Source organism: Peribacillus simplex NBRC 15720 = DSM 1321 (genome assembly GCF_002243645.1).
Lineage (GTDB): Bacteria > Bacillota > Bacilli > Bacillales > DSM-1321 > Peribacillus > Peribacillus simplex.
In genome coordinates this window covers 2038973-2154315 of the sequence record NZ_CP017704.1, presented here as the reverse complement: position 1 = coordinate 2154315, position 115343 = coordinate 2038973, and the positions used below count along the sequence as shown (strand labels likewise).

The 115343-nt window shown below is 40.1% G+C and carries 114 protein-coding genes, 3 riboswitches and 1 other annotated feature (2 of these 118 running past the window's edge); of the genes, 84 read left to right on the top strand and 30 right to left on the bottom strand.

Features of this window, described 5'->3' with window-relative positions:
* The 11 genes from ligA to BS1321_RS10185 form a co-directional block, all read left to right on the top strand.
* On the top strand, window positions 1-723 hold the final stretch of the coding sequence (ligA, locus tag BS1321_RS10235) for an NAD-dependent DNA ligase LigA (protein ID WP_063235732.1). It extends 1284 nt beyond the left edge of the window; 723 of the gene's 2007 nt are visible here — the last part of the coding sequence; the start codon falls outside the window, past its left edge; it ends in the stop codon at window positions 721-723.
* Between the two features lie 11 nt (window positions 724-734).
* Window positions 735-1904: a CamS family sex pheromone protein gene (locus BS1321_RS10230; protein WP_063235733.1), complete on the top strand. Its 1170-nt coding sequence runs from the start codon at window positions 735-737 to the stop codon at window positions 1902-1904.
* A 380-nt stretch (window positions 1905-2284) separates the two neighbouring features.
* Entirely contained in the window at window positions 2285-2575 is a 291-nt protein-coding gene (gene gatC / locus BS1321_RS10225) for an Asp-tRNA(Asn)/Glu-tRNA(Gln) amidotransferase subunit GatC (RefSeq protein ID WP_063235734.1), read from the top strand.
* Window positions 2576-2587: 12 nt separating this feature from the next.
* Window positions 2588-4048: an Asp-tRNA(Asn)/Glu-tRNA(Gln) amidotransferase subunit GatA gene (gene gatA, locus BS1321_RS10220; protein ID WP_063235735.1), complete on the top strand. Its 1461-nt coding sequence runs from the start codon at window positions 2588-2590 to the stop codon at window positions 4046-4048.
* Between the two features lie 12 nt (window positions 4049-4060).
* On the top strand, window positions 4061-5488 hold the full coding sequence (gatB, locus tag BS1321_RS10215; protein WP_063235736.1) for an Asp-tRNA(Asn)/Glu-tRNA(Gln) amidotransferase subunit GatB: 1428 nt from the start codon (window positions 4061-4063) through the stop codon (window positions 5486-5488).
* Window positions 5489-5654: 166 nt separating this feature from the next.
* A complete protein-coding gene (locus BS1321_RS10210; RefSeq protein ID WP_063235737.1) occupies window positions 5655-6197 on the top strand; it encodes an RNA polymerase sigma factor in 543 nt (180 codons plus the stop codon).
* Window positions 6194-6661 carry a hypothetical protein gene (locus BS1321_RS10205; RefSeq protein ID WP_063235738.1) on the top strand — a complete coding sequence of 156 codons (468 nt, stop codon included), beginning with the start codon at window positions 6194-6196 and terminating at the stop codon, window positions 6659-6661. Before BS1321_RS10210 ends, BS1321_RS10205 begins: the two co-directional genes overlap by 4 nt.
* Window positions 6654-7727, top strand: coding sequence for a hypothetical protein (locus tag BS1321_RS10200; RefSeq protein WP_063235739.1), 1074 nt, complete (start codon window positions 6654-6656; stop codon window positions 7725-7727). The genes BS1321_RS10205 and BS1321_RS10200 overlap by 8 nt, the downstream gene beginning before the upstream one ends.
* Window positions 7724-8650 (top strand): LiaF transmembrane domain-containing protein, encoded by a 927-nt coding sequence (locus tag BS1321_RS10195; protein WP_063235740.1) that lies wholly within the window; start codon window positions 7724-7726, stop codon window positions 8648-8650. Before BS1321_RS10200 ends, BS1321_RS10195 begins: the two co-directional genes overlap by 4 nt.
* A gap of 180 nt (window positions 8651-8830) precedes the next feature.
* Window positions 8831-9745: a diacylglycerol kinase gene (locus BS1321_RS10190; RefSeq protein ID WP_063235741.1), complete on the top strand. Its 915-nt coding sequence runs from the start codon at window positions 8831-8833 to the stop codon at window positions 9743-9745.
* Window positions 9746-9807: 62 nt separating this feature from the next.
* A complete protein-coding gene (locus BS1321_RS10185) occupies window positions 9808-10383 on the top strand; it encodes a GNAT family N-acetyltransferase (RefSeq protein WP_063235742.1) in 576 nt (191 codons plus the stop codon).
* A gap of 44 nt (window positions 10384-10427) precedes the next feature.
* On the opposite strand, the gene BS1321_RS10180 is transcribed toward BS1321_RS10185, so the two are convergent.
* Window positions 10428-10646, bottom strand: coding sequence for a hypothetical protein (locus BS1321_RS10180; RefSeq protein ID WP_063235743.1), 219 nt, complete (start codon window positions 10644-10646; stop codon window positions 10428-10430).
* Window positions 10647-10834: 188 nt separating this feature from the next.
* Here BS1321_RS10180 and rlmD point away from each other — a divergent pair, with 188 nt between their 5' ends.
* Together rlmD and BS1321_RS10170 are read left to right on the top strand one after the other, a co-directional pair.
* Entirely contained in the window at window positions 10835-12205 is a 1371-nt protein-coding gene (gene rlmD, locus BS1321_RS10175) for a 23S rRNA (uracil(1939)-C(5))-methyltransferase RlmD (protein ID WP_063235744.1), read from the top strand.
* 393 nt (window positions 12206-12598) lie between these two features.
* Window positions 12599-13234 carry a YitT family protein gene (locus BS1321_RS10170; RefSeq protein WP_311620748.1) on the top strand — a complete coding sequence of 212 codons (636 nt, stop codon included), beginning with the start codon at window positions 12599-12601 and terminating at the stop codon, window positions 13232-13234.
* Between the two features lie 9 nt (window positions 13235-13243).
* Here BS1321_RS10170 and BS1321_RS10165 read toward each other — a convergent pair whose 3' ends face one another.
* The 5 genes from BS1321_RS10165 to BS1321_RS10145 all read right to left on the bottom strand — a co-directional run bounded on the left by BS1321_RS10165 (window position 13244) and on the right by BS1321_RS10145 (window position 16574).
* The gene (locus tag BS1321_RS10165) at window positions 13244-14104 is read right to left on the bottom strand and encodes a DUF421 domain-containing protein (RefSeq protein WP_063235745.1); all 861 of its coding nucleotides are present in this window, start codon (window positions 14102-14104) and stop codon (window positions 13244-13246) included.
* 30 nt (window positions 14105-14134) lie between these two features.
* Complete coding sequence (locus tag BS1321_RS10160) at window positions 14135-14341, bottom strand: DUF1657 domain-containing protein (protein ID WP_063235746.1); 207 nt, start codon at window positions 14339-14341, stop codon at window positions 14135-14137.
* 204 nt (window positions 14342-14545) lie between these two features.
* Entirely contained in the window at window positions 14546-15565 is a 1020-nt protein-coding gene (spoVAD, locus tag BS1321_RS10155) for a stage V sporulation protein AD (RefSeq protein ID WP_063235747.1), read from the bottom strand.
* Complete coding sequence (locus BS1321_RS10150; protein WP_063235773.1) at window positions 15534-15986, bottom strand: SpoVA/SpoVAEb family sporulation membrane protein; 453 nt, start codon at window positions 15984-15986, stop codon at window positions 15534-15536. The genes spoVAD and BS1321_RS10150 overlap by 32 nt, the downstream gene beginning before the upstream one ends.
* 384 nt (window positions 15987-16370) lie before the next feature.
* On the bottom strand, window positions 16371-16574 hold the full coding sequence (locus BS1321_RS10145; RefSeq protein ID WP_057278507.1) for a DUF1657 domain-containing protein: 204 nt from the start codon (window positions 16572-16574) through the stop codon (window positions 16371-16373).
* Between the two features lie 325 nt (window positions 16575-16899).
* On the opposite strand from BS1321_RS10145, the gene BS1321_RS10140 reads away from it, so the two are divergent.
* The 5 genes from BS1321_RS10140 (at window position 16900) to BS1321_RS27475 (ending at window position 21173) form a co-directional block, all read left to right on the top strand.
* Window positions 16900-17256 carry a hypothetical protein gene (locus BS1321_RS10140; RefSeq protein ID WP_232522784.1) on the top strand — a complete coding sequence of 119 codons (357 nt, stop codon included), beginning with the start codon at window positions 16900-16902 and terminating at the stop codon, window positions 17254-17256.
* A complete protein-coding gene (locus tag BS1321_RS10135) occupies window positions 17253-18530 on the top strand; it encodes an ammonium transporter (RefSeq protein ID WP_063235749.1) in 1278 nt (425 codons plus the stop codon). Before BS1321_RS10140 ends, BS1321_RS10135 begins: the two co-directional genes overlap by 4 nt.
* 48 nt (window positions 18531-18578) lie before the next feature.
* Window positions 18579-18806, top strand: coding sequence for a hypothetical protein (locus BS1321_RS10130; RefSeq protein WP_063235750.1), 228 nt, complete (start codon window positions 18579-18581; stop codon window positions 18804-18806).
* Window positions 18807-19064: 258 nt separating this feature from the next.
* Window positions 19065-20915, top strand: coding sequence for a zinc ribbon domain-containing protein (locus tag BS1321_RS10125; protein WP_063235751.1), 1851 nt, complete (start codon window positions 19065-19067; stop codon window positions 20913-20915).
* Between the two features lie 99 nt (window positions 20916-21014).
* A complete protein-coding gene (locus tag BS1321_RS27475; RefSeq protein ID WP_155726529.1) occupies window positions 21015-21173 on the top strand; it encodes a hypothetical protein in 159 nt (52 codons plus the stop codon).
* 110 nt (window positions 21174-21283) lie between these two features.
* On the opposite strand, the gene BS1321_RS10120 is transcribed toward BS1321_RS27475, so the two are convergent.
* The gene (locus tag BS1321_RS10120; protein ID WP_063235774.1) at window positions 21284-21616 is read right to left on the bottom strand and encodes a hypothetical protein; all 333 of its coding nucleotides are present in this window, start codon (window positions 21614-21616) and stop codon (window positions 21284-21286) included.
* A gap of 354 nt (window positions 21617-21970) precedes the next feature.
* Between BS1321_RS10120 and BS1321_RS10115 the strand changes: the two genes are divergently transcribed.
* The 5 genes from BS1321_RS10115 (at window position 21971) to BS1321_RS10095 (ending at window position 26394) form a co-directional block, all read left to right on the top strand.
* Window positions 21971-22627, top strand: a complete 657-nt coding sequence (locus tag BS1321_RS10115; RefSeq protein ID WP_063235752.1) for a 5-bromo-4-chloroindolyl phosphate hydrolysis family protein — start codon at window positions 21971-21973, stop codon at window positions 22625-22627.
* Window positions 22624-23796: a toxic anion resistance protein gene (locus BS1321_RS10110; RefSeq protein ID WP_063235753.1), complete on the top strand. Its 1173-nt coding sequence runs from the start codon at window positions 22624-22626 to the stop codon at window positions 23794-23796. Before BS1321_RS10115 ends, BS1321_RS10110 begins: the two co-directional genes overlap by 4 nt.
* A gap of 11 nt (window positions 23797-23807) precedes the next feature.
* Window positions 23808-24377 (top strand): nitroreductase family protein, encoded by a 570-nt coding sequence (locus BS1321_RS10105; RefSeq protein ID WP_048686185.1) that lies wholly within the window; start codon window positions 23808-23810, stop codon window positions 24375-24377.
* Window positions 24378-24559: 182 nt separating this feature from the next.
* Window positions 24560-25066: an SEC-C metal-binding domain-containing protein gene (locus tag BS1321_RS27845; protein WP_063235754.1), complete on the top strand. Its 507-nt coding sequence runs from the start codon at window positions 24560-24562 to the stop codon at window positions 25064-25066.
* Window positions 25067-25395: 329 nt separating this feature from the next.
* The gene (locus BS1321_RS10095; RefSeq protein WP_063235755.1) at window positions 25396-26394 is read left to right on the top strand and encodes a S8 family peptidase; all 999 of its coding nucleotides are present in this window, start codon (window positions 25396-25398) and stop codon (window positions 26392-26394) included.
* A 49-nt stretch (window positions 26395-26443) separates the two neighbouring features.
* On the opposite strand, the gene BS1321_RS10090 is transcribed toward BS1321_RS10095, so the two are convergent.
* A complete protein-coding gene (locus BS1321_RS10090; protein ID WP_063235756.1) occupies window positions 26444-27106 on the bottom strand; it encodes a YcnI family copper-binding membrane protein in 663 nt (220 codons plus the stop codon).
* Between the two features lie 18 nt (window positions 27107-27124).
* Window positions 27125-28759, bottom strand: a complete 1635-nt coding sequence (locus BS1321_RS10085; protein ID WP_063235757.1) for a copper resistance CopC/CopD family protein — start codon at window positions 28757-28759, stop codon at window positions 27125-27127.
* 317 nt (window positions 28760-29076) lie between these two features.
* On the opposite strand from BS1321_RS10085, the gene BS1321_RS10080 reads away from it, so the two are divergent.
* The gene (locus tag BS1321_RS10080) at window positions 29077-30564 is read left to right on the top strand and encodes a cadherin-like beta sandwich domain-containing protein (protein ID WP_063235758.1); all 1488 of its coding nucleotides are present in this window, start codon (window positions 29077-29079) and stop codon (window positions 30562-30564) included.
* A 53-nt stretch (window positions 30565-30617) separates the two neighbouring features.
* Here the strand turns inward: BS1321_RS10080 and BS1321_RS10075 are convergent, their stop codons facing one another.
* The 3 genes from BS1321_RS10075 to BS1321_RS10065 form a co-directional block, all read right to left on the bottom strand.
* A complete protein-coding gene (locus BS1321_RS10075) occupies window positions 30618-32249 on the bottom strand; it encodes a PAS domain-containing sensor histidine kinase (RefSeq protein WP_063235759.1) in 1632 nt (543 codons plus the stop codon).
* A 115-nt stretch (window positions 32250-32364) separates the two neighbouring features.
* On the bottom strand, window positions 32365-33021 hold the full coding sequence (locus tag BS1321_RS10070; protein WP_063235760.1) for a TVP38/TMEM64 family protein: 657 nt from the start codon (window positions 33019-33021) through the stop codon (window positions 32365-32367).
* Between the two features lie 122 nt (window positions 33022-33143).
* Window positions 33144-33629 (bottom strand): QueT transporter family protein, encoded by a 486-nt coding sequence (locus tag BS1321_RS10065; protein ID WP_063235761.1) that lies wholly within the window; start codon window positions 33627-33629, stop codon window positions 33144-33146.
* Window positions 33630-33635: 6 nt separating this feature from the next.
* Window positions 33636-33680, bottom strand: a riboswitch (PreQ1 riboswitch).
* Window positions 33681-33850: 170 nt separating this feature from the next.
* Between BS1321_RS10065 and BS1321_RS10060 the strand changes: the two genes are divergently transcribed.
* Together BS1321_RS10060 and BS1321_RS10055 are read left to right on the top strand one after the other, a co-directional pair.
* A complete protein-coding gene (locus tag BS1321_RS10060; RefSeq protein WP_063235762.1) occupies window positions 33851-34372 on the top strand; it encodes a YbaK/EbsC family protein in 522 nt (173 codons plus the stop codon).
* A gap of 143 nt (window positions 34373-34515) precedes the next feature.
* Window positions 34516-35328: a hypothetical protein gene (locus tag BS1321_RS10055; RefSeq protein WP_063235763.1), complete on the top strand. Its 813-nt coding sequence runs from the start codon at window positions 34516-34518 to the stop codon at window positions 35326-35328.
* Between the two features lie 82 nt (window positions 35329-35410).
* On the opposite strand, the gene BS1321_RS10050 is transcribed toward BS1321_RS10055, so the two are convergent.
* Window positions 35411-35707 (bottom strand): DUF3892 domain-containing protein, encoded by a 297-nt coding sequence (locus BS1321_RS10050; protein ID WP_063235764.1) that lies wholly within the window; start codon window positions 35705-35707, stop codon window positions 35411-35413.
* Between the two features lie 277 nt (window positions 35708-35984).
* On the opposite strand from BS1321_RS10050, the gene adhP reads away from it, so the two are divergent.
* Window positions 35985-36998, top strand: coding sequence for an alcohol dehydrogenase AdhP (gene adhP / locus BS1321_RS10045; RefSeq protein WP_063235775.1), 1014 nt, complete (start codon window positions 35985-35987; stop codon window positions 36996-36998).
* 42 nt (window positions 36999-37040) lie between these two features.
* Here the strand turns inward: adhP and BS1321_RS10040 are convergent, their stop codons facing one another.
* The 3 genes from BS1321_RS10040 to BS1321_RS10030 are packed head-to-tail and all read right to left on the bottom strand — an operon-like array spanning window position 37041 to window position 41250.
* On the bottom strand, window positions 37041-38471 hold the full coding sequence (locus tag BS1321_RS10040; RefSeq protein ID WP_063235765.1) for a sigma-54-dependent transcriptional regulator: 1431 nt from the start codon (window positions 38469-38471) through the stop codon (window positions 37041-37043).
* 4 nt (window positions 38472-38475) lie between these two features.
* Entirely contained in the window at window positions 38476-40089 is a 1614-nt protein-coding gene (locus BS1321_RS10035) for a sensor histidine kinase (protein ID WP_063235766.1), read from the bottom strand.
* 12 nt (window positions 40090-40101) lie between these two features.
* Window positions 40102-41250 carry an iron-containing alcohol dehydrogenase gene (locus BS1321_RS10030; protein WP_063235767.1) on the bottom strand — a complete coding sequence of 383 codons (1149 nt, stop codon included), beginning with the start codon at window positions 41248-41250 and terminating at the stop codon, window positions 40102-40104.
* Between the two features lie 271 nt (window positions 41251-41521).
* Here BS1321_RS10030 and BS1321_RS10025 point away from each other — a divergent pair, with 271 nt between their 5' ends.
* From BS1321_RS10025 to BS1321_RS09960, 14 genes are all read left to right on the top strand, one after another.
* Complete coding sequence (locus BS1321_RS10025; RefSeq protein ID WP_063235768.1) at window positions 41522-42925, top strand: M28 family peptidase; 1404 nt, start codon at window positions 41522-41524, stop codon at window positions 42923-42925.
* 235 nt (window positions 42926-43160) lie between these two features.
* Entirely contained in the window at window positions 43161-43586 is a 426-nt protein-coding gene (locus tag BS1321_RS10020) for a YwqH-like family protein (RefSeq protein ID WP_063235769.1), read from the top strand.
* Entirely contained in the window at window positions 43586-43873 is a 288-nt protein-coding gene (locus BS1321_RS10015) for a YwqI/YxiC family protein (RefSeq protein ID WP_034306007.1), read from the top strand. The genes BS1321_RS10020 and BS1321_RS10015 overlap by 1 nt, the downstream gene beginning before the upstream one ends.
* The gene (locus BS1321_RS10010) at window positions 43870-46026 is read left to right on the top strand and encodes a T7SS effector LXG polymorphic toxin (protein ID WP_094246601.1); all 2157 of its coding nucleotides are present in this window, start codon (window positions 43870-43872) and stop codon (window positions 46024-46026) included. The genes BS1321_RS10015 and BS1321_RS10010 overlap by 4 nt, the downstream gene beginning before the upstream one ends.
* A gap of 15 nt (window positions 46027-46041) precedes the next feature.
* Window positions 46042-46299: an Imm59 family immunity protein gene (locus BS1321_RS10005; RefSeq protein WP_063235270.1), complete on the top strand. Its 258-nt coding sequence runs from the start codon at window positions 46042-46044 to the stop codon at window positions 46297-46299.
* Window positions 46300-46647: 348 nt separating this feature from the next.
* Window positions 46648-47082 carry a hypothetical protein gene (locus BS1321_RS10000; protein ID WP_063235271.1) on the top strand — a complete coding sequence of 145 codons (435 nt, stop codon included), beginning with the start codon at window positions 46648-46650 and terminating at the stop codon, window positions 47080-47082.
* 149 nt (window positions 47083-47231) lie between these two features.
* Entirely contained in the window at window positions 47232-47471 is a 240-nt protein-coding gene (locus tag BS1321_RS09995; RefSeq protein WP_063235272.1) for a hypothetical protein, read from the top strand.
* A gap of 385 nt (window positions 47472-47856) precedes the next feature.
* Complete coding sequence (locus BS1321_RS09990) at window positions 47857-48879, top strand: ADP-ribosylglycohydrolase family protein (protein WP_063235273.1); 1023 nt, start codon at window positions 47857-47859, stop codon at window positions 48877-48879.
* A gap of 150 nt (window positions 48880-49029) precedes the next feature.
* Window positions 49030-49416 carry a hypothetical protein gene (locus tag BS1321_RS09985; protein WP_063235274.1) on the top strand — a complete coding sequence of 129 codons (387 nt, stop codon included), beginning with the start codon at window positions 49030-49032 and terminating at the stop codon, window positions 49414-49416.
* A 145-nt stretch (window positions 49417-49561) separates the two neighbouring features.
* Window positions 49562-49981 carry a hypothetical protein gene (locus tag BS1321_RS09980; RefSeq protein WP_063235275.1) on the top strand — a complete coding sequence of 140 codons (420 nt, stop codon included), beginning with the start codon at window positions 49562-49564 and terminating at the stop codon, window positions 49979-49981.
* Window positions 49982-50092: 111 nt separating this feature from the next.
* Complete coding sequence (locus BS1321_RS09975; protein WP_063235276.1) at window positions 50093-50320, top strand: hypothetical protein; 228 nt, start codon at window positions 50093-50095, stop codon at window positions 50318-50320.
* A gap of 59 nt (window positions 50321-50379) precedes the next feature.
* Window positions 50380-50865: a hypothetical protein gene (locus tag BS1321_RS09970; protein ID WP_063235277.1), complete on the top strand. Its 486-nt coding sequence runs from the start codon at window positions 50380-50382 to the stop codon at window positions 50863-50865.
* A gap of 152 nt (window positions 50866-51017) precedes the next feature.
* The gene (locus BS1321_RS09965) at window positions 51018-51347 is read left to right on the top strand and encodes a hypothetical protein (RefSeq protein ID WP_063235278.1); all 330 of its coding nucleotides are present in this window, start codon (window positions 51018-51020) and stop codon (window positions 51345-51347) included.
* Between the two features lie 120 nt (window positions 51348-51467).
* On the top strand, window positions 51468-51854 hold the full coding sequence (locus tag BS1321_RS09960) for a hypothetical protein (RefSeq protein WP_063235279.1): 387 nt from the start codon (window positions 51468-51470) through the stop codon (window positions 51852-51854).
* A gap of 130 nt (window positions 51855-51984) precedes the next feature.
* Here BS1321_RS09960 and BS1321_RS09955 read toward each other — a convergent pair whose 3' ends face one another.
* Both BS1321_RS09955 and BS1321_RS09950 read right to left on the bottom strand, forming a co-directional pair.
* Complete coding sequence (locus BS1321_RS09955) at window positions 51985-53241, bottom strand: DUF445 domain-containing protein (protein WP_069981772.1); 1257 nt, start codon at window positions 53239-53241, stop codon at window positions 51985-51987.
* Window positions 53242-53536: 295 nt separating this feature from the next.
* Window positions 53537-54514: a bile acid:sodium symporter family protein gene (locus BS1321_RS09950; protein WP_063235281.1), complete on the bottom strand. Its 978-nt coding sequence runs from the start codon at window positions 54512-54514 to the stop codon at window positions 53537-53539.
* Window positions 54515-54805: 291 nt separating this feature from the next.
* Here BS1321_RS09950 and BS1321_RS09945 point away from each other — a divergent pair, with 291 nt between their 5' ends.
* The 4 genes from BS1321_RS09945 (at window position 54806) to BS1321_RS09930 (ending at window position 58780) form a co-directional block, all read left to right on the top strand.
* The gene (locus BS1321_RS09945; protein ID WP_063235282.1) at window positions 54806-55525 is read left to right on the top strand and encodes a response regulator transcription factor; all 720 of its coding nucleotides are present in this window, start codon (window positions 54806-54808) and stop codon (window positions 55523-55525) included.
* Window positions 55522-56901 carry a sensor histidine kinase gene (locus BS1321_RS09940; RefSeq protein ID WP_063235283.1) on the top strand — a complete coding sequence of 460 codons (1380 nt, stop codon included), beginning with the start codon at window positions 55522-55524 and terminating at the stop codon, window positions 56899-56901. The genes BS1321_RS09945 and BS1321_RS09940 overlap by 4 nt, the downstream gene beginning before the upstream one ends.
* 98 nt (window positions 56902-56999) lie before the next feature.
* On the top strand, window positions 57000-58106 hold the full coding sequence (locus tag BS1321_RS09935; protein WP_063235284.1) for an ABC transporter permease: 1107 nt from the start codon (window positions 57000-57002) through the stop codon (window positions 58104-58106).
* A complete protein-coding gene (locus tag BS1321_RS09930; protein WP_063235285.1) occupies window positions 58103-58780 on the top strand; it encodes an ABC transporter ATP-binding protein in 678 nt (225 codons plus the stop codon). Before BS1321_RS09935 ends, BS1321_RS09930 begins: the two co-directional genes overlap by 4 nt.
* A 204-nt stretch (window positions 58781-58984) precedes the next feature.
* Here the strand turns inward: BS1321_RS09930 and bioC are convergent, their stop codons facing one another.
* Genes bioC through bioF form a run of 3 tightly spaced genes read right to left on the bottom strand, consistent with a single transcriptional unit; the run spans window position 58985 to window position 61741 of the window.
* Window positions 58985-59806 carry a malonyl-ACP O-methyltransferase BioC gene (gene bioC / locus BS1321_RS09925; RefSeq protein ID WP_063235286.1) on the bottom strand — a complete coding sequence of 274 codons (822 nt, stop codon included), beginning with the start codon at window positions 59804-59806 and terminating at the stop codon, window positions 58985-58987.
* The gene (locus tag BS1321_RS09920) at window positions 59796-60545 is read right to left on the bottom strand and encodes an alpha/beta fold hydrolase (RefSeq protein WP_063235287.1); all 750 of its coding nucleotides are present in this window, start codon (window positions 60543-60545) and stop codon (window positions 59796-59798) included. The genes bioC and BS1321_RS09920 overlap by 11 nt, the downstream gene beginning before the upstream one ends.
* Window positions 60542-61741: an 8-amino-7-oxononanoate synthase gene (bioF, locus tag BS1321_RS09915; RefSeq protein WP_063235288.1), complete on the bottom strand. Its 1200-nt coding sequence runs from the start codon at window positions 61739-61741 to the stop codon at window positions 60542-60544. Before bioF ends, BS1321_RS09920 begins: the two co-directional genes overlap by 4 nt.
* Before the next feature lie 473 nt (window positions 61742-62214).
* Here bioF and BS1321_RS09910 point away from each other — a divergent pair, with 473 nt between their 5' ends.
* The 10 genes from BS1321_RS09910 to BS1321_RS09865 all read left to right on the top strand — a co-directional run bounded on the left by BS1321_RS09910 (window position 62215) and on the right by BS1321_RS09865 (window position 72036).
* A complete protein-coding gene (locus BS1321_RS09910) occupies window positions 62215-63054 on the top strand; it encodes a YitT family protein (RefSeq protein WP_063235289.1) in 840 nt (279 codons plus the stop codon).
* 168 nt (window positions 63055-63222) lie between these two features.
* Window positions 63223-63408, top strand: coding sequence for a hypothetical protein (locus BS1321_RS09905; RefSeq protein ID WP_063235290.1), 186 nt, complete (start codon window positions 63223-63225; stop codon window positions 63406-63408).
* A 360-nt stretch (window positions 63409-63768) separates the two neighbouring features.
* Window positions 63769-65058, top strand: a complete 1290-nt coding sequence (locus BS1321_RS09900) for an ABC transporter substrate-binding protein (protein ID WP_063235291.1) — start codon at window positions 63769-63771, stop codon at window positions 65056-65058.
* 165 nt (window positions 65059-65223) lie between these two features.
* Complete coding sequence (locus BS1321_RS09895; RefSeq protein WP_063235292.1) at window positions 65224-66084, top strand: carbohydrate ABC transporter permease; 861 nt, start codon at window positions 65224-65226, stop codon at window positions 66082-66084.
* Window positions 66084-66902: a carbohydrate ABC transporter permease gene (locus BS1321_RS09890; protein ID WP_063235293.1), complete on the top strand. Its 819-nt coding sequence runs from the start codon at window positions 66084-66086 to the stop codon at window positions 66900-66902. The genes BS1321_RS09895 and BS1321_RS09890 overlap by 1 nt, the downstream gene beginning before the upstream one ends.
* 57 nt (window positions 66903-66959) lie before the next feature.
* Window positions 66960-67994: a LacI family DNA-binding transcriptional regulator gene (locus BS1321_RS09885; RefSeq protein WP_063235345.1), complete on the top strand. Its 1035-nt coding sequence runs from the start codon at window positions 66960-66962 to the stop codon at window positions 67992-67994.
* 229 nt (window positions 67995-68223) lie between these two features.
* Complete coding sequence (locus tag BS1321_RS09880; RefSeq protein ID WP_063235294.1) at window positions 68224-68952, top strand: ThuA domain-containing protein; 729 nt, start codon at window positions 68224-68226, stop codon at window positions 68950-68952.
* A gap of 13 nt (window positions 68953-68965) precedes the next feature.
* A complete protein-coding gene (locus BS1321_RS09875; RefSeq protein ID WP_063235295.1) occupies window positions 68966-69988 on the top strand; it encodes a Gfo/Idh/MocA family protein in 1023 nt (340 codons plus the stop codon).
* A gap of 17 nt (window positions 69989-70005) precedes the next feature.
* A complete protein-coding gene (locus BS1321_RS09870) occupies window positions 70006-71046 on the top strand; it encodes a Gfo/Idh/MocA family protein (RefSeq protein ID WP_063235296.1) in 1041 nt (346 codons plus the stop codon).
* A 21-nt stretch (window positions 71047-71067) separates the two neighbouring features.
* On the top strand, window positions 71068-72036 hold the full coding sequence (locus BS1321_RS09865) for a sugar phosphate isomerase/epimerase family protein (protein ID WP_063235297.1): 969 nt from the start codon (window positions 71068-71070) through the stop codon (window positions 72034-72036).
* A gap of 244 nt (window positions 72037-72280) precedes the next feature.
* On the opposite strand, the gene rluF is transcribed toward BS1321_RS09865, so the two are convergent.
* The 4 genes from rluF to brnQ all read right to left on the bottom strand — a co-directional run bounded on the left by rluF (window position 72281) and on the right by brnQ (window position 76557).
* On the bottom strand, window positions 72281-72988 hold the full coding sequence (gene rluF / locus BS1321_RS09860; RefSeq protein WP_063235298.1) for a 23S rRNA pseudouridine(2604) synthase RluF: 708 nt from the start codon (window positions 72986-72988) through the stop codon (window positions 72281-72283).
* Between the two features lie 109 nt (window positions 72989-73097).
* Complete coding sequence (locus BS1321_RS09855; RefSeq protein ID WP_063235299.1) at window positions 73098-73997, bottom strand: DMT family transporter; 900 nt, start codon at window positions 73995-73997, stop codon at window positions 73098-73100.
* A gap of 173 nt (window positions 73998-74170) precedes the next feature.
* Window positions 74171-75103 carry an aldo/keto reductase gene (locus BS1321_RS09850; protein ID WP_063235346.1) on the bottom strand — a complete coding sequence of 311 codons (933 nt, stop codon included), beginning with the start codon at window positions 75101-75103 and terminating at the stop codon, window positions 74171-74173.
* A gap of 119 nt (window positions 75104-75222) precedes the next feature.
* On the bottom strand, window positions 75223-76557 hold the full coding sequence (gene brnQ, locus BS1321_RS09845) for a branched-chain amino acid transport system II carrier protein (RefSeq protein WP_063235300.1): 1335 nt from the start codon (window positions 76555-76557) through the stop codon (window positions 75223-75225).
* A 97-nt stretch (window positions 76558-76654) separates the two neighbouring features.
* Window positions 76655-76901: a binding site (T-box leader), on the bottom strand.
* 207 nt (window positions 76902-77108) lie between these two features.
* Between brnQ and BS1321_RS27840 the strand changes: the two genes are divergently transcribed.
* The 6 genes from BS1321_RS27840 to BS1321_RS09820 all read left to right on the top strand — a co-directional run bounded on the left by BS1321_RS27840 (window position 77109) and on the right by BS1321_RS09820 (window position 85204).
* The gene (locus BS1321_RS27840) at window positions 77109-77282 is read left to right on the top strand and encodes a hypothetical protein (protein WP_164468807.1); all 174 of its coding nucleotides are present in this window, start codon (window positions 77109-77111) and stop codon (window positions 77280-77282) included.
* A 497-nt stretch (window positions 77283-77779) separates the two neighbouring features.
* Window positions 77780-80521, top strand: coding sequence for a GTPase domain-containing protein (locus BS1321_RS09840; RefSeq protein WP_232522782.1), 2742 nt, complete (start codon window positions 77780-77782; stop codon window positions 80519-80521).
* A 95-nt stretch (window positions 80522-80616) separates the two neighbouring features.
* Window positions 80617-80722: riboswitch (SAM riboswitch) on the top strand.
* Between the two features lie 115 nt (window positions 80723-80837).
* Window positions 80838-81950 (top strand): sugar ABC transporter substrate-binding protein, encoded by a 1113-nt coding sequence (locus BS1321_RS09835; RefSeq protein ID WP_063235301.1) that lies wholly within the window; start codon window positions 80838-80840, stop codon window positions 81948-81950.
* Between the two features lie 56 nt (window positions 81951-82006).
* Window positions 82007-83509: a sugar ABC transporter ATP-binding protein gene (locus tag BS1321_RS09830; RefSeq protein WP_063235302.1), complete on the top strand. Its 1503-nt coding sequence runs from the start codon at window positions 82007-82009 to the stop codon at window positions 83507-83509.
* 1 nt (window position 83510) lies between these two features.
* Window positions 83511-84515 (top strand): ABC transporter permease, encoded by a 1005-nt coding sequence (locus tag BS1321_RS09825; protein WP_063235303.1) that lies wholly within the window; start codon window positions 83511-83513, stop codon window positions 84513-84515.
* A 329-nt stretch (window positions 84516-84844) separates the two neighbouring features.
* Window positions 84845-85204 carry a winged helix-turn-helix transcriptional regulator gene (locus BS1321_RS09820; RefSeq protein WP_063235304.1) on the top strand — a complete coding sequence of 120 codons (360 nt, stop codon included), beginning with the start codon at window positions 84845-84847 and terminating at the stop codon, window positions 85202-85204.
* A 72-nt stretch (window positions 85205-85276) separates the two neighbouring features.
* Here the strand turns inward: BS1321_RS09820 and BS1321_RS09815 are convergent, their stop codons facing one another.
* Entirely contained in the window at window positions 85277-85807 is a 531-nt protein-coding gene (locus BS1321_RS09815) for an NAD(P)H-dependent oxidoreductase (protein ID WP_063235305.1), read from the bottom strand.
* 350 nt (window positions 85808-86157) lie between these two features.
* Between BS1321_RS09815 and BS1321_RS09810 the strand changes: the two genes are divergently transcribed.
* From BS1321_RS09810 to BS1321_RS09800, 4 genes are all read left to right on the top strand, one after another.
* Window positions 86158-87141, top strand: coding sequence for a ketoacyl-ACP synthase III (locus tag BS1321_RS09810; protein ID WP_063235306.1), 984 nt, complete (start codon window positions 86158-86160; stop codon window positions 87139-87141).
* 287 nt (window positions 87142-87428) lie between these two features.
* Window positions 87429-88649: an NO-inducible flavohemoprotein gene (hmpA, locus tag BS1321_RS09805; protein WP_063235307.1), complete on the top strand. Its 1221-nt coding sequence runs from the start codon at window positions 87429-87431 to the stop codon at window positions 88647-88649.
* A gap of 558 nt (window positions 88650-89207) precedes the next feature.
* Window positions 89208-89363, top strand: a complete 156-nt coding sequence (locus BS1321_RS27465; protein WP_155726514.1) for a hypothetical protein — start codon at window positions 89208-89210, stop codon at window positions 89361-89363.
* Between the two features lie 165 nt (window positions 89364-89528).
* Entirely contained in the window at window positions 89529-89981 is a 453-nt protein-coding gene (locus BS1321_RS09800; RefSeq protein WP_063235308.1) for a helix-turn-helix domain-containing protein, read from the top strand.
* 122 nt (window positions 89982-90103) lie between these two features.
* Here BS1321_RS09800 and BS1321_RS09795 read toward each other — a convergent pair whose 3' ends face one another.
* Window positions 90104-90460, bottom strand: coding sequence for a hypothetical protein (locus BS1321_RS09795; protein ID WP_063235309.1), 357 nt, complete (start codon window positions 90458-90460; stop codon window positions 90104-90106).
* A gap of 189 nt (window positions 90461-90649) precedes the next feature.
* Between BS1321_RS09795 and BS1321_RS09790 the strand changes: the two genes are divergently transcribed.
* From BS1321_RS09790 to BS1321_RS09755, 8 genes are all read left to right on the top strand, one after another.
* The gene (locus BS1321_RS09790) at window positions 90650-91330 is read left to right on the top strand and encodes a hypothetical protein (RefSeq protein WP_063235310.1); all 681 of its coding nucleotides are present in this window, start codon (window positions 90650-90652) and stop codon (window positions 91328-91330) included.
* A gap of 191 nt (window positions 91331-91521) precedes the next feature.
* Window positions 91522-92757, top strand: a complete 1236-nt coding sequence (locus BS1321_RS09785) for a S1C family serine protease (protein ID WP_063235311.1) — start codon at window positions 91522-91524, stop codon at window positions 92755-92757.
* 264 nt (window positions 92758-93021) lie between these two features.
* Window positions 93022-93336 carry a hypothetical protein gene (locus tag BS1321_RS09780; protein WP_063235312.1) on the top strand — a complete coding sequence of 105 codons (315 nt, stop codon included), beginning with the start codon at window positions 93022-93024 and terminating at the stop codon, window positions 93334-93336.
* Window positions 93337-94493: 1157 nt separating this feature from the next.
* A complete protein-coding gene (gene qoxA / locus BS1321_RS09775; RefSeq protein WP_063235313.1) occupies window positions 94494-95426 on the top strand; it encodes a cytochrome aa3 quinol oxidase subunit II in 933 nt (310 codons plus the stop codon).
* A gap of 73 nt (window positions 95427-95499) precedes the next feature.
* A complete protein-coding gene (gene qoxB / locus BS1321_RS09770; RefSeq protein ID WP_063235314.1) occupies window positions 95500-97446 on the top strand; it encodes a cytochrome aa3 quinol oxidase subunit I in 1947 nt (648 codons plus the stop codon).
* Window positions 97446-98042, top strand: a complete 597-nt coding sequence (gene qoxC / locus BS1321_RS09765; protein WP_063235315.1) for a cytochrome aa3 quinol oxidase subunit III — start codon at window positions 97446-97448, stop codon at window positions 98040-98042. The genes qoxB and qoxC overlap by 1 nt, the downstream gene beginning before the upstream one ends.
* Window position 98043: 1 nt before the next feature.
* A complete protein-coding gene (gene qoxD, locus BS1321_RS09760) occupies window positions 98044-98328 on the top strand; it encodes a cytochrome aa3 quinol oxidase subunit IV (RefSeq protein ID WP_063235316.1) in 285 nt (94 codons plus the stop codon).
* Window positions 98329-98652: 324 nt separating this feature from the next.
* Entirely contained in the window at window positions 98653-99108 is a 456-nt protein-coding gene (locus BS1321_RS09755; RefSeq protein ID WP_411836498.1) for a YfmQ family protein, read from the top strand.
* Between the two features lie 293 nt (window positions 99109-99401).
* Here BS1321_RS09755 and BS1321_RS28125 read toward each other — a convergent pair whose 3' ends face one another.
* Window positions 99402-99692 carry a BA3454 family stress response protein gene (locus BS1321_RS28125; RefSeq protein ID WP_063235317.1) on the bottom strand — a complete coding sequence of 97 codons (291 nt, stop codon included), beginning with the start codon at window positions 99690-99692 and terminating at the stop codon, window positions 99402-99404.
* 93 nt (window positions 99693-99785) lie between these two features.
* Window positions 99786-100643, bottom strand: a complete 858-nt coding sequence (locus tag BS1321_RS09745) for a DMT family transporter (protein ID WP_230160014.1) — start codon at window positions 100641-100643, stop codon at window positions 99786-99788.
* A gap of 130 nt (window positions 100644-100773) precedes the next feature.
* Window positions 100774-100819, top strand: a riboswitch (PreQ1 riboswitch).
* Window positions 100820-100923: 104 nt separating this feature from the next.
* Between BS1321_RS09745 and queF the strand changes: the two genes are divergently transcribed.
* The 3 genes from queF (at window position 100924) to BS1321_RS27455 (ending at window position 103515) form a co-directional block, all read left to right on the top strand.
* Window positions 100924-101424, top strand: a complete 501-nt coding sequence (gene queF / locus BS1321_RS09740) for a preQ(1) synthase (RefSeq protein ID WP_061461394.1) — start codon at window positions 100924-100926, stop codon at window positions 101422-101424.
* 202 nt (window positions 101425-101626) lie between these two features.
* Window positions 101627-102973, top strand: coding sequence for an aspartate kinase (locus BS1321_RS09735; RefSeq protein WP_063235319.1), 1347 nt, complete (start codon window positions 101627-101629; stop codon window positions 102971-102973).
* A 299-nt stretch (window positions 102974-103272) separates the two neighbouring features.
* Entirely contained in the window at window positions 103273-103515 is a 243-nt protein-coding gene (locus tag BS1321_RS27455) for a GHKL domain-containing protein (RefSeq protein ID WP_144478811.1), read from the top strand.
* Between the two features lie 158 nt (window positions 103516-103673).
* Here the strand turns inward: BS1321_RS27455 and BS1321_RS09730 are convergent, their stop codons facing one another.
* Window positions 103674-104234, bottom strand: coding sequence for a nitroreductase family protein (locus tag BS1321_RS09730; protein ID WP_063235320.1), 561 nt, complete (start codon window positions 104232-104234; stop codon window positions 103674-103676).
* Between the two features lie 449 nt (window positions 104235-104683).
* Here BS1321_RS09730 and BS1321_RS09725 point away from each other — a divergent pair, with 449 nt between their 5' ends.
* The 8 genes from BS1321_RS09725 to BS1321_RS09685 form a co-directional block, all read left to right on the top strand.
* A complete protein-coding gene (locus BS1321_RS09725) occupies window positions 104684-106432 on the top strand; it encodes an ABC transporter ATP-binding protein (protein ID WP_063235321.1) in 1749 nt (582 codons plus the stop codon).
* Entirely contained in the window at window positions 106407-108197 is a 1791-nt protein-coding gene (locus BS1321_RS09720; protein WP_063235322.1) for an ABC transporter ATP-binding protein, read from the top strand. The genes BS1321_RS09725 and BS1321_RS09720 overlap by 26 nt, the downstream gene beginning before the upstream one ends.
* 418 nt (window positions 108198-108615) lie before the next feature.
* On the top strand, window positions 108616-110670 hold the full coding sequence (locus BS1321_RS09715; protein WP_063235323.1) for a carbon starvation CstA family protein: 2055 nt from the start codon (window positions 108616-108618) through the stop codon (window positions 110668-110670).
* 13 nt (window positions 110671-110683) lie between these two features.
* Complete coding sequence (locus BS1321_RS09710; RefSeq protein ID WP_063235324.1) at window positions 110684-110887, top strand: YbdD/YjiX family protein; 204 nt, start codon at window positions 110684-110686, stop codon at window positions 110885-110887.
* A 300-nt stretch (window positions 110888-111187) separates the two neighbouring features.
* Window positions 111188-112402 carry an ammonium transporter gene (locus BS1321_RS09705; RefSeq protein ID WP_063235325.1) on the top strand — a complete coding sequence of 405 codons (1215 nt, stop codon included), beginning with the start codon at window positions 111188-111190 and terminating at the stop codon, window positions 112400-112402.
* A gap of 15 nt (window positions 112403-112417) precedes the next feature.
* On the top strand, window positions 112418-112780 hold the full coding sequence (locus BS1321_RS09700) for a P-II family nitrogen regulator (RefSeq protein WP_063235326.1): 363 nt from the start codon (window positions 112418-112420) through the stop codon (window positions 112778-112780).
* Window positions 112781-113364: 584 nt separating this feature from the next.
* On the top strand, window positions 113365-114015 hold the full coding sequence (locus BS1321_RS09690) for a LytTR family DNA-binding domain-containing protein (RefSeq protein WP_063235328.1): 651 nt from the start codon (window positions 113365-113367) through the stop codon (window positions 114013-114015).
* Between the two features lie 127 nt (window positions 114016-114142).
* Window positions 114143-115343 carry the 5' portion of a succinyl-CoA:acetate CoA-transferase ScpC gene (locus tag BS1321_RS09685; RefSeq protein WP_063235329.1) on the top strand. It continues 326 nt past the right edge of the window, so 1201 of the gene's 1527 nt are visible here — the first part of the coding sequence; its start codon is at window positions 114143-114145; its stop codon lies off the right edge, out of view.

Below are 115343 nucleotides of genomic sequence, written 5' to 3'. Positions count from 1 at the left end.
GCACAAATACGGGAGGGCTTGATTCACTTTGTTTCCCGTACAGCAATGAATATAGACAGTCTTGGTGAAAAAGTGATTAGCTTGTTGTTTAAAGAAGAACTCATTCAAGATGTGGCTGATATTTATAAGCTTACATACGATCAACTGATTGCTTTGGAAAGGATGGGGGATAAATCCGTCAATAAACTTCTTCAAGCAATCGAAGCTTCGAAAACCAACTCGTTGGAAAAATTACTATTCGGGCTGGGCATTCGCCATGTTGGTTCAAAAGCGGCCAAGACACTTGCGAGGGAATTCGGGACGATGGAAGCATTAAGCAAGGCGAGCCGTGAAGAACTAACGGCCATTAATGAAATAGGTGATAAGATGGCCGATTCCATCGTAGCCTATTTTGAATTGGAAGAAGTACATGCATTACTGAATGAGTTGGATGCAGCTGGTGTAAATCTTACTTTCAAAGGCCCAAGAGCTGTTGCTATTGAAGATATCGACTCCGTTTTTTCTGGTAAAACAGTCGTTTTAACGGGTAAACTGCATAAGTTAACACGTAACGAAGCAAAAGAGAAATTAGAGGCGCTAGGAGCTAACGTTGCTGGAAGTGTCAGCAAGAAAACCGATTTGGTCGTAGCTGGCGAAGATGCCGGTTCCAAACTGGCAAAAGCTGAAAGCCTAGGCGTCATGGTATGGGATGAAGAGAGACTGATTGAGGAACTAAATAAATAAGAGGTGTAGCTATGAGGAAACACTCTATTTTGGGGATGATTCTTATACTGCTTCTTGCTGGATGTGCGCCTAGTTTTGAGGATAAGCAAGAGGTAGTTCAAGACTCCAAAGACAAAAAAGAAACGGCAATTATTCCGAAGTATAAAATTTCGGAAGAATATTATCAAACAATCCTACCGTTTGAACCATCAAAAGCACGCGGTTTGGTCGTATCCAATCTAAATACCCGATATGACATTGAAGAATTCGAAAATGGATTGATGAGGTTGGCCCAAACCCAATTCGACCCGGAAGATTACCTGTTTCAAGAGGGGCAAATACTAGATAGTTCCGAGATATCTTCTTGGCTGAACAGAAAATATACCGATAGTCAGTTGAAAGAGAAGGACATGAAAGCCTCAAAGAATCTTGGCTTGAATCCGGTTGATCCAGGTAAAGGTGACATTGATAAGCGGAATCAAGAAAATCCGATCTATCTTGCCCATGTTTTAGAACATAATTACTTGGTAAAAACAAAAGATAATTCAGTGAGCCTTGGCGGAGTTGTAATAGGTCTTGCGCTGAATTCAGTGCATTACTATCAAAAAGAAGCATACGGTGCCACCTATGAAAAGAAAATCGATAGTAATAAGCTAAAGCAAGAAGGGGAGAAAATTGCTGCAGAAGTCTTAAAAAGGCTGCGTAAAAAGGACAAGCTGAAAAATGTTCCGATTACGATTGCCTTATTCGAGCAAAATGAAAAATCTTCAGTAGTCCCTGGGAATTTCATTTCCTATACAAATATCGATAAAAACTCTGACAACATTGGAAAATGGACGGACTTGGACGAAGAGTATTTCCTATTTCCTTCAGCTGGTGCTGAAAAAAAATACCGTGATGACGTCAATACTTTCACGAACTTTAAAGAAGATGTCGAAGAATACTTCCCTAACTTTAACGGAGTCATCGGGAGGGCGTTCTATATGGATGATCAACTGCAAAGTCTGAACATCGATATCCCCATTCAATTTTATGGGAACTCGGAAGCCATCGGCTTTACCCAATATGTTGCTGGGCTTGTAATGGAACGTTTCCCGAACTATATTGCCGTACAGGTATCCATTACCTCTGTAAATGGACCTGAAGCGCTCATAGTCCGTGAAGCAAATCAGGACGAACCAACCGTGCATATATACGAATGATAAAAGATGAAGCTTAACGGCTTCATCTTTTTTGCGACCCACTTTAAAATTGGAATCTATTTCTTGTAAATTTCAAAATAACCTTAACCAGGAACAAAAATATATAGGAGAAAGTAAACCCTTCCATCTTAGGAAGCAAATACTTTAAAAAGGGAACATTTGTCGAATTTTAAAGGCCTTATTGTCATTTCCCCGGAAATTTCGGCAACTTTCCCATATTTCCCGGAAAATATCTCTTTTTCCTTATGAAATAATTGAATTTCGACATTGTATCTCTTGTTGCTTTACTGTGTAATAGTTTGATATGATTTAAACGATGATTATATGGAGAAAAGCGACGAAATTCAGTCGATTTGGATATTTTTTCGGAGGTGAAGAGAATGTCACGTATTTCTATGGAACAAGTTAAACACGTTGCCCATTTGGCTCGTTTGGCTATTACGGAAGAAGAAGCACAACAGTTTCAGCATCAGCTTGACCAAATGATTTCATTCGCGGAGCAGTTGAATGAGCTTGATACGGATCAAGTAAACCCGACTTCTCACGTTTTGGATATGAAGAATGTTATGCGCGAAGATGTCGCAAAACCGGGATTGCCAGTAGATGAAGTAATTAAAAATGCACCGGATAGCAAAGAAGGATATATCCGTGTACCATCAATAATTGAATAAGGAGGGACAATGATGTCGTTGTTCGAACAAAAGGTTTCTGAGCTTCATGAACGCTTACATAAGAAAGAGATAAGTGTCACTGACCTTGTTAACGAATCGTATGAGCGAATCGGACAAGTAGAGGACAAGGTGAAGGCATTTTTGACACTTGATGAAGAAAACGCCCGCAATCAAGCAAAACGATTGGATGATCAATTGGTAAAAGGCGAGAACGAAGGCGCTTTATTTGGTATGCCAATCGGAGTGAAGGATAATATTGTCACTAAAAATTTGCGTACGACTTGTGCGAGCAAAATTTTGGAGAACTTTGATCCAATCTATGATGCAACCGTTGTTCAAAAGCTACAGAAAGCAGAAACGGTTACGATAGGGAAATTGAATATGGATGAGTTTGCGATGGGTTCTTCTAATGAGAATTCCGCATTTCAGGCAACACGCAACCCTTGGAACACGGAATATGTGCCAGGCGGTTCTTCGGGTGGTTCAGCTGCATCTGTCGCTTCCGGTGAAGTCCTATTCTCTTTAGGTTCCGATACGGGTGGATCGATCCGCCAACCAGCGGCATATTGTGGAGTTGTCGGCTTAAAACCTACATATGGACGGGTTTCCCGATTCGGACTAGTAGCATTTGCGTCTTCATTGGACCAAATTGGGCCAGTTACAAGAACGGTTGAAGATAACGCTTATTTGCTTGAAGCGATTTCAGGTGTAGATCCAATGGATTCGACCTCTGCTAAAGTTGACGTGCCGAGTTTTGTGAATTCATTAACAGGCGATGTTAGAGGATTGAAAATAGCTGTGCCTAAAGAATATCTTGGTGAAGGCGTTGGGGAAGAAGCACGTAATTCCGTACTTGAAGCATTAAAAGTATTAGAGGGGCTTGGAGCTGAATGGGAAGAGGTATCCTTGCCGCATTCCAAATATGCTTTAGCTGCCTATTACCTGCTATCTTCATCGGAAGCTTCGGCTAACCTTTCACGTTTTGACGGAGTGCGTTACGGACATCGTACAGATAATGCAGAGACTCTTATCGAAATGTATAAGCAAACCCGTGCAGAAGGATTCGGTGACGAAGTGAAACGCCGTATCATGCTTGGAACGTTCTCCTTAAGTTCCGGTTATTATGATGCTTATTATAAAAAGGCTCAAAAAGTACGTACATTAATCAAAAAAGACTTTGAAGATGTCTTTGAAAAATACGATGTCATCGTTGGGCCGACTACACCTACACCTGCATTTAAAATTGGTGAAAAAGTCGACGATCCATTAACGATGTATGCGAATGATATCTTGACGATTCCAGTCAATCTTGCTGGTGTACCAGGTATATCAGTGCCATGTGGATTCGCAGCGAATGGGCTTCCGCTTGGACTGCAAATGATTGGGAAGCATTTTGATGAAAGCACGATTTATCGCGCGGCTCACGCATTTGAGCAAGCAACAGATTTTCATAAACAATTTCCTAAGCTGTAAGGGGTGAAAATAATGGACTTTGAAACGGTGATTGGTCTAGAAGTACACGTAGAATTAAAAACGGATTCTAAAATTTTCTCAGCGAGCCCAAATCATTTTGGTGCCGCTCCAAATAGTAACACGACTGTAATTGACCTAGGCTACCCAGGTGTATTGCCTGTCGTCAATAAAAAGGCTGTTGATTTTGCAATGAAGGCTGCGATTGCCCTGAATTGCGAAGTGGCGGAAATTACGAAATTTGACCGGAAAAACTATTTTTACCCGGACAATCCTAAAGCATATCAAATTTCACAGTTCGATCAACCGATCGGTGAGCATGGTTGGATTGAAATCGAAGTGGGCGGCAAGAAAAAGAAAATTGGCATTACCCGCATTCATATGGAAGAGGATGCTGGAAAGCTGACACATAAAGGGAACTATTCATTGTGTGATTATAACCGTCAAGGTACGCCTCTTGTTGAAATCGTATCCGAACCGGATATCACTTCCCCGGAAGAGGCTTATGCTTATCTGGAAAAGTTGAAATCCATCATTCAATACACCGGCGTTTCCGATTGTAAAATGGAAGAAGGCTCACTTCGCTGTGATGCAAACATTTCCTTGAAACCTGTCGGCCAAAAAGAATTCGGTACGAAAACCGAATTGAAAAACTTGAACTCATTCAACTTCGTTCGCAAAGGGTTGGAGCATGAAGAAATCCGACAAGCGGAAATCTTGAATGAAGGCGGCATAATCGAACAGGAAACCCGCCGGTTCGACGAAGCTACAGGCAGAACGGTACTAATGCGAATTAAGGAAGGCTCCGATGATTACCGTTACTTCCCGGAACCGGACTTATTGACAATCCATATCGATGAAGAATGGAAAGCGCGTATTGCTGCCGAGATTCCGGAACTTCCGGATGCACGAAAAAAACGCTATGTCGAAGAATTTGGCTTACCGGAATATGATGCAGCCGTTTTAACGGTAACGAAAGAAAGTGCTGATTTCTTTGAAGCGACAGTCGCTTCAGGCGCTGATGCAAAACTAGCATCTAACTGGATCATGGGTGAGGTTTCCGCTTTCTTGAATGCAGAAGGTAAAGAGCTGCATGATGTCAAATTGACTGCTGAATCGTTGGCTGGAATGATCAAGCTGATTGAAGATGGCACGATTTCTTCTAAAATTGCCAAAAAAGTTTTCAAAGAATTGATTGAAAACGGCGGGAATGCTGAAACGATCGTCAAGGAGAAGGGACTAGTCCAAATTTCCGATGAAGGCGCATTGCGTACAGCCGTTGAAGAAGCATTGAATAATAACCCGCAATCGATTGAAGATTTTAAAGCCGGTAAACAAAAGGCAATCGGCTTCCTTGTCGGACAGATCATGAAAGCGACAAAAGGACAAGCCAATCCACAGCTTGTTAATAAAATTTTGGTGGAAGAAATCAATAAACGTTAATATTGACCGTATCACTTTTAAAGTGGTACGGTTTTCTCTTGATTAAGAAAAGCGTTTACTGTGAAAAAGGAGAAAATAATTTTTGTTTTTTTTGAGTTATCTGTAGGGGTAACTCCTTTTTGTGTCGTCTATTACATGAAAGTTTAACAGGAAAGGAGGAAGAGAAGTGACGGATGAGTTGGTTGAGAAGGTAAGGGCTGGGAATGATCATGCATTCCGAATGTTGATTGAAAATTATAAACAGACGATTTATAGAACCGTCTATTCCGTCTTGCGGAACCAAAAGGATGCTGAAGATGTTACCCAGGAAGTCTTTATCAAAATCTATACTTCTCTTCCTCAATATAAGAACCAAGGTTTCAAAACTTGGATTACCAGAATTGCGGTCAATCATGCAATCGATTTAAAGAGAAAGAGGGAACGCCAAAAGGAAGAATTGCAGGAGGAACATTCATCGGAAGCTAATTTGGGTTTAACTGATGATGTCGAGGCAGTATTTTTTCGGAATGAAAGGCGAAAGCAAGTATTACGGAAGCTGAATGACCTTCCAGAGGGATACCGGGACGTTGTATATGGCTATTACATAAAGGAAAAGACATTCAAGCAAATTGCAGAGGAACAGCAGATTCAAGTGAAATCTGTGGAGGTAAAGCTATATCGGGCAAGAAATTGGATGAGAAAACATTGGAAAGAGGAGGATTTTTCATGAATCATGTTCCTGAAGCAGAATGGGTTGTATATTTGGCAGATGAAATACCAGAGGCTCTAAAAATTGAATATGAAAATCATCTATACTCCTGTGACAAGTGTTTGTCCGCCTATATGGAAGCGATGGAAAAAGAAGAAAACAGTCTGGACATTGAAGGGTTTGATATTGCAGGTCCTGTCATGGAATCGATTAGCCGACTGAAAAGCGCCTCTGTTGAAGAGGCTAAGCAACACAGAAAAGAGAAATCACTTCGTACGATCACAAAACATTACTTGATCGCGGCCGGTTTTACGATTTTATTAATGGCAGGCGGAGTATTTCAATCATTGACAGAATACGTGGATTCTGTCGAATCAAGCAGCGAAAAGGAAACGCAGTCCTTAACCGATGGACTTATTGATAAAACATTTAATTGGATGGACTCTATCGAAAAGAAAAATAAGGAGGGGTTTAGAAATGAATAAAAGTCCGGTATTAGCCTTTTTATTATCATTTTTGCCAGGTTTCGGACATTTTTACCTAGGAAGGAAATATAAAGGGTTATTTTATTTTCTTGCCACAGCTGGATTGGGGCTTGGAGGTCTTTTTCTTTCGTTGATCAGTCAATCTGATGCGTTTCTGGCTTTTTCCATTATTGGAATGGTGTTTTATTTCATCAGTATATTTGATTTGGTGGTCACCTCACTGAGGAAGCCTAAAAGTGAAGAGGGTGTGGAGGAAATGGCAGATCAGCAGCCGGAGGCGGAAAGATTTTATGTAATCATCCTTTCATTCGTTCCAGGGTTAGGGCACTTTCAGCTGGGCCTCATGAATCGGGGACTCATTTTTCTCATCGGCTTTTTAGGCCTTGGCATCATGGTGATTTTCATCAGTGTGATGACACAGATGGAAGGTCTGTTAATATTCATGGCACTATTGCCTGTTATTTGGATTTACAGCTTTTTTGATTCTGTTCAACAGCTCAATAAAAAGCAAAGGGGTGAGGAGCTTATCGATCGGACCGTTTTGGAAGATTTCGAGGAGAGACGGGAATCCGGGAAGAAGAGTAAATCGGTCGCGACTTTATTCGCTATTTTTCCTGGTGCAGGTCACTTATATTTGGGGCTGCAAAAACGTGGGATTCAATTGATGGCCGGCTTTTTATTCGCCATTTACATACTGGATTTACTCCGTTTAGGTTTCTTCTTTTTCCTTATTCCGATTATCTGGTTTTATAGTTTTTTTGATGGATTGCAAAAGGCCTCGAAAATGGAAGAGGGTCCAGTTGAAGATGTCCCCATCATTTCGGGGATGGTCAATCACCAAAAATGGGTAGGATTGGGGTTAGTGGGACTTGGAATCTATTTCCTCGCTAGTAATATAATCGTCCCGGCCATTGCTCCTTATTTAGATGAATGGATTGGAAGAAACTTAGAATATTGGTTTAGAGATTATTTTCAAAAAGGACTGGTATGCATCCTTCTTATAGGCGGGGGAATCAAATTGCTGTCGGGAAGTAAAAAAGGGAGAGTCAAGGAGGAGACAAAATGAGAACATGGAGAGTCGGAACGATTTCAATGGGAATCTCCCTGGTTGGTTTGGGATTGGTTTTACTGGTTTCTCAAATTGCGGATATGAATTTGACGACGATTCTGCTATCATGGTGGCCATTGCTATTCATTATCTTGGGTGCAGAGATTCTTTTCTATATATATTTTTCCAGAAAAGAAAGTTCTTTTGTAAAGTATGATATTCTTAGCATTCTTTTCGTGGGATTGCTTGGAACGACTGGGATAGTTTTAATTCTGCTAACATCAAGCGGATTGATGGATCAAGTTAGGGCTGCCGTGAATAGTGAAGAGAAAACGGTCAATTTGCCTGGTTTTAATCAAAAGGCAGGGAAAGGCATACAGAGAGTTGTCCTGGACCCTGGCCCATACCCATTGACAATTGAGAGTGGTAAGGGCGAGGAAGTTTCCATTTTTGGAACATATGGTGAGCGGGTAATGGAAGATGAGGATTCGTTGTTGAACAAGGCGGAAGATTATTTACTCGTTGAGAGAAATGGTGATACGCTTTATATAAGCTTCAAGGATTTGCCGATTCAAAATGGACTTTTGGACAGTGGTACAATGAATCTTAAGGCAACTCTAATAATCCCTGCTGAGTTGGCCGTGGAGATAGACGGTAAAAGTACCGATCTTGTTCTGAAGCCTAGAAAGCTCTTGAATGACTGGAGTGTGAAGGACAGCGGAAATCTAAGTGTATTCCTTCAGGATAATAGTGATATCAAGATAGATGCTAGAGGGGTCGAGGAACTTGAAGGACCTGAGAACGGCTGGAAGATGACTGAAGTGAAAGAAGAAACAAGTGAAGAAGGCGCTGTTAAAAAGAATGGGATATTCAATATTGGAAAAGGGAAACATACTTTAACGGTTACCGATGCATTTAACTTGAATGTTCAATATCCATGATTGAAATCATTTACTAGAATAAAATTGTAAAAAGCATTATAATTTTCCCTGATAAGATTTCTAGTAAAATGCAAAAGATATGGACCGAAATACGGTCCTCTTTTTTTCGAATATTGCTTTTCATGTAACGAAGGATTAAGATGTAAATTATGGAATCAATATGTATAAGGATGATGGGAAATGAAAAGAGCAAGGTTGATTTACAACCCGACTTCGGGCCGGGAAGCCATTAAGAAGAGCCTGCCAGGTGTGCTAGCGAAACTTGAAGAAGCTGGTTATGAAGCTTCTGCACATGCAACGACCGGTGCTGGGGATGCGACGAACGCTGCTAAGATAGCGATTGAACGCGGCTATGATATAGTTATTGCAGCAGGGGGCGACGGTACGATTTATGAGGTTGTTAATGGACTGGCCACTGCAGAGAAACGTCCGAAACTAGGAATCATTCCGACGGGAACGACCAATGATTTCGCGCGGGCGCTGCATTTACCGAAGTCAATCGAAGGGGCAGCCGAAATTATTGCCGGTGGGCATACGATGCCGATCGATATTGGGAAAATGAACGATAGGTATTTCATCAATATTGCAGGCGGGGGCAGATTGACCGAATTGACCTACGACGTGCCGATCAAGCTGAAAACCATGCTTGGTCAGCTAGCGTATTATATTAAAGGAATTGAAATGCTACCTTCAATTAAACCGACGGAAGTTTCTATTGAATATGATGGAAAGCTTTTTGAAGGAGAGATCATGCTTTTCTTGGTGGCTAACACGAATTCGGTTGGCGGCTTCGAGAAACTGGCTCCTGACGCCTCTCTGAATGATGGTATGTTCACGTTGCTTATTTTGAAAAAGGCCAACCTCGCTGATATTGTCCGTGTCGCAACATTGGCAATGCGCGGTGAACATATCCATGATAAAAACGTCATTTATGAAAAAGCCAATCGAATTAAAGTCCAGGCCAAAAACGACATGATGCTTAACTTGGATGGGGAATTTGGCGGGATGGCCCCAGCTGAATTCGTAAATCAGTACCGCCATTTTGATGTATTCATCCCGCAAGGAATACTGCCGGACGATCCGGCAAATAAATAGGGTGAAAAGGCCACTGATTCTGGTGGCCTTTTCAGTTTAATGAAGCAAGGGGAATTGCAAACATGTATATCAGGAAAGCGACACCGGAAGATGCGGAAAAGTCAGCCATATTGACCCGGTTAGCGATTAAGGAAATTGCAGAGGTTTTGACAGGTGAAACGGAAGAAGAAAGAGTACTTTCCGTTCTTGCCGATTTGTTCAGGAAAAGTGGAAATCGGATCAGCTATGAAAATACCTTCGTCAGTGAACATGAAGGACAAGTATCTGGATTGATCATTGCTTACCATGGCAAGGATGCCGAAAGCTTGGATGAACCGATAGTGAAACAATTAAGGATGAAAATGAAAGACCCGAGCGTTACACTCGATAAGGAAGCGGAAATGAAAGACTTTTATTTGGATACAGTATCCGTTGACCCGAATTTTCAAGGAAAAGGAATTGGTAGTGCACTGATTCAATATGTTGAGGGATACGCTAAAAATAAGGGGTATCCAAGGGTTTCTTTAGTCGTTGAAAATGAAAATGAAGGGGCGAATCGTCTCTATAGCAGATTAGGATATATCGAAATGAAAACCATTTCGATTAGCGGCCATGAATTTCGCTATATGGTAAAAGAAATAGAAGAACCTCCTGTTTAACAGGGGGTCCTTTTTAGTTATTTGAAATTTTGCGATGGATGCAATTACATTTGCTGCCCATTCATGGCTGCCCAATCAGCGTAAGCTCCGGAGCCATTACAGCCGGGACAGTCGTGTATATCGGAAAAATGATATTCCGTAGGTACGAAGGAGCTGTATCCGCGTCCGTAACAATCCGGACAGAGTCCTTTTTGCTCCATACTTGCTCGATGTTTTTCTAACCTTGTAGCATTCCAGGCTGATATAGAGTTAAATAAACCCATTTTCTCACCTCATCTGTTTTTCCTTATTTTTCTTTTTTTATTGAATTTTTATTCATGGAACTATGAAAAATCCGTAATTCCTTCACTATATTTTTATGAAAACCAGGGTAAATTTGTGAGTGGTTTTGTGGCAAGGCCTCTATTGTGGTAAAATACAGGCTAGCATAAAAAAGAAAAGAGAAGATGATATGAAAAAAACAGCACCAGTTGCTAAAAATGATATTATAGAGGTTTTATTTGAAGATTTAACACATGAAGGGGCTGGCGTCGCTAAAGTAGATGGCTACCCAATCTTTGTTCAGAGCGCCCTTCCTGGTGAAAAAGCAAAAATTAAAGTGATGAAGGCTAATAAGGGTTATGGCTTCGGACGCTTGATCGAGATTATCGAAAACAGTCCATACCGAGTTGAGGTCACGACCGAAGATTACCATAAATATGGTGGTTGTCAGCTGCAGCACATGAGCTATGAAGGACAGTTGGAATTCAAGGGAAAGCAAGTACGTGAAGTGATGACACGCATCGGGAAACTGGAGGATGTGAAGGTTCACCCTATCATCGGGATGGAGAATCCAACCCATTATCGCAATAAAGCTCAAGTTCCTGTTGGTGAAAAGGATGGCAAGCTAATAGCAGGGTTCTTCAAACCGCGGACACATGAAATTGTTGAAACGAAAGAAAGCATCATCCAAAATGAAGTGATCAATGAAGCCGTTCAAGTCGTTAAAGAGATTTTCAGTAAACTTGGTATCCCTGCTTACAATGAAGAGTCACATAAAGGTGTATTGCGGCACATCATGGCCCGTTATGGCAAGCAAACAGACGAATTAATGATTGTTCTCGTGACAAGAACGAATAGTATCCCTTTCATAGAAAGCATCGTGAAGGAAATCGTTGAACGTCTTCCGCAAGTTAAATCCATAGTCCAAAACGTGAATTCCAAGAAAACGAATGTAATCTTAGGCGATAAAATGACTTTACTATGGGGCGACGAAGTGATCCATGATATGATCGGTGATGTGAAATTTGCGATTTCAGCAAAATCCTTCTACCAAATCAATCCAGATCAAACGAAAGTCCTATATGATAAAGCTCTTGACTATGCTGGGCTGACGGGTGAAGAAACTGTGATAGATGCCTATTGCGGCATTGGAACCATCTCTTTATTTTTAGCTAAAAAAGCGAAAAAAGTAATCGGAGTCGAAGTGGTCGAAGAAGCGATAGAAGACGCACGCCGCAACGCTGAATTGAATGAAATCTCAAATGCAGAATTCATGGTTGGCGATGCAGGTAACGTTATTGCTGAATGGTATCAAAAGGGCAACACTGCGGATGTCATCGTTGTGGATCCGCCTCGCAAAGGTTGTGAAGAATCCCTTCTGAATACGATCATCGAGATGAAACCTAACAAAGTCGTATACGTATCATGCAACCCAGGCACTCTAGCGCGTGATCTTCATATCTTGGAAGAAGGCGGATATAAAGCAGTTGATATCCAACCTGTCGATATGTTCCCAATGACGACACATGTTGAAAATGTAGTGTTATTAGAGTTGAAATAATGGAATGGGGCCCGGTCTAAATGACCGGGCCCTCAGACTGTAGTCAAACCCGATGAAAATCGAGTTTGCCTACAGTTTTTTTATGGCTTGTACAATGGGATTTCCACTGCAGGCACTCGCTTTCCACGGGCCGTCCGCCCTCTGCTTGTTACTGCGGGCTCTCCCTGGTAGCGCTTTTCCCGCTGGAGTCTCGCCTCCAATAAACTTTGTTATAACATTTAGATAGAAACCATACCTGAGTAGTTGAAGGTGTTGCTTTGGGTCAGTTGGTTCGGGAACATCATTTTGATGAAAGATACGTTTTCTGTCTACAAACTGTGGGTTTCGGTCTAAATGACCAGGGCCTTTTTCACGTAGTTAAATTGAAGTAAAGGGAAGGGGTTTTTTTTTTGCATGTATATTCTTGACGCTCTGACTTGGACATATATTAAGGAATATATGATTGGGAGGCAAGGTGATTTTATTAATTTTCAAAAAGCGGTGGCTGTAATTGTTGGTAGCTTTTTGGTGGGTATTGGAATCAATGGTTTTTTAGTTCCTCATCATTTAATAGATGGCGGCGTTATTGGGATTGCACTCATCCTTCATTATTTCTTTGGTTATCAAACGGGGCTATCCATGTTAATCCTTAGTATTCCTATATTTTTATATGCTTGGTACTATGAACGCCCTTTTTTCTATAGCAGCGTTCACGGATTGCTTTTGACATCCCTTTTTATGGATTGGCTAAATCCACTGAAAAAGGTCTTTTCCATTTCGATACTAACAAGCTCTTTGATTGGCGGTGCCATCATAGGGATGGGCATAGGACTCATGCTTCGATATGAGACAAGCAGCGGGGGAACGGATATGTTAGCCAAAATCATCGCAAAATCTACCTCCATGGATATTGCATTTGCGATTATCGTCATAGATACACTAATCATTTCAGCTGCAGCATTCACTTTAGGTATTGAAATTTTTCTTTTTTCATGTGTGACGATTATCATCATTGGACTGATCACTTCGCTTATGAAAGTGAGGGATTGAATATAGTGATCAGTTCCTTAAGATATGGGCTACGCCATCTATTGCCTTTTGCAGCTTTTCGCTATTTTTGCTAAACATCTCTTTAGCTTCCTTTGATTCCGTTCCAAGTGCAAACAACTCTAAGTCTGCTTGACATTTTTTCAAGGTCGCGAGCATAAGAGGTTTTTCTTGAGGAGAAGGAACTTTAAGTTTATCATCAAAAAGGTCCACAGTTAATTCTCCGTTAGAATTAGCTTGAGCAAGAAAAACATTCTCGAGGATTACCCCCAACTTATCCAGTTCAGTATGAAGCCAATTTCGGTTCAGTCCAATCGTTGAAAGTGGTTCATCGAGTATGCTACCGTCCATAATGATGGTTTGTGGCTCCTTTACTGCAGCCACTGACAGGTTAAGGTCTTTAGCTGTTATAGGTTGATTTTGCTTCTTTAACATTACGGAAAAATCCCCGTTGGCTTCCAATAAGGCAAACTCGACTTCTGAGATATCGAAGACATCCTTTTTTCGGAGCAATGCCAACAATTCATCGATGGTATATTTCTCTTTTTTTAAATTGTCTTCCATGACCTTGCCATCTTTGATGAAAACCGATGCTTTTCCTTCCACAAGATCACGGAACGTTTTACTTTTTAAGGATATTGAACCTGCAATGAAGGGTGCTATGGCAAAGACGAGGATGGACAGTACACCATGTATAATATTGCCTTCGACCTTCGTAGCTAATTCCGCCCCAACATTACCAATGGTTATCCCCGTTACATATTCAAAAAAGGAGAGCTGGGATAATTGTTTTTTACCTAACACTTTCGTGATTACAAAAAGAACAATTAAAAAGAATAATGAACGCAAAAGAATTTCTATCCAATCCGGCATTACCAAACACCTCCTGCTTGATCATTGTTTTTAAAAACCTTTATATTGTGGTTCTTCCCGTTCTAACTCCCCCACGCGCTTCAGTACATCCTTCATAACTTCATTCACCACCAGCATCGTTTCATGCAAGATGCGTTTAGATTCTTCATCTTGAGTCCGGAGTGCTAAGCTGGATAAGCCTGCTTCAACTCCTTTCAGGCTAGAGACACATTGTTTTACATTAGAAGCTATCGTCATATAGCATCCTCCTTATCCTTAGGTCTAAAAATAATCTCCCGGAACATCCCGTGGCTGTTTATTCTGGCACTGGTTACTTCAAACATGCCAGCATGCGTTTCCGTATCCGCGAAGGTACGGAAACAATCTCAGCAACCACGAATGTTCATCCTGAGCAGGCGTGTGTTTGAATACATCAAACATCTGCCAGATTACACAATTAAATCATGTTTGTGGTTCACCGCCATATTCGATCGATACGGCATGGGCAATGCATGGAATCGTCTCACTTTGTTGAAAGGATAGGGGAGATAACAAGGCACCGGTAGCCACGACGAGCAATCGTTTAATCTCTCCCTTTTTCATGCGATTTAACAAATGACCATAAACAACGGTTGCGGAACATCCAGGGCCACTTGCCCCGGACAGGACCGGTTGACCTTCCCTGTATATCATTAAACCGCAATCTTTATATTGCTCTTCTTTAATCGGAGTATTATGTTTTTTAAATAATTCCAATGACACTTCATGTCCAATTTTTCCTAAATCCCCGGTCACTATTAAATCATAATAGGATGGGTCGAGGTTCCGTTCTCTTAAATGGGCTTCAATCGTATCCACAGCGGCCGGGGCCATTGCACCTCCCATATTGAAAGGATCAGTCAATCCCATGTCAATGACACGGCCTATCGTAGCTGATGTGACCCTTGGACCTTCCCCGGCACTGCTTAATAAAGCTACGCCGGCCCCCGTAACGGTCCATTGGGCTGTTGGAGGTTTTTGCCCTCCGTATTCAGTTGGGTAGCGAAATTGCTTTTCTACTGCGGCGTTATGACTTGATGCTCCTGTCAATAAGTACTCTGCCCCTTTGGTATTGACAAGGTATGCACCAAGAGCCAGTCCCTCCATGGAGGTGGAGCAGGCACCAAATAAGCCGAGATAAGGTGTTCCTAGTGTTCGGCAGGCAAAACTCGTAGGTGTTATTTGGTTGATAAGGTCGCCTCCAAGAAAAAATTGAATCTGTTCCTTTTGAAGACCCGCCTTTTCGATTGCTTTTGTACTTGCTTCTTCCAATAAGACTTTATGTGCTTTTTCATAAGTATCCTGATTTATCCATAAATCGGAATGGAGAAGATCGAAATCATCCGCAAGCAAACCGTCTGCTTCAAATGGACCGCCAACGGTTCCTGTGGAGATGATGACAGGCTTTTGATCAAACACCCATGTGCGATGCCCCGTAAGCATTATAAACCCCCCATTGTATGAGTATAGTCATTACCAGTGTTGTGATAAAACCAAGGAATAACATAAATGATTCAGCCAATTTGAATATATTACAGCCATCTCCTAAAACGAAACCTTCTGCCCGGTATTCTATGGCTGCGGATATAGCGGCATTGCCGAAACCTGTAAGCGGAACAAAGCGGCCAATTCGGTCATACATCCAAATCCGGTGCATAGCAATGAATATTAATATTCCTGCCATGGGGTTTCCAGCTGTCAGGTCCGTGAAGTCATGGTAAAGGATATGAAAATTGGGAATGACTTGTCCGATCGTGTAAATTATACAGCCGGTCATTACTGACATTTTAATTTCCAATTGAGTTTGAACTTGCTGATGTTCCTGTTGGATAGGAGTCAGCTTTTTCTTTGTATCATTTAACATCCTCGCATCACTTCTTCCATTCATTCAATAAGGCTTTATCCTTTTGAAATCCTTTTATTAAGGTCTTTCTTAAAGTTCCTGTCAATCAAATTCGATGTTTTTTAAGCGTATGCAATTCATAGCTTTTACATCCGCGACTTCGTCCTTTTCCATTAGCTTTAGGCTTGATTGCCCGCAGTTCGGTCAATTGGATTGCTGGTATGTAACCCTATGGTATATTCAAGACTAGTCCCTTATAATAGCCGTCTGACTCTCGAAAATCCTGTCTTACATAAAAACGTTTAGAAAAACGTTTAGAAAAAGGAATGAAAATTTTATTCTCCTTATGGATTGAAAGATATAAAAAAGGCTGGTTGCTTTAACCAACCTTTTTTATATGAATGATTATTGTTTATATTGAGGTTCCTCGTTTTGAATCTCTTCAATGCGGGGAGTGATGCTGTCCACAATCGTTTGTGTTTGTTGGGCAGCTTGTTGGTATAGTTGTTTGGCTTGCTCATTATCTGTGGAAAGGGCGAAGGTTTCAAAGCTCGCTTGAGCGCTTTTTAGCCCTGCTATAGTTGTTTTGACATCGTTTATTACTGTCATATATGAACCTCCTTAGTATGGAACTGCCTTATTAGAGTAAGGAAAAAATGATTATCTATACCTTCCAAATTTCTCTAGGAATTGAATCAAGTGACTAGCTCATTCCATTAATCAAACGTTTGATTAATGGAAAGGGAACAGGCAGAAGCATTGTTAAAATCGGATCTATTCGTAGTGCAAATCGTTTTTATTGTTTAATTATTGACTGAATTCAGAATTATAAATATAATTATAGAAAACATAACGTGATTACGTGAGGTGATATGACATTTATATTAGGGATGATTTATATAGTAGAGTTGTTTTTGAAATTTCATCTGAAGAAGTGATAAAAGGACTGCTATTCCATAAAAGCAAACAGGAGTCGGAAATTGAATCGATCAAAGGTAAAATTCATAAATATGAGCAAAAACGAAGAGCTGAGGAAGCTTGGTATCAATCCCTATCACCATTTAAACGTTTTTTTACAGGGCGTGCTCCAAGTCATCACCAGGCCGTTGAGCATTTGGTGAATGTTAAAGATAGATATAAACAAATCGAGAAAATAAAACAGAAGGTCGCTTTTTTAAATGAGATGATCGGTTTACTTGAAGCTGAACCGGAAAAACGGGAAATTAATTTACCATCAGACATCATTAAAGAAATAATGGCCTGGCAGAAAGCGGAGGGGACCCCAAGATGACTCTAGAAACGTTAAACGCTGGCTTGGATACGATTTGGGTGGTTCTGACAGCAGCCATGATTCTATTGATGGAGGGCGGGTTTGCTTTATTGGAGGCAGGGTTCGTCCGTACGAAGAATAATGTGAACATCATCATGAAGGTTTTTGCTGATATTACGATCGGAACGCTTTGCTATTTCGTCGTTGGTTTTGGCTTAATGTATGGAGCGGATGTATTTGGAATTATTGGAGCAAGCGGCTTTCTGCTGAAAGGTGATTTGTCGCATATAGACCTTACGATTTCCATCGACGCATTTTGGTTATTTCAAGGGGCATTCGTCATCGCGGTCGTTTCCATCGTTTCGGGAGCCGTTGCAGAAAGGATCAATTTTCGGGCGTATCTTATTTTTGTAGTAATGATGACGGCAATCATCTATCCGATTGCCGGTCACTGGGTATGGGGTGGTGGCTGGTTAAGCGTGTTGGGCATGCAGGACTTCGCAGGGTCAGCAGTCATACATGCACTAGGCGGTTTTTCTGCACTTGCGGCCGCCATTGTAATCGGGCCGAGAGCAGGAAAATTCACTTCACGGGGGACTAGCTCCATTTCACTGCCGAGCAATCTCCCACTGGCATCTGTTGGGGCATTTCTTTTATGGTTTGGCTGGTTTGGGTTTAATGCTGGAAGCACCTTGCAAGCTACTGATGGACGCATTGGCCATATTGCAATTGTCACGATGCTCTCAGCTGCATCAGGGGGAGCGGCGACCTTGCTTTATACACTTTTTAGATATGGACGCTCGGATGCACCTTCCGTCATCAATGGATCACTTGCAGGTCTTGTCGGGATTACGGCTGGCTGTGCATTCGTTAGTGATCTTTCGGCATTGTTGATTGGAGCAGTTTCTGGAATGTTGATGTTAGCTGCGACCAATTGGCTGGAAACCCGAAAAATCGATGATCCGGTTGGCGCCTTTCCTGTTCATGCGGCATCAGGGATGTGGGGTACGATAGCGGTAGGGCTTTTCTCCACTGAAAACGGATTGTTCGCCGGTGGGGGATGGCATTTGCTCGGAGTTCAAACATTAGGATTAGTGGTGTTATGCATCTGGGGCTTTACATTGACATGGTTCGTTTTTAAAATTATAAATGTTTGGCTGCCTATCAGATCCACTGAAGAAGAAGAAGAACTCGGATTGGATATCAGTTATCATGGCATCATGGCCACACATACCTCGCCGGAGTTCATCAAGGTCGAGGACTACTATAAGCAGGATGAAGAATTGACAAGGTAATGACTATAATACAAGATAGAATCAAGATAAGTAAGAGGTGAATTTTATATGGGTACATGCAATCTTAATCATTCGCAGCAAGATGTCAGGCTGAAATTTGAAAGTCAAAAGAGATTTTTACCAAGCGAAATAAGTCAAACATTAGATCGATATCTGGAAAAAGGGAATTCGCAGGAAACATTGAATGAACTTTTTCATCTATTGAAGAAGTATGACTTGTCTACCCAGGAGGAACAGGAATCAAGAAACGAAAAGTTGAACCAGATAATGTTATAAACGAGAAAGAACGGGAGTGCAAGAATGACTCCCGTTCTTTTTTTGTTCTTTTGATTATGGAATATCTTCTTTTAAACGATTTAAGGGATACTTGTGATACTATCTCATGAATTATTCACATATTTATACAAGTGGCGAAAGGAAACTTACGCTTTGTGCTATCTATATAGATAACGATGAAAGGAATTGAGGTGAGAAAGGACTAAATATATAGGCTTATAGGTGTAAGGAGGAACAAAAGGGAGAGAGGCATAAAAAATGGGACATTGTAAATCATGCGGCAATTCTGTGAACGAGGACTCTCGAATTTGCCCATCATGTGGCGCCCCTATTGTTGGTGAAAAACAAATAACGGAAAAGGAAGTTGCCTCTGAGATGAGACAAGAACAAGTAGAGGAGACTTTTGCCAAAAGGCATAAGAAAAGAACATTAATCATTACTGCAATATTGGCCTTTATCATGATTTCCAGTGCAGCCGCTGCCATTATTCTTCATAAATCCCCGAAAGAGCTCTATCTTCTTTCCGAATATAAAACATACCAGAAATCCAAAGAAGGATGGGCTGATAAGTATGGCGATAAGATGGAATTCCAAGAGAAAATGATGAAGAAACCTTCAAGTTCGGAGCTGACTCTAAGCGGCAATATCGAAATGGATTCATTATCGACTGATCCAAAATTAGAAATGTTTCAAGAATTATTGAACAAGGCAACTCTTACTGCAAAAACTGAACAGGATCCAATAAGCAATCAAAGTTATTATAATTTAGCCCTGCATGTCGAGAAGGAAAAGGCAATGGATGTAGAAATGTTCCAAGCCAAAGATCGACTAGGTTTGAAAGTACCGTTTTTATATGAAAAATTCTTTTATTTAAATTTTGATGAATATGGTGAGTTCATGCAAATGATCGATCCATCAAATTCTGGCCCTGAAACCTTGGAAGCATCCGATCTTGAATGGCAAGACTTGAATTTAACGGAGAAAGAACAGGAATACATCCAAAAACGATATGGGGCATTCCTGTTGGGGAATTTAGAAGATAAAAACTTTACGATGAAAAAGGGCGTGGAGTATGAACATGAAGGAGAAACGATCAAGGTCAGGGAAGTGACGCTTAAACTTTCTTCTTCGGAAACTAAAAACCCAGTAAATGATTTCATGGACCATTTGATTAAAGATGAAAAGCTTCATAGCATGATAGTCACCAGGGCACAAAAAGTGTCAAAAACCGGTGCAGTGACAAAAGAAATAGGAAGTCCTGATGCAAACGGATTGAAACGGCAATTGGTGGACGGCCTAAAAGATGCAAGGAAAGAAATGAAAGGTATCCATTTTTCTAAAGGATTTTCTTCTACATTGCTAATTGATAAGGATGAGCAAATAATCGATCGTAAGGTAACAACGGCTTTTGGAGGCAGTACGAATCAACTCAACATGGAATTGAGAAGCAAAAACGTTCCATATGGCTTGAATCGGATATTCGAAGAATTTAGCGTGGCACTTTCTCCTGAAGATGATGAGGAATCAAAGCTTTTGTTCCAGATTACAAATGATGTGGTCATTAAAGAAGCTACTCGGAAAGAGAATCTTAATGCCTCCTTTAAGATTGAAGAGTATGGGGAGTCTGAGGAAATCAAGTTTTCGATGAAGAGTGATATTGACGGAGAAACGGATGGTAAGAAAAAAATCAGAAGAGATTTCAATCTTAACTTAGTTGTTGGCGAATTTATTGATAGGCCGTCCGCTTTTAAAGGAACCATTAAACAAACGAGTGAAATTAACTTAAAGAAAGACTATTCCAAAGCGAAATTCGAATTAAAGCTTGGTTTAGCAGATGAATTGGACTCTGATACGGTCACGTTCAAGCTGGACTCCAATACGAAACTAAAAGACAAACTGGAAATGCCGGATTTGAAACTTGATTCTGGTGCGGGCCTAAACTTAGTGAACATTCCTGAAGGTGAAATGTATCGCATTCAGGAAGAAGTAAGAATGAATTTGATGGAGCTGGGCGTTAAATACGGACTTTTGCCAGAAGATGTATATCAGTTCAATAGTTATGATGGTTATTATGAGTTAGAAGATGAAGATTCGGTTAATAAGTTGTAGGCGGGGGTGTGTTGCTTTTTATTTAATAGTACTCCTGAAAATGGAAAACAGCAGCGGAAATTTGGCAACTCCTATTTTTTTTATTGGGCGCATCATTAATTGGTAACTACTTTTTTAAAGAAGATGGCAGGGTTCACATTCAAGGTAGCGAAAAATACAGCAGTAGTGAAATCGGAAAGTTCAGTAACCCGAATCGGTGTTCTTCAAAATGGGTTAATCAGTTTAAGTAACGCTGACAAGGGTTTAGTGGACCTTTAAAGGTTTAATCAATCGTTTGATTAAATCTCATGTACTGACTATGCCTTCAAAAAATGCATCGGGAAAATAAAAAAAGCGGGAGCCCATAATGAGCTCCTGCTATTTCTTTATTAAAAACCATCATCTGTTGCGGTGAAGGGGATGTTTAGGTTTCTTTCCACTGCCCGAAGTCTTTGATTTAGCCTGTTTAACCTATTCGTATGTCGCTGGTCCGCTTGACTTAGCCTGGAGATTTCCTGGTTAATGCGGTTCACTTCACGATTTATCCGCGTGATTTCTTGGTTCTGCCGATTGAGTTCCCTCGTTTGACGCTCGTTTTGACGCTCAAGTTCCCGGACTCTTCTTTCAAGTTGTTGAGGCTGCCTTTCAACATCGAATGGGTCGGGCACCTGGCTATATGGATTCTCTTGTACCTGCTGAAGGTTCCAATCTTCCTGTGGCATATAATCAAATCGTTCAGGCTGTTGGAAATATGGGTTAAAATTAGACTGATAGTACTGATGATTTCCATTTTGTTGTGGAAAAGGATAAAATCCGTATGAATTCATAGTCAACTCTCCTTTTTAAAATCGGGATGGATACGTTATAACTTATGTAAGTTCCGGTGAAGTGACTAGGCGTTAGCCCATATGAGTGGGAAGAAGAGGTAATTTACAGAAAAAATTTCAATAAATTTGCAGAAACCATCAGGTTCCTATATCGTTTAGGATAGGAGAAATTCTTTTATCTATCTTGAAACCAATCCCAAGGATAATCCGTATATAAAGAAAAGAGTGTAAGTCAGGAGTGTAATGATTATGAATCGATTTCTTGCTGATTTTGTTCCGATATTGATTGCATTTCCAATGGTTTTGCCGGTGTGGATGATTAGCTATTTTGCATTGAATCAACCGTTTGCCCTGTCCGTTGTCATATCTTTAGCAGGAGGGGTGCTTGTATACTGGCTAAGTTCCGTATATTTTTCATCAAGATACCTCAAAAAACATGAATTGACGAGAAAAGAATATCAATATATAAAGAAAAATTTAATTGAAGCAAAACCGAAGATATGGCGGGTGCAAAAAGCACTAATCTCGGTCAGGCATATCTCTTCTTTTAAACAGAGGAAAGATATGATTAAAATGATCAGGAAAATATATAGTCTGACAAAAAAAGAACCGAAGCGGTTTTACCAGGCGGAACAATTTTATTACTCGCATCTGGATTCCGCCATGGAGCTTGCGGAGAAATATGTTTTTTTAGCACAGCAGCCAAAAAAGAATAGGGAACTCGAACTTTCCTTAACAGAGACTCGTAAAACCTTAAAGGAACTCACTAATACGATAGAAAAGGATTTATATAAAGTGATTGCCGATGATATCGATAACCTTAACTTCGAATTGGATGTTGCTAAGCAATCCATTAAAACTAGAAAAGAGTCACAAGTAATTGATGAAAGCAGGAGGTTAAAATGAATAACAATGATCCAAACCTGTTGAATAAAACGAATAATGCCAGTTTGATTGATGACCTTTTAGCCAATCCATTTGATGGGGGGCAGGAGCTTGAGAAGGTATCTTCCCAGGAAGCGAAACCGGTTAAACTGATTGATGTCATTCCTGAAGAGAACAGGGCAAAGGCTTATCAGCTTGCCGAACAAATCGACCCTACGAATCATCAGGCGATGATATCCTATGGTACACCGGCCCAATCAAAGCTCCTGACCTTTTCTAATTCCATGCTTGAGCATGTTCAGAAAAAAGATGTAGGTGAAGTGGGCAACATTATCAGTGATTTAATGAAAAAGTTAAACGAGCTGAGCCCGGATGAGTTAAAACCGGATAAGCCCTCATTCTTTGCGCGTATGTTCGGGAAGCTCTCGGGATCTGTCCAGGAGGTGCTATCCAAATATCAAAAAACTGGAGCCCAAATTGATCGAATCAGTGTGAAACTCGATCGGAGCAAGAATATCCTGTTATCGGATATCGTAATCCTTGAAAAGCTATATGAAACGAATAAGGATTACTTCCAGGCATTGAATGTCTATATTGCAGCTGGGGAAATTAAACTCGAAGAAATCCATGAGAAAACGATTCCGGAGCTAAGGAAGTCCGCTGAATCAAGCAATGATCAAATGAAGTTTCAAGAAGTCAATGATATGCTGCAATTTGCTGAACGGTTGGATAAAAGGCTTCATGATTTGAAATTGAGTCGGGAAATCACGATTCAAAGCGCACCGCAAATCAGGCTGATCCAAAACACGAATCAGGCGCTAGTAGAGAAAATACAATCTTCGATCATGACAGCCATTCCACTTTGGAAAAATCAGGTTGCGATCGCATTGACCCTAATCAGGCAGAGGCATGCTGTAGAAGCGCAAAAACAGGTTTCCAAGACTACAAATGACTTGTTATTGAAGAACTCCGAGATGCTGAAAACAAATACCATTGAAACCGCTAAAGAAAATGAGCGCGGACTTGTCGATATTGAAACATTAAAGAAAACTCAAGCTAACTTGATAACCACGCTTGAGGAAACCATGCGGATTCAAGAAGAAGGCAGGCATAAACGCCGTCAAGCAGAGCAGGAATTGGCGTCAATGGAAAATGAACTGAAGCAGAAACTATTAGAGATAAAGGGATAAGGGGAGATAACATGGAAACTATCGAGGCTATAAAAACGAGAAGAAGCATTGGAATCGTTAAGCAAGATCCGGTACCTAAGGAAATGATCGAGCAAATCATTGAAGCTGGAACGTATGCACCCAATCACCATCGGACGGAGCCTTGGCGTTTTTTTGTATTGACAGGAGAAGGAAGAAATAAACTTGGGCAGGTATTCGAAGAAATCACAAGAATTGAAAATGCTGATGATACCCCTGAAAGTTTAATCAGCAAGCTCGAAAGGCAAAAAAAGAATCCATTAAGGGCTCCAGTCATCATCGCAGTGGGCATAGAGCCTAGTGATAAGAATAATGTCCTTGTGGCAGAAGAATATGCGGCAGTGAACAGTGCCATTCAAAACATGCTTCTTGCAGCACATTCTCTAGGTCTGGGAGCAGTATGGAGAACGGGAAAAATAACATATCATGACAAGGTCCGTGAATTTTTCAATTTATCCTCTAAGGGAGAAGTATTGGCTTTCATATACTTGGGTTATCCTGACATGGAGCCGAAACCTGCTAAGAAAACACCGATCGATGAATTGACTACATGGATCGGATGATGGATTGAGGGGTAGCTGCATCAGTGCATACACACTGCTGCAGCTTTTTTTTATTGCCTTCAATTGGGATTTTAATGTAAGGGATTTGGCTTCGTCAGGCTTCGTTTCAAGTGACGATTGATGAATTAGGTTGTACAATACATAGGAAGAATAAATTTTGATGAATTAGGATGTGTCTATAGATGAGAACGATTGATCCATTTGAGATACTCGATGGAAAAGCGATGAAATATTTGGATGTTTTTGGCGTTGATGATGGAATTGCTTTAAAGAGTAAGTACGAAGATAAATCGTATTGGATATATGATTATTATTGCATGCATCAGACTTGTGATTGCCAGGAAGTATACCTTGAGTTCGTTGAGGAGCTTAAAGGCAATAAACAGGCAGGACAGCATTTTGGAGTGAGGGTTTCCTTCGGGGATAATCAATTTGTCCTTGAGGATTATAATATTTCCAAACAAAAGGCGATGGATATCGCGGAAGATACGTTAAAGTACAGTAAAGATGTAATGGAGTTATTTAAACAGCGGTATCTGCAAATGAAGGAAAAAGGTACGCAAATTATCATGGAAAGTGCAAAGGCAGCTAAAATGCCGCATGTTCATACAGAACCGGTCATTGGCAGAAATGAACCTTGTCCATGCGGAAGCGGGAAAAAATACAAAAAATGCTGCGGCGCAGCTTAACATCTTGGAAGCTGACTCGATTCGGAGTCGCTTCTTTTTTATATACGAAAAATTGCTTGAAAAAAATTGAGTAATGACTAAAAAAACGTAGCATTTAACGAACGTTTGTTCTATAATAAGAGTACCAGATAATAACACAAAAAGAAATAAAAAGTAGTTATTTAGATGGAATTTTCTGAAAACTTCTTTTTTATTTTCATAAATCTGGTATATATAAGAGAGAAGAGTTTTTTGATCTCATCTCTTTCAACGGTAGACGGCAACCAGACGGGATGAAAATCCCCACACTGATGGCAGTTTAACTTATGAACGAAGGAAGGGGTAATCAAATGACAAGAGAAAAAAGATTAATACCTTACAAGGTTCTTGAAGTAATGGAAACGGTGAAAGAGAAGATTCCTGAGGGTGTCGAGCTTGTGAAAGCACCGGCAATTTGGGAAAAAAGCAATTATGGTGAGGGCGTGGTAGTTGCCGTCATCGATACAGGCATTGACAAGGGACATCCAGACCTAAAGGAAAGAATCATTGGTGGGAAGGATTTTACCAATACCGGGGATTTTCAAGATGATAACGGACATGGGACACATGTCAGCGGTACGATTGTGGCTGCCGTTAATAATGCAGGTGTAGTGGGAGTGGCTCCGAAAGCAAGCATATTAGCATTAAAGGCCCTAAATGGTCAAGGACAAGGCGATATAGATTGGATTAATGGAGCTCTAGAGTATGCAATCAATTGGCGGGGACCTAATGAAGAAAAGGTTTCGGTTATTTCACTTTCACTTGGCGGACCTCCGGATGAGGCTGAACACAAACTCATTCAAAAGGCCCTTCAGAACGATATCCTTGTTGTTTGCGCAGCTGGAAATAGTGGTGATGGGCGTCATGAAACGGATGAATTGGATTATCCAGGAGCATATCCCGAGGTAGTGGAAGTCGGAGCTGTGGATTTAAGCAGAAATTTAGCGGATTTTTCAAATACAAATGATGAAATTGACTTGGTGGCGCCAGGGGTTGATATTCTCTCTACGTATCCAGGAAATAAATATGCCAGGTTGAGCGGAACGTCAATGGCTACGCCTCATGTAAGCGGTGCAGCAGCTCTCTTGAAAGTGATTGCTGAAAAGGAATTTGACCGCAATTTAACTGAAGCGGAACTATATGCTCAGCTGGTGAAAAGTACGGAAGATCTGGGAATAAGCAAAAAAGCACAGGGAAATGGACTGCTTAACTTAACGATAGCGGAACAAAGAGTTGAAAAATCGATTAAGATTACCATAGAATCAGAAAACCTTCAGCTACCGAGTAAATCAGTGGTCATGGAATATTAGAAGAGAAAAAAAGGTGCCTCAAGTAATTTTGAGGCACCTTCCATAATGATTATTTTTTAGTTTTCCTTATAGCTGCAAAAAGCGCTACAATGGACAGAATTAGTGAAATGACAGCCAGAGTGATGATCAGCGTTTGATTGCTATCACCTTCTGTTGTTGCTGAATCCTTTGAATTGTCAGTTGTCATGGAATCATTAGTGTCAGCTTCATCTTTGTGACCATGGTCCGCAGGTTCTGCATCAGCCTTGGGAGCAACCGTAATTTCAGTTACAGAATGCGGTAGGTCTGAGCCTTCATCACCGCTCCATTCAACGATTTCACCATCTTCGTAATATTGAAATGCATCCCAGGCAACTTTCGTTTCTTCTTTAGGATTTTGTGCTACGAAAGAGAATTGCTGGAATTGTCCAGCAGCTATTCCTTCATCAGTTGCTGCCCAAGTTACCGTTTTTACATGGCCATCTTTGTCACCTTCCGTTGTTACTTTCCATCCCGGTACAGGCTGATAGCTTTCAAAAGTAACCCCTTCAGGTACTTTTAAAGTCACCTTTGTAGTGGCAGTTTCTTTTTCTACAGGTACTTTGAGTGTATAAGTTTCCCACGCCTCAGGTGCAGATGAACTAGGCTTGACTGTAACGTGAGCATATGCTGAACCGGAAAAAATGAATAATGCTGCAAATGTAAAAATAAGTAGTTTTGAAATGTTTTTCATTAGTATAAATCCCTCCTGTTATGAATTCCCTATGAAAATTATAAAATCAGCATTGATTGAATCCAGGCTTTCAGTTAATCCGTGAATATGGATATTCCACTTTCCTGGCATGGTTAATATAGACTTTGATGAAAATGTACCTGTGTTTTTCTCCGTCATCTGCAGCTTTATTTCACCGCGTGGTGAATCTAATGGCTGCATAGTGATTGTAAGCTGCTCTATTTCAGCAATTGGCTTGCCTTCATTGGAAAGATTTACTTGAATTAGGTTATCCCCTACTTCATTGGGAGTCACCATTAATGTAACCTCATTATTTTCTTCAGTCCGTAATGTCTTTTCAATGGGCCCGGGAGAAGACATGGCAGTTTGGACATTTGTCAATAGAGCTGCAACGAGAAGTATGACGATTCCTAAACCAAACTCCATTCCCACACTATAACCAAGTTTTTTCGTTTGCTTTTTCCCTCTGAGAAAATGAAAGCCTCCTAAAACGATCATGATTAACATGAGACCGATTTTCGCTAGTAACAATTGGCCATATGTTGTGTTAAACAATGAATGGATAGTCGGTACATGCTGTATACTGCTATATATCCCGCTAACAATCAGTAAGATTACAAACAGAAATGCCCATTTGGAAAACCTTTGAATGATCGACCAGTAAAATGTTTTCTTATCTTCTTGGACTGCCTGCCGATCAGCAAGCCCAGGCAAAATCACCAATAAGGCCATAAGGCCGCCGAGCCATAAAGCCATGGACAATAAATGAAGGAAATCCATCAAAACGGCCAGAACCTGATTAGGAACGGCTGCTGTATGTCCAGTGAAAGCCTTACAAATCATCAAGCTGGCTATTATGATGAAAGAAAGGTAAGGCAGTGATTTATTTAAGGAGTTCTCGAGCATGAAATAAATCACTAAAAATAGAAGGAGCAATATTAGAATTTCAATGATCCAGACCGTTCCAAAGTTTGTAGCATTCAATACTTCTTTTATATAACTCACTTTAAATGCATCAGTCCAACCTACGCCAGCATCAATCGTAACTTTTAAAGGCAGACTGCAGAAGATGGAAAATGCTAAACCTGCATATGAAAGCCAAAGGTATAGACGGGTTCTTCTGCTGGCTTCAAAAAGTCGAGAGTCCTTCATTAACGATAATCTAAAAAAAAGGATTCCGGTTAGGGCAGCAAAGCATATGTATTGAAGACTTTGCAGGATAACATTGATGGAATTTGGAAAACTTGCATTCACTTCGGAATTGTCTTGGTCTGGAAGGCCAGATGAATCTCCGAATTGAAAGGGGATGGTTCCTTCAATGGGATGGCCATCACTCGAAACCACTCTCCATTTAATGTAGTAAATCCCTTCATTGATAGTACCCTTCCACTTAGCTTCCAGTATTTTTTCACTTTGTTCCGAGATTGTACTGTCTTGAATTTGAATTTTGTCCCCATCTTGGCTGAATACCTCAAGCGAATGGAAAGCTGGTTGTATATTCTCGCTGAATTGAATGCTGATTTTTTCAGGAAGAGTATCCAACGCTTCATTCGGGCTAGGATTAGAGCTTATTACTGTAGCATGACCAAAAGCCATTGCCGGGCATAAAAGCAAACTGAACAGGCTGACTACCAGCCATAAATATTTTTTCATCTTGGTGTGCCATCATCCTTTCATCAGATTATGTAAGCTCATTATAAAAGGAAAATGTGAAAAAACAGTGAAAATAAATTAGTTATCTAAAGGCAGTTTGAGAGGTTCGCTAGAAAAGTGATAACAATAGGTTAAATTTGTCTTCCTACCTCCATTATAGCCATAAATATTGGTTTGGAATTCCACGTTGCACAAAGTTGTTTCCGAAGGAATCAATAGGTATCCTCCTGTTGGTATAAACTCCATTAAGAAATAATTAAGGTTCCTTTGGTAACCTGGCCCTATCATGTTTGCAGGAAATATAGGAGGGATAGGCTTTGCTGAAGAAGGGATTAAAAGAAAAAAGCGTGAAGGTGATCTTGGTTGGTACACTTGTGGGGATGGGAACATCCACTTACATGCCCGTGGTAGGGGCAGCGGAAGGCACTTCTGTAATTCAGGAAGAGGCACAAACGGTAAATAGTCTTTCAAGGCTAGAAATAGAGGGTGTAGCACTGGATCAAAAATTTTCAGAGGATGTACACGACTATAGTGCAGCAGTGGGAAAAGATGTGGAAAAGATCACCTTGCTTGCAGATAGCCCTAGTGAGACTGCAGCCATATACGTGAATGGTGTCAAAATGACAGATAGTAAAGTGAAGGATTTAACTCTTCAAACTGGCATGAATACGTTTGAAATCACCGTCAGCGATGGGGAAAATGAAACGGTTGCCTATACTCTCAAGGTCGAAAAACTTGAAAGTGATGATAACCTTTTAACATCGATTGGATTATCAAAAGGCTCATTAACATTCGATTCTAAAGTGACAGCTTATAATGCTTCTGTTGAAAATGAAGTTCAGTCCGTTACGGTAACACCGGCATTGAGTGACAGTACCGCAATTGTAAAGGTGAATGGAAAGGATGCAACCAGTGCCGGTGTAAAGGTTACCCTTCCAGTCGGTAAGACAACAGTGAAGATTATTGTTACAGCAGAAAATGGAGATGAAAAAACATATACGCTTACGATTACACGGACAGCTGTCAAGGAAACCGAATCGAAAGATGCCCCTAAAGAGGGTGAAGTACAAAAGGAGCCTTCAACAGGAACAAGTAAAGCTCAACCTTCATCCGATAATGGGAATAAATCATCTTTAACATCAGCCGAATCCTCCAATAATCTAAAACCAACCAGTGGTGTCAGCCAAGTACCGAAAGCACAGCAATTTGAAAGTATTTCAACACAAGAACCGAAAACACAGCAACTTGAAAGTATTTCAACACAAGAACCCAAAACGGATTCTATAGTGAAGGTAGCGTCAGCAGATTCTTTAGGCGAGGAAGGCAATATTGCACCAGTGTTGAACAATCTGACTGTATCATCCGGAGTATGGAACAAATCTTTTGATTCTAATGAGCATACCTATCATATCGAGGTCGATAATGATGTGTCTTCAATCGAAATGTATGCAACGACAAATGCCAGCGGAGCGACGATTGAATATGACGGTGAGAGCAGTGAAAAAGTGAAGATCAAGGATAAAGCGAAGACGGCCATTTCCGTTACCGTTTCAAAGGATGGGGAGCGCCGTACTTACGTCCTTGTTTTCGAAAAGGATATGGATGTGGAAATGGATGAAGAAGAAACCGTGGATGATGTCAAAACAAAAGAGGCGGAAGTTGAGGCAACGCAAATGAGTACAGCTGGCAAGATGGAGAGTAATACATCCAATAATGCGGGAGGGCAGGTTAATGGGAAACAGCCTGTTGAGACCGTGTCATTCTTTGGGAATATAAAGGATTTCTTCACCTCCCTGTTTAAATAGTGATGGTTCTGAATCATGCAAAAAAAGGACAAGGTTTAGGCTTGTCCTCGGATTTATATTTTTATGGGCAAAATGATTTGGACCTCGGTTCCATGATTTAGTTCACTGTTAAAGCGGACCTTTCCCCGGTGCGCCTCAATGATTCGGCAACTGATTGTCAGTCCTAATCCGGTTCCTTTTTCTTTAGAAGAATAGAAAGGCTCTCCAAGATGCTTTATCCGGTTTTTTTCAATTCCGCTTCCATTATCTTTGATGGTGATGGAAAGGTTATTGTTCATGCGTTCTAAATCAACCCAAATGTGATCGGCGGATGCCTCCATTGAATTCTTGAGCATATTTATGAATACTTGTTTTAATTGGTTTCCCTCACATAATAGAAGCGGTATTTCGTTTTTAACAGATATAGATATTTGTGTGGGGTACGAGTCCGCCTCTGGTTTCAACAAGGTTTTGACATCATTTATCAGGTCGATGATTTGATGTTTGCTGAATGGAAGTTCCTGTGGTTTTGCCAGAACGAGTAACTCGCTTACAATTAGATTGATCCGGTCCAATTCACTTAACATGATCGTGTAGTATTGTTCATAGGGATGGTCGCTCTTTTTAAGCAGTTGGACGAAACCTTTTAAAGAAGTCAGCGGGTTTCGTACCTCGTGGGCTACACTTGCGGCAAGTTCGCCGACTATCGACAATTTTTCGGTTCTTCTTAAGCGTGCTTCGGTTTCTCGAATTTGAGTGACTTCTTTAGCATAAGTTATGATTCCGACCAAATCCTCGCCAACCATCATTGGGACAAACGTACAAGAAAGTAAGATGGACTTCCCGTACTTCGTCAGGAATTCTATATCTTTCCCTTTTTTGATCCCCTTTTGGTTTTCCATGACATATTGGCAAGATGTACGGATCAATTCCGCGTCTTCTGCTGAAAAGTTCAAATTAATGAATGAGGCACCATGTACTTCTTCCTGCTGAAAGCCTGTTACTGTTTCGAACCTTGGATTTACGGTTGTGATCATTCCGTTTAAATCAAGCATCAGCATCGGATAAGGGTTGTGTTCAAACAATGATTTATAGCGTTGTTCACTATCGAATAATTGATTCTCCGCGACAACCCTTTCAGAAATATCCCTGCCAATGACGACTAAGCCTTTTCGTGAACCATCCTCATTGAACAGGGGAACTTTAATCGTATCAAAGGTCTTGTGATTGCCATCAGGAAGAGGGACGATTTCTTCACACCTTGTGATTTCCCCTTTTACCCACGTTTCTTCATCGGAAACTTCACAGTAGATCAACGACTCTTTATAAAATTCGGAGTATTCTGCGAGCTCACTGTCTCTTTTTCCCTTATAATCTACATGCTCCAATTGGAATAATTGCAGCCCGAAGGTATTGGATTCAAGCCATCGGCCGTCACCATCCTTGAAGTTAACGAAATCCACCATTGAATTGATGAGTGTACGCCGACGTTGTTCCGCTTCTTTTAATTGTTTGAATTCTTCCCTTTTAGCTAAATAAAGATATAAGATCAAGCCTATTGATAAAAGGAAAATAAAGCCTTCCGCTCTTTGAAGTTGAATGAAGACCTCTTTGTTTTGGATATTTGTAGTTAAAAAATAGTCGAACACGACTAGTGTAATAATCCCGGAAAGGATATATATTGCTAAGATGGAGCGTTTGGACATGGAGATTCTCCCTGATTTTAAGACATTTCGAAGGTAAAATTACATACACATTTTAACAAACTATCGAAAAAAAATATATGCAGAATCCTAAATAAAAAAACAGGGGCCAATGAGGTCACCTGTTTTTTCTGAAGAAGGTTAGTTTCTTCTTCTTTTTTGCACGCTTATAGATAATGAAGAATAGTAAGGTGAGGAGTGCGAGAGCAACTAGGGTATATTGGTTCATTTCAACAGAAAGGAGTCCATATGGGATTAGCGATAGGAAGAAAAAGTATATAAGGTTGCCTAGCGCCGTCGCTAATAAAAAATCCTTGAAAGTGACGGTGCTGACTCCAGCTGCCAAGTTAATTAAGCTTGTTGGGATAAGCGGGAAAATCCTGCCTGTAAAAACGTACATGAAACCATGCTCCACAACAGTTTCTTGCCATTTTTCGCCAATCTTCTTTAAGAGAAGCTCCTGAAACCAGTTTCTTACTGCATAAAAAATGAATCCTGAGGCAACAACACTTGTAAACCAACTCCATAGATAGCCATATATGAATCCGAATATCGTGACATTGATAGTCAGGAGTAAAATTAAGGGGATGATTGTAAAAGAATTTTGTACAAACATCAATACGAATGTCACAATAAATGTAAGCAAAAGGTTTTCCTTCAATATGCCAATGACAGAATCCAGATCACTTTTCCAAACCAAAGTGAACAACTCTGCATTAGAGTAAATAAATATTGCGATTACCAGTAGACCAATTATGGTCAGGACTTTTTTCAAAGGGCCACCACCATTCTTACTAATAGTTTATCATTTTCGAGTTCATTGGTGAAAAAAAAGAGCTGCCGCATCATGCAGACAGCTCTTTTCCATTATAGTGGGTTAACGACGCGAAGATTCCTTTAAAGCCACTTTTCAAACTGAATTCTTTTGTTCATTCCATAAATGATTGGCGCACCAATCAGGAGGACAACGAACTCACCGACAGCCGTAGTCATCCAGCTTAGCCAGAATGGCAAGCCAAAGGCAAGGTTCAGTTCAATTGCAATTAAAAACATTGTGAACGTGAAAAAGATAATCGTGGCAATCATCCGTCCTTTAATGCTTTTTATGAACCGCGAAACAAAAATTACGAGCAATAAGGCGAGCAGAGATTGCCCCACCCCAAAAATCAAATCATATGGAACCATCGGAGAAAAGAGCAGATTCGATATGAAGACTCCGCCGACGATACCGTAGATATACTTTTTATTGAATACAATCAGATGGTTCAACATTTCCGGTACACGAAATTGGAACATCTCAAAAGCTATTGGTTTAAACACCAATGAGACCGCCACATATAAGGCAGCCAATAACCCGTTTATCACGAGTGTACGAACATTCATTTTACTCTCTCCCTAGTTTTTTATCGTGGGATGGTTACGAACCACGTTTAGGCGTTTATCCGAAGATTAATAGTATCCCATGTAAGCTTGTTTCGTCAATTTGTAAAGAATGGTTTTAATTTATAAGTTTCCAAGCAGCAGAAGTAGCCCAATAGGATTTTGATTTATTGCAATGAAGGATGATATTATTTCAATATGTACTTCAAAGGAGTGAATATTTTATGTCGATCGAGAGTGTCAAAAGCCATTTTAAACAATGGAATCGGGAAGGCGATGTAATGGAGTTCGAAACATCGAGTGCTACGGTGATTGAAGCAGCGGAAACCATCGGTGTTATCCCAGCGCGGATTGCTAAGACTCTTTCCTTTAAGGGGGAAGGTGAAAATGCAATTTTGGTTGTTGCCGCTGGGGACGCGAAAGTGGATAATAAGAAATTTCGTCAGACGTTCGGTTTCAAGGCACGAATGCTTTCACCTGAAGAAGTGCTTGCACAGACCGGCCATGCAATCGGAGGAGTTTGCCCGTTTGGTCTGGCAAACGATTTAGCTGTTTTTCTTGATGTATCGATGAAGCGCTTTGATTCATTGTTCCCGGCATGCGGCAGTTCGAACTCTGCAATAGAACTTACACTCACTGAATTATTTGAATATTCAGGTGCGAAGGATTGGGTGGATGTTTGTAAGGGTTGGGAAGAAAAGGGGAATGAGGAAACGGCGGTAGGCAATGCAGTTGATGGCTTTTGATTAATTAATGGTGCCAAAAAGATTCACATGAATGAGATTGAGTCCACTAGGCTGGACTTTATTTGTGGGGACCGCATGCATTTTATCGGTCTATTATTAAAGTGGAAAATCGGGCAGAAAGTGTTCTTGAGCGGAGGTTAAAGATGTTAAATGGAAGCCATAGAAAAAGCAATAGCAGCTATCTTAGTCTTAAAACTCTTTATGAAGAAAATATAACGGTTAAGAGCATTGCCCAGGAGCTTGAGTTTTGCCATAAAAACGATCTGGCGGTAGATATCCAGAAAGCATTGGAAAAAAAGAATTTTGATATATTGGCCGTCCAAGATCGAGGGGAAATCATCGGGTATATCGAAAGGGAAGAACTAGGTGAAGGAAGTATATCTGAATATTTGAGAAATTTTTCACCAAGGGAAATGGTTTCGGATTCAACGCCTTTGATCCAGCTTCTCCATATTTTCAAGAATAAAACAAGGGTGTTCGTATTAGAGAATAATTCAATTAAAAAGTTGATTACCCATGCCGACCTTCAAAAGCCTCCGATCAGAATGCTGATATTCGGGTATATTACCTTATTGGAAATGAGGATGAGCGATATCATCCTGGATAGATTCGGCGATGGCAGCTGGTATCCAATGATCAGCGAAGACCGTTTAGAAAAGGCAACCGAATTATATAAGAGGAGAATCGATAAAAATGAGGATATTAATATAATAGAGTGCCTGCAAATCAGTGATAAATTCGATATCATACATAAAGATAAAGAATTGATGTGTTTCTTCCAAATCCCTTCGAAAAGTAAAGGGAAGAAGGATGCGAATGCCATCCGGAAATTACGGGATAAGATTTCCCATGCTAATGAACTGGGTCTGGACATGTCCTGGATGGAAATCATCGAGGTTGTCGAGTCTTGTGGACGACTGCTCGAAATCTCTGAATCCTATCAGTATGAAAAATAAGGATCCGGCTAATCATGCTGGTTCCTTTTTTGCGCATCCTGACAGAAAAAAACTGCCCAAATCAGGCAGTCTCCCCGAAAACTCAAAACTCCGGCAGTTGATCCAGGTTATTTTCTTTTATTCCATCGGGCTCACTCCGCAATATGTCACGTCCATATTTATGAAAGACATCAACATTGGCCAGGATGCCTGCTTTGGCTTCCGAAAGGGCAGTGGGGTAGTCGAGTTCGCGGCCGGAGTTCGTCTTGATGGCGATAATATTGTCCTCCTCATTTTTCCTTACGGCGATGATTTCTTCTTTTCCTGCTGCATCAAGTTGGTTTGCTTGCGGTGTTCCCTGCTTTTTATATGATTCATAGGCTTTTTCAAATTGGTCCATGTTTTGGACACCTCCTATTTATAGGGTGAGCTATTTTTTCTGCAATATACAAACCGGATTTCGTCCAACTTGAGCCGTTAATTCGTCCAAATGGGCCGATTTTTCGGCACTATTTTTAAGTGAATGCTGTCGTCTTGGCCTGTTTGCAGTGGCATGGCACTTGCATCTAGTTTAAGTAGTAGTAAGAAATAATATCCATTAGATTAAGGGAGGAATATGTATCATGAATGTAAAACAAGGGGCTAGCACTGTAAATGCAAAACAGCAGGTCAAGACAATGAAAGCAGCGGTCGTCAATGAATTTAACCAAAAACTTGAGATTAAAGAAGTACCAATCCCAGAATTGGAATATGGTGAGATATTAGTGAAAATTAAAGCCTGTGGCGTGTGTCATACCGATTTGCATGCGGTACATGGTGATTGGCCGGTAAAACCCAAGCTTCCGCTTATCCCTGGACATGAGGGTGTGGGCATTATAGAAAAGGTGGCAGAAGGCGTAACTTCCTTGAAAGTAGGTGACCGTGTTGGGATCCCATGGCTTTATTCTGCTTGTGGCGATTGTGAATATTGTCTGACTGGAAGGGAAACGCTTTGCTTGGATCAATTGAATGCAGGCTATTCCGTGGACGGGGGGTATGCGGAATATTGTAAAGCACCCGCCAAATATGTGGTGAAGGTTCCTGAAGGGCTTGACTTTGCGGAGGTTTCACCGATTTTCTGTGCAGGTGTAACGACTTATAAAGCGCTTAAGGTATCAGAAGCAAAACCTGGTGATTGGGTAGCGGTTTATGGAATTGGCGGATTGGGACATGTTGCCCTGCAATACGCAAAAGCGATGGGCTTTAATGTCATTGCTGTCGATATTCAAGATGATAAGCTTGATCTGGCAACGGAATTGGGGGCGGATTACACGGTTAATGGGCTTAAGACCGATCCTGTACAGGCCATAAAGGATAAAGTTGGCGGTGTACAGGCATCCATTTCTGTAGCGGTTACGAAAAAAGCATTCGAACAGGCTTACAGTTCAGTCAAGAGGGGCGGGACACTTGTCGTAGTGGGATTGCCGAATGATGAACTTCCAATCCCGATTTTTGATACAGTGTTAAATGGGGTAACTGTAAAAGGGTCAATCGTCGGGACGAGAAAAGATTTACAGGAAGCTGTTCAATTTGCAGCTGAGGGTAAAGTCAGAACGAATATAGAGACGAGGAAACTTGATGAAATCAATGATGTGTTTTCAATGATGGAAAAGGGAGAAATCAACGGACGCATCGTATTGACGCTAGAATAGTAACAGAGGAGGATGCCCTGGAACGGGGCATCCTCCTATTTATTATGTCTGGCTCTTCTCATTTAATATATATCGTAATTTCCTTATGGATATTTGCAAGCGTTTGGCTGCTTCATTCCGGTTGCCGTAGGTTTTTTGCAATGCCTGCATGACGAGCTCCTTTCCAATTGTGGATTGAAGCTGTTTGATTTCCGTAAGGATTTCTTCAAGCATCAGTTCATCCTTCTCATTAAAGTCAGCCACTAGCCTTTTTCGCCACTCTTCAAGAAGGTTTTCAGTTGACTGAATCTCATTAGGGGACACGTTTTTGTCAGGGGTGATCTGGCCGTTAGATAGAGAGATATCATCGGCGGTTATTACCGACTTATGGTCTGCAAGAGTTAGCGTGCGCATGACCACATTAGATAGTTCGCGTATGTTGCCCGGCCAGTTGTATTGCTGTAATTTTTCAATGGCTTCATTGGAAAAAGAGATATCTCCATGACCATTTCTCTCCATCAAGTGACGGACAAGCAAGGGAATATCTTCTTTTCGGTTGCGCAAAGGCGGGATATCCAGAGTCACGACGTTCAGTCGGTAAAATAGGTCTTCCCGGAATTTATTCTTATCCACTGCCTGCTGCAGGTTTTCATTGGATGCTGCCACTAACCGGGCGTTCGTCCGTAATGTCCCGCTGCTGCCGACCCGCATGAATTCACGCGTTTCCAAAACTCGAAGCAATTTGACTTGAATGGCGGGACTTGCGTCCGCGATTTCATCAAGGAAAAGCGTCCCGTTCCCTGCAATTTCGAAAAAACCCTTTCGCAACTGGGTAGCTCCTGTGAAAGCCCCCTTTTCATGACCGAATAATTCGCTTTCAAGCAAGGATTCAGAGATCGCTCCACAATTGATGCCGATAAAAGGTTCATGGTTTCGGGGGCTGGCTATGTGGATGAAGCGGGAAAGCACTTCTTTACCGCTTCCGGTTTCTCCTTCGATTAATACATTGACGGATTTTTGGGCCACCTTGAAAGCCATTTCAATCAAATTCTTCATTAAAGGACTTTCACCGACAATGAGTCCTGAATCCTCGGCTAGCTTATGGATGAAATGCTGGTTCAAAGCTTCATTTTCATTCAATAGGTTGTCAATCTGCCTTTCCAGTACTTCAATATCCACGAAGGGTTTTTCCATGTAATCACTCGCGCCGAGTTTCATGGCATCAACAGCGATCTTGACGGTGCTGTATCCGGTCATGATCAGTACCTTGCAACGCGGCTGCTGTTGTTTTAGATGCTGCAGGAGGGAAAGTCCATCGCAATCCGGAAGCTTCAAATCTATCATTGCGACATCAAAACGCTGCTGATTCCAGTCGATCTCATGAAACTCCTTCCCGCTATTCACAACTTGTACGAGGTAACCTTTCATCGTAAAAAGGCGGGATAGAAAAGTCCCAACCTCTTTCTCATCGTCTACCACAAGTAAATGAATCACCTTATCATCCCCTTTCCTCTCCTTGTATGGGAAGCCTCAGAAAAAAAGTGCTTCCTTGTCCTGGTGTGCTCAAAACGTCGATCTTTCCGCCATGGTCTTTAGCGATGCCAAGGCTTACAGACAGCCCTAAACCTGTACCTTTTTCACGGTCTTTAGTCGTATGAAAGGGATGGAATATGAAGGGCAGGCGTTCTTTTTCAATCCCCGTTCCGTTATCAGTCACCTGAACCACCATGAACTTGTTTTCTGAATAGGTAGTGATCGCAATCGATTTTTCCTTCTGAGTGGACTCATCCAATGCGTCCTTGGCATTCAATAGCAAGTTGATGATGATCTGTTCTATCTGCGGCTGGCTGCCCTTTATGAAAGGAAGGTCTTCCTGAAGTGTAAGATGGAGGGAAATCTGCTTCTTCCCAAGTTGGAACTTCAAAAGGTTCAAAACCTGGTGAATGGTTTCGTTAATAGAGTAATAGTGGAATCTATACTCATCCTGCCTTGAAAAGGTAAGCAGGCTTTTCACTATTTGCCTGCATCGGTCTCCGCAAATCTTAATATCGTTCAATAGCATATAATCCGGATTGTCCTGTGGAGTTTTCCGTAATAAAATTTGCGAGTTACCAAGAATGGCCGTTAATGGGCTATTCAATTCATGGGCAACCCCAGCTGCCATTTCACCAATAGCCCCAAGTTTACCGGCATGTAATAGCTGGACTTCCATCTGTCTTCTTTCGGTGACGTTTTTATAATAAGCAATGACCCCATAGACTTGATGCTCCTTATTTTGAATCGGGTAAGCATGCATTTCCAAGATGGTATCATGCTGAAGGAGTATTTCCTGAAATCCTGGCTTATTGAATGAAAAGGTATCTTGAATCAGATTTTGGGATTTCTCAATTAAAGGAACAAGGTCGGAAAAGTCCCTGGCTGAATCATTGGATTGATAGACCGTTCCTTTGTGATCAAAGACGATGATCATATCTTCAACTGCCTTGAATGTATCCTCCCACTCCTGTTTGGAATGAAGAACTTCCTTATAAAGCTGGGCATTCTCCAAAGTTAACGCAAGCTGATTGGAAAGTTGCTCAAGAAATTCGAGTTCATCTTTATGCCATGTTTTCTTTTTCTTCCTGCCGAAAGTCCAAATTCCGATTTTTTTACTTTTTCCGTATAAAGGAACTAATAGAAGTGATTCAATCTCAAGGGATAATAGACGTTCCTTTTCTGGGAAGTCCGGTAACCGTTTAACTTCCACCTGAATGGGCTGCTTGTCTTTCAAGGCAGACGAGAAACCCTGAAAAGGGTGTAACAAGTTTTTAGAATCCATTTCAAGTTCGCAGTGACCATTGGGGCAGATGTGAAGCAGGGCAGGTTCTTCCTCATACAATATGACAAAATGACTGTCATCGAAGGTAATGAGCTGCTTAAGTTTTGTAATAACATTTCGGAGAATCTCTTGGATGTCGATGTCCATATTCATATTTTTAGTGATGTCATTCATAATTTCAAGCTGCATATTCTTCTTCTTCAGCTGATCCACGGTTTTCTTAAGTTCCGTGTAATACGTTTTCTTTGAAGATTTCACACCCGTCATTAAATCTATCAATTCAAGTTTGTTCATGCTTATCACCTCTTATAGGGCTGTAAGAAGCAGCTGGCTAATCTGTTCTAATGACATATCACGAGGATTTGTGATCATACAGGCATCCTCAAGAGCGGTCATCCCTATGGGATCTATCATTTCCTTTGTAATGCCGACATCACTTAAACTCTTGGGAGCCCCTATATCCTGGGATAATTCCCTTACGAAGTGAATGGCTGCCATTCCTGCTTGCTGCTCGGTCAATGTCCGTGTATCGATGCCCATGATGTCTGCAATCTCGCTGAATCGCCTTGGTGAGGCAATTCGATTGAAATCCATGACATGTGGAAGGAGTATCGCATTGATTTCTCCATGCGGAAGGAGGTACTTGCCGCCTATGGCATGTGAAATGGCATGGGCAGCTCCCAAAATTGCATTGGAAAAAGCTAGTCCAGCCTGCAGGCTCGCCATCGCCATCGCTTTTTTGGCTTCATCATTATGCCTGGATGCAACAGAGGGGCGTAAGTGGCGGGAAACGATGGAAAGCGCGTTTTTAGCTTGTACATCTGTCAAAGGTGTCGCAGCGATTGAAACATAGGATTCAATGGCGTGGGTTAAAACATCCATTCCCGTAGCTGCGGTCAAATCCGGTCCCAATGTTGTTAAGGTACCAGGATCGACGATTGCAATATCGGGGACGAGTGATTTTGAAATGATCGTCATTTTTTTCTCGCGGAATGAATCGACGATCACCGAAAACTGAGATACTTCCGAACCCGATCCTGCAGTGGTCATGATCATCACCATGGGTGGGAGGGGAGAGTGGACTTTATCAACACCTTCATAATCACTGATGATGCCGCCATTCGTTACTAAAAGGGCTACCCCTTTGGCGACATCCAAAGCACTGCCTCCACCCAAACCAATGATGGCATCACATTCTTGTTCTTTAAATTCCAAACAGCCGGCTTCGATCTCCCTGTCCTTCGGATTGGTCGTCATTTCAATGAAGGTAGCAAAAGCAAGGCCTGCATCTTGGCAGGATTTAATGACTTTATCTAACCAGCCAGCATTGGCCACCCCGGAGTCGCTGACTATCAAGGCCTTTTTGGCACCCAGCCGCAAGCAGGCCTCGCCAGCTTGTTCAATTGAACCTTTTCCAAAAATCACTTCCGGCATCACGAATTTAGTTATCGACATCTTTGCGCCTTCTCCCTGTAAAAATTCTATCTCTTCTGTATTATTTTCCCGAAAAAGAGCGAAAATCCTGTTTGGATTGCAGGTATTTTTATATAATATGACAAATTATCGAATGATAGAGAACTTTTGGCACAAGTCAAATATCCTATTAATTTCTTTAATTTGTAAATTCGTTACTTTAGACATGTATGAATAGGGATAAACCTACCTAGTTAGTATTCTCTATATATTGTAAAATTATGGTGGAATCTATTAAACTGGGAGGCAATTTATGAAAAAACAATTTCTATCGGTAACCTTAATCGCGGCATTGACACTCGGGACAGCCGGGACATCCGCCGCTTTAGCAACGCCACACTCATCGCCGGTGCTATCTGCGCCATCCACGGACAAGCAAGTCATTAAAAGAATCGATGCCGATAAAATCTACAATAATATTGAATACCTCTCACAAACACCTCGGGTGGCCGGTACGGATTCTGAGTATAAAGCCGTCCAATACATCAAAAAGCAATTCAAATCTTATGGCTATAAGGCCGATATCGAAGAGTTCAATTTTTTATCTTATACAGACCCAAATCTGGTCGAACTGTCCGTTGCCGGAATTGATGGGGAAATCCAAGCGAACCATTTAACCTATTCAGTTAATGGGGACCTATCCGGTGAAGTTGTATATGCCGGTTTAGGAACGAAAGAAGAGCTAGAGGAAACCGACGTTTCAGGGAAGATTGCCCTTATACAAAGAGGGAGCCTCACTTTTGCAGAGAAAGTATTGAATGCAGCAGAAAAAGGGGCATCTGGAGTCATCCTATTCAATAATGCAGATGGGGAATTAAACGGGACACTTGGGGAGGATAATGACAAGTATATTCCATCCGTCACGATCACCAAAAAGGATGGAGAAGCCCTTCTTGAAAAATTGAATGCAGGAGTCAAATTGACTGCATCATTAAAAATAGAAGGAGCTTATTCCGGAGAAAAAACCTCTTATAATGTAGTGGCAACGAAAAAAGCAACAAAGAATAATAAAGCAAAAAAGAGCGATATTATTTATATTACTGGACATCATGATTCCGTCGCGGGGGCACCCGGAGCGAATGATGATGCATCAGGAACATCCGTCACCCTTGAACTTGCACGTGTTTTGAAGAATCTTCCTACAGATACGGAAATTCGCTTCGTCACCTTTGGGGCAGAGGAAAATGGATTGCTAGGTTCACAGCATTATGTGGACAATCTCCCTGATGATGATATCAAGCGGACCATTGCCGACTTCAATCTGGATATGGTGGGAAGCAGGGATGCCGGAGATTTGGTCATTTTGACTAATGATGGAGAAATGAACCTTGTAACCGAGCTGGCCCAAGCATCAAGCACAAGACTGAATGGTGAGCCGACTCCATATGGACAAGGCGGGAGAAGTGACCATGTATCTTTTGCTGAGGCTGGAATACCCGCTGCTTTATTCATCCATAGTCCATCAGAACCTTGGTATCATACTCCTGATGATACCATTGATAAAATCTCAAAAGAAAAGCTTCAAGATGTTGCTGAAATTGTCGGCACCGCTGTATATGACCAAGCTAAAATCGAAACTAAAAAACCTGATTTCAATCATAAAAAAGGGAAAAAGGTGAAAGTTCCGCATTTATTTGGCGAAAAGGAATTCAAATAATGCAGTAAATATTCAGAGGGTGCAGCCTGCACCCTTTCTTTATGTCTAAAAATGGAGATGTAGGGGTAAAAAGTCTAATCTGGAATTGAAGCGTGCGGGCTGAATTTCCTAATTCCGTAGCATAAATAGCTTATTTATCCCTATTTAACTCTAAGACTATAATCCTTATAATAAAAATTATGAAAAATATGACAGTCTACATAATGAGAATAGTATGTTTGAGGTGATTTTTTAGGTGTATGCAAATTCATTGAGTGAAATTCACTCTGCCCTCTTTTGTAAAACATCCGATGTGAATGAAAAAATCAATCGTTTGGAGCAGGCAAAAAGACAAATCAAAGAAGAACAGAATGCTTGTCTTGGGGAAATAGCTAAAATTAAAAATCCGGACTTGGCAAAAAGCTGGACGGGAAACCGTGCAGAAGACTTTCAAGATGCCCGCAGTGATGCATACAAGGCAATGTCAACGATCATTCATGATGATTATGACGACTATCAAGAGAAAATCGACGGTAAAATCATGATGCTTAATATAGAGAAAAAGGCTCTGAGTGCAGCAGGTACGATAGCACATGAAGCGGATGTTCTTTTAGGCAAAGGAGAAGCCGTCATAGATCAATTGGAAAGCAAAATATCATATTTAAAAGGGTGGTTGTTTTAATGACGACAATCAAACTGAATCATCCTGCCGTAACGAAGCAAGTCGATCAGGTGAAGACGGCACTTGGTACAGTCACGCTTGGAAATTTGCCGGCGGGCGAGCTTGGCAATAATAAATTGGAATTCACCTCGAAATGGATCGACCGCGAAACGAACCTGGAGAAGGTCTTCGAGCAATATATCAAAATCGTCCAGAAAAATGTGGAAGATACCCGTGCCAACATTGACTTATTAAAAGAACAGGATGAAGCCATCGCCCATACGTCTTCACATGGGTATCAGCGATGAAGATATATGAAGCCGAGACATTGACGGCCGCAACCAAGTCGCGCGCCAAGCAATATGAAGAACTAAAGAAGGAAGTCACAGCCCTGAAAAAGGAATTTCAGGGCATCGTCGGCCTGGATAACGAGTTTCAGGGAGCCGGTGCTACTGCCATCAAAAGCTTCTATGAAGCGCAAATCGAGGTGGCGGATGCCTGGATGGAACTATTCACGACCCAAATCAGTTTTTTGGAAGGCATACCGGCCACCCTGGAAGAGGCGGACCTCTCCGGAAATACGGTGGTCGAGGTTCCCTTTTTAGATGGTGAAGTCTCGAACGGCATCAACCAAGCGAAGTCGCTTGTCGATGAACAAGCGAACGATCTTCAAAGGATCCTGAACAGCATTGACGATATCCTGCCTCTTGATATGTTCGACCAAAAGAACTTTAATGAAAAAATCACACTGGCCGGACAAAGGCTGGATGACACCGGGACAAAGGTCGAGAATGTCGACCGGCAATTGGTCGAGGAATATGATGTGTCCGTTGGGCAGGAAAACGTGGCCGTTGGCCTCTTCCGCGCCTTGCTTGATGCCACCAAACAGGACGGCCACGTTTCGCCGATGACATTTAATCAATCGGCATTCAAGAATAGTGACGTCTATCAAGTGAAGGATGAAGTCGCCGGTCAGATGAAAGACTATCAGACCTTCAAAAAGGATCAAGCAGAAGCCCGGAAAATCGAACAGGAAATGGAAGAACTCGAAAATCGTCCATGGTATGAAAAAGCCTGGGATACGACAAAAACCTTTACAGGGGAATTCACGGGATATTATGATTCAATCAGGGCCTCAACCGGAGTCGATCCAGTAACGGGCCGCAAGCTGTCCGATGCCGAAAGAATCGCCGCAGGCGCCATGGCAGCCGCTGGATTCATCCCCGTCGTCGGCTGGGCCGGTCGGGCCATCAAAGGCGGCAGCGCCATATACAAAACGGCCAAAGGACTCAACGCAGCGAACCACGCGCTCGATGCCTATAAAACGACAAAAGGCTTTAGCCTCCTTCAGAAAACCGAATACGGGATATACGGCCTCCTCGCAGCCAACGGCCTCGGTGAAGCGGCCACCGGCAAAGACATGTTCGGCAACCAGCTAACCGAGGAACAGCGCCAGAACGGGCTGTTAATGGCTCTTGGAATTGGCGGTGTGGCAGGTGCGGCTAAAGTCGCTGATAAAGTAGCAAGTGGTACAAAGTTCGTCCCTTACAGCAAGGAATTTGCGCAAAAGCAGGTTCAGAAGGTTCAAGCCACAATAACAGATATAGCGAGATCAGGAAAAACCACGTTAAAAAATATAGGTGAAGAACTAGGCAAAAAAGAAATTCCTAAACGGATAAGTATGGAACAAATCTACCTCGCAGGAGGACCAACCCTTCGCCAAGTTATGATGGAAAAGCAGACAATTAAGGAAGCCTATCAGAAATTTACGGTGAAGGATAGAAAAGTAGAGGGTGTTTCAGGGGAGAGTATTTCTAAGGGTACGGACAAAGGTGTTAAGTCAGCTAGTGGGGCAACAGATATTAGAAATACAAAATGTACCAAAGCAGATTTGCATGATTACCTGAAAAATATTGATGAAAAATTAGCAGGTGAATACTTAAAAACAGAAAAATGGCCTAGAGAGATTCAAATACCTAAAGATCCTAGTGTATTAATGCCTGATGGCAAAATAGATTGGTCACAGGTGCCAAATGATGGATTTAGACTTGATGCAGCAGGAAATCCAATTAAAGATCCATATATTTCAAAAATTGGAGAAGTAATTGATAGATATGGCCCTGCGGAGGGGAGATTTACTTCACCGGTTATTGATGGAAAGCCATATTCATATGAACAGCGTTCATTACCATATCTCGAAGATACATCAAAATATCATCAATACAAGATTACGGGCGACTTTAGTAAGATGGAGTCTTATATAAATAATTGTCCTAACAAAGGATTAAAAGCTGCGATTGAGGGTTACATGAAAAAATATTCCTTAAAATTTGATGATTTAGTTATTCAGAAAGGGGATATCGCTCCAGGTTTTGGATCTGTAGGTGGAGGTATTCAATATCAATTGCCGTTACCAGCAAAGCTTTTAGAAGATTTGGGTATGATAAAACTTTTGTTCTGACTTAGGAGGAATAGTATGAATATAGATGATGCTAAGAAAATAATTCAAAATGAAGAATTAGAAAATTATTGTTTTTTTTGTAAGGAGACTTCCAATGAAGGTGAAGTAGTTATTGAAAAAGATGGTTATGAGTGGAAGGTATACACAAACGACGAGAGAGCAACAAAAACAGGGGAGAAAATATACAAAGAAGAAAGTGAAGCTTTACATGATTTTATCGAGAGGATCAGAGGAGACAAAGCAATGAGAATGTACTTTAAAAGTTTATTGTAGATATGAAAAGATATTCATAAGGAATTAGTGCTGTCAAACTAAATGAAGAAGCATTAGAAATAGACAGGGTGGGCTTACAGTAGATGTTGGTCCACCCTTCGTCTGTTCAAAAATACTAAGGAGTTGTACTAAATTCGATTATGGCAATTCAGAATCGTGACTATAAAACCTGGCTAATCATAGATAGATTCGTGTGGGAACATTTATTCACCTATGCTCTCCATATTAAAATATTGTGAGCTTGAACCCCGTACCCTTTTTAAACCTGCAAAGAAAAAATAAGCTTTCTCACCTAAAGGGAAACTATAATTCTGAAATCTACTATTAAATGAAAATGAGGTTTTTAATTTGAATGCATTAACAGGTGATATTTTAGTGAAAGGAAACATACTTAATGGAAATACAAATAAACAGGCTTTTTGTATAAATTTTCAAAATGAACTTCTATCAAGCGATATATCGAATAATATGTTTGTTTTTAAGGACGCAATTATGTTAGATGAAATTTATTTTTGGATTGTAGTTAACTTTCAGAATGGTAAAGTTTCTCGTATTGAACTCGACAATGCTGATGAAAATTTGAAAAATACTTACAATAATTGGTCTAATTATAAAGCTAAAAAAAAGAAAGAGATACATGATAAATGGGTAGAAGAGATATTAGGAAAACCAGATATTAAAAAAGGAGACTCTTTAATTTATAATAGAACTTGGGGAGAAGTCACTTCATTTGAAGATAAGAAAAGTGGACAAGTAGAGATCTGGATCAGTTATAAAAAATGACAGAGAAAACCGAATCTAGCTATAATAAAATAAAACCTTGAGTGGCCAAAGCCATTCAAGGTTTTTTAATGAATTGAAATAATACTCCAATTAAAGTGAAAGCCCTGGAGGATATCAGGGATATTACTTAATTAAAGGAGGTTGGTAAAATGACACGAAATGAATATGAAAATAAGATAAAAGAGTTAGGTATAAATTTGCAAGAATTTAATATTGTTATTGGAAGAAAAACTAATGTACCAATTTCAACAGGTTGTTACTTTGAAGATGGAAATTGGATTTTGTATGATGTGGATGAAAGACAAAATTTTTCAATTATCGAAAAGGATAATGAGGATCCAATTTTTAAATTTTTATATATGATAACGATGGGGAAAATAGGGAAGTAGAATTATTGGAGATAATCCATTTGATTTGAAAATCAGACTACTTATCCAAAGCACCAAAACCATTGCATGCCTTGGTAATATAGTTAAGATTATCGAAAAAGAAATCCGTATTTCACTAGAATAAAATGAAACCTTGAGTGGCTAAAGCCATTCAAGGTTTTTTAATAAAATGGACAGTTTTAAATCTTTGTATGATACCTATGATGGTTAGCAGGTAATTTGGAAATACGAACTGATTCTGCTCTTGTATTTAAATGGAAAGATATTATAGTGGTTGTAGTATAGGTGTTAGCATACATAAAAACAAAGTATGAATTTAATCAATCAGTAGGGCATTTGTTAAGCAAGGGTACAATGGTACTTAAACAAAAAGTAGGTGTAATGAATGGCAGGCAGAAGAATGGTAGACAGATGGGAAGACGATAACAAGATTTTTATGAGTTTAGCTATTAAGAAAAGAGTATTACCGAGTCTGTATGGCGGTATTATTGGAGACATGCTTGGTGTCCCAGTTGAATTTAAAAAAAGAGGGACGTTTACTATTGATGATATAACGGGATATGGAACGTATAATCAGCCACCAGGCACTTGGTCGGATGATACTTCGTTAACTTTATGTTTAATTGAAAACTTAATTGAAAAAAGCGATTCAGCGGAGCTAATACAAAAATTCGTTCAGTATATGGAATCTGGTTATTGGACACCACATCATGAAATGTTCGATATTGGCAGAACGACCAGTGAAGCCATAACCAAGTTTAAAAGTGGAACGCCAGCGCCAGAATGTGGAGGAAATGCAATGTTTGATAATGGGAATGGGGCGTTGATGAGGATCGCTCCAGTAGCATTTATCCTTATTAATAACTTTAATTTCATTGGAAAAATCCAAACCATTAAAAAGTATACGGAAGTAACCCATGCACATCCGCGTTCTGTGGTAGGTTCCATTATTCATGTCGAGTTTTTACTTAGACTTTATTATAATAATTCTCCTGAAGATGCAATAAGACAAACAAAAAAACTTTTTGATGAGAATTTTGATAAAGATCATATATACCAAAAAGAGCTACAATCCTATTCAAGAATTTTTGAAGAAGATTTCTTTTCATTACCACAAGAAGAAATTCAGTCAGATGGTTATGTCGTTCATACGTTGGAAGCAGCCATTTGGTGCTTAGGAAATTCAGATTCGTTTAGCGATGCCGTTTTAAAAGCAGTGAATCTAGGGGATGATACGGATACAGTAGGTGCCATTACGGGAACATTGGCAGGTATGTACTATAAAATGGACGACATTCCTAAAGAATGGCTTGAGAAAATCACCAGAAAAGAAGATATTGATAAATTAATCGAGAAATTCCTTAGTTTTTGTGCAGATAAAGCAATTAAAGAAGAGTATGGAGATTGATGTAAATCACCCATATTAAATATAAAAAAACCCCTATAAAAGACTTTTATAGGGGTTTTTTATGTCCAGAATCCAGTATATGCTATGTTAAACGGGAAGCGAAGTAGTTTGAATTTGGGTGATAGAAAAATTAAATAATGGAGTGGAGAAATGATAAGAAAAGGTGAGTATACGATCTATAATGGGAAAGAGTATAGATTCATAGAATCTAAAAGCAAAGGATTTATAGAACTAATAAGCAATAACAAGGAAGACATGAACTATGGATTTATCCATTATAAAGATAATATTTATACAAAAGTTATTTCCTTAAATGAAGTAGAAAAGCTATTTTTAATTCATTCTTTTGCAAAATATAAAGGAGAATTATTTGGAGCTTCTAATGGTGGAAATGGAAAAATTCTTCTATCAACTCCTCATTTAAAACTAGCTGAAAGATATGGCTTTAAACGTACAGATAAATATCTTTATTCTAAAAAGGTAAATTTAGATGAAGTTGAAATAATAGAAGAGCGAAAACTCTTCTCGTTAGATTAAATATAAATCGTAACAATCAGTAAGACTTACGAAGAGATACAGGATACAAGTGTTATCTAAATGAAAAATTTAAATTAACTTAAGAAAAAGATTACAGATCAAAAAAATCGTGAATTTTTTGGAAAGAAACGGAGGGGATTAAGGGATGAGTAATCTGAAAAAGGGAGAGTTAGAAATAGAAGGTGTTTTTATTTTTCCTAACTGTAAATTAGATGATATAAAAACAAAAGAATCTTCAAGTATGTTTAAATCTATAACCCTTGATAGTCATAATAAATCTTTAAGGTTTTTAAAGGCACCTAAATTAGGTAGCAAATATTTTAATGTCCGATTATCATTTGAAAATAATTTAATATCGGGAATTAATTTGAAAGTAAATGATCCATCCATTAACCAATGGGACTATGAAGAAAAACTATCTCAGCATGGTGAATGGCTTACAGAGCAAATTGGGTATCCAGATGGTATATTGTCTGAAAATGTATTTGAATGGGGTAAGATTACACAATGGTATGATCCAAGGTCATGTGATGTAGGAATCAGCATACTATATTTTCAAAGATAAAAAGAAAAAGGTGTATATCTGAATCGTGTAAAAAGATAACTCAGATTTTATATTTCTTGAGGTGAAGCATATAAAAGAAAATGAACATAATTAGAGGGGAAGGGAATTAATTTGAAAAAGTTGGAATTGGAGAAATTATTAATTAAAGATAATGTTCCAAAAAATCTATATAGCCTTAATGGTGGACTACCTAATGAGGTACTTTGCTTAAATAAAAGAGATAATATTTTGGAAGTCTATTATAGTGAACGTGGGTTGAAATCACATTTAAAGAAATTTGATACAGAAGATGAAGCATGTGAATATTTTTATAAAACAGTTTTGGAACTTCTGAATTAATATTCATTTTTCAATACAAGATATTAAATAAGAACAAGTTAGACGAGGTGAAGCTAAAGATGAAATATGCCATATATAATCATAAGGATTACCTCTTGAATATCCGTAACGACAGGTTAAGACTAAGAACCCATGAACCTGAACAAGGATTTCGTGAACTGGTTGATCAAACAGGGAATATGACAAATCTGTTTATCAAGGATGTGACTAAAGAGGAAGTTGATTTAGTTTATGAACTAAAGTTTTTGGTAGCTTACAAAGGTAAAGAGTTTGAGCCATATTCATTGGGCAGGCATATCTTGGATGAAAATGAGATTTCGTTATTTAGTATGGATAGTAATGATGTAGACTGCTATGGATTCGAAAAGCAAGAGCAATTTGTTTTTAAAAAGGACGTGCCTCTTGACGACATAGAAGCGATTATTGAGATGAAAAAACCAATATTAATATTTGAAGATTTACCTGAAAGTAGGAAGGTTATACCAAGGGGAGAAACTAGAGACTTTATAATGAAGCTGGATAGTTTATACAATGGAAATTCCTAAAGAACTAATATAAATAAGGGTCTAGCGGGCTTATCAAGCTGGAATCTATTCAGGTGGAGAGAATCAAATTTTTGTGTCGGAACCTTGGGAAGTAAGTATTTAAAAGTGGTGGATGAAGTTCCAATAAAATGACTGTATTATGGGGGATAAACTTGGAGCAAACATTATTAGTTATTAAAGATGCTTATGTTCGTTTGGTGAAAATATTAACAAAAGAAAAAAAAGATTTAGAACATATAATACGACAAGCTAAAGCCTCAATTGAGTTGATTGAAATATGCTTATTGGATTGTGAATCAGCAGAGCAATATCGTAAAACTATGATGGAATTGAGTAGCATCTATCGTGAGATAGATAAACCTAGAGTGGGTTTATCTGATTATTTTATTTGGGATGATAACTATGACAAGAGAATCGTTGCTAATAATGAATTAGATGGAATAAAAGATATTTTATTAAAAGAATTTAAAAGGGACATTTAATTTTATCAAGAGTATTTCCCGCTAATAAAAGACTTTAACATAAGTTGAAATGATTGTTTCCAGATGAATGAAATGCAATTAAATTTTGATGATAATTACTACCTCAAAATGGAGGAACCTATGATAAGAAAAGGAAAGTATGCAATACATAATGGTAGCGAGTATAGTTTTAGTCTACTGAAAGATAAGTCTATAAGGTTAATAAGTAATAAACATGCTGATTTATCTCAAGGCTTCAAACATTTAGATGAAAATATCTATATAAAAAATGTTTCTGTAGAAGAGGTAGAAAATTTATTTAAGATAAATTCAAAGGCAAAATATAAGGGAGAGTTATTTTCTGCATCTGAAGATGGAAAAACAGGTAAAGTGCTGTTGGATACCACCAACACTGAACTTGCCAAAAAGATGGGGTTTGAAAGAACAGATAAATATATGTACTCCAAATATGTGGAATGGGATGAAGTGGAGATAATCGAAGAAAGGAAGCCCTATTCGTTAGATTAATTTCCCCGTTAAAAAGCCCTTGAGGTTAAGGGCCTTTTTTATGAGGGGCATAAACTAAAGGCAACGAATCAGCCCCAGTTATTTAGTAATGCAGTATTCTTCCGTTACAATGTCGGCAAAGGTGCCTGAATTATAACAGCTTAAGCAGAGCCTGTGCACCTGTTAGGATAAGCCCTATTATAAAACCACAGACCGCTCCGTTCACACGAATCCATTGTAAGTCTTTTCCTACACCATTTTCCATCATATCAATCAGCGTTTCATTGTCTAGCTTATCTAAATTTTCTTGTACAAGATTGCCGATCTGCGTATGATTATTTTCAATGAGAACAGTAATTTGTTTCTGTATCCAATGATCGATGTGGGTGCTATTTTCTTTAATATTGTCTAGTATGTGATGAATCATTGGATTCAGATAAGTATCCATGAAATGTTCATTTTCGACGAAATCCAATGCTTCTTGTTGAATTTGTTTTAGACTTCCCGTTATTGTCGCCTCAGGTTCCCATTTTGTTAGAAGTTGTTTTTTCCATTTTTCAACTCCTTCTAACAGTTCCCGGTTATGGTTAATGCCTTGTATCTCTTTCCTGATATATAAGATTAAAGCTTCTCTATTCGGTTCGTTCTCGTTTTGTAAATTATTTACGACACTTAATAACAGGTTTTGTATGATATTCCCAAGTTTATCTTCGTTAAGTAGGCTTTGAATGGATTTAACGGCAAACTGAAGCATACCTTCCAGTTCAATCTTACTGAGTACATCCATGGAAACCGTGCCAAGTCGGTGACTGGTTTGTTTTTTTCTTAACCAATCTTCAGCTTTTTTCAAAACATGATCCAAAGCCTTCTTATCAAACTCTTCGTTAAGTAACTGTGAACTTACTAAATGTAGAATTTTACTCATGTCTATGTTAGAAAGTGATGCTTTAATTTTTTTTGCAACGAAAGGTGTAATCTTTTCAATATCTATATAACCAATCATTTGCTTGATAAGTTTAATCAGGACTTTTCTAAAAGTATCACTTTGTATCTCTTTTAATAAAATAGGGATCAATTTTTCAGTAAAAGGAATATGTTTTACTTTGTCCTGAATACTTTCCTTAGAAAGCCAGTCGTTTTTTAACATCGAAACAAGTGCATTTGTCATTCTTTTACGATTGTTGGGCAAAAGCGCTGTATGGGGGATTGGTAATCCAAGCGGATGGCGGAATAATGCAGTGACTGCAAACCAATCTGCCAACCCGCCAACTAAACCAGCTTCAAACCCTCCATGTAATAAATCTAGCGGCAATGAACCTTGAAATGGAGTGGTTGCAATATAACCCGCCCCCATGATAATTAGTGAATATCTAGCTATTTTTCTTGACGATTTTATTTTTGGTGACATTATATTCTCTCATCCTTAAAATGAAATTCAGTTACTATTAACGAATCATCTATTTGTTTAATGTTTTACTTTATCTAGTAGTATAGCAGGTAGTTCAAAAAAATACTCCCAACAAAGGCAGTAAGTTCATTTATTGGGGAATGGGAAAATCACTTATTAAGACCACAATCATTGATATTTTCCTTTGAATTTCAAAGATGCGGATGGTTGATTCACAATAAAAAAAAGCCGATTTAATCAATCGGCTTTTTTTTATTCATTTAATGAAAAGAGTTTTTGGTTCATCTCCAACATATTATGATGCGTCTGTTTTTATAGTATTATTTTTAACGGTCCCTACATTTTTCTTATCTTTCATACGACTGAAGATATAGGCTAGAACGGAACCTGATATATTATGCCAAACACTGAAAATGGCACTAGGTACAGCGGCTAAAGGTGAGAAATGTGCTGTTGCTATAGCTACACCTAAACCAGAGTTCTGCATACCAACCTCCATTGCAACAGCTTTCTGTTTTGCTAAATCCATCCCGCATAAACGAGCAAAGAAAAAGCCGAGTAAAAAACCAAGAACATTATGAAGAACGACTACTGCAAAAATAAGCAAGCCTGTTTTAGCCAGCTGAGCTTGGCTGCCAGCTACTACGGCTGATACGATCAGAACGATAGAAATGACAGATACTAGAGGTAAAGCCTTTGCACCAGCCTCTGCCTGTTTACCAAAAAACTTTTTAACAATGAATCCAAGCATCAGTGGGATAATCACCACTTGAATTATGGAAATGAATAAAGACCCAATACTGATATTGACCCATTTACTTGCCAAGAGCAGAATAAGCAGGGGAGTTACGATAGGCGCTAGAATAGTGGAAACAGAAGCAATGGCAACTGCAAGCGCAACATTCCCTCTCGCAAGAAACACCATGACATTTGAAGCTGTTCCACTAGGGCAACACCCTACCAAAATAACACCAACAGCCACTTCTTTGGGCAAATCGAACCCTATTGCTAATACAAATGCCAATAATGGCATAATGATGAAATGTCCTGCTACCCCTAATGCAACTTCTTTCGGACGTCGGAAAACTTCTTTAAAATCCGCTGCTGATAAAGTAAGTCCCATGCCAAACATGACAATTCCTAATAATGGAACAATATAGTCTCCTATCCATATAAAATGATTAGGTGAGATATACGCAATAACTGCAAATATAATGACCCATAAGGTAAACGTTTTACCAGCAAATCCGCTGATTTTCTCTACTAAACCCATAGTGACCTCCTAGATGTTTTAAAATAAATCAATTATAGTTTATATTCAGAATATTTGAAACCTTTTTTTTGAACTGTAATTCTCTAGCGCTGAAATAGTATGAATATGATGGTTAACAAAGAAAAAGCGGATAGGTTTTAGATATTCTGTTCACTTTTATCCTTTTTCTTTTTTTTGAAAAATAAGAGGGGTGCAAATTATTGGCATACTAATTTTATGGAAAGTAGTTACAGGTTTTCTAGAGTAGGAAATAGTATTTTGTTGTTTTACAGGATTAATTATTGCTATTGTATGTTTAGCCAGTGTTATAAAAGAAGTGGAGAGGTGGTTTCTTTGATACATATATTAATTGCGGATGATGATCGGCATATTCGGGAGTTGCTTAAATTTCACTTGGAAAAGGAAGGGTACATGGTCTCAGAAGCGAAGGACGGGAATGAAGCTTCCTTGATACTGGAGAAGGAACGGATCCATCTAGCGGTTGTTGATATTATGATGCCGTTTAAAAACGGACTGGATCTTTGTAAGGAAATCCGGGATCAATATGATCTGCCGGTCATTTTATTGACAGCTAAAGATCAGCTTATCGATAAGGAAAAGGGGTACTTTGCGGGTACGGATGATTATCTCGTAAAGCCATTTGAGCCACGGGAACTTCTATTTCGGATAAAAGCGCTATTGCGAAGGTACCGTATGGTGAATTCTGAATCCATATCATTGAATCAAACGGTTATTGACCGTAAAAGTTATGAAGTGCGAATAAAGGGGAATACGTTGCTCCTGCCGCTCAAGGAATTTGAGCTTTTAGCTCAGCTGGGGAGTTTTCCTGATCAGGTCTTTACACGTGAGCAGCTAATTGAACTGGTGTGGGGTGCTGATTTTGAAGGGGATGATCGGACGGTTGATGTCCATATTAAACGGTTAAGGGAACGTTTTACCGGGCGTACCGATGATTTTATGATAACGACTGTCCGTGGCTTAGGTTATAAACTGGAGGTCAATAAAAAGTGAAAACACTTTATTTCAGGATTGTTATTCAAACCATTTTGATCATGGTGCTTGCCAGTGTCATCGCTTTTTTAATTTCCAATGTCTATTATCATAAGGTTCAGAAACCACACAATGGCGAGAAGATAAGCAAAGTTGCTGCTGATATCGTCTCCTTATATGAAGAAAATCCAGGTCAGGATATTGATGCGTTTTTAAATCATATAGCAGGATTGCACTATCAAATGTATTTATTTAATGAGCAGGGTGAAGGGACTTTATATGGGGAGCCGTTTCGAGAAACAGCTTTGGATTCAGACACGATTTCAGGAGTTTTGAACGGGAAAACCTATCAAGGGATTGCTAATTATAATAATGGGCTGTTTATTACGGGGTTTTTTGAGGATGTATTAATCAATAGCGTTGGGGTCCCAATTAATGTGGATGGCGAGAAATATGCCTTGTTTGTAAGGCCGAATATAGAACTGCAGTTTGGAGAGTTCCGCTTTTTCCTTGCTGTTTTGCTCGTACTTACGCTCCTACTCAGTTTTTTATTTGTTATTATTAACACGCGTTTCATTGTTAAGCCAATTACGAAATTAACGGAAGCAACAAAGAGAATCGCTGATGGGGATTATAGTAGTGAATTGAATGTCACCCGAAGCGATGAGATAGGGGATTTGGCACAGCATTTCTCGAAAATGACTCAAAGCATACAGCGGTTAGATGAAATGAGACAGGAGTTCGTATCGAATGTATCTCATGAAATTCAATCTCCGCTTGCATCCATCCAAGGTTTTTCTCAAACCCTCCAATCGGAGGAATTAACAAAAGAACAAAGAAATCAGTACTTGTCCATTATTGAAAAAGAAAGCAGGCGCATGTCGTTGTTAAGCAAACAGCTGCTCATGCTTGCTTCGTTGGATAAAGAGGATGACCCGCTGCAACGGTCTAGTTTTGATTTAGCACAACAAATAAGGCAAGTGATGTTTATGCTGGAATGGAATTGGCGGGAAAAAGATATGGTGATCGAAATGGATTTGCCTTCAACCGTCATTTTTGCAGATGAGAAACTTTTAAATCAAGTATGGACCAATTTGATAACCAACAGTATTAAGTACTCTGATATCGGTAGTTCGATTGTTATTCAAATCAAGAAAATAGATGGCTTTGTAGAAGTGAAGATTGCGGACACGGGTATGGGAATTCCAGAAGAAGACCTCCCTTATATCCTTGATCGCTTTTATAAAGTTGATAAAGTGAGAAATCGCAGTGAAACAGGCAGTGGCTTAGGACTTTCGATAACGAAGAAGCTGATTGAACTACATGGCGGAACGATTGAGGTTCAAAGCGATCTTGGCAAAGGGACCACTTTTTATATCCGGTTGCCCCTAATGTAATCATTCGTTCATCTTCCATTCATATTGATTGATTACAATCAATTCATACCGGTTGAAGTACATCTGGATCGGTAACAAAAGGAATGGGAGATGAAATAATGTTTTTAGCAATACGTGAACTAAAGCATTCAAAGTTACGTTATCTGCTGATTGGACTGATTATGGTATTGGTCGCTTTGCTTGTCTTTATCATTTCAGGATTAGCTAATGGACTTTCTTCAGATAATGCTTCATCCATACAAAATATGAAGGCCGACTATTTCGTTATGGAGCATGACTCTAAAAATAAATTGAACCGATCGATCATATCCATGGAAAAGCTAGATGAAATCCGGGCTTCATCGGATGTTAAAGCAGCCGAAGGTCTTGGGCAAATGATGATCACATTGAATAAAATCGGATCATCGGAGAAAACGGATGTCACTATATTTGCGACCGATGCCAGTGGGATTTTAGCACCGAAGGTCATAGAAGGAACGAACTATGACAATAAGAAACAAGGTGAAGTCGTTGCAGATCGTTCTTTAAAAGAAGTGGGTTATAAATTGGGTGATTCACTTAAAGATGACCTATCAGGTAAGGTTTTCACCATTGTTGGTTTTACTGAAAAGCAATCTTACAGCCATTCACCGGTAGTTTACATGAATGTTAAGGGGTGGCGGGAGATTAATCCTGCATTGAAAAATCAAGAGAAAGATTCAATCAGCACAATAGCCGTGCAAATGGATTCGAAGGCAGAAGAAAATGTACGTGAATCATTGCCTGAAGACCTAACGCTCATTTCGAAAGATGAATCACTTCAGAGTATACCAGGGTTCAAAGAGGAACAGGGTACATTGACGATGATGATCGCCTTCTTGTTTGTCATAGCAGCATTCGTTTTGGCTGTATTCTTTTATGTGATTACCTTGCAGAAGACGAATCAATTTGGTGTCCTTAAGGCACTCGGGGCCAATACGGGTTACCTGGCAAAAAGTATCGTTGGTCAGGTAATGCTGCTTGCCGTGGCATGCATAGCCATTAGTGTTGCACTGACATATGGCGTCACTTTAATTATGCCAGAAGGAATGCCATTTGAATTGAGTACCAACTTGGTTATTAAATATTCCGTGTTACTTTTGGTTGTATCCGTATTGGGTTCACTGCTATCACTATATCGAGTAGCGAAGATAGATGCGATTGAAGCAATAGGGAGGGTATCATGATGGGGGATAAACTATTATTTGAAAACGTCAGTAAGATTTATGGGGAAGGCGATAATAAGGTGACAGCCCTTGATAATATTTCCCTGAATGTGAGAGCGGGGGAATTCGTCGCCATCGTGGGTCCATCAGGCTCAGGAAAAAGTACTTTTCTTTCCATAGCAGGTGCGTTACTTTCCCCGAGTAAAGGTCGTTTACTTTTGAATAATGAGGATATTACATCACTATCTTCAAAGGAATTGACTCGAGTGCGTCTTGAAAAGATCGGGTTTGTATTCCAATCGTCGAATCTTGTGCCATATCTAACCGTACGAGATCAGCTTCTGCTACTTTCTGAACTGAATGGCAAGCGAGATAAAAAGACTATGAAAAAAGCGGACGAATTGCTTAGCCACCTTGGACTTGGACATCGGGCAGGTCACTTGCCGGAAGCACTGTCGGGTGGTGAGCGGCAGCGTGTAGCCATCGCCCGTTCACTGATGAATGATCCAGAAATCATTTTAGCGGATGAACCAACCGCAAGTCTTGATTCCAAAAGAGGCAGGGATGTTGTTGAAATGCTTGCACATGAGGTGAAATCAAGAAATAAAGCGGCCATAATGGTAACGCACGATGAAAGAATGTTAGATTTATGTGATCGAGTGGTCAATATTACAGATGGCAAGGTATTTGGATGAAGTTATACGTAAAACACACTCTCAATAAGCGATAAATAGGCCACCGTTTCTCCAAAGGAATTAGGAGAGGCGGCGGCCTATTTATCGCTTGAATTGGAACCTAGTAATCGTCAGTAAGCAGCTGAAATACTAGTCGTTACTTTATATAAACGGCCTGCAATTATGTATCATATTTTGCTTAGATCCCAGATGTTCATCTTCGGATTAATCATGTTTTTTCATTTTAAAGAACAAACAATGATAGGTTGCTTTTACACCTGATTCATCTCGGTATTCTGTGTCGTATATGTTGATTAACTCTCGAAAAAGGGAAGGGCGCTGGCAGTAGTTTTCTTTGTTGCTGTTAGCTGCACCAATCTTTTTAATTGAAGTGAAAAATTCACGTACTGTCTGAAAGTACTCTAGTTCAAGCTTTTCCATTTTTGTTATCTCGATTGGAGATGCTGATGAAAAGGGGAGCGCTTCTTCACAAACTTGGGATAATTCTTCTAGTGTGTAAAACATTTGGCCTGGTGAACTATCAATGGAAAGTTGAAGCTTTTCTTTCGCATGTTCATATGACCTATGAAGCTCTTGAAAGGTATCATTTCCGAACGTTGAAAATATCAGGCTTCCTTCAGCCGTTAATCGTGCAATCAATTTTTCAAGGGTTGCAGGAAGATTATTCAGCCATTGAAATGTTGCATTAGAAATAATCAAGTCGTAATTTTCATTAGGCGCCATTTCTTCGATATCAGTACATAAAAATGTAACACGGTCTTCTTTTGTCATTCCTTTCGCCACTTCAACCATTCCTGGGGCCAAATCAACAGCCGTAATAGCAGCATTAGGGAATGTTTTGACGAGTAACCTCGTTAAGTAACCCGTGCCGCAGCCAATTTCAAGTATATTGATTCTATGATTGGCGTTTTTTTTAGGAAGCAAATCCACTAATTGTTTTGCCATGTTTTTTTGAACATTGGCATACGCATCATATGTTTTCGCGTGTTCACTGAACCGCTTACTTAACAATTGTTTATCTATCATGAATGTACTCCTTTTGAATAAATGTTTTTATATGCTCCATACATTCCTGTGGTTTTGTAAAAAATGGAATATGACCAGCGCCTTCAATAATATGAACCTCGGCTTTCCCACCCAGATTTTCTTTAATGAAGGATGAGGCTTCGAGTGGACAAATTTTGTCTTCTCTCCCATGAATCAATATAAAGGGGGCTTCAATCCGGTCGAGTCCTGCTCTAGCATCTTTCTGAATTAGATAATCCAAACCAATAAGAAGCGAAAACACATCATCACCATGAAACTCTCGTTGAATTGTCGTGATGAATTGATGATAAAAACCTTCTTCTTTTTCAGCTTCGGAAAACATTGCTTCATAGAAAGAAATCAAAGTCTTCTCTTTATTGTGCTGCAGCTGTTTCTTCATGCGCTCGACCATTCGTGGATCCCAGCCAAATGAATAATTTTCTCCTGTGGTAAAGCGACTTGTTGCACCAAAAAGGATAAAACCTTTTATTTTTTCTCGATACGAACTTGAAAGTTCAAGTGATACTATTGTTCCTAAAGACCAGCTCAGTATATAAACAGGACCATCGATGGAAGCGATTGTTTCTATGACTCGTTCTTCAAAGTCATTTAGTGTTTTCATATCTTTCCATTCTATAAATGAGAGGTGAAATACTTCTGACAGTGGTTTGATTAACGGTTGAAACGCATCTTTTTCCATTCCCCATCCAGGAAGCATGACTAAATTCGGCTGTTTCATTTAATAACACCCATTTCTTTTCCAATGATCGAAACTTTTTCAACTGCCCAATCAAGATCTTTTTTATCGTGGAGAGCTGTTACGGTAAAACGGATTCTCGCCTCATTTTCCGGAACGGTCGGCGGCCTGACAGCAATAGCCGCAATTCCTTCTTTCTGCAAACGTGTGGCAAATTCCATCGCTTTTTCGTTTTCCCCGATGACGATAGGAACAATTTGTGATCGACTTCCGCAAATATTAAACCCGTAATATGTGAGTTCTTCTCTAAAGTGTTCTGAATGTGTTTGGAGCAGTGAGCGGCGTTCTGGTTCTTGCTGTACAATTTCTATCGCTGTTTTTATAGCACCGAGTATGGCCGGGGGGAGTGCAGTTGAATATATGAATCCGCGCATGCGATTTTTTAAATAGTCGATGAGCCATTTTTTCCCGACGACATAGGCCCCGAATGAACCGAGCGCTTTACTGAATGTTCCCATTTGGATATCTATTTTATTTTGAAGATGGAGATGACCGGCATAACCTTCACCATTTTTCCCGTAGATGCCGCTTCCGTGTGCTTCATCAGTCATTAACATTGCGTTATAACGTTCTTTTAACCGAACAAGGTCTTCAAGATAAGCAAAGTCACCGTCCATGCTGAAGACCGTATCCGTCACGATTAATTTACGTGCTTCCATCGATGATTTTTTCAATAATGCTTCTAAATGATCTAAATCATTATGACGATAGCGCAGATGCTTTGCACGGCTTAAAAGAGCTCCATCGACAATGCTTGCATGATTCAACTTATCGCTATAAATAATATCGTTACGGGACAGCAGAGTGGAGATAATTCCAAGGTTCGCGTTATATCCACTGTTAATAATGAGTCCTGCTTCGGCTTTCTTCCAATTGACAAGAGCTTGTTCCGCCTGCTCGTAAAGAGGATGATTGCCAATAATTAAACGTGAAGCCGTTGCTCCTGCACCATATGTATGTACTGCATCTACCATAGCCTTTTTCAGCCGCTCATCTCCTGCATATCCTAAATAGTTATTAGAAGCTAGATTTAGCATCCTGCACCCGTTGATCATAAGCCATGGCTGCTCGGCGAATTCCGTTGAAACGAGTTCACGTTTTTGCGATATCTCTTCTAGATAAGCCAGTTCTGTCTTAATTTTTTCTTCCCAACTAGGTAATTGTTTTTCACTGTGCATGGCCATTCTCCTTTTTATATGTTAACTAAAAATAATATAGGTTAACATATAAAACATTCTAATCATGACTCAATGAAACTGTCAAGCTTTGAAAAGGAACATGATAAAATTGATTATCCATTAAACTAGGAGAAATCAAGGGGTGAAAAAAGACACTTATCATAAGCGTGCTGATTGGTTATTTGAACCAAGTCGAGGAGCATGAAACTAGCATAAAAATAGGTTAATGAGAAGAAGGATTAATGATACTTTCATTGAATAGTGGCTTTGTTAAGCTAATGTATAAAAGAGCTTATTGAAAATTAGTACCTTTGCATGTATTAAGCTCGTTCATTGAAGATAATCTAACTTCCAAGGTAGTCTTTTTGTTAAACCTTCAAATCTTTGAAGGATTAAATGAAATTCCATGTTACTATAGAGCAGTGAATTTAACAGATTCACATTAACCATTACATAAAGGAAGGGTAATAAATATGAAAAAGATTTCTTTAGATGTTTTCTTTATACTAATAGGAGCTTTTATTTTCGCTTTGGCAATAAATCTTTTCGTCATTCCTAATGAACTTGGTGAGGGAGGAGTCACGGGGATAACCATCATTTTATTTTATCTTTTTGAATGGTCACCGGGGCTGTTAAGTTTGATTATTAACGCTTTCCTGCTCATTGTCGGTTATAAATATTTGTCGAAATTAACAACGGTATATACAATCATAGCCGTTGCATTTAATTCACTTTTCCTTCATTTAACCGAAAGTTGGACGATATCTTCAGATGAATTGGTCATCAATGCGATATTTGGCGGGGTTTTTGCCGGTGCAGGAATAGGCATGATCATTCGTGTTGGAGGTACTACTGCCGGTACGACGATACTAGCCCGAATTACGAATAAGTATTTGGGATGGAGCTTAAGCTATGGACTTCTGTTTTTCGATTTAATCGTTGCGTTCTCATCTTATTTCATCATTGGTGCAGAGGGTCTGATGCTTACTATCCTTATGCTTTATATTGGAACAAAAACGATGGAATTCATCATTGAGGGATTGAATCCGAAAAAAGCGATTACCATCATTTCAAAAGAAGCGGACCTGATTGCAAAACAAGTAACCGAATTGATGGACCGGGGGGTCACTGTTTTTAGCGGTCATGGATACTATACAAAAGCATCCAAGGATATTTTATATATCGTTATAAGTAAGCAAGAGGTACTAAAGTTAAAGAGAATAGTGAAGTCAACGGATAGCAATGCTTTTATTGCCATACATGATGTTCGGGACGTATTTGGTGAAGGATTCCTGGATATTTCAAAGTCCTGATGCGAATTCTCGGGAGGCGGATATGGTATAAGCGAAATGAAAAGGCCTAATAGGCCTTTTTATTTTGCAATGCAAAAAATCTGTAAATTCCGAATAATTTGTTATATTATGTAAGTAAGAAACCACACACCCTGAGGAGTGCAGCCATTAAATGTGGAGGTGTCTAAGATGATCCTTTTAAAAGTGGATGACAGAAAGTTTGGGAAAAGCAATATCAAGTACAGTGTCGTTGATAAGGAAACGAATGAATTGATCATTAGTGGTGTGTTTAAAGAATTTGGACAAGCAAGCGATAAATATTATGAATTGAAGGATGAATACGGTTCATCCAATGTGAAGATGATATTGAAGTGAAAAGAGGGGGACCGACGGGTTTCCCTTTTTTCGTGTAATGCCAGGAATGAAAATGGCCCGTACAATAAATAACCGGATAAAGGAATAATCAAAGGTTTCTGAATCATATAATTAAGTTAAGAAGGTTCTTAACATCCTTTTTTTACAATATACTACAATTTTATTGTAAAGTATGGAATTTGGTGGTAATATAAAGCCCATAAATGTAAACGTTTGCAAGGAGTTTTGTGAGGAGGTGATGTAAAAGAAGCACGATAGATTACGAGTTTTGTAGAATGAAAGGCTTTTATTTTACTATTTTATGCAAACGTTTTCTTAAAATTGCATGAATATTATGAGAAAAAGGGAGAGTCGGTAGGCATGAAACGTAAAAAATGGTACGGGGGAATCTTTACTGTTTTATTAATTTTTAGTGTGATTTTGGCTGGATGCTCTTCTTCAACTGGTGGAAACAGCGACTCAAAGGATGTCGTGACGCTGGATATATTTCAATTCAAGGTAGAATTCAAGTCGCAATTCGAGACATTGGCAAAACAATATGAAAAAGAAAACCCAGATGTGAAGATCAAGGTATCGACAGTTGGCGGCGGAAATGATTATAAATCAGCCATTACGGCAAAGTTCGCTTCAGGTGAGGAACCAGCGGTTTTTAACATTGGCGGCCCGGTAGATGTCGAACAATATAAAGATAGATTAACAGATTTAAAGGACACGAAGGCTGCTGCTGCAGCACTTGACGGTACTTTGGATGGCGTGGAAGAGGACGGGCAGGTCCTTGGACTTCCATTTAACCAGGAAGGATACGGCTTGATTTATAACAAACGGATATTTAAAGAAGCCGGAATTAATCCTGATGAAATTACAAGTTATACAGCCTTAGAGGCGGCAGTTAAGAAAATGGATTCACAAAAAGACAAATTGAAAATCGATGCAGTTTTCGCTTATCCGGTCAAAGAGAAGTGGGTGACAGGAAACCATTTATCCAATGTATTTTTAGCACCGGAGTTTGATGGGAATGTGTTAGAAGCTAGCAAGGCTCCAACGGTTAAATTCACGGATGGTGACAAGTTTAAACAACTGGTCGATATCCAAAATAAATATTCCGTCCAGCCGACAGCGAGCCTCGATTACTCCCAACAAGTGGAAGAGCTGTTCTCACTTGAAAAGGTTGCGATCATTCAGCAAGGTAACTGGGTGTATAACACGGTGTATGATATGGACCCTGAGTTAGCTGAAAAGGGAATTGGCATCATCCCGATTCCAAATGGAGACTCTGCAGGCATGCCGGTCGGCGTACCGAACTATTGGGCAGTGAACAAGAAATCGGATGAAAAGGTACAGGAAGCAGCGAAGAAGTTCCTCGACTGGCTGTATACATCCGAAGAAGGGAAAAAAGCCGTTTTGGAAGATTTTAAATTCATTCCTGCATATGAAGGATATGATGTAGAAAAAATTGCCGATCCAATTTCAAAAGAAATTTATAAATACTCCCAAGAAGGAAACACGATTGGGTGGGTGTTTAACGGATATCCGGTTGGTTGGAATGATGATCTTGGAGCAAGTGTCCAAAAATACGTAACTGGTAAATTGACTTGGGAGGAACTTGTCCAACAGAACATTGAAAATTGGGAGAAGATTCATAGCAAATAAGTATTGGGAAATGTAAGTGACCAATCGGCATGAAAAGTGTGTCGATTGGTTGTTCCTTGATATAGAAAAGTCAATTAGGGATGCCTCAACAAGGGATTCAGCAAATAACCCAGTCATGATCTAAAACCCATTAACTATTAAATCATTTTAAGGAGGTCGGTTTCGTTGAGAAATCGGGATGCCGCATATTGGCTGTTTTTGACACCTGTTCTTGCTGCACTCATTTTGGTTGTGATCGTGCCACTCATCTACGGATTTTATTATTCCTTTACGAATTGGAACGGTTTAGGGACGCCGGATTTCATCGGTCTTAAGAATTATATAGACTTGTTTACGGATAAAGGGTTCCTTGATACATTTTGGTTCACCATTAAATTTTCCGTAGCCGCAATTGTGGTAATCAATGTCATCGGATTAAGTTTGGCTCTCATCGTGACTTCGAAAATTAAATCAAGCAACATACTGCGGACAGTTTTCTTTATGCCCAATTTAATTGGCGGCTTGATTCTCGGCTTTATTTGGCAGTTCATTTTTATTAAGGTCTTCGGTGCGATTGGTGATTTGACTGGGATCGAAGCATTTAATGGATGGTTATCAACGACTGATACAGGTTTTTGGGGATTGATCATTTTAACGTCTTGGCAAATGGCCGGATATATCATGATCATTTATATTGCCTATCTGCAGGCTGTTCCTGAAGACTTGATCGAAGCGGCAAAAATTGATGGAGCTAACAGCTTCCAGCGTTTTCGTCATATAACTTTTCCACTAGTGGCACCTGCTTTTACCGTCAGTTTGTTTTTGACGCTTTCCCACTCGTTCAAGATCTATGATCAAAATCTTTCTTTGACGAATGGAGCTCCCTATAATTCAACTGAAATGGTTGCGATGAACATTGTAAAATCCGCCTTCACCGAAAACGATATGGCATATGCACAAGCAAAAGCCGTTATCTTTTTCGTAATCGTGGCGGTCGTTTCGTTGACACAAGTCTATTTCAATAAAAAACGGGAGGTTGAGCTGTAATGAGGGGAAAATGGAAATTGTGGCTGATTGGATTCATCGGATTCATTTTGGCCATATTATGGCTCACTCCGTTTTATTTAATGATTGTCAATGCCTTTAAAATGAAACGGGATATATTTGCCGACACACTGGGACTGCCTGAAACCTGGACATTCGAAAACTTCATTCAAGCTTTCGAGCAATTGGATTTCCTCCGGACTTTATTCAATTCTTTATTGATATCGGGCGTCAGTGTAGTCATCATCATCATTTTTTCTGCGATGGCAGCATACGCTCTTTCCCGAAACAAAAGTAAAATAAGTTCCCTGCTTTTCTTTGTGTTTGTAGCAGCTATGCTGATCCCGTTTCAGTCTGTGATGATACCGCTCGTTGCCCAATTCGGACAGCTTGGGATGTTGAACAAGGCCGGACTGATTTTCATGTATTTAGGTTTTGGCTGCAGTCTTTCCATATTCCTATATCATGGTACCTTAAAAGGGATTCCCATCTCACTTGATGAGGCAGCAAAGATTGATGGTGCTAACCGGTTTCAAGTATTTTGGTATATCATATTTCCATTATTAAAACCGATGTCCATTACAGTTGGGATCTTAAATGTAATTTGGATATGGAATGACTATTTGTTGCCATCCCTTGTTATTGGCGGCGCAGGATCTGAGACCATACCACTTAAATTATTCTTCTTTTTCGGTCAATATACGAAGCAATGGCATCTCGCCTTGGCTGGACTTACTTTATCCATCATTCCAGTCATCATTGCGTACTTTTTTGCTCAGAGGCAAATTATCAAAGGAATTGCAGATGGAGCCGTTAAATAACTATTTAAATATAGGGAATATTAAACCATGTGCGGTGAACGGGGAGTGTTGATGAATTTGTCTGTTACTATAAAAGACGTTGCCAAAAAAGCGAATGTCGCTCCATCAACGGTATCGCGTGTAATCCATAACAGTCCAACAATCAGTGAAAAGACAAAGCGTAAAGTACGCAAGGTATTAAAGGAAATGGGCTATCATATGAATGAAAATGCCCGGAACTTAGTCACGAAGTCAACTAAGGCCATTGGGATCGTTATGAAAAGTTCGGCAAGGGAATCACTTTACAATCCCTTTTTTCCAGAAGTGATCCGAGGCATCGGGGATTTCTGTAATAAAGAAGGGTACAGTCTTTCTCTGACAACCGGCGAGACGGAGGATGCCATCTTTGAGGATGTAGTGAAAATGGTTCAGGGCAGAAGAGTGGATGGCATGATTGTTTTGTACTCTAAAAAGGAAGATAAAGTGGTGCCGTATTTATTAAAGCAGGGCTTCCCGTTTGTTTTGATTGGGAAGCCCAGTACGAACATGAGCGGTATCACATTCATTGATAATGATAATGTTCAAGCGGCCAGGGAAGTATCGGAGTTTGTACTCAGTCTTGGACATGAGCGAATCGTCTTCTTAGGGGGCAGTCCCGAGTTTGAGGTGATTCAAGACCGCTTGACAGGCTTTCAACAAGCGATGGAACAGGCCGGGTTGGATGTGCCACAGGAATATATCAAATTGATTCCTTTAAATCGAACGGATGGAATTAACGCCATTGACGAATTGCTGGAATTGAAAGAGGCTCCAACCGCTTTTTTGGTTATGGATCTTTTATTGGGTGTTCTCTTGCTGGGAGTGTTAGCTGAAAAGAACTTGAAAGTACCACAGCAAATAAGCGTCGTCTGTTTTAATCACTCAGAATTCATAGAATTTTTAAGTACGCCGCTGACAACGGTTGACATCCATACGTATCAGTTAGGGTATGAGGCGGCAAAATGCGTGTTCGATTTAATTGCAAATCCGGAAATGATGGAAAAGAGTATCATGATTCCTACCAAAATCATAAAGCGGGAGTCGCATTTTGTTGCTGAAAAGGAAATTAAATGAAAAATGTAGAAATGTTTTACTAATTAAAGCTTGATTTTTGCTAACATAAATTTACAATATAGATTATCACTATTATTTTTGAAAATTCATACTTTCTGGAGTCGATAAGTATGTTCTTATATTTTGATCAGGCCAAACGCAAACGTTTGCGTTAGGAAATAAAGAGGTAATAGTTAAACATACAAAGCAAGTTGCCGTGAAATGAATCTTGAAATGGAGGAGGTTGTTCATGAGAGTCCTAGTATGGAATGAGTTTCGCCACGAGAAATCAAAGCCTGAAGTAGCCGGAGTATATCCGGATGGTATCCATGGTGCAATTGCCGGCTTTTTACAAAGTGAGCAGGTCGAGGTAAGGACCGCCACTCTCGATGAAGAAGAGCATGGGTTAACTGAAGAAGCACTGAAACGAACCGATGTACTTCTATGGTGGGGGCATGTTGCACACGATGAAGTTCAGGATGAAATCATTGCAAGGGTTCATAAGCGAGTACTCGAGGGAATGGGTCTCATCGTCCTCCATTCTGGTCATTTTTCAAAGATCTTCAAACGATTAATGGGCACGACTTGCGATTTGAAATGGCGGGTGGCGGATGAAAGAGAACGGCTCTGGGTTGTCGATCCCAGTCATCCCATCGTTGATGGAATCGGAGAATATATAGAGCTTGAGAAGGAAGAAATGTACGGGGAACATTTTGATATTCCTGCACCAGATCAATTAATTTTCGTCAGTTGGTTTGAAGGTGGGGAGATATTCAGAAGCGGTTGCACGTATCAGCGGGGCAAAGGGAGGATTTTCTACTTCCGTCCAGGTCATGAAACATATCCTACCTACCATAATCCGGAGATTCAACGAGTAATTAAGAATGCCGTTGATTGGGTCAAGCCGGAAACTGGAATGGTAACGAACTATGGGAAAGCCGAACCGTTGGAATCCATCTCAGGCAAAGAGATGAAGTGAAGGAGAGAACAAAATGGGCAAAGTGAAGGTAGGAGTCATTGGATGCGGGAGTATCGCAAAAAACAGGCATTTTCCGGAGTATGATGCACATCAGGAAACTGAGATCATTGCCGTTTGTGATATTGTGCTGGACCGGGCGAATGCAGCAGCACAAAGGTATGGCGCGCAAGCATATACTGATTATATAGAACTTTTGAAGAATGAGGAGATTGAAGCGATCAGTGTATGTACACCGAATTACCTGCATGCACGCATCACAGTTGCGGCCTTGGAAGCTGGTAAGCATGTCCTTTGTGAGAAACCAATGGCTACTTCTTTGGTAGACGCTGAAAAAATGAATGCAGCAGCAGCGAAAAGTGGCAAAATACTAATGATTGGTCATAATCAGCGTTTTGTTCCCTCTCATCAAAAAGCGAAACAGCTTATTGAGAGCGGGGAGGTAGGGAAGGTCTATAGCTTCCGGACGGCATTTGGACATTCCGGGCCGGAAACCTGGAGCGTGGACGGACTGGAAAGCTGGTTTTTTAAGAAGGATCAGGCAGTCATTGGTGCAATGGGCGATTTAGGCGTTCATAAAGCTGATTTATTACGGTTTATCCTTGGAGAAGAATTTGTTGAAGTGGGAGCTTTTGTGGAAACGACTGCCAAGAAAAATACAGACGTTGATGACAGTGCGGCCTGTATCCTCAGGACGGAGAGCGGTATCATCGGAACTCTTACCGCCAGCTGGTCTTATGCAAAAGAAGACAATGCTACAGTCATTTATGCGGAAAAAGCGGTATTGCGCCTTGAAGACGATCCGAAATACTCACTGATCATCCATCATGATAATGGAAAGACAGAAACCATCCAATTAGGAAGCATCCAGACTAATGACTCAGAAGGACAGCATGATTCCGAAGTAATCAGCCACTTTGTAAAATGTGTGGTGGACAATGAGGAGCCTCTTGTCTCAGGAGTTGAAGGATTAAAATCATTAAAAGTCATTCTTGGCGCGATGGAATCAAATGCATCCCGAAAAATCATCCGCTTATAAAGGGGTTAAAAGTCATTATGTACAAATTAAAAATGGGTATTATCGGTGCTGGCGGAATTGCCCAAAAAAGGCATATCCCAGCTTTTCAAAAATTTCAAGATAAAGTGGTTTTATATGCCATTCAGGATATAGATGAAATGAAGGCGCGAGAAGTGGCGCGTGAATTTCATATCGAGAAGGTTTTCACCAATTATGAAGAAATGTTTGCTGAAGTGGATGCCGTTACGATTGCAACGCCAAACAAGTTCCATGCGGAGATTTCCATTGCTGCTCTGCAAGCGGGTGTACATGTGTTATGCGAAAAGCCAATGGCCATTACAACTGAGGAATGTATAGCAATAACCGAGGCTGCAAACATATCGGGTAAAGTTTTATCGACTGCTTATCATTACCGCTTCATGAAGGAAGCCCAGGCCGCAAAGAAAATGATTCAGGCCGGTGAAATCGGTGAACCATATGTAGCGCGTGTACAGGCAATCAGACGACGTAAAGTCCCTGGCTGGGGAGTGTTTACAAGCAAGGAATTGCAAGGCGGGGGAAGCGTGATCGATTACGGCTGCCATTTGCTTGATTTGGCGTTATGGCTGATGGATGACCCAGAACCGATTGAAATCGTAGGTTCGACATATAATTATGTCAGTAAGGGTGTCGATCAGGTCAATTTATGGGGGAATTTCGATGCCTCGGTATTTGAAGTGGATGACCATGCCACGGCATATATCAAATTTGCCAACGGAGCATCCCTATTATTCGAAACATCTTGGGCCGCGAATATCCGTGAAGAAGCCACAGTTTTGAGTTTATCAGGAACGCAGGGCGGACTTGATGTGTTCCCGTTGGTCTTGAATCAGGCTAAGCACGGCATGCTTCTAAATAGTGAGGCAGTATGGATGCCAGGGGAGGATACACCAGACCTGCAACAGGCAGAGAACTTTATTAATAGCTGCCTGGGGTTGGCAGAACCATTGGTTAAACCATCGGAAGCCATGAAAGTTTCAAAAATAATCGAAGCCATTTATCAAAGCTCGGCAAGTGGGAAGGTCATGAGCATAAATTAATGAAAAGGTGAGGTGGGGCTTGTGAAATTAGGGATTTTTACAGTACTATTTGCTCAAAAATCATTCGAGGATATGCTTGATTATGTCGCGGATTCCGGATTAAAAACAGTTGAAATCGGTACAGGCGGGTATCCAGGAAATATCCACTGTCCACTCGATGAACTGCTGGAAAGTGAAGAAAAACGTCAAAAATACCTCGAATCCGTTCAAACAAGAGGGTTAACAATCAGTGCATTCAGCTGCCACGGCAATCCAATCTCTCCAGATGAAGCATTCGCTAAAGAAAGTGATGAAACACTGATTAAAACAATAAAACTTGCATCCTTGCTGAACGTCCCGGTCGTCAATACCTTTTCTGGTACAGCTGGTGATCACGAAGGAGCAAAATATCCAAACTGGCCTATCGCCCCATGGCCGAATGAGTATACAGATGTGCTGAAATGGCAATGGGAAGAAAAATTGATCCCCTATTGGAAAAAAGCAGCCGCCATTGCCGATGAGCACAATATAAAAATCGGACTTGAACTGCATGGGGGCTTTCTCGTCCACACACCCTACACCTTGTTAAAACTGCGGGAAGCTACATCTGATGCAATAGGTGCCAACCTTGATCCAAGCCATCTTTGGTGGCAGGGCATCGAACCAGTCGGGGCCATCAAAATCCTAGGGAAAGCGGGAGCAATCTACCACTTCCACGCTAAAGACACATACTTGGATCAGGATAACATCAATATGTATGGATTAACTGACATGCAGCCATATGGAAATATCCAGAGCCGTGCCTGGAACTTTCGCTCTGTAGGATGCGGCCACAGCCTGCAAGAGTGGTCCGACATCATGAGTGCCCTTCGCACATATGGTTACGATTACGTCGTCAGCATCGAACACGAAGATCCGCTAATGTCAGTTGAAGAAGGATTCCAACGGGCCGTAACCAATCTGAAAACTGTACTCATCAACGAAAGCCCAACTGATTTATGGTGGGTATAATTTGTAGCCGATATCGAGCAGCCTATTGCAGGTTGCTTTTTATTTTGGCCCTTACTCGCGTAAAAGTGAAATTTCAAGAGTAAAAGTGTGAAACTTACGAGTAAAAGTGCGAAATACACGAGTAAAAGCGCGAAACTCACGAGTAAATCAGCAAAACTACGAATAAAAAAGCAATTTATTGCTGGAAACTTTTTTTAATTTAAAAAGAAGATGCCCCCAGATATATCTGGGGGCATCTTAATTATCATCTTTGCCTTGGAGTATAATCCAATTCCTTAAATAGTTCCGTCAATTCATCCTCGGTTAGATCGCGCCATTGTCCGATCGCCAGTCCGTCCAAATGGATGTTCATGATCCGGATTCGATGCAAATCACGGACTTCATACCCTAGTGCGGAGCACATACGGCGGATTTGTCTGTTCAGTCCTTGCATCAAAGTGATGTTAAATGTATATTTGGTCAACTGTTCAACCTTGCATGGAAGTGTTTTCGTATCCAAAATCTCCACTCCGGATGACATATCTTTAATGAAGGAAGCGGTAAGTGGTTTATCCACGGTCACGATGTATTCTTTTTCATGTTTGTTTTCTGCACGAAGGATTTCATTTACGATGTCTCCATCATTTGTAAGAAGGATCAGACCGCTTGAGTCTTTGTCCAGCCGTCCGATATGAAAAATGCGAAGCGGATGATTTACAAAATCAACGATATTCCCTTTAATGTGTTTTTCCGTCGTACTTGTAATCCCTATCGGTTTATTCAGTGCAATATAGACATTTTGCTGTTCCACTTTTATCGGCTTGCCATCTACACGAACATCATCGCCGGGTTCAGCTTGACTACCGAGCTCAGCTACAGTGCCATTAATCGTCACACGGCCCTCGGCTATCCATTTGTCTGCGCCTCGTCGCGAGGTAATTCCGGATTCACTGATATATTTATTGATCCTCAACTAAAGCACACCTTTTCATTCAGATTTTCTTCTTTAAAGGATAACGTAAATCATGGTGCATAGACAAGGGGAAAAGACAAGAAAGCGTTCGTTGTTGAGAATTACTGGATTACATGTTCTTCGTGAGAGCTGCCGGATCTTCTTTTTTCTTTTTACTTGTCAGGTAGACGCCAATGAAGACAAGGAGGCCTCCTAGGATTTGGACGATAGTAATCGCATGCCCTAAAATCAGGCTAAGAATGGCGGTAAATACAGCAATCAGATTTAGATAAATTCCAGCCTGGCTGGCATTGATATGACGAAGGGAAATATTCCAGAAAATAAAGGAACCGACAGACGGGAAGATTCCAATATATAAGAGACCCGTGATGGCTTTACTGCTTAAATCAAGGTTCATTCCCGAGCCAATGGCGAATGGAGCGACGAGAATCAATCCGAGAAATACGGAAACGGCAGTGGCTGAGATGATCGGAATGTTTTTCAGTTTTTTACCAATTATTGAATAGAAGGTCCAAACGAGAATCGCCAAGATCATCAATAAGTCGCCTTTATTGTAATTGAGCTGGAAAATATCCAGAAGGTGTCCTTTTGTCAAGACCAATAAAACGCCGAATAAAGATATGATAAGTCCGAGTGCATGGAGGGATGAAATTTTCTCCTTTAACAGCAAAGCGGAAAAAAGAACAATTAAGGCAGGGTTCATGGAATTGACAAGAGCAGCATTCATGGAAGTTGTATAGGTCAGAGCCCAATAAAGGAAAAAATTATAACTGATGATTCCGAGCACACCCATGACTAATAGTAATTTCCAGGCTTTCCATACACTCTTCCAGTCTGGCTTTTCAATCCATTGGGCTAAAGGAAACAATAAGAAAACGGCTATTAGCCATCGCGTAAATGTTAGTTGGATCGGAGAAAGTTCGGTCACAACGTATTTTCCGAAAATGTAATTACCGGCCCAAAATAAATTTGCCAAGATAAGAAATAAAATAACAATAGATTTTTTCATCAGACTGCCTCTTCCTTAATTGATGGAATATTCATAAAATATAACAAAACAGAAGTACCTAAGCAATATAGAGAGCCTAGTAGTCAGTTTTTTTGTACAAGGATGGACCACAGAGCAGGATAAATAAAGAAAAGGCCGTTCAACTTGATCTGAACAGCCTTTTCACATCTATATTAAGCGAAAATGGCACTGATTTCGGCGATTTCATCCATGGTTAAATCGACATCCAATGCTTGTAAGTTGCGTGTGACCTGTTCTGGCTTTTTCGCTCCGGGAATCAGTACATCTATCGAGTGCCGAGTTAAATACCAAGCAAGTACCACATCGGCGACATCGGTATGCTTCCTGTTGGCGATTGCCCGTACTTCTTCCACTTTTTGCAGGTTGCTTACAAAGGCTTGTCCTTGGAAAAGCGGACTTTTTGCCCTGCCGTCCTCGAACGTTGACTCCTGATTATATTTGCCCCCGAGCAGACCAGAAGCAAGGGGGAAATAAGGAATGAAGGAAATATTATTTTCGGCTGTATATGGCAGTAGGTCTTGTTCCGCCTCCCGTTTGAATAGATTGTACTCGGATTGCAGGACATCGACATAGCCGTCTTTATTCGCTTCCTTCAATTGTTCGAACGAAAAGTTCGAGACGCCGATTGACTTGATTTTGCCTGCATCCTTCAATTCCTTTAAGGCACCTACTGCTTCATCTTTAGGGGTATCCTCATCAGGGAAATGGATATAGAATAAGTCGATGTAGTCTGTCTGGAGCCTTTTTAGACTCGAGTCCACGGCATTTTTCAGAAAATCCGGAGAGTTATCAAAGACGACGTTGCCATCGGCAAATTTGTGTGCCCCTTTAGTGGCAAGGACTATATCCTCGCGTTTGCGACTCTCTTTAAGGATTTCACCTATAAGTTCTTCTGAACGCTCAGGACCGTAAATGTAAGCTGTATCCCAAAAGTTAATTCCCTCTTCCAATGCCGTTCTCAAAACATCCCTTCCTGTATCCTCGCTTAGATTAGGGAATAGGTTATGTCCGCCAATTGCATTTGTGCCAAGGCCAATCGAATTTACATACAGATCTGTTTTACCAATACGGGTTTGCTTAGACATACTACTTATCATCTCCTTTGACCCCATCATAACAAAAAGCGGATGTCTATTTCCAAAATAAAGCAATGCAGGTGTGTAAAAAATAAGCAGATGATCCGTAAAATCACCTGCTTCCTTCATTAATATAATGTTTCGATTTCCAACTCCTCAGCTGGTGCCGTTTGTCCGATTTGACTGAGCAGAAGGCCAAAGGCTGTACCGACGAGAGCAGGGATGATCCACTCCATGCCGTAGGCAGAAAGGGGAAGGACATCACTCAAGGTTTGCACGGGTCCTAATTGTAAACCGAATGCATTCAATCCATCTATCAAGGCGAAAACTCCTGTGAAAGTTATTGCACTGCGATAAACCTTCTTCGGGTTTTTGAAATGACGGCTGAAGAATGTCAGGACAATCAGGACGATCGTTAACGGATAAGCCATGACAAGGAATGGTACCGATACTTTTAAAATTTGATTCAGACCCATATTTGAAAGGATGAAACCGACGATTGTTACAATCAGAATGACGGTTTTGTAGTTCAGCTTGGGGAAAAGTTTTGAGAAATATTGTCCGCAAGCAGTCGTCAATCCGACGACGGTGGTGAAGCATGCTAATGTGAAAATGATGCCGAGAAGGACCTTTCCGCCAGTTCCAAGTAAAAGGGTGGATGCGACAGTGAGGATATCCGTTCCGTTTTCGAATGACCCATCGGCAGCCATGCGTGCTCCCATTACACCTAAGGAGATATAAACTAAAGAAAGCAAAACACCAGCGATGAGACCCGCTTTTACTGTATATCTCGTCAATTGTTTTCGTTCGGAAATCCCCCTTTGCTGGATTGAAGTAAGGATTACGATCCCAAAAGCCAAGGCGGCTAGAGCATCCATCGTGTTGTAACCTTCAATGAATCCTTTTGAAAATGCTCCTGCAGCATATGCTTCGGTTGGAGCTTGGAATGGAGCATCAAGCTTTACGAACCCAACGACACAGAGAATGACCATGGACAAAAGTAGAACGGGTGTAATCCAGCGTCCCATGAAGGTTTCCATTTTTTCTGGATTCAATGAAATGGCATAAACGATGATGAAAAATATGGTTGTGAACATGAATAGAAATAGTGATTGATTCATTGAGTCGCCAAGATATGGCTTGAAGCCCATTTCATAGGCAACATTCGCATTCCGTGGAATGGCCAGAAAAGGCCCAATGCTTAAATAGATGACCACCATGAACAACGTGCTGAATAGAGGATGTACACGGGCACCGATAGTTTGTGCCCCGCCTTTAACAAGTGAGACTGCAAGAAGCACCAAAATTGGCAGGCCGACTCCGGTGGCGACAAAACCGGCAATGGCTGGCCAGAAAGAAGTGCCCGAAGATGCTCCTAAAAATGGAGGGAATATGAGGTTCCCCGCTCCGAAGAACATTGAGAAAAGCATAAGGCCGATAAATAATGTGTCTGTTTTTTTCATGGTGATTTCTCCTTTTTTTAAAATGATAACTCTCGCCGACTGGCCTGAAAAAGGCTAATTAAAGTGTTTTGTGCAAATAAAAAACTCGCCCCTGAAAATCAGGGACGAGTTTGTGCTCGCGTTACCACCCATATTCCGCACTTCAAAGAAGCTGCGGCACTCAGTCAACGTACGAATTCATACGTGATCCATTGTAACGGCGGAAACCCGTCAAAGCCTACTGCATTTTCAGCTTTGCATCTCAGAGATGATTTTCGGATAGGCCTTGGACATCGACTTCCACCACATGTCGACTCTCTGTGGAACAGGGTTCTCATCTTACTCGTTCTCTTCATAGATTTTATAATATAAAGACAATTTAGCAAATTCTGATTATGAAGTCAACATATTTTATCATTAATCCTTTTAAAGGAGCAGGAAATTAGTCCCTAGTTGGCGAAACTTCCTTTATCAAGAGTGTTTTTTGAAAAAGAATAGGATATTACTCCCTATTATCTTTCTAATCGCAACTATATTATAATAGAAGGCAGAACACTAAAGGAGACAACAGTATGTCTGAAAATAAAAAATTAAGCCTGGCGGATGCAGTCAAACAAAAACTGGCTCAAAAGCAAGCAGGATCAAGTAAAGATAAACTGGAAACAGGCGTTGTGAAGAAAACGAAACAGCTTAAAAGCCAGTTGACCAAAAAGCCGAATAACCAACGTAAGCGTACAGGGGTATAATCCTAATTTGTCAAAGGACAACGACTGTTCGGAGCTTATCAGAGAGCAGTTACCTTTCATGAATGAGGGTACTGCTTTTTTATATGAACGCAAAAATGGGGATTTAGTAATGGACGAGGCAGAGTAATTTTGTTTTTATACTCGTTTATAGGTAGTTGAAGGGCTGGGCTTCTGGTAATTTAGAGGTATAAAAAATGGTTCGCTCACCTCTATCTGATATGTGGTAAAACTAGAAAAAACATATTTTCTCGAATATGGAAATGACATCTTTGTATCGGTTTATTAAAAACATTACATTTCCATTTGTTTCTGTTTTAAAATTGTAAGAGTGGTGACATGTTGTTACCATATTGTTTTGCTAAAATAATATTTTAGGGTTTTGTAAATAATTTTTTAACTAAAGGAACCTATAAATTGAATGTTAGGTCTACTAGAAGGCTTATAGAATCAGTGATTATCCTTTAATTGAAAATATGAAATATATCGGGGGAATAAAGATGGACGAACGGCTGATCGGAAAAAAATATTATGAAACGATGATTGAGGATACAAGGAAGCACCCCATTCAAGCTTTGGGTGAAATGTTTCTCGTGGAACAAAAAAAGGAAAGAGCGGATTTAACCGCAATTCGATTTGCTCAAGGAGAAGTATATTTTCAGCATCATGACTATGAAGCAGCCATTTTTAAATGGGAAAACATAGAAGGGGAACTTGGTTCATGGGCGAAGAAAAACATCGCTGATGCTTATTTTGAACTGGAAATGTATTCAACCGCAGAGGATATCTATAAATCCGTCGATACGAATGAATCGGTCTTGAAAACAGAGGTTCTTTTACAACTTTTTTCCCTGTACATAGTGGAAACGAGAAATGACCTGGCTTCCAAAGTCGTGAAAGAAGCAGTCGAGTTTCAGCCGGACTACCCGAATGTCACGGAAATCGCACGTGCCTTTTTTGAAGAACAAAAGGATTGGAACAGTGCGGTGGAATTAGCGGCGAATGAAAGTATCCGTACAGAATCAATGGGCTGGTTCGATGTGCTGAAAACGTATATCCAGCAGGGTGTAGCCCAATCGATGGATCCGGATTATTTTTCAACTGTCCTTGGTTCGCTATACACTCTCGACCAGGAACGTTTCGAAAAGGTGACGGTTGCCCTGTGGAAAAATTATAAATATACGGATTCTTATTTCGAATGGCTAAGAGTGATTAATAACTTGATAGATACCATCGAATTAAACCATGCGGATGTATGGGATGAGCTTTCCGTCTATTACAGGGATGCATATGCAGGTCTGTTAGAAGGAACGCACCTAATCAAAGATTTAAGTCCGGTCGTGCCAAGGTTGCTGGAAAACTGGCTCAAAATCGCAGATGGGGAGCTATCGCTGTTTGCAGCGGCATCCACGTTGTCCTGGAATGAAATCTTCCCGGATACGATCAATGCGCTGGTCATTCAGGATGCAGAAAGTCTGTTGGCGAAATCCCCTAAATTGGGAGGCGGACTGGAAGCGGGGGAAAAACTATTCAATTCCATTATCCAGTGGGCTGATGAGAATGATTTAAGGGTTGGCAATAAGCTTAATTGGATGGTCGAGGGGCTTAAGGATACCGAAAATTTCAATCTTCTACTTGTGGGAAGTACAGGAAATGGCAAGACATCCTTTATTCAGTCAATTGTTGGGGAGAGTATTGCTGCCGAAGATCATTCGTCCCTAGTAAGTGTCAAAGACGGGGATGACTTGGAAATCCTCGAAATTACCGATACAGATCGCAAAGCTGTCATGGAGTTAACTGAATTGGATGAAACACGCCGTCAGCGCGGGACGATTGTCGATGTTACCCTTATTAGTGACTACCTCAGAAATAATCGTCTGCGATTATTGGATACACCGGGGTTCAATGGCGAAATAAGCGTGGAATCCGACTTCCAAAGCTATTTGCATGGCAGTGATGGCCTGATGTTCGTTCTAGATGCCCGGGCGCCATTCACCGGAAGTGAACGGGACCTGTTATTGGAAATTCAAATGATGGCCCCGAAACTTCCGATTCATTTCTTATTAAATAAAATGGATACGATATACAGTGATCAAGTCGCAGTTCGAATGGAAGACGAAACATGGGATAAAGTGAATGCATACTTCCCGAATGCGAAAGTATTCGCCTTCTCCAAACTTTATGACAGCAAGCAGCAATTGAAGGACCTTTCAGTTTTCCTTCAATCGAATTATCAAGATGATAATTGGAAAGAAAGAAGGTCTGAAAAAATCCTTGCTTTCATCCGTAAAACATTATCTAACCTGTTAGAAAAACGGGCAGCTAATGAGCGTAAATGTGAGCACTCCATTTCTTGGAATGAACAGATGGAAATCAAACTGAATGGAGCGGTCAATCAACTGGCTGATTTGGAAAAAGAAAAAAGTGAGAATATCATAAGGTCATATCGTTCGCTTAAAGATGAAGTGAAAAATCAACTTTATTCCAAAATTCCTGAATTACTGAGGGATTGTTCTAAATCGTTAACGGAGAGCAGTGATTTCAGTCAGGTCCATATACAGTTAAACCAGGAAATGAATGAGCGGATCCAAGCATTCATATCTGATAAAATCATGCCGCAGTATTACCGTTCTCTTCAAGATTGGATTGCCAGTTCCCAAATGGAATTCGCACAAAGCCAACAATTTATGGATGAGATGAGTGCTGGTTTCAATGAATTATACAAAGAAGAACGAATTACGCTTGCAGGTGACTTCAGAGTATTGGATGACTGGCGTCGTGATGCCGATCGGATGACAAGCAGTATCCGCATCGATGACGTTAATATCCTTTTGCGCAGGACTCCATCACAATTGCTGCTTAAAGGAGCAGGAAAGCTGTTTGGGGCGATACCGCAAAATAAAGCCAATATGTACAATCGTTATAAGAAATACCTGGAAAGTGAAGATTACCTGGATGTTGCCGAAATGATCACGGAACGTTTCCTTACCCAATTTGGATTGTTTGAAAAATCTTTGGATCGGGACATTTCACTTTTCTATCGCAGTTCATTTGCCTTACTTCAAAAAACGATAGAGCAAACGCAGACTGAAATAAAAGACTACCAGGCTGCATTGGAGCATATGAAAGAAAATCCGGAAGTTTACCGTGACCCGATCACTTTGTTCGAAGTGAAATTAAGACAGTTGGAGAGGCTTGAAAAAATTGAGAAAAAGCGTCTAGCCCAGCTTCAAAGAAAATAAAAAATAACGGGGAACATTTCAAATATTCAAAAATCTATTGACTTTACGACTATATCCCTATAAAGTGTTAATTACGAAAACGTAACACAATATATCTCTTATCAAGAGTGGCGGAGGGACTGGCCCTAAGATGCCCAGCAACCGTTCCATTAGGAATTGGTGCTAAATCCTGCAAAACAGAAATGTTTTGACAGATAAGAGAGGGACAAGTCTGCAAAACAGCCGATTAAACCTCTCTATATTAGAGAGGTTTTTATTTTGGGATTTACACCAACTTAACTGATAAGACTAATAAGAAAACATGGAGGGAAACAAGATGAGAAGGTCTATTAAAGGGATATTCATTTCAGCCATCGCTTCGGCATTGCTTTTAACGGGTTGCTCTACAGGGCAGAGTTCCACAGAATCGAAGAAAGAAGAAAAAGTATCATTTGAAAATGTCCCGGAAAGATTTGCTGATGGGGATGGAGCCAGAATCAAAGTGATCCGTAAAATTGGCGGTGATGATCATACGGCCCAATACCTGGCGGGGGCAAAAGAAGAGGGAGAAGCACTGGGATTTCAAGTGGATACGTATACAGCAAATGGAGATACGGCTAAATTCCATGATGCGATAGCGCAGGCTTTGGAGGAAGATTACGACGGCTATATCATTTCCCATGGTGATGATGCAGCAACTGTGAATGACGTTCAAAAGTTGGTTGATGCAGGGAAAAGCGTTGTCACATTCGATTCAATAAGCGATCTATCTAAAATAAAAGGCGTGACATTAACTTCACAAGATGATGAAGCGTTGGCAACACTGGCTTTTGATAAACTGATAAAAGAACAGAAAGGTGAAGCGGCAATTGCATATCTTTGGGTGGACGGTTTTCCTCCAATGGTAAGAAGAAATGCAGTCTATCAGGAAAAATTAAAAGAAAATCCTGGAATTAAAGAAGTAGAAAGATTCGGAGTGGCATCTGCTGATACTTCGGTTCAGACACAAAATGCTGTAGCCGCAATGCTGAATAAGTACCCTAAAGGTAAATTGGATGCCATTTTCGCAACATGGGATGCCTTTGCAATCGGTGCAGCCCGGGCGATTAAAGAAGCGGGCCGAGATGAAGTGAAGATATATGGAATTGATGTATCTAATGCAGATCTCCAGGAAATCCAATCAGCTGATAGCTCGTGGTCCTACACGGCAGCAGTCGATCCCAAGTTGATCGGTGCAGTGAATATGAGGATATTGGCTAAAAAATTAGCGGGCGAAGAAACGCCGCAAACATATGACCTGGAGGCATCACTTATTTCACAAAAGCAAATCCAAGCTTCAAAAGAAGCGGTAAACATGGCAAACCTGTCTGGTATTGTCGAAGGCTGGGGTGTATCGACGGAATTTGAAGAAGATTGGATGAAGGTTTTGAAAGATCATTATAAAAAGTAAAAAGAGACACTCTCTTTCCAGTGAAGGGAGTGTCTGTTCAATAAGGAGGAATGGACATGGGCACGCAATTAGAAATGAAGAAGATTTCGATTGAATTTCCGGGGGTAAAGGCGCTGAGTGAAGTTGATTTTTCCGTACAATCAGGAACAGCCCACGCATTGGTCGGTGCAAACGGAGCAGGGAAATCGACGTTAATGAAAGTTTTATCGGGAGCCCATGTTCATTATTCAGGTGACATTTTTATTGATGGGATGAAGTGGGATATCCGCTCGCCAAAAGCGGCTCAGGAGCAAGGCATTCAAATTGTTTATCAGGAAGTGGATACCGCCCTCATCCCTTATTTAACGGTTGGGGAAAATGTAATGTTGAATGATATGGTCCAAAACATGGGGAAAAAACAGAGAATCCAATGGAAAGAGCTGCACAACCAAGCCGCTTATATTCTTGAAGATATGATAATTCGTGTCCCTTCGAAAAAGCTGGTAAGAGACCTTACCTTGGCTGAAAAACAGATGGTCCTGATAGCAAGAGCCGTTTCGACAGAATGCAAATTCCTGATTCTCGACGAGCCAACTGCTCCGTTAAGTCATACGGAGACGACAGAACTTTTTCGAATTGTAAATGAATTAAAGCAAAAAGGCGTGGGAATCATTTTCATTTCACATCGTCTGCCTGAGATTTTTGAAATTTGTGAGGAAATTACGATAATGAGGAATGGGGAGCGTGTCACGTGTCGAAAAAAGGAGGACATAACCCGTACCGAAGTGGTAGAGAACATGCTCGGGAAAACCATGGATGAACAGTTTCCTGAAGTGAATACTTCGATTGGGGACGTTATTCTGGAAGTGAAGGGATTGTCAGATGCAGAGAAAGTTAAAAATGTTAGCCTGAATATTAAAGCTGGCGAGATAATCGGCTTGGCAGGTTTGGTCGGGGCTGGGAAAACGGAGCTGTGTAAAACCCTTTTCGGTCATACTTCGATCACAGCGGGCGAAGTCATCCTGAATGGTCGAAAGCTTTCTTTAAAATCACCGCACGAAGCAGTAAAAAGCGGTCTGGCACTTGTACCTGAGGAACGCAGGAAAGAAGGGGTCCTTGTTCAGGAATCAGTCTCGGCGAACTTGACTGCAGCCAGTCTCGGCAAATTCTGCAAGACGTTCAGCTTCGTGGATCGTAAGGCGGAAAAGAAAAAGGCGAAGGAAATGATCGCAAGTCTTGGCATTAAAACTCCTTCAGGGGAAGTGAATGTCGAAAACCTTTCAGGTGGTAACCAGCAAAAAGTTGCCATTGGAAAATGGCTTATGGCCGATGCGGATGTATACATATTCGATGAACCAACGAAAGGGGTCGATGTTGGAGCCAAGAAGGATATATTCGAATTGATTGCAAAGCTTGCAAGGAATGGGAAAGCGATCATTTATGCATCATCCGAGCTTTCCGAAATCATTGGCATTACCAACCGGACATATGTGTTATATGACGGGAGCACTGTCATCGAATTAGAAACGAGCAAAACGAATGAAGAAGAACTATTATTCTATTCAACAGGAGGAAAATAGAATGAGCATACCCATTCCTGTTACACAGACAGCGAAAGCGAAGAAAAAGGTGGAACTATTCGACTTTTTCTATAAATACGGCACAATATTGACGATTATCATTCTGATTGGAGTTTTTGCCGTGTCCAATCCATCTTTCATTCAAACTACTAATCTGATCAACATCCTGCGTTCCATTTCAATCGTGACCATCATTGCGATCGGCATTACGATATCCCTGAGCGTGGATGGCTTCGACCTTTCCGTCGGCTCCGTCGCATCATTGGCCAATGCCATCGTCATATCAATGTTTGTCTGGTTTTCGCAGGATACATTTATCGCCATATTAGCTGCGATCGGTGCCTCACTTGTCGTAGGGGCTTTGAATTCATTCATGATCGTTAAATTGAGAATTCCCGACATGCTGATGACATTGGCCACCATGTTCATTATCCAGGGAATTGCCCTTACTTATACCAAGGGGGCCACGGTCTCGCAAAATATGGTCATGCCCGACGGGACATTCGCAACAGGACTGATCAGCCCGTTTTTCGCCAAAATTGGCCAGGTACCATGGATAATCCTGATCATGGCAGTCATTGTGATAGCGACACATATCTTTTTGACTTATACGAAGCACGGTCGTTATATGTACATTATTGGGGGAAATAAGGAAGCAGCGAGACTTTCCGGGATATCGGTCAATAAATACAAAATCCTTGCCTACCTGCTTTCAGCTTTATTTGCTGCAATCGGGGGTATTGTCCTTGCTTCAAGGGTCATGACATCAGAAATCAATTCAGGGTCACCTTATTTAATGGACGCCGTTGCAGCAGCCTTCATTGGTTCCTCCGTTTTAGGAGCGGGAAAACCGAATGCCTTTGGAACCTTTGTCGGTGCAGTCCTGATCGGAATCCTTCAAAATGGGCTGATCATGATGTCCGTTCCGTATTATGCGATGGATATCGTCAAAGGAACAGTGCTGGCCCTTGCGCTCGCGGTAACCTATTACAAACAAAAACACTAAAATGACAGAAATCCTATAATTGTGAATTTTGAAGATTGATAAAAATCCTGTTGGATATGCAACAGGATTTTTCCTTTTTTTTAAAGGGATGGGTCATGGATATAAGTTTCGGATCTTCATCATTTTACTTAATAATAATGAACTCTTTTTACTTTCGCTAAAATGGGGGCAGGAGGACCTTTTGCTCCCTCATTTTTGGAGTATAAACATTGACCACAATAGTTAATTTTTATAGAGAACTTACTTTACCTTTTAATAAGATTGATAATGATCTATTGTAAAGTATGAACATTCATATCCTATACTTATCTAAAGGAGAGTGTAAACTTATGCGTGAAACCTGTGTTCCGACTGGCGTGAAACCAAATGACACTGGCTTTGGATATACTTTGTCCTTAATAGGCGGCAAATATAAAATGATCATAATGTATTGGCTGTCTGAAAATAAGGTTATGCGGCATAATCAGCTGAAGCGAAGTATCGGTACCATTTCCTTTAAAACACTAAGCATCATGTTAAAAGAGTTGGAGGCAGACGGCCTTATCATACGCAAGGAATTTCCCCAAATACCCCCGAAAGTAGAATATTCATTATCTGAACGTGGTCTATCTCTCATTCCATTGTTAAATATGATGTGCGAGTGGGGAGAGAAAAACAGTTTGCCAGCTCAGGAGACTGTACAGCCGTAGGTGTAGCTATTTTGATTAAATCAAAAGAAGTATTTCCCTAACAAGGAAATACTTCTTTAATGAAACTGCCTATTAAAGGTTGTCGACAAAATTCAAATAATCTTGTGCGCTTTTTTCCAATTCGCTTGCGGAAGGCTCATTTTCAGCACCATAAAACGCAAAGAATGAACGATAATCTGCATTGCAGTATAGGAAGGTAGTTTCAAAGGGAGATAATAAATGTTCAATTGTATAGCGATATCTTCCCTCTTCACTATAATCTTCTTTGTTAATTCCGGCAGATACAGCTAAAGCAGCTTTGCGATTCTTTAATTTATCGCCTCCATTTGAACCATAAGCCCAACCATAAGTAAAAACATCGTCAAGCCATCTTTTTAGGAGAGGCGGACAATTAAACCAATAAAAAGGGAACTGTAAAACAAGATTACTATGCGATTCGATTAATTGCTGTTCTTTTTCCGCATTAATGTTTCCGTCAGGGTAAACTTTATTCAATTCGTGTACTATATACTTTTCCGGATATTTCCTGAGCTCTTCTACCCATCGCTTATTTATGACGGATGTTTCTAGACTTGGGTGTGATACGATAACAAGAGTTTTCAAAGATTTCTCCTCCTTAATTATTATTTATCTTAAGTATAAAGTGCACTCTGCAAGTACGTAAGTATGCACTTTTAGTATAGGTACTTACCTAAAGGAGAGTGTTAAATCAAAATGAGAACAACCAAGAAGCGTATGTTTTAACAGGATGCTCTGGCTACGATATACCTTACTATTTAGGAGCAGAATCTTCTTATATTATCATTTGCGATCGTTCTTTGTCGTTCAGCTCTTTTTCTTATGGATTTAAAAGGACCGGTAGTTGCATAAGATTTTTTTTACTTTATAATTAGTACCAGGTATTAATATCAGTTATAAAATTGATGCAATTCATAACACGAGGTGGTTATTTTATGTTCAAATCCAAAGCACGTATTACTGCGATAGGTTCTTATGTTCCAGAAAAAAGGTTAACAAATAAGGACTTAGAAAAAATGATTGAAACCAATGATGAATGGATTGTTAAACGTACTGGTATTAAAGAGCGAAGAATTGCACATGAAGAAGAGTTTACTAGTGATATAAGTTATAAAGCTGTAAAGGATTTAATGGAAAGGTATGATAAATCTGTCGAAGATGTTGATATGATTATTGTCTGTACCTTTACACCTGATTTCAACACTCCAAGTGTAGCTTCTTTAGTCCAAGCAAAGCTAGGTATTAAGAATACTGGAGCTATTGATTTAAACGCTGCTTGTGCAGGATTTACTTATGGGTTGCATGTGGCTAATGGATTAGTAACATCTGGTTTAAATAAGAAAGTTCTTGTTATTGGAGCTGATACTTTATCTAAAATTATGGACTATGAAGATCGAGCCACTTGTATTTTATTTGGAGATGGTGGAGGAGCAGTTCTTGTAGAATATGATGAAAAACAGCCAAGTTTTATTTCTTCACATTTATATTCGGAAGGAGAAGGCGGAAAAAATTTATATAGTACAAACCTATCGACACGTATAAATGGTGAAGACTTGAATAATAGTGGTAACCTTGTACAAAATGGACGTGAGGTTTATAAATGGGCTGTTACTACTGTTCCAAAAGGAATGCAAACTGTGATGAAAAATACTGAATTTCATTTGAATGAAGTTGATTGGTTTGTACCGCATAGTGCAAATTTAAGAATGATTGAGTCAATATGTGATAGAAGTGGCTTTCCAATTGAGCGTACTTTATATAGCTTAGTGGAGTATGGAAATACTTCTTCAGCAACAATACCATTAGCTTTAGATCAAGGAGTAAATGAAGGAAAGCTCAATAATGGTGAGAAGATTTTATTATATGGTTTCGGTGGTGGGTTAGCACAAGCAGGATTGCTTATCAATTGGACCCTATAACACTTTTTTCTGTTACTGATCAGCAGCTTTGTTCTTATTGATATAAAGGGTCAGTTAAGTTACCAAGGATACTAAAATAACAAAAGACACCGTACTAATAGGTATGGTGTCTTTGAATTATCTTAAGGGATTTCAAAATCTCCAAATGGGCGGAAGCCTGCCTTTAGTAAGAAGTTTGGGTTGGTAAGTGATAAGTGAACAGGGCCCAAATATCATGTTTACTCCAATATTAAGTGGGAATGCTATTTACAGTATATATCCCTGAAATTTGAGGAGGAAATTTTAACATGCTTGATGCTAAGACCATAGAAATCGTTCAGTCAACAGCACCTGTTCTCAAGGAACATAGTAAACCAATAGGAAAGAGATTTTATGAATTACTATTTTCAAAAGCTCCTGATTTGTATAACCTTTTTAACCAAACGAACCAAAAAAGAGGAATTCAACAAGAGGCCTTGGGGTATGCTGTCTATGCTGCAGGTGAACATATTACGAACCTTGAAGCGATAAAACCTGTAATTAAAAGAGTTACTGAGAAACATCGTGCGATAGGGGTCAAGCCTGAACAGTATCCGGTTGTAGGTGAAACGTTGCTTCAAGCAGTTAAAGATGTGTTGGGTGACGCAGCCACAGATGAAATCATAGAGGCATGGGGAAAGGCCTATGGCTATATTGCAGATGCCTTTATTGATATTGAAAAAAACCTTTATGAGGAAACAGAACATCAGCCTGGTGGATGGGAAGGATATCGAAGCTTCAATATCGATAAAAAGATAAAAGAAAGTGATGTGGTAACCTCCTTTTATCTAAAGCCTACAGACGGAAAACCCATTGCCTCCTATCATGCTGGGCAATACCTAACACTTAAGGCTGAAGTTCCTGGCGAGAAATATACGCACATACGCCATTACAGTCTTTCGGATTCACCTGGTAAGGATTACTACCGAATTAGTGTTAAACGTGAAGATGCCCATGGAGATGCTCCATCTGGAATTGTATCTAACTATTTACATAGACAGCTGCAAGTTGGAGATACGCTGCAATTTTCTGCTCCAGCAGGTGACTTCGAACTGGATAACACTGATTTACCCGTTGTTCTAATTAGTGGCGGTATTGGCATTACACCTTTGCTTAGCATGTTAAATACCATTATAGAAAAGCAACCACAACGTCAGGTTACGTTTATCCATGCAACAAGCAATAGTCAAACACATGCTTTTAAAGATCATCTGCAACAAATAGTGAATGAACATCAACATATAAAATCATTTGTAGTCTATGGTGCACCAACAGAAGCCGATCGAACCTCTGGGCATTTTGATAAAGAAGGATACGTTGGTTTAGACTTCCTGCAATCTATCGTTCCATCAAAAGAGGCTAATTTTTATTTCTGCGGACCTATTCCTTTTATGGAAGCAATCAATGAGGCCCTAAATAAATGGAGTGTATCGAAAGACCATATTCATTATGAAGTATTTAGTCCACTCGCTATTTTAGGAGAAAAATAAGTAAACTAAATTGTGAATAAAAAGGATCTTTCATTGAAGTGAACCCAAAAGATTAAATGTTCCACTCTTTTAATTCCAGTCTACGAACTTTATGTACAACGTGGGAATCATTTTCCGATAATGAGAGTGTTTCTTCAAATGAATGAAACGTTATGAGAACTAATTATTACGTTCAACGCAATGAATTCATACCGGGAGCTGGAGACAGTTCCTTCATTATAGTGAGGGTTGCTGAGGCAACCTTTTTTTTGCATGTGCAGGACAACTTCATAATGAAAAGATAAAGTTCTACAATTAGAGTCTGAATGTAACGATATTAAGCTTACTAACCTTTGATAATTGCCTGTTGTTATACTGTGAAAGAGTATTAGTGCAAAAGAGTTCAAAGAGCGAAATATAAAAATGCTTCGTTTAATTAAACAAGCGGGATTTATAAAAAATAGATTTAAAAATCTTGTCTATACAAGGCTTTTTTTCAAATTGAGGTTAATTAGTTAATTCTTGATATATGTAATAGTAAGATGGCTTATTGGATAAAAAAATTATATGATTGAGTAGTTGCTTACAATAACTACTCTTAGATTGAAGAAATTTGCGACACTCCTGCCGAATAACTGGCTAGCCGAGACCCCACAGGCGCTTGCGGTGAGGAAGATTGGCAGACAGTCGGCGGAAATGGAGCGGATTTTTGAAATCAACTGGAACGTTTTTTAAAAGAAAAAACTTACAGCAGTTCCGGAAAATTAAACTGATTCCCTTGATATATCAAGGTTTTCTTCGGTGTCACTCATAAGTTGCATAGTAATGCGCTTATTACTATCTTTACTTTGCATAATTCATCTCACAATACTAGGAGTAAGGAAAGGCGATGAACTCATTATGATATTTAGCGAGCGATTAAAAAAAGAACGAGAAAAAAGAAATTGGTCACAAAATGATCTTGCAGAGAAGATTCATGTGAGTCGCCAATCTGTGTCAAAATGGGAAACGGGAAAAAATTATCCAAGTATTGAAGTACTCATTAATTTAAGTGATTTATTTCAAATTACAGTAGATGAATTATTAAGGAGTGACGAGGAATTGAAAGAAAAAATAATACGGGAAAGTAAGCAGTTAGCATTTCCAAAAAGGAAAATGTTTTTTGATATCGTGTTATTACTAGGTGCATTTTTGTTAGTGTCAAAATTAATTATTTTTGGTCTTAACAAATTTGTTGGCACGGATATTACCATTTTAAAAAGTATGCCAGTTGTATCGAATTTTTTACCATTAGCTTTGATGGTTATTGGTGGTATTGGTTCAGATTATTTGAAAGATAAATATGTAGATTGAAAGAACTCTGCTAATAAAACTATTTAATAAACCACAAAATGGTTTTTTTTTATGGGGGGAACCTTTTGAAACTTAATCATAAAAGAACAGAACCTTTGAATTTCAGGTTCTGTTCATATTTCTTATTTGAACTTTTGCACTTCTTCTTGTCCCTCGAATTTGTTATCTTTCAAAATGCCGATTTCTTCAATATGGTTTCGTGCCGTTTCATCCCCTAATTTATAAATGAGGGCATAAAGCCTTTTCATGGCTGCATCGTATTTATCATTTGCCCGGTCATGATGATAAAGAAGGTAGGGCACATGTGAACGGGCATATGACTCCAGGTCATCTGTCCGGTGTTCCTCCAAGCATTGTTTTAATTCTGCAAGTTCCTCATCGGTTGCGTATACAGTGAAGCTCGGATTCTCTTCAAGTTTTTGTCCAAGTACGTCGCCGCTGACCAAATCGACATGATAGGTCTGTTTTTCCTGCATCATTCTGCTTATCATCCTTTCAAGCGTTTATCTATTCTGTACCACTATTTGTAAAAAGTTAATCATGAAAGTAAACATTTCCTTAATGAAAATGATAGGAAATAGAGGTATCGGATTTCTTATCAAATGGTTTAAGATAGATTTACAGAATATTATGGAAAAGTGAGGAGAGATATAGTGAAGAGGTCAATCATGGTTATTTTTTTGGTGTTGATTGCTTCAGGCTGCGTAACAAGGAATTATGATTCCAATATGGATTTAGGGAAAAGTCAGTTGAATGAGGAAAATTATTTAGAAGCCCACGAGGCATTTGAATTAGCTTATAAAGAAGCAAAAACACCGGAAGCAAGGGAGTTAATGGATCTTTCAGGTTTTCTGGCGAGTGGTATGAAGAAATACGACGAACAGGATTTTGATTCGGCCAAAAGAGATTTTGAAGAAGCAACCGCATATAAAGCAAAATACCGGGAAGGTAAACTAATGGTTGCAAAGGCGGTGGAAATGCACCCGGTATCAGACTCTGCCACGATAGAAGCAGTAGAGGGAAATGACGAAATGGAACCGGCGGAGGAAACAACTAAGGACGGATCTAAAGTAGAAGATAAGGCGGCTACGGAAACAAAAGGCAAAGAAGGAAGCAAGGATTCGGTTAGTACATTAAGTAAATCTCAGGCGGAGAAGCTTGTGAAGGATTACGTGGATATGGAAAACTTTCCGCATTTGCATATCGAATATGATCATGATGCCGAAAAGGGAGATTATATTTTTCATGTTTTCGAGGTGGATGAACCTAGTCAGAAAAGTGGCCACACCACTACTTGGGGCTGGTATGGCGTGAATAAGAAGACTAAAGAAGTATATGAAGTCATGTAAGGATAACTGAATGGTGGAATTGAAGGCCCCTGTTGAGGCCTTTTTATTTTGTGACGCCGCAAAATACAGGATTCGATAAAATTTTATAATTTTTGTAAAAAGGTCGCCTTATTCTTTATTTTCTTAAGAATTTTTTAATATTTACTGTTTATGATTGAGCCAAGTAAAGGACAATCATAGGAGGGATAAAGATGGAGAATTATAATGGTGAGGAGCAAGTCAGAGTCAAGGCAGAACGGAAAAAGGGTAAGTCTCTTTGGATAACCAGCCTTGTTTCCGGAACGGTTGCTTCTATGGTTACATCGTCTGTATTTCTATTTGGCGGGGACTTTATAGATCAAGGGAAAAGTTCAGTGAATGAGTCAACCAAAACGGCAGGTGTACAGCAAACGGAAAGTGTTGAAAAGAATAAAAGTGTCACTGCGGAAAAGTTATCGACAAGTACGGATTCAAATGATAGGGCACAGATGGTCGAATCAGCATCCAAATCGATTGTAGGGGTCGTGAATTTACAGGAGATGCAAACCCAGAACCCGTACCAGCGGCAAAGCACCGAGAGCGAAACGGTTGAAAGCGGCACTGGCTCAGGGGTCATTTATAAAAAAGCTGATGGGAAAGCCTATATCATCACGAACAATCATGTTATTGAAGGAGCTAAGGAAGTCGAAATTTCATTGTATGATGGACAAAAGGCAACGGCAGCAGTTGTCGGGGCTGATGCTTTGACGGATTTAGCGGTTTTGACAATTGATGCCTCGAAAGCACCGGAGGGAATTAAATTCGGGAATTCTGATAGCATGCGTCCAGGTGAAGAAGTATTGGCAATTGGCAACCCACTTGGACTTGATTTTTCACGATCGGTTACACAAGGGATCGTCAGTGCGACCGGACGCTCCATTTCAGTCGATACCTCGGACGGGGAGTGGGAACTTGATGTCCTTCAAACAGATGCAGCGATCAACCCTGGCAATAGCGGCGGTGCTTTAATCAACACCGCTGGGGAAGTGATCGGCATAAACAGTTTGAAGATTTCCGAAAACGGTGTGGAAGGCTTAGGGTTTGCTATACCAAGTAATGATGTGATTCCGATAGTTACGGAGCTGATTGAAAATGGAAAAATCACGCGCCCATACTTAGGAGTCAGTTTGGCCAGTATAGAAGAACTGCCGCAATATTACATTCAAAATGTTCCTGAAGCCGCAAAGGCCGGTGTAATGGTGACGAGTATAGAAGCGGGATCAGCTGCGGCGAATGGAGGGCTTAAGCAACAGGATATCATCGTTGAGATTGATGGAACGAAAATAAATACTGCCGCTGCATTAAGGAAGTACTTATATACAGATAAGAAAATCGGCGATAAAGTAAAGGTTAAAGTATATCGAGGCACTGAAGAGAAAACGATAACGTTAACCTTGCAAAAACCATAGAAAGTGGTTAGACCCCTGATTATTCATCAGGGGTCTTTTAATTGGCAGTTGAGAAGTTTTTAATAATATACAAAAGGTTAATATCGGAAAAATAGATAGTGTATTTGCACTGTTTTTGAAGAACTTTCATATAGTCTTTAGTACCTAAAAGTGAATAGTGCCGGCCTCTATTTGTCAAGGTTTTCATCGTGGATATGTTAAAAAATAGAAAAGATTTGACAAATTTGTGAAATGTCATAAAATAGAAAGAAAGGGGATGAAATTATGGAAGCTAATCAGAAGATGTTAGATGCAGTGAAATGGGTATCGGGCACAGGTTGTGTAATCGGAATTATTATTTTTGCTTTAAGTTTCTTTGTAAGCGATTACAATAAGGATTATATATTTACCGCTGTTGGAATTGCCATCACACTAAGCGCAGCTGCAATTTTTCTAGTTGGTATATTTTTTGTCCTGACAGAAGAAATGGTAATGAATACACATAAAGGTAAAAGAATTGAACCGGAAACGACTAAAATCATAAAAATTAAATCAAATGCTAAACCTCAAACAAAAAGAAGTACAGAATTCAGTAACTAAACCAGGTATGTAGCTTAATGAACTGGCATTCTAACATCAGCTTAACTAACATGAATGAACATAACCAGCTGAGCTGTTCGCCTTTCTAAAGAATTTGAATCAACCTGATCTGAATGATTGAATGCGCTTTCATTTTGTGTAGGACTTGGCAGTTGGCTACTTTTTAATTCAATACAATATATTGCACTCGTTATGTACCAAAAATATATTTCAGCAACCCTTTGAAATACATACGATGTGCTTGGACATTCAAACCAAACTGCCTGAACGCCAGGAAGTTTTCACATTATATTTTGAACTATATCCACGAGAAAAGGACACTTTTAAAAAGTCCTTTTCTCGTGGTTTTTTTTATGTACTTTTACTTGATGATACAAAAGGGATTCCGTTATCAATATGGGGTTTTGAGTAGTGAGTTTCCAAAAGTCGGAGTTGATTGATCCAAAATAGTTTTTGTCCTGTCCTACTGAAATTGATTGATAAACAACTTGACTATAGTTGCAACAAGTTTGACTGACACCTGAATTATTTCCACCCATGACCACTTTAGGAATACTGTTAGGTCAATAAGTAATGCGAGAAGAAAGAATCAATTACATTTCACACTCGTTGTTTCCTTATATATATATAATATTGACCAGTGTTGGGTCATAAGGGGATTGAAGCATGAATATAGCATTTTGTACAATGCGGCAACCATTTGCCAACTTCCATGGCCGAGTGAAGAAAATCCGTTTTAAATCACGTTTTACTACGATATATATCTAATTAACAGGATAGGTAATATAATTCATAATCTTAAGAAGTTTTGAGGTAATATATACGTGAATATAATGTGGAAATTTTATTTCATTATATTAGAGTAATATTAAACGGGAAGTGACCGGTACTATTGCAATCTAGTACTGATAAGTGGATTTTCCATAGGTAATTTATTAAACATTTATTATATTTCATTTGCTGAAGATTTTCGAACATTTCTGTTCATTTACCATCTTCTTACTGCTTTTTATTGAACTTTATGTGACAGATGTCACTTTGTATTGTCTTTTTTTAGACTTGGGATTAATATTGGTATGTCGGGTTTGTGAACATGGTAACACTTTGTCCGAATAATTACCAATTGGAATTTTATTATGTAAGAAAGGGGTAGTACTATGAAAATAAAATGGGCTCTATTAACTATACTTTTTACAATTGCCACTGTGCTAACCGGTTGCGATAACCCATTAATGGTCTTGGACCCTAAAGGGCCAGTAGCTGCAACACAAGCAGATGTTATTATGATTTCGATATGGACAATGGCCTTTGTCGTCCTTGTCGTTATGGTACTGTATATCTTCATGATAATGAAGTATCGTGCTTCCAAACAACGTGATGATTATGAACCGCCTCATATTGAAGGAAGTAAGGTTCTTGAAATAATTTGGGTTGCGATCCCAATTTTGATCGTCGCTTTCCTATCCGTTGTTACTGTTAAAACAACAAATGAAGTTGAGGCAACACCTAAAGGATATGCAGATCAAGAACCATTAGTTATTTATGCTTCATCTTCTAACTGGAAGTGGCATTTTAGTTATCCGGAAGAAGATATCGAAACAGTCAACTATCTGTTTTTACCTACTGACCGACCAATTGAATTTAAACTTTACTCATACGGTCCAATCTCCAGTTTCTGGATTCCGCAACTTGGAGGACAAAAATACGCGATGTCGAACATGGTAAATACGTTGCATTTAGCAGCTGATGTACCAGGAGAGTATATGGGTCGAAATTCAAACTTCAGTGGTTCAGGTTTTGCTCAGCAAACGTTCAACGTTAATGTACTTTCAGCAAAAGAATACGATAAGTGGGTAGATGAAATTAAAGCTACTGCTAAACCGATTACTGAGGAAAAATTCAATGAATTATTAAAACCTGGTCATGTGGGCCAATCCACTTACACTGGAACTCACTTAGAGTTTTCTCCAGCTCCTGAAGGGGAACATGCTGGTCATGGTAACCACGGATCTTCTGATACTGAAGAAAATGATTCCAAGGATTCACACGAGGAACATTCAGAACACAGCAACATGAATCATGATCACTAAGAATTAATTTCGTAAGATAAAATTTCTAGGTTTACAAGATAAGGAATATTTTCCTGAAAGGAGTCACAAAAGTATGGATTACTTTGATCGATTTGCCGTACCTCATCCAAGTCCTGCGATTTATGCATCCATGGTTGCCATTGGCTTAACCATGATTGCGGTTGTTGCCGGAATTACCTATTTTAAAAAATGGGGTTACTTATGGCGTGAGTGGTTAACAACGGTTGACCATAAACGTATTGGTATCATGTACATCTTGGCAGCACTGCTTATGCTCTTCCGTGGTGGCGTCGATGCTCTTATGATGCGTGCTCAAACGGCTATTCCAGATAACGGTCTTTTGGATGGACAGCATTATAATGAGGTATTTACAACACACGGGGTCGTCATGATCCTGTTCATGGCTATGCCATTTATCATTGGGTTAATGAACATTGTCACACCATTGCAAATTGGAGCGCGTGACGTAGCATTCCCACGTCTAAACGCAGTAAGCTTCTGGTTATTCTTCATGGGGGCAATGCTATTTAACATCTCTTTCGTAGTCGGTGGTTCGCCTGATGCAGGTTGGACATCTTACTTCCCACTGGCAAGTAATGATTTCAGTGAATCAGTAGGTTCCAACTATTATGCGATTGCACTTCAAATAGCTGGTATCGGTACATTACTGACTGGTATTAACTTTATCGTAACAATCTTGAAAATGAGAGCACCTGGCATGAACTTAATGAAAATGCCAATGTTCACATGGTCTATCTTGATCACAAACTTCATTATCGTTTTCGCTTTCCCTGTATTGACAGTGGCACTTGCGTTGATGACTATGGATCGTCTATTCGGAACTCAATTCTTTACGATGGCCAATGGCGGTAGCGATATGCTTTGGGCTAACTTGTTCTGGGTTTGGGGACATCCTGAAGTTTATATAGTAATTCTTCCAGCTTTCGGTATTTACAGTGAAATCATTTCAACATTTGCACGTCGTAACCTGTACGGGTATAATTCGATGGTTATCTCCATGGTAGCTATTTCTACTCTATCTTTCATTGTATGGGCTCACCATTTCTATACAATGGGTCACGGTGCAATGGTTAATGGTATCTTCTCGATTACCACGATGGCAATTGCCGTCCCGACTGGTGTTAAGATTTTCAACTGGTTGTTCACACTTTGGAAAGGTAAAATCGTTTTTACCGTTCCAATGCTATACTCTTTAGCTTTCATTCCGATTTTCACGCTCGGTGGGGTAACAGGGGTTATGCTTGCAATGGCAAGTGCTGACTACCAATACCATAATACAATGTTCTTAGTAGCTCACTTCCACTACGTTTTAATCCCTGGTACTGTATTTGCCGTACTTGCTGGTTTCACGTACTGGTGGCCAAAAATGTTCGGTTTCATGTTGAGCGAAAAAATTGGGAAATGGTCGTTCTGGTTCATTACAATCGGCTTTAATGTAACATTCTTCCCGATGTTCATCACTGGTTTAGATGGGCAGGCACGTCGTATGTATACGTACTCTGAATCAACAGGGTATGGTCCATTGAATATGCTCTCTTTCGTTGGAGCGATTGGCTTGGCAATAGGTTTTGCACTAATTGTGTACAATATCTATTGGAGCACTCGTTATGCATCAAGAAATATTTCAAACGATCCATGGGATGCACGTTCTCTTGAGTGGGCTACACATACACCAATCCCTGAATATAACTTTGCAGTTGTGCCAACAGTTGATTCTACAGAAGCATTCTGGGATTCAAAGAAAAAAGGCTTTAAATTATTTGGCGGTAAAGTAGAAAAGATTCATATGCCAAATAACAGTGGCGTGCCGTTTATCATGAGCTGTATCTTCTTCGTTTGGGGCTTTGCAATGGTATTCAGCATGTGGATCATTGCAATCATTGCAACGATCGGTATCTTTGCTTGTATGATTCACCGTTCATTCGAAAAAGATCACGGACGTTATATCTCTGTTGAAGAGATCGAAGAAACTGAAAATAAATTGCGAGGTGCTAAGTAATGAAAATAGATAACTCGCTGCCACTAGAATATAGCACGGAAGAAAATCGCTTAAAGATTTTTGGATTCTGGATTTTCTTGGGGGCAGAAATAGCTCTTTTCGCTACACTGTTCGCCACTTATTTTGTATTAGTTGATGGAACTGGAAATGGTCCAACAGGGGAACATCTTTTTAAAGTCCCAACCCTAATGTTTCAAACAATCTTTCTTTTAACTAGTAGTTTTACCATAGGTCTTGGAATCAATGCAATGAGACTTGGCAGGCAGAAAGCAACGATTGGTTTCTTCATTATCACCCTTATTCTTGGTTTAGGCTTCTTGGGAGTCGAAATTTATGAATTCGTGGAGTATGTACATGAAGGAGCAACCATTCAAACAAGTGCTTTCTTATCTAGTTTGTTCACATTACTAGGTACGCATGGAGCTCACGTTACACTTGGTTTATTCTGGGGAACCTTCATCATCATGCAGATTAAAAAGCGTGGTATGACTCCACAAACAACAAACAAGGCTTTCATCTTTTCACTTTACTGGCATTTCTTGGACGTTGTCTGGATTTTCATCTTCAGTTTCGTCTACCTGAAAGGAATGATGTAATATGAAAGAATTATTCCCACGGGGCCAAGTTATGGGATTTGCTTTTTCACTAATCCTGACTTTGGTCGCACTATCAGTTATTGTGTTTGATCTCTCACTTAAAATGGCTGTGATCATTCTACTCGTTACAGCTTTCATGCAAGCTGCACTTCAATTTGTTATGTTCATGCACGCAGGAGAGTCTGAAGATAAAGCATCGATTTACACAAACGTTTATTACGGATTGTTCGTTGCATTGGTTACGATTTTCGGTACATTGCTAACAATGGTTTGGGGATATCAATAATCTATTCCGGAAAACTGGGCGTCTTGATGACGCCCAGTTTTTTTGTGTTTAATAGTTGAAAACATATACCGCTTTATCCACTTCATTCATAGAAATTTGTATGGTTATGAAGGATGTGGATGACCCATTTTGTTTAGTATAACCATTTCGGAACATTATATTTATTAAAAGAAAAATTTCCCCCTTTGGAGTGCGCCCTTGCGTTTAAGTGCAAGGTTTTACTAAGTAAAACGTTAATAGAACGACACATTCTCTAAGAAAAACTGTCAGTCCTTTTGATATAATAAGCGATATAAGAATTAATTCATAAACGTGGCGGAGATGATGAAATTGACATTGCCGGTTTTGATTTTGACAATTATCTTGAGTTTGTTAAAAATATTGGTTTCCTGTCTTCCAACTGATGCAGTTAATTGGATTATCAGCAAATTTAAAATACACTCTGAAATTAGTGACGAGAATGCGATCGTAACCTTTGAAGGAAAACGTTTGGAAGGTGAAGAAAAAATTCAAGGTATTAATTATTTTAATAACGCTAGATTTTTGAAAAAAAATCATATTTTCCCAGGGAACGAGCAATTGTTTTTGCATCCCGGAAATAGTGGGTCTCCATTGGTCATTGATACTAAAAGAGGTAAAAAGGATGTTAGGTTATTTGTGTACATTTACAATGACCAAGTGGATGTAGTTAAACAATACAAGAAGAAAGTCATTTCTTATAGTTTGTTTTCCGATAGCCTCCAAGAACGTTCCGTGCCATTAATAAGTAATTTAGCTTAAAAGTACATTAAGACGACGGTCCTTAAAAAGACCGTCCTTTTTTATAATTCTTTTATTGTGTAATCCCCTTTCATTTAGGTACTTTTTTCATTATAAAAAATTCTGAATTACTTGTTATTCAGATTGAGAGGTTAACGTCCACACTGAAAGCCTTGTATTTTAGTGTATTTTGGAAAAATAATTAAAAGTGAGGGAATTGCTGTAAGAGGTTCTTTAATAGTGCATATGAATAGTATTTTGGAAATTATTAAATGGTAATAAAAAAGCAGGTATCTATTACGATGCCTGCCTTTTTATGCTTTCCATTGTTTTTCAACTTGATGAAGGGCTTGTTGTAAAATTACTTCATGATCAGTACCCGGTTTAGTAAGGACATTTGTTTGATAAGATTTTCCTTGGAAATCAACTGTTACTGTAACTTTTACCATTATGCATCTTTCCTTTCTTAATTCAGAATTAAATGAGGTGGTTATACCTATTTCTTTAATACCCGTGGCAGAGGATTTTTCAAACATTTCAAAAGCTGTAAAATCTAAAGAATTAATATTCAAAATTATCTGATATTTTTTGGGATGTGTCAACACTTTTTTTTGACCAACCCGACTTCCCGGCCAAATTCAAACGACCTGGCTTGTGTGCACATGACAGCCAGGTCGTTTTTTGCAAATGAACTATATTCATATTTTAGTTAATATAATACCGATTAATGCAGCAAGTACGCCGGCAATTTGATAGGTTTTTAGTTTTTCCTTGAATAAATAACATCCAGCGAATACGACAACCAAACAGTTCAGGCTGACGACAGGGAAAATGATGCTTGCGATGCCGGTGTTCAACGCAAAGAAATAACATCCATAGCCAATGGTGCTTAATAAGCCTACTAAGGAACCGATTTTGACTTCATTTAGCTTGATTTTTTCATTTTTAAAGGCCAGCACCGAAAGAAGATAAAGCATTCCTCCTCCGTACATTGATACTAGGATATCGAGGGAGTTTAAATGAAGACGTGTTGATGTCGTCATTAGAATGCCGAGCACACCAAAAGATAAGATGGATAATAATGTGTGCATTATCCAAGGGACATATTGGTGGTTACCTTTAGCATTAGGTGTATACTGAATGACTAAGGTAGCGAGAAACATGCAGACAATTCCACTCCACTGCAAGGAAGAAATATGTTCGTGAAAAATTAAAGCTGCACAGAGAATGGGGAATATTGCATTCGCTGCGATTAATGGAGATGTCAAGCTTGCCGGCCCTTTTTCAAAGGCGCTTGCCATCTGGAGATTACCATTAGCGTTCAGTACCCCAATGGCTGCACCAAGCATGATAGACAGCCAGTTCAGGTGCAAACCATCCACAAGTACTCCATAAAATATAGACAAAATGAATGCTGAAAAATAAAAGAAAAATTGGATATGTACCTTTGAGTAACCTTTTCCGCTACTCCATTTAAAAATGCTGTTATTGATTCCGAAACATAAACTCGTGATGAGCGCTGCAAAAATCCACATTGACTTAATCTCTTCCTTCATGTAGGATAAACTTCTTCTACATTTTAAGCTGAAAGCATGCAGGAATCAAACCAAATTTAAAAAGTATGATTGACAGATTAGATATTTTTTTCTATATTAACTATGACAATTTTAAAATATTTCCCGATAAACGGGAGAGGTTCATAGCATCACCCTCTTAAAAAAACTATGGCTTTGATATTTTTCGCGAATCAACCATATCTTTGAGGAGATATGGTTTTTGTTATATAGAGGCCCACTTTATGAATCTCCCTGTAACCTGGGATTAGGAGGACTTTTAATGTCTGGAAGAAAAGAAGAAGAATTAAAAAAAGATATCACACTGCTTGGGAATCAAGGAACAAAATATACATTTGACTATGCACCTGAAATCCTTGAGTCATTCGATAACAAGCATCCGAACCGGGATTATTTCGTCAAATTCAATTGCCCGGAATTCACTAGCTTATGTCCGATAACGGGCCAGCCGGATTTTGCAACCATTTACATCAGCTATATTCCCAGTGTGAAAATGGTGGAAAGCAAGTCTTTGAAACTTTATTTATTCAGCTTCCGCAATCACGGTGATTTCCATGAAGACTGCATGAACATCATCATGAATGATTTAATCGAATTGATGGATCCTAAATATATTGAAGTCTGGGGCAAGTTTACACCTAGGGGCGGAATTTCCATCGACCCTTACACAAATTATGGGAAACCAGGTACGAAGTATGAGGAAATGGCAGATTACCGCTTGATGAACCATGATTTATACCCGGAAACAGTCGATAATCGCTAAAGAATACGAAAGACAATGGGCATATGCCCGTTGTCTTTTTTTGTTTTTAGCCATTCTCGATCGGTGGTCCTGCCGCTTTGTCCTTTTAAAAAATACAAATGTCCTCCTATAATGGAATTCACACTTGATTGTTTCGCGAAAAAGCGTAATAATAGGGAGAGTTGATTTTGACAGAATATTTACGAAAATAGGGGATGTCGAGATGAAAGTTGCAAAGTTTGGCGGAAGTTCACTTGCATCAGGTGAACAGTTGAGGAAGGTATTCGAAATTGTTGTTTCTGATCCAGAGAGAAAGATTGTAGTCGTTTCGGCTCCAGGGAAACGCAATTCCGATGATATAAAGGTGACGGATTTATTGATAGGGGCTGCAGAACAGCAGCTGCGCGGGGATAACGGAGAGTATTTGATAGAAGATGTCGTATCCCGCTATGCGAGCATTGCTGAAGAGCTTGATATATCCGAGAGTGTCATCACTGGGATTCATGAAAATTTAATGGCACTGTTACATGCAGACCAAACTAACCCGAAGCGCTATTTGGATGCCTTGAAGGCCAGTGGCGAAGATAATAATGCGAAGCTTGTCGCAGGTTATTTCCAAAGCCGTGGGGTAGAAGCACAATATATAAATCCGAAGAAGGCTGGCTTGATCGTAACGGATGAAGGTGGATTTACCAAAGTGCTACCAGAGTCTTATGATCGGTTATATGCTCTGCGTGATGAGCCTGGAATCGTAGTATTCCCAGGGTTCTTCGGGTATACGTTAGATGGTGATGTTTTAACCTTCTCAAGGAGCGGTTCCGATATTACGGGTTCGATTCTTGCGAATGGGGTCAAAGCTGATTTGTATGAGAACTTTACGGACGTGGATGCCGTTTATGCGGTGAATCCAAATGTGGTTTCCAATCCCAAGGGAATCCGGGAATTAACCTATCGTGAAATGCGGGAGCTTTCTTATGCAGGTTTCTCGGTATTTCATGATGAGGCGCTGATACCTGCATTCCGTGCGGGAATACCTGTCCATATCCAGAATACGAACAATCCGGCGGCACAAGGGACCCGCATTGTGAGTACACGGGATAATACGAACGGGCCGGTTATTGGAATAGCAAGTGATAAAGGATTTTGCAGTATTTACATTAGCAAATATTTGATGAACCGGGAAGTTGGTTTTGGCCGGAAACTGCTGCACATCCTTGAAGATTATGGAGTTTCATATGAGCATATTCCATCAGGCATTGATGATGTGACGCTTATTCTAAGGCAGGACCAGATGAAGGGTGAAGCCGAGAAAAAAATCATTTCACGAATCAAGAAAGAGCTTCATGCCGATGAAGTGAATGTGGAGCACGATCTTGCCTTGATAATGGTTGTAGGGGAAGGAATGCGTCATAATGTCGGTACAACGGCAAGAGCGTCAAAAGCCTTGGCAGAAGCAAAGGTGAATATTGAGATGATCAATCAGGGGTCTTCGGAGGTAAGCATGATGTTCGGTGTGAAAGGGCATAACGAAGAGACGGCAATTCAGGCATTATATCACGAGTTCTTTTGAGTATGAGCGTTTAGTGACCTCCTTGAAAAGGGAGGTTTTTTGGGTTATGAATGTTTCAAGCCGGTAATAAGGTGGATTCCATGATTGTGGGAAACGAATGATTTTCATGGAATTAAGTTCGAGTGAATAAAAGACGCGCCGATGATTCAGTGCGTCATGTTTAGTTCAGTAACCATTTGTCCTTTAAGAAAAATATCCTTGAGACAGCAAAGAAGAGGATGATCGAGACAATTAGGGAGCTGGCTGTAAGAAAGGTATTCTGAATATCGATCACACCGTATATATCAATTCTTTAAAGAGTGGCATCATGGCAGGAGGAAAGAGGGGAGCCAGCCCAAATCACGCTCCGTTTTTATAAACGGAGCCGTATGTATCTATTATCATGCAATAACAGCTGTCTGCCCATACCTAATCCCATTCTGGAGGCACTGTTTGAAAAATACGGTCAAACCACGAAATTGGGGCCGCGTGAAGGGATGGGTACGAAAATCATCGCAGATATCGTGAAAAAACATCAAGGGTATTTGGGTTTTACCTATTAAAGTGAAGAATTCAATTTGAAAATTAAGGTGCCGGCTATTATATAATCCTCTTTAAGGGATTATGATAAGTGGACTACAACATTTGCCCGCTAATCATTGATTGCTATAAATATAAAAGGAAAGCCTCCAAATGGATGATTGGAGGCTTTCCTTTTATGTTAGTCCATAATTGTCAGGAGTTGATCGATAGCGTTCCTTGGCCGTGGGGCAGGGATCATATCGGGATAGCCAACGTGAAGGCTACCGACGATCTTCTCACCGGGTTTCACGCCTAAAGCTTCACGAAATTCCATGCTGTGTATCATGCCGTATGTTTCCCATATCATCCCGATTCCTTGTTCCCAGGCAAGCAGGCTGAAATTCTGGATCAAGGCACTTGTGGCCGCATAATCTTCTTCACGTGTCATAGGATTCGGATTCTCTTCCATGATCACTGCGACAAACATCGGTACACCTATAAGTTTATTATATCCTCGTTGTCCGGCTGCTTTTTTCTTTTCAGGGTCCTTCTCTTTGCTTGCCATGAATGCACGGGTTGCTTCTGCGAGTTTTAAACGGCTATCACCATGCACCACGACGAAGCGCCATGGTTGGGTCATTTTATGGTTCGGTGCCCATGTAGAAGTTTCCAATAATGTTTGGATGGTATCAATAGGAACAGGAATGTCCTTAAATCGTTTGATGCTGCGCCGTTCTTTTATGATATCTTCTAGTTTCATGATCATCCTGCTCCTTTAATCATATATGTAAGTTTAATAGTTGAAAAAAAATAATCCCCGGCTGCCTAATATGCTTCCAACGTGAATAAATTACTTGAATAAAGAGGGGGCAATATTCTAGTGACTTGCATTCGCTAATGAGCATATAATTTTTACTAGGCACAGAGAAGCCGGGGCGACATTGTATCTATGTACAATATCAAAAGGGTACGATAAGAGATTATCGTAATTGCTTATCAAATTTCAGAGATCAATAATGAAATTGAAAATCATTATCAATTAGAATTTTCGCTTATTTCCTGTTATTTGTCAAGGGTATTTATAAAAAAAATTCAAGATGTTTACCAATCCTTTAAAACAGTTAAAATCTTTTAAAAAATCTGTATAAAAATGTATAATGAGAGGATGAAAAGATGCTATCTACATATGAGGAATCGAAGGTGTCATAGATGAAAAAATTGTCTTCATTTCTTAAGCCGTACTGGCTTTTGATCATTCTTGCTTTATCTTTAATGATTATCGAGCTCGGGGTAGAGCTGTTACAACCTCTATTTATAGCAAAAATAATTGATGATGGCATTTTGCAGAAAGATTTATCGGTGGTGATTAAATGGGGAAGTGTCATGGTTGGACTTTCCGTTTTTTCATTTCTTGGCGGGATCGTTAATTCCTTTACGGCATCACATGTAAGTCAAAGCTTTGGACATGATATCAGGAAAAGCCTTTTTGGTAAAATACAGGCGTTTTCTTTTGCAAATTTGAATAATATCCCTACTTCATCTTTGATAACTAGGATGACGAATGATGTGACTCAACTTCAAAATACGGTTTTTATGGGCCTGCGTATCATGGCAAGGGCGCCATTGATCGTAATCGGCGGAGCAATAATGGCTATTGCGGTCGATTTGAAACTATCACTTGTTTTGGTCATTTCAATTCCGGTTCTAGTTTTCTTCCTGGGATGGGTTATGAAACGAGCAGCTAAGCTGTTTAAGCTCGTACAGAAAAAACTCGATAATGTCAATGGCGTCATGAGGGAAAACCTGATAGGCATGCGCTTGATCAAAGCTTTTCTTCGTAAGGAGCATGAAATCGGCCGATTTGACGATGTGAATGAAGAGTTGAAAAGTAAGACTGTGTCTTCCCTTCGTTTAATTGAAACTACGATGCCTGTGTTGATGCTTGTCATGAATGTGGCGATTCTGATCATTCTCTGGCTTGGAAGCGAATTTATAACAACGGGAGATATACAGGTAGGGGAAGTTGTGGCTATTGTCAACTATGCCACGAGGATTGCGGCATCCCTTTCCGTTTTTTCATGGCTGATCATGGTCATTTCCCGTGCGAAGGCTTCAGCGGAACGTGTGACTGAAATATTTGAAACCCCGATAGATATTGATGAAGGTAAGGTGGAAAGCAAGAGTGAGGCTGTCAATGGGGGAGGCATTAAATTTCTGGATGTATCTTTCCGCTATCCTGGAACCGATACCCCGATTTTGAAAAACTTGACCTTCTCCATCGATCCGGGAGAATCGCTTGCAATCATAGGAGCGACAGGATCAGGGAAAACATCACTGTTTCAGTTGATTCCGAGATTATACGAAGTTGAAAGCGGATCCATACAAATTGATGACCAGGATCTGAAAGATATTCCCTTGGATTCGCTGCGGAAAAGGATCGGCTATGTACCGCAAGAGGCCCTGCTTTTTTCAGGAACCATAAAAAATAATGTCGCTTGGGGAAAAGAAGGTGCCACGATGGAGGAAATCATGGCAGCGGCCATGCATGCTCAGGTGCATGAGACCGTAATGAAACTCCCGAAACAATATGAAACCCAGTTAGGGCAAAAAGGAGTGAATCTGTCCGGAGGGCAAAAACAGCGCTTATCGATCGCAAGAGCTTTGGTGCGCAGACCAAAGATTCTCCTTCTGGATGATAGCACGAGTGCTCTGGATTTGAAAACGGAAAGTAAATTGCTTGCCGCGTTAAAGGGCTATACATGCACAACGCTCATCATTACACAAAAAATCAGTACAGCCATGGAGGCGGACAAAATCTTGTTGCTGGAAAGTGGTCAAGTACTCGCACTGGGGAAACATCAGGATTTGATTCAAACAAGTGATCTTTATCGAAAAATCGTTCACTCACAGTTTGGGGAGGAGGGGATTTCTCTTGAGTCGAAGAATATCTCCCGATAAAGCAAAGTCTAAACCGGTTAACTCCTGGAATACGATAAAAAGGATCATTCCATACTTAGCAACGAATAAAAGCCGGCTATTTTGTGTCCTTTTCATGGTACTGGTAAGCTCGGTTTTGGGATTGCTTGGCCCCTTTCTTGTTGGGATGGCCATTGATGATTATATTGTCACAAGAGATAGCGGGGGGCTGATCAACCTTCTTTTCGGACTTCTCGGAGTCTATGTATTCTATTCCCTGTCCATGTGGCTTCAGAATTATTGGATGATCGGAATCGCGCAGGATACGGTTTATGCGATGCGCAATCAATTGTTCAAAAAACTTCACCAGTTGTCCATTCCCTTTTTTGACCGGCGTCAGCATGGGGAATTGATGAGTAGGGTCACGAATGATATAGAAAATGTCAGTTCCACTTTGAATAGTTCCGTCATCCAGATTTTTTCAAGTGTGCTGACACTGGTCGGGACGATCGGAGTCATGCTGTATTTGAGCCCTTTATTAACTGTTTTAACCTTATTAATCGTTCCTCTAATGTTCTTTGGTCTGAGGTGGATAACGAACCGGACGGGAAAGCTGTTTAAAGCACAGCAGAAGAACCTTGGAGAACTGAATGGGTTTATAGAAGAAACGATTTCCGGACAACGGATCGTAAAGGCTTTTTCACAGGAAGATAAAGTGATAAGGGATTTTATCATCCGGAGTGAAAACTTAAAGAAAGCCGGATTTCTATCACAATCATACTCTGGGCTGATTCCAAAACTGATGAATCTACTGAACAACTTAAGTTTCACGGTAATAGCAGCTGTCGGCGGGTTTTTGGCGCTGAGTGGGATAGGAACGGTTTCCATCGGGGTCATTGTCATTTTCACCGAGTATTCAAGGCAATTCACCCGTCCGCTCAATGACCTGGCTAACCAATTCAATACACTCCTCTCAGCTGTTGCCGGTGCGGAGCGGGTTTTCGCCATACTTGATGAACAAGAAGAAGAAGTGGATGAGAAACAGGCCTCTGAACTTCGTGATGTCCGTGGTGAGGTGGACTTTGAGGGTGTTTCCTTTTCGTATAATGATGATGAGCAAACGATAAATGATGTTAGTTTCCATGCAGAAAAAGGGGAGACCATCGCGCTTGTAGGTCCCACAGGGGCCGGTAAGACTACGATCATTAATCTTCTTGCCCGTTTTTACGAGCCGAACTGCGGTCGGATAATGATTGATGGCCAGGATATCCAACAGGTGACGAGGTCCAGTCTCCGCAAACATATGGGCTTCGTTTTACAGGATTCCTTTTTGTTTCAAGGTACGATTCGTGAAAACATCCGCTACGGCCGACTGGAGGCGGAGGATGAAGAAGTGGTAAATGCTGCTAAACTTGCCAATGCCCATTCCTTTATCATGAAACTGCCAGATCGGTATGATACCATCTTGAATCAGGACGGCAGTGGAATAAGTCAGGGGCAGCGCCAGTTATTATCGATTGCCAGGGCTATTTTAGCCGATCCCGTTCTATTGATTTTGGATGAAGCGACAAGTAGCATAGATACTATAACCGAGCTTAAAATCCAGGAAGCATTACACCGTTTGATGGAGGGAAGGACAAGTTTTGTCATTGCCCATCGATTGAATACAATTCAGCAAAGTGATCAAATCCTTGTACTTGATGAAGGAAGGATCATTGAAAAGGGATCCCATGATGAATTGTTGCGGCAGAGGGGTTTTTATTACGAACTATATCGCAGTTCATTAAGGGAAAATCAATCCGGATGAAGAAAAAATGTGTGCCATCAGGCGCACATTTTTTGCGTTAGTCCCATAAAACAAGGACCTTAAACTTTCTAAAAATGTGAAGAGTTCTTTCTTTAGAAGATGAATCGGCCGCTGGTTTTACGGACTTCCTTATCGTAGCAATTATTTGGCTGGATTTTTTACCCTATACGGTTTTTATATAGCGTGAATTCTCAAATCCATATCGGTGGGAAAAGAGGGAATTATCGACAAAATAATGGAAAATACTTTACAAATTGACCAATTTACTATTGCTAAAAAACCTTAAGGTAACATATAATTCAGAATATATATAAAATTCTTTAAATTTAATGGGTTAGGGAGGAATATAGTCCTGGCCCCTTATAAATGAAGGTTTTTTATAGGTGCACACTAGTTCAATAGAGAGGAGATGGAAAAAATGAAAGCGCTTAAGTCGGTCATTCTTTGGGGGATCATATCTGCGTTGGGTGCAGTGAGTTTTGGTTTCGTCGCGCTAAACCGGGGGGAAAGCATCAATGCCATGTGGATTGTCACTGCAGCACTCTGTGTTTATTCAATTGCATACCGCTTTTATAGTAAATTCATTGCACGTAAAGTGTTTGAGCTAGATGACAATCGCCAGACTCCATCGGAAGCGAATAATGATGGGAAAGACTACGTACCTACAAATAAATGGGTGTTGTTTGGCCACCATTTTGCAGCGATTGCCGGAGCTGGCCCTCTCGTAGGCCCCATCCTTGCAGCGCAGATGGGATATTTGCCAGGGACACTATGGCTTGTAGTCGGAGTTGTATTAGCTGGTGCCGTACAGGATTTCATCATTCTCTTCGGTTCGATGCGCCGTAACGGCAAATCATTGGGAGAGATGATCAAGGAGGAAATAGGACCAATTACAGGCTTGATAGCGATGATCGGTATCCTGGGTATCATGATCATTTTATTAGCGGTACTTGCCCTGGTTGTCGTAAAGGCGCTGGTGGGAAGTCCGTGGGGGATGTTCACGATTGCCTCGACCATACCGATCGCTGTACTTATGGGCATTTACATGCGCTATATAAGGCCGGGACGGGTTGGCGAAGGATCGATTATCGGAATCATACTATTGATGCTCGCGTTATATTTCGGTCGCTTTGTATCCGAGAGCGCAACATTGGCGCCAATGTTCACTTTCAGCGGGGAAACGATCGCCATCATGTTGATTGTATATGGATTCGTTGCATCCGTTTTGCCTGTATGGATGTTATTGGCACCGCGTGATTACTTAAGCACATTCTTGAAAATCGGTACGATCATCGGACTTGCACTTGGTATCTTTATTGTCATGCCGAGCCTTGAAATGCCTGCCGTCACACAATTCATCGATGGAACAGGACCCGTATTTTCCGGTAATTTATTCCCTTTCCTATTCATTACGATCGCTTGTGGAGCGGTATCGGGATTCCATGCACTCGTTTCATCAGGTACAACTCCTAAAATGATCGAACGCGAATCCCATTCACGTCCAATCGGATACGGGGCGATGTTGACTGAATCCTTTGTAGCCATCATGGCGATGATAGCAGCCTGTGTACTGACTCCAGGGATCTATTTTGCTATTAACAGCCCGGGTGCCGTTGTGGGAACGGAACCAGCCCAAGTGGCTGCTACTATATCCGATTGGGGTTTCATTTTGACACCTGAGATGATTACCGACCTTGCAGACGATGTTGGGGAAGAGACCATTATATCCCGTACTGGAGGAGCTCCAACCTTTGCTATAGGCATGGCCCATATCTTCTCGCAAGTGATTGGAGGGGCGTCCCTGATGGCGTTCTGGTATCATTTTGCGATCCTGTTCGAGGCATTGTTCATATTGACCACCATTGATGCGGGAACCAGGGTAGGGCGTTTTATGATACAGGATATTATCGGCACCTTTTACAAACCATTTGCCGAAACGAATAAATGGCTGCCCAATATTATTGCGACTGCCATTTGTGTAATCGGTTGGGGGTACTTCCTTTATCAAGGGGTCATTGATCCTCTTGGCGGAATCAATACCCTTTGGCCATTGTTTGGAATTGCGAATCAGATGCTTTCCGCCATTGCGTTGCTGCTTGGGACGACAGTCCTTTTCAAAATGGGCAAAAAAGCGTACACATGGGTTACTCTTGTGCCAACTACATTCTTGTTGATAGTGACTATGACGGCAGGGTGGCAAAAGCTGTTCCACGAAAACCCGGCGATTGGCTTTTTAGCACACAAGGATAAGTTTAAAGCAGCCTATGATAATGGGGAAATTCTAGCTCCGGCAGCTAATCTAGCCGAGATGAAACGGGTTATCGTCAATGATTATGTGGATGCTGCCCTTTGTGCCATCTTCATGATCGTTGTGATCACGGTCCTGATTTCTGCAATTAGGTTATGGATAAAGGTCTTGAAGAACCAGAAAATAGATTTACATGAATCACCTTATGTATCAAGGTCGTCATAAGGGAGGGAAGGACATGTTGAAAAGATTAATTAAAATTCTCAGCTACAGAAAGCAATTCGTCAGTTTGCTTGTCGGCGTGCCAAGTTATGATACCTATGTGGAACATATGAGATTGCACCATCCGGAAGATCCTGTGAAAACCAGGAAAGAATTTTTCTGCGAAGCCCAGGATGAACGATATAATGCAAAGGGTGGGAAAGTGTCTCGTTGCTGTTAACTGAATATATTTTGATGGGTCCTCAATAGGGGGCCCTTTTTTTGTGGGATTTTTTGAAGTAGGACATAAGTGGAGGGGGGGGTAACGCCATGGAGTCGTAAAAATGTGGAAAAGTAATTATTAAACCAACAAAATCACATTTTCTAATCCTTTATTCATAGTGATGTTATATAACCTGACATATTTTTGTGAAAAATAAAAATTAAGTTGAATTATTAGAAAATTAAGTATATGATAAAAAATATAACATAAAAGTGTTAATAAACATAACATATACAAAAACAAGGGGGAAAAAACAGTATGCAAATGGCAGATTCGGTATTCATGTTTTTGGCGACGATGATGGTTTGGATAATGACACCAGGGATTGCCCTATTTTATGGAGGGATGGTAAAAAGTAAAAATGTCCTGAATACGGCAATGCATAGTTACATGCCACTGGCTGTCATTTCGATTCTTTGGGTGCTGATTGGGTATTCATTATCATTTTCACCTGGTAATACACTTCTGGGCGGTCTGGACTGGGTTGGTTTAAAGGATGTAGGCTTTGCACCTGGACCATACAGCGAAACAATTCCTCATAGCTTGTTCATGTTATTCCAAATGACTTTTGCCGTTTTAACGGTCTCGATCATTGCAGGTGGCATTGCCGAGCGGATGAAGTTTTCAGCATTCCTGATTTTTACGATCCTTTGGTCTTTATTCGTATATGCTCCCGTTGCACACTGGGTATGGGGAGGCGGCTGGTTAGCGGAACTGGGTACACTTGACTTTGCAGGTGGCAACGTTGTTCATATTTCTTCAGGGGTCGCAGGTCTTGTTTTAGCGATCATGTTAGGTAAAAGGAAAGAGTCGGGGGACAGTGCACCACATAATCTTCCTTTAACATTCCTTGGGGGATCATTAATTTGGTTCGGTTGGTACGGCTTCAACGTCGGAAGCGCACTGACAATCAATGAAGTGGCGATGAATGTATTCGTTAATACAGCTGTTGCAGCAGCAGCTGGTATCATAGGCTGGCTGATCGTTGAGTATATGGCTAATAAAAAGGCAACATTGCTGGGTGCGGTATCCGGAGCTATTTCTGGCTTGGTAGCCATTACACCTGCTTGCGGATTCGTAACTCCTGCCTCTTCAATCATCATAGGGGTCGTCGGCGGTGCCGTTTGTTTCTGGGGCGTATTCTTCCTCAAGAATAAATTGGGTTACGACGATGCACTTGATGCTTTCGGATTACATGGGATCGGTGGGACATGGGGTGGCATCGCTACAGGTTTGTTCGCGACCACTTCCGTAAACGAAAACGGTGCAAATGGTTTATTCTATGGCGATTTCAACTTGTTGTGGAAACAGCTTGTAGCGATCATCGCGACATATATCTTCGTTGGTGTGGTCACTTATATCGTTGCTAAAGTCATTAACCTCTTCGTGCCGTTGCGTGTCACTGAAGAAGATGAGTCAATGGGGCTTGATCTTACACTTCATGGAGAAAAAGCTTATCACGAATCAATTTAAAAGGGGGTTGATCATATGTCCGAGGTTTTAACGAAAATAGAAATTATTACACGTCCTATCAAGTTTGAACAATTCAAAGCGGAACTTGCAAAAATAGGGGTAAGCGGAATGACAGTATCGGAAGTAAAAGGAACGGGTCTTCAGAAAAGTTATGTGGAAACATATAGAGGCAGAAATCGTGAAATGTCACTGCATGACCGAATGAAAATCGAAATCGTCGTGTGTGAAGTGCCAGTTCAGGATGTTGTGGATGTAGCAAGGAAATTCTTGAGTACCGGTAAACCAGGTGACGGTAAAATCTTCATTTATGAATTGGCGAATGTTGTAAATATCCGTACCGGAAAAGAGGGACATGATGCGTTAAAGAATGATATCTGATGCTGTGAATTAATGCGGCCGAATGGGTAGGATATAGTAGATTAAAGAAAGGGAGCTGAAAATGGGGAGACTGGTCCGAATTGTTAATGCAAAAAAACAGAAGATCGTTAATACGCTCATTTCAGAGGATGTATATCAACCTGATGACCGACCCTTTTTATTGGAATTGCCACTGAAAAATTTAGAAGAGATTTTATCCCTTCGAATAAAATCTTCGTTTCAAAATCCCCGCTTAAAAAAATAACCTTTCAGCCGTTATCCTGTATGGGGAGAGCGGCTCTTTTATGCGTTTGGTCCCCACCCTCGGCTGTGGCATTTTAATGTTAGTATATAAGGAAACTTTTTTCTTGAATCTCCCATGGAAATCGGGGAGATTTCCAACTATAATGAATAAGGATATAAATTTAAATACAATTTTTTTGCTTTTTTTGACGATTTTCGCTTAGTTACTTCAATTTTTCTTTAATTTTACGAAAAGTAAATTCAAAAAAATGTAAGTTTTCCAAAAAAATATGAGTTATTTCATGAATGCCCTGTTTAATAATAGGGAAATTATTAATATGTTCTTTTAAGAGGTGAAAGGAATGGATCAATTTACGGTCGAATCCGTTTTAAATATCATCAAGGAGTTTGTACCGAAGGATGCTTCAATTTCTGTGGCTGATTCCGAAAAATACATTTATTATCAACCGAGCAAACAAGTTGACTTAAGAATAAAACCGGGTGATTTAATCAGTGAAAACACGGCGACATATAAAGCGCTGAGTGTCCGTAAAAAAATAGGGGTGCAAGTTGAAAGCAATGTATTTGGCGTACCTTACTATGGGCTGAGTGTTCCTATCATGGACGAGGGCAATCCTTTAGGAGCGGTAACGGCCATCTTGCCGTCAAAGCCATTAATTTTACCGACATCATTCTTGACCATTAAAACAGATGATCGCTGGATACCGCTTCCATATGATGAAATCATGTATTTGGAAGCTCAAAATAGGAAAACTAAAATTCAGTCCGAACGTGTGAGTGGATTTCATAAAATGAACTTAAGTGAATTGGAATTCATTTTACCTAGTGATTTATTCATTCGGGTGCATCGTTCGTACATCGTCAATATCAATTATATACAAGAGATCCTTCCCGATTTTCATTCTACATTTTTACTGATAATGAAAGATAATTCCAAAATCCAAGTCAGTCAAACATATGCAAGTCAATTCAGAAGGGCTTTAGGATTTTGATTCTCCCTTGTGTGAATAAAATGCTGGTTTATGCTCTATTTAAGGCTTTTCATTCGAAAATGAATGTGACAATTACACCGGATTGGTAAAATTAAGTGTAAGAAAAGCGAAAATGGGGGTCTTTTGTATGAACGAAAGCGTTTTCAAAAAAATTCGCAATGAACAATTTAAGGGGAAAGTAGTTACAGCGGAAGAAGCAGCTTCATGGATTAAAGATGGGATGAAACTCGGTATGAGTGGATTTACCCGTGCTGGTGATGCTAAGGTTATTCCAATGGCTTTAGTTGAAAGAGCTAAAACTGAAAAATTCAAAGTTGACGTTTATACTGGTGCTTCATTAGGACCGGAAGTCGACCAACATATGGCGGAAGCCGGTATCATAAACAAACGTTTGCCGTTCCAAGCGGATAAAGGCATTCGCAATAAAATAAATGCTGATGAAGTCACTTATGTAGATCAGCATTTATCTCATACAGCTGAACAAGTTCGTCAAGGCATTGTCGGACCTATAGATTTTGCAATCATCGAAGCGTTGGCGATTACGGAAGATGGATTGATCATCCCGACCACTTCTGTAGGTAACTCAGCCATATTCGTTCAAGAAGCTAAACATGTAATCATTGAATTGAACGTGTCCCATCCAGAAGGATTGGAAGGGATGCATGATATATATACACCAGCTAAACAGGGGGAACGTGAACCGATTCCTATGACTAACGCAAGTGATCGCCTTGGATCGATCGGTATTGCTGTTGATCCTGAAAAAGTAATGGGAATCGTCGTTTCTACAGATCTTGATGCACCTTCTACAATCGTGCCGCCTGATGAAGAAACTGCAACAATCGCCAACCACCTAATTAACTTCCTTCGTGAAGAAATCAAGGCTGGCCGTTTAACTGAAAGCCTTGCTCCGCTTCAGTCGGGTGTAGGTTCAGTGGCAAATGCAGTATTCGCTGGCTTCCTTGATTCTGAATTTAAAGATTTGGAAGTTTATTCAGAAGTGCTGCAAGATGCGGTATTTGATTTAATCGATGCTGGAAAAGTTAAATTCGCTTCAGGTTGTTCGATTACATTAGCTGAAGAAAAAGGTAAACAAGTTTACGGTGAGCTTGAAAAATACCGTGATAAACTAGTTCTTCGTCCACAAGAAATATCTAACCATCCTGAAATCATCCGTCGCCTTGGCTTGATTTCAATCAATACAGCGTTAGAGTGTGATATCTATGGGAACGTGAACTCGACACATGTTTCTGGGACAAGAATGATGAATGGAATCGGTGGATCAGGAGATTTTGCCCGTAACTCACGCCTAGGCATTTTTGTAACGA

Excerpts from the sequence above, each read along its gene's own strand:
- BS1321_RS09955 (WP_069981772.1), bottom strand. The coding sequence starts at position 53,241 with ATGTCACCAAAAATAAAATCGTCAAGAAAAATAGCTAGATATTCACTA.
- BS1321_RS09690 (WP_063235328.1), top strand. The coding sequence starts at position 113,365 with ATGGATCAATTTACGGTCGAATCCGTTTTAAATATCATCAAGGAGTTT.
- gatB (WP_063235736.1), top strand. The coding sequence starts at position 4,061 with ATGGACTTTGAAACGGTGATTGGTCTAGAAGTACACGTAGAATTAAAA.
- BS1321_RS09800 (WP_063235308.1), top strand. The coding sequence starts at position 89,529 with ATGATATTTAGCGAGCGATTAAAAAAAGAACGAGAAAAAAGAAATTGG.
- BS1321_RS10025 (WP_063235768.1), top strand. The coding sequence starts at position 41,522 with ATGAAAAAACAATTTCTATCGGTAACCTTAATCGCGGCATTGACACTC.
- BS1321_RS09935 (WP_063235284.1), top strand. The coding sequence starts at position 57,000 with ATGTTTTTAGCAATACGTGAACTAAAGCATTCAAAGTTACGTTATCTG.
- BS1321_RS09870 (WP_063235296.1), top strand. The coding sequence starts at position 70,006 with ATGTACAAATTAAAAATGGGTATTATCGGTGCTGGCGGAATTGCCCAA.
- adhP (WP_063235775.1), top strand. The coding sequence starts at position 35,985 with ATGAAAGCAGCGGTCGTCAATGAATTTAACCAAAAACTTGAGATTAAA.
- BS1321_RS10185 (WP_063235742.1), top strand. The coding sequence starts at position 9,808 with ATGTATATCAGGAAAGCGACACCGGAAGATGCGGAAAAGTCAGCCATA.
- BS1321_RS27845 (WP_063235754.1), top strand. The coding sequence starts at position 24,560 with ATGAGAACGATTGATCCATTTGAGATACTCGATGGAAAAGCGATGAAA.
- BS1321_RS09730 (WP_063235320.1), bottom strand. The coding sequence starts at position 104,234 with ATGAAACTAGAAGATATCATAAAAGAACGGCGCAGCATCAAACGATTT.
- BS1321_RS09875 (WP_063235295.1), top strand. The coding sequence starts at position 68,966 with ATGGGCAAAGTGAAGGTAGGAGTCATTGGATGCGGGAGTATCGCAAAA.
- qoxB (WP_063235314.1), top strand. The coding sequence starts at position 95,500 with ATGGATTACTTTGATCGATTTGCCGTACCTCATCCAAGTCCTGCGATT.
- qoxA (WP_063235313.1), top strand. The coding sequence starts at position 94,494 with ATGAAAATAAAATGGGCTCTATTAACTATACTTTTTACAATTGCCACT.
- hmpA (WP_063235307.1), top strand. The coding sequence starts at position 87,429 with ATGCTTGATGCTAAGACCATAGAAATCGTTCAGTCAACAGCACCTGTT.
- qoxC (WP_063235315.1), top strand. The coding sequence starts at position 97,446 with ATGAAAATAGATAACTCGCTGCCACTAGAATATAGCACGGAAGAAAAT.
- BS1321_RS09825 (WP_063235303.1), top strand. The coding sequence starts at position 83,511 with ATGAGCATACCCATTCCTGTTACACAGACAGCGAAAGCGAAGAAAAAG.
- BS1321_RS10110 (WP_063235753.1), top strand. The coding sequence starts at position 22,624 with ATGAATAACAATGATCCAAACCTGTTGAATAAAACGAATAATGCCAGT.
- BS1321_RS09735 (WP_063235319.1), top strand. The coding sequence starts at position 101,627 with ATGAAAGTTGCAAAGTTTGGCGGAAGTTCACTTGCATCAGGTGAACAG.
- BS1321_RS09710 (WP_063235324.1), top strand. The coding sequence starts at position 110,684 with ATGTTGAAAAGATTAATTAAAATTCTCAGCTACAGAAAGCAATTCGTC.
- BS1321_RS09835 (WP_063235301.1), top strand. The coding sequence starts at position 80,838 with ATGAGAAGGTCTATTAAAGGGATATTCATTTCAGCCATCGCTTCGGCA.
- BS1321_RS10065 (WP_063235761.1), bottom strand. The coding sequence starts at position 33,629 with ATGAATGTTCGTACACTCGTGATAAACGGGTTATTGGCTGCCTTATAT.
- BS1321_RS09780 (WP_063235312.1), top strand. The coding sequence starts at position 93,022 with ATGGAAGCTAATCAGAAGATGTTAGATGCAGTGAAATGGGTATCGGGC.
- BS1321_RS10130 (WP_063235750.1), top strand. The coding sequence starts at position 18,579 with ATGGGTACATGCAATCTTAATCATTCGCAGCAAGATGTCAGGCTGAAA.
- BS1321_RS10010 (WP_094246601.1), top strand. The coding sequence starts at position 43,870 with ATGAAGATATATGAAGCCGAGACATTGACGGCCGCAACCAAGTCGCGC.
- BS1321_RS09985 (WP_063235274.1), top strand. The coding sequence starts at position 49,030 with ATGATAAGAAAAGGTGAGTATACGATCTATAATGGGAAAGAGTATAGA.
- BS1321_RS09995 (WP_063235272.1), top strand. The coding sequence starts at position 47,232 with ATGACACGAAATGAATATGAAAATAAGATAAAAGAGTTAGGTATAAAT.
- BS1321_RS10200 (WP_063235739.1), top strand. The coding sequence starts at position 6,654 with ATGAATAAAAGTCCGGTATTAGCCTTTTTATTATCATTTTTGCCAGGT.
- BS1321_RS09930 (WP_063235285.1), top strand. The coding sequence starts at position 58,103 with ATGATGGGGGATAAACTATTATTTGAAAACGTCAGTAAGATTTATGGG.
- BS1321_RS09900 (WP_063235291.1), top strand. The coding sequence starts at position 63,769 with ATGAAACGTAAAAAATGGTACGGGGGAATCTTTACTGTTTTATTAATT.
- BS1321_RS09960 (WP_063235279.1), top strand. The coding sequence starts at position 51,468 with ATGATAAGAAAAGGAAAGTATGCAATACATAATGGTAGCGAGTATAGT.
- BS1321_RS10145 (WP_057278507.1), bottom strand. The coding sequence starts at position 16,574 with ATGACAGTAATAAACGATGTCAAAACAACTATAGCAGGGCTAAAAAGC.
- BS1321_RS09980 (WP_063235275.1), top strand. The coding sequence starts at position 49,562 with ATGAGTAATCTGAAAAAGGGAGAGTTAGAAATAGAAGGTGTTTTTATT.
- BS1321_RS10195 (WP_063235740.1), top strand. The coding sequence starts at position 7,724 with ATGAGAACATGGAGAGTCGGAACGATTTCAATGGGAATCTCCCTGGTT.
- BS1321_RS09855 (WP_063235299.1), bottom strand. The coding sequence starts at position 73,997 with ATGAAAAAATCTATTGTTATTTTATTTCTTATCTTGGCAAATTTATTT.
- BS1321_RS09850 (WP_063235346.1), bottom strand. The coding sequence starts at position 75,103 with ATGTCTAAGCAAACCCGTATTGGTAAAACAGATCTGTATGTAAATTCG.
- BS1321_RS10055 (WP_063235763.1), top strand. The coding sequence starts at position 34,516 with ATGTTAAATGGAAGCCATAGAAAAAGCAATAGCAGCTATCTTAGTCTT.
- BS1321_RS10060 (WP_063235762.1), top strand. The coding sequence starts at position 33,851 with ATGTCGATCGAGAGTGTCAAAAGCCATTTTAAACAATGGAATCGGGAA.
- qoxD (WP_063235316.1), top strand. The coding sequence starts at position 98,044 with ATGAAAGAATTATTCCCACGGGGCCAAGTTATGGGATTTGCTTTTTCA.
- BS1321_RS10030 (WP_063235767.1), bottom strand. The coding sequence starts at position 41,250 with ATGTCGATAACTAAATTCGTGATGCCGGAAGTGATTTTTGGAAAAGGT.
- BS1321_RS10075 (WP_063235759.1), bottom strand. The coding sequence starts at position 32,249 with ATGTCCAAACGCTCCATCTTAGCAATATATATCCTTTCCGGGATTATT.
- spoVAD (WP_063235747.1), bottom strand. The coding sequence starts at position 15,565 with ATGCTTACGGGGCATCGCACATGGGTGTTTGATCAAAAGCCTGTCATC.
- BS1321_RS09715 (WP_063235323.1), top strand. The coding sequence starts at position 108,616 with ATGAAAGCGCTTAAGTCGGTCATTCTTTGGGGGATCATATCTGCGTTG.
- BS1321_RS10190 (WP_063235741.1), top strand. The coding sequence starts at position 8,831 with ATGAAAAGAGCAAGGTTGATTTACAACCCGACTTCGGGCCGGGAAGCC.
- BS1321_RS10125 (WP_063235751.1), top strand. The coding sequence starts at position 19,065 with ATGGGACATTGTAAATCATGCGGCAATTCTGTGAACGAGGACTCTCGA.
- BS1321_RS10180 (WP_063235743.1), bottom strand. The coding sequence starts at position 10,646 with ATGGGTTTATTTAACTCTATATCAGCCTGGAATGCTACAAGGTTAGAA.
- BS1321_RS09970 (WP_063235277.1), top strand. The coding sequence starts at position 50,380 with ATGAAATATGCCATATATAATCATAAGGATTACCTCTTGAATATCCGT.
- BS1321_RS09795 (WP_063235309.1), bottom strand. The coding sequence starts at position 90,460 with ATGATGCAGGAAAAACAGACCTATCATGTCGATTTGGTCAGCGGCGAC.
- BS1321_RS09820 (WP_063235304.1), top strand. The coding sequence starts at position 84,845 with ATGCGTGAAACCTGTGTTCCGACTGGCGTGAAACCAAATGACACTGGC.
- BS1321_RS09810 (WP_063235306.1), top strand. The coding sequence starts at position 86,158 with ATGTTCAAATCCAAAGCACGTATTACTGCGATAGGTTCTTATGTTCCA.
- BS1321_RS09755 (WP_411836498.1), top strand. The coding sequence starts at position 98,653 with ATGAAATTGACATTGCCGGTTTTGATTTTGACAATTATCTTGAGTTTG.
- BS1321_RS09745 (WP_230160014.1), bottom strand. The coding sequence starts at position 100,643 with ATGAAGGAAGAGATTAAGTCAATGTGGATTTTTGCAGCGCTCATCACG.
- BS1321_RS10015 (WP_034306007.1), top strand. The coding sequence starts at position 43,586 with ATGACGACAATCAAACTGAATCATCCTGCCGTAACGAAGCAAGTCGAT.
- BS1321_RS10170 (WP_311620748.1), top strand. The coding sequence starts at position 12,599 with ATGTATATTCTTGACGCTCTGACTTGGACATATATTAAGGAATATATG.
- queF (WP_061461394.1), top strand. The coding sequence starts at position 100,924 with ATGTCTGGAAGAAAAGAAGAAGAATTAAAAAAAGATATCACACTGCTT.
- BS1321_RS09905 (WP_063235290.1), top strand. The coding sequence starts at position 63,223 with ATGATCCTTTTAAAAGTGGATGACAGAAAGTTTGGGAAAAGCAATATC.
- BS1321_RS09890 (WP_063235293.1), top strand. The coding sequence starts at position 66,084 with ATGAGGGGAAAATGGAAATTGTGGCTGATTGGATTCATCGGATTCATT.
- gatA (WP_063235735.1), top strand. The coding sequence starts at position 2,588 with ATGTCGTTGTTCGAACAAAAGGTTTCTGAGCTTCATGAACGCTTACAT.
- rlmD (WP_063235744.1), top strand. The coding sequence starts at position 10,835 with ATGAAAAAAACAGCACCAGTTGCTAAAAATGATATTATAGAGGTTTTA.
- brnQ (WP_063235300.1), bottom strand. The coding sequence starts at position 76,557 with ATGAAAAAAACAGACACATTATTTATCGGCCTTATGCTTTTCTCAATG.
- BS1321_RS10035 (WP_063235766.1), bottom strand. The coding sequence starts at position 40,089 with ATGAACAAACTTGAATTGATAGATTTAATGACGGGTGTGAAATCTTCA.
- bioF (WP_063235288.1), bottom strand. The coding sequence starts at position 61,741 with ATGCACAGTGAAAAACAATTACCTAGTTGGGAAGAAAAAATTAAGACA.
- BS1321_RS10005 (WP_063235270.1), top strand. The coding sequence starts at position 46,042 with ATGAATATAGATGATGCTAAGAAAATAATTCAAAATGAAGAATTAGAA.
- bioC (WP_063235286.1), bottom strand. The coding sequence starts at position 59,806 with ATGATAGATAAACAATTGTTAAGTAAGCGGTTCAGTGAACACGCGAAA.
- BS1321_RS10095 (WP_063235755.1), top strand. The coding sequence starts at position 25,396 with ATGACAAGAGAAAAAAGATTAATACCTTACAAGGTTCTTGAAGTAATG.
- BS1321_RS09840 (WP_232522782.1), top strand. The coding sequence starts at position 77,780 with ATGGACGAACGGCTGATCGGAAAAAAATATTATGAAACGATGATTGAG.
- BS1321_RS09920 (WP_063235287.1), bottom strand. The coding sequence starts at position 60,545 with ATGAAACAGCCGAATTTAGTCATGCTTCCTGGATGGGGAATGGAAAAA.
- BS1321_RS10105 (WP_048686185.1), top strand. The coding sequence starts at position 23,808 with ATGGAAACTATCGAGGCTATAAAAACGAGAAGAAGCATTGGAATCGTT.
- BS1321_RS09725 (WP_063235321.1), top strand. The coding sequence starts at position 104,684 with ATGAAAAAATTGTCTTCATTTCTTAAGCCGTACTGGCTTTTGATCATT.
- BS1321_RS10205 (WP_063235738.1), top strand. The coding sequence starts at position 6,194 with ATGAATCATGTTCCTGAAGCAGAATGGGTTGTATATTTGGCAGATGAA.
- BS1321_RS09705 (WP_063235325.1), top strand. The coding sequence starts at position 111,188 with ATGCAAATGGCAGATTCGGTATTCATGTTTTTGGCGACGATGATGGTT.
- BS1321_RS27840 (WP_164468807.1), top strand. The coding sequence starts at position 77,109 with ATGTCTGAAAATAAAAAATTAAGCCTGGCGGATGCAGTCAAACAAAAA.
- BS1321_RS09790 (WP_063235310.1), top strand. The coding sequence starts at position 90,650 with ATGGTTATTTTTTTGGTGTTGATTGCTTCAGGCTGCGTAACAAGGAAT.
- BS1321_RS10115 (WP_063235752.1), top strand. The coding sequence starts at position 21,971 with ATGAATCGATTTCTTGCTGATTTTGTTCCGATATTGATTGCATTTCCA.
- BS1321_RS10230 (WP_063235733.1), top strand. The coding sequence starts at position 735 with ATGAGGAAACACTCTATTTTGGGGATGATTCTTATACTGCTTCTTGCT.
- BS1321_RS10160 (WP_063235746.1), bottom strand. The coding sequence starts at position 14,341 with ATGACGATAGCTTCTAATGTAAAACAATGTGTCTCTAGCCTGAAAGGA.
- BS1321_RS10150 (WP_063235773.1), bottom strand. The coding sequence starts at position 15,986 with ATGTTAAATGATACAAAGAAAAAGCTGACTCCTATCCAACAGGAACAT.
- BS1321_RS10090 (WP_063235756.1), bottom strand. The coding sequence starts at position 27,106 with ATGAAAAACATTTCAAAACTACTTATTTTTACATTTGCAGCATTATTC.
- BS1321_RS10135 (WP_063235749.1), top strand. The coding sequence starts at position 17,253 with ATGACTCTAGAAACGTTAAACGCTGGCTTGGATACGATTTGGGTGGTT.
- BS1321_RS09910 (WP_063235289.1), top strand. The coding sequence starts at position 62,215 with ATGAAAAAGATTTCTTTAGATGTTTTCTTTATACTAATAGGAGCTTTT.
- BS1321_RS10165 (WP_063235745.1), bottom strand. The coding sequence starts at position 14,104 with ATGCCGGATTGGATAGAAATTCTTTTGCGTTCATTATTCTTTTTAATT.
- BS1321_RS09990 (WP_063235273.1), top strand. The coding sequence starts at position 47,857 with ATGGCAGGCAGAAGAATGGTAGACAGATGGGAAGACGATAACAAGATT.
- BS1321_RS09700 (WP_063235326.1), top strand. The coding sequence starts at position 112,418 with ATGTCCGAGGTTTTAACGAAAATAGAAATTATTACACGTCCTATCAAG.
- BS1321_RS10120 (WP_063235774.1), bottom strand. The coding sequence starts at position 21,616 with ATGCCACAGGAAGATTGGAACCTTCAGCAGGTACAAGAGAATCCATAT.
- BS1321_RS09880 (WP_063235294.1), top strand. The coding sequence starts at position 68,224 with ATGAGAGTCCTAGTATGGAATGAGTTTCGCCACGAGAAATCAAAGCCT.
- gatC (WP_063235734.1), top strand. The coding sequence starts at position 2,285 with ATGTCACGTATTTCTATGGAACAAGTTAAACACGTTGCCCATTTGGCT.
- BS1321_RS09785 (WP_063235311.1), top strand. The coding sequence starts at position 91,522 with ATGGAGAATTATAATGGTGAGGAGCAAGTCAGAGTCAAGGCAGAACGG.
- BS1321_RS09945 (WP_063235282.1), top strand. The coding sequence starts at position 54,806 with ATGTTTAGCCAGTGTTATAAAAGAAGTGGAGAGGTGGTTTCTTTGATA.
- BS1321_RS10050 (WP_063235764.1), bottom strand. The coding sequence starts at position 35,707 with ATGGACCAATTTGAAAAAGCCTATGAATCATATAAAAAGCAGGGAACA.
- BS1321_RS09950 (WP_063235281.1), bottom strand. The coding sequence starts at position 54,514 with ATGGGTTTAGTAGAGAAAATCAGCGGATTTGCTGGTAAAACGTTTACC.
- BS1321_RS10085 (WP_063235757.1), bottom strand. The coding sequence starts at position 28,759 with ATGAAAAAATATTTATGGCTGGTAGTCAGCCTGTTCAGTTTGCTTTTA.
- BS1321_RS09830 (WP_063235302.1), top strand. The coding sequence starts at position 82,007 with ATGGGCACGCAATTAGAAATGAAGAAGATTTCGATTGAATTTCCGGGG.